This window comes from Paenibacillus tyrphae (genome assembly GCF_027925525.1).
GTDB classification, from domain to species: domain Bacteria; phylum Bacillota; class Bacilli; order Paenibacillales; family NBRC-103111; genus Paenibacillus_G; species Paenibacillus_G tyrfis_B.
On sequence record NZ_BSDJ01000016.1, the window covers coordinates 1 to 115,343 of the forward strand.

Genomic DNA, 115,343 nt, shown 5'->3' on the forward strand with positions numbered 1-115,343 from the left:
CTTCGCGGCAGAGCAGCTGGCCGCGGCGCCGTTCGGCGCGGCCGAGCTCGAATGCCGCGGCGAGCACGTGTACGCCGCGCCGGCGGGGCTGCCGCCGCTGGACGGCATCCGGGTCATCCGCCCCGGATGGTACCTCGGCAGCGTGACCAAGCAGCGCTTCACGCCTTCGCACGCGCTGGCGATGGGCCTGCGCGCGGAAGAGGCGCTGCGCACGGTGACGTTCACGGCCGATGATCCACGGGCCGTGCGGTATTTGAAGGGCGAGACGCTGGAGCTTGCCCCGGGCGAGCTTTGCACCGCGGCGGATGGCGTACCTGCTAAAGGATATGCCCTCGTGTGTATCGACGGGTATCCCGTCGGTTGGGCGAAAGTACAGGACGGAATGCTGAAGAACGAATATCCCCCCGGTTGGAGGTGGACATAAGATGAAAGCAACGCTACGTCTGGACAAGCTGCTGGCTCATACGGGCTTCGGCACCCGCAGCGAAATCAAACAGCTCGTGAAGCGCGGCCTCGTCAGCGTCGACGGCAAAACGGCGAAGGATAGCGGAATGCAGGTGAATCCCGAGCGGGATCGCATTACGGTCGACGGCGAGCCGGTGATCTATCGCGAATTCGTCTACTTAATGCTTCATAAGCCGCAAGGCGTCGTGTCGGCAACGGAAGATACGAGAGACCGTACCGTACTCGATCTGCTGGATGAGCAGTACTCGCATTTTGACATATTCCCGGTCGGGCGGCTGGACAAAGATACTGAAGGGCTGCTGCTGCTGACGAACGACGGCAAGCTGGCGCACAACCTGCTGTCGCCGCGAAAGCATGTTCCGAAGACGTATTATGCCGAAGTGAACGGTGCCGTGAACCAAAGCGACATGGACGCGTTCGCGCACGGCGTTACCCTCGATGACGGCTATGTAACGATGCCGGCCGAATTGATCGTGCTGCACTGCGGCCGTCCCGAAGCGGGCGAGCATTCCCGCATCGAATTGACCATACATGAAGGTAAGTTTCATCAGGTGAAACGAATGTTTCAAGCCGTAGGCAAGCAGGTGACCTATCTGAAACGGTTGTCCATGGGACCGCTGAAGCTGGACCCGGCGCTGCCGCTCGGGCAGTCGCGGGAATTGACGGAGGCAGAGCGGCAAAGCCTGCTGGCCCATGGGGAATAGCTTTTCAACCTGCCTATAGAGAGAAGAAGTACAAGGGAGCGGAGAAAAATGAACTATCGCATCATTGCGCTTGACGTGGACGGTACGCTTTTGAACGACGATTATGAAGTAACGGACAAAACGGTGGAAGCGCTGCGCATGGCGCACGAAGCGGGGGCCCGGATCGTATTGTGTACCGGCCGGGGCCCGGCCAATGCGATCCCGGTGCTGGAGCGTTTGGGCCTTACGGGCGTGCTGATCACGCATAACGGGGCGGCGACCGTCGAGACACCGGGGCCGAAGCTGCTGCATCAATTCGGCTTCGACGTGCAGGAGCTTGCGGAGCTCATCCGCTATTGCCGCGAGCAGAGGGTTCATTTTGATGTGAATACCGCGCTGGATATGTTCGTCGAGAAAGTCGGCGAGCGGGAAGCGGCGATGTACGAAAAATTTATGGTTTCTCCCGAGCGAGTGGAGGACGTGCTGAGCATGACCGTTCCGCTCGTGAAGCTTACGATGTTTGGGTCGGAGGAAGAGATGGACGCGGTCGAACGGGACTTGGCGCGAGTATCGCTGCCTCCGAGCGTTCATGCGCTGAGAAGCGGGGTGCACTTTGTCGACGTGATGTCGAAGGAAGTATCCAAGGGCCGTGCCCTGCAGGCGCTTGCCGCGCAATGGGACATTGCTCCCGAACAAATCGTGGCCATGGGCAACTATTTTAACGACATCGATATGATCCGGTTTGCCGGGCTCGGGATAGCGATGGACAATTCCCCGGACGCGGTCAAAGAGGCCGCCGATGCCGTCACGCTGTCCAATAACGACGACGGCGTGCACGAAGCGCTGCGCCGTTACGTGCTGCCTTTTGGGGAGTTCCGCGCATAGTTTTCCGTCAGAGAGGGACATGCTATGAGGGTAGATAACTCCGCACTGCGCGAGTGCATAACCTGATTGGAGGGGACCCGAATGACGCATGTCAGCTTAAGACCGGATCTGAGGACGGCGGGCGGCGAAGTCAGCGACATCATGTTCAAAAATCGGTTTGTGGGCACGTTAACTCTCGTCTTCCGTGAATCCGACCGAATCGCAGGCGCGCTCCAATTGGAGAAGGAAGTGCTTGACGACGCGGAGAAAGACGAGGTATTCGATGCGGTCCACCAGTATGTGGACTCCCTGCTGGACGCGCTGCAGGCAAAAGGGTGCGAGGTGATGGTCACCTACAGCAGCTTTGACCATGTGATCGCTTCGGAACGGGAAGCGTCTGCTTATGCCGGGATCGTCTCGACGGAAGAAGATTTCGATTACGACTCGGATTGGATCGATAACGATACGCGTCTTGAAGACGAGCCCCCTGGGGAGCGGAACGACTTCACCATGGCAGATTTCGAGCTGGTGCTGGTCGGCGAAGACGAGGACGGACTGGAATACCATCTTTACGATAGAGACGAAGATTTTGTTGCCGAGATACTTCTTCAAATCGAAGACCGCGAAGTGACCGGCACCGTCTTTTGGATGATCGAACCGACCGAAGCCGAGCTGGATATCGTGGCCGATCTGCTTGTGCTCGATTTCGACGAGGACGAAGTGGACCGCTTTGAAATTGCAATGAGCTTCGACAACGAGATTTTTGAAGTGATTCAGCTAACCCACGAGGATTTGCTGGCGGAGGAGGACGACTCCGAGGTATTGTGGAGCGGGGACGATGAAGACAAGCCGTACACGGTTATGCTCGTCCGGGATGACAGGGGAGTGCTAACCTATGAAATTTATCAGCAGTCCCGGGGCGGTCTTCCGATCGGCACGGCCACGGTGGATATCAGCGAGCGCCAGCTGACCGGCTTTATCGATTTCCGCGAGCCCGGCAGCACCGACGACCGGGAGCTTATTGCCACACTGCTGATGGAGGAGCTTGATAAGGAGAAAGATTACTCTGCGCTTAACTTGACCATGATGCACAACAACCGGCTGATCGAAGAAGTGCTGTTCGAAACGGAAAACGTCCATTAATTGCAAAAAAGACTTGCTGAAAGCGAAAAGCATATGATAAAATGCTTTCTAATTGAATCGGGACCTTCGGGGCAGGGTGAAAATCCCGACCGGCGGTGAAGGCTCGTACAGAGCTTAAGCCCGCGACTCGTCGATTTCCGCAGCGGAACAGACGACTGACTTGGTGGAATTCCAAGGCCGACGGTATAGTCCGGATGGGAGAAGGTCACAAAGTAGGCATACCGGTTTGAATCGTTTTATCAAAAAAACGGCTCATGGTGAGCTTATTTGCATATGCCCCGTTATCTTAACCGATAGCGGGGCTGACTTCTTTTCGAAGGGTCCTGTTCAAACACCTTGGGAGGTTGTTGAATATGGACAGAGTTTCTGCTGTCGGGTTAAACGGCCGTGTTGCTACGGCCAAATTAAACATGCGGAGCGGACTATGGTTTGTTGTGCTCGGCTCGGCGCTATGGGGCGTCGATCCTTTATTCCGTATCCTGCTGCTTAAATCGTTTACTTCTACGCAAATTGTTTTGATCGAGCACGTGCTGCTGCTCGTCTACGCCTTGCCGATCGTCTGGCTGCACCGGCAGGAGCTGCGCGGCCTGAAGCTGCGCCATCTTATGGCTCTGCTGTTCATCTCGTGGGGTGGCTCGGCTCTCGCGACGATCCTGTTTACCTCGGCCTTCGCTCACGGCAATCCGAATGCCGTGCTGCTGCTGCAAAAGCTGCAGCCGCTGTTTGCGATCATTCTGGCCCGGATCGTGCTCAAAGAAAGCTTGCCGCGACGCTTTGCGCTGCTCTTGATTCTCGCGCTTCTCGGCACCTATCTGCTGACGTTTGGCTGGAAGGCACCGATCGGGCATTGGGGCGATATCGCGACCTGGAGCGGCTTGCTCTCCATCGGGGCGGCTGCGCTGTGGGGCGGCTCGACGGTGATGGGCAGGCTGATGCTCGGACAAATGAAATTCGAGACGGTAACGGCTCTCCGGTTCCTGTTGGCGTTGCCGCTGCTTGTGGCTTTATCGGCGGGTCAGGGAATAGCGCTCGTTCAGCCTGCGAACTCGATTGCTTGGGGTGCAGTGATCGTTAATTTGGTTATGGGCGCTTTCATCCCGGGACTGCTCAGCCTCTTGCTCTACTACCGGGGACTGACCGATACGAAAGCTTCTTATGCAACGTTGGCCGAGCTGTCTTTTCCGGCGGTCGGCTTGCTGATCAACTGGCTGGTGTTCCAACAAGCCGTTACGCCGGACCAACTGGTCGGTTTCGTCATTATATGGGCCGCATTGTTCGGTCTTTCGCGTCAAAGCCAAAGCGAGTGAAAAATAGACTGTCCTTTCGGGACAGCCCCCAGCCTGTTGAGGATCTCAACAGGCTATTTCTTTTGTTTTCGCTATTTATTCATACATCTCGCCATACATCGATTGTAAAAAAATACCGTTAAAAAATAAGTTGTCATCTGTCGAATTAATATAATGGGACATCGTTCCAGTATTTAATAAATTTCATCTAAGGGCGGGCAGAAAAATGAATAGTTTGCAAATTCGGAGCAAATGGAAAGGTTTTACGAACGACAAAGTATTTTTTACGATTAAAAACAAACTCATCTTCACCTTTGTGGTCATACTGCTTGTTCCTACGGTGCTGCTCTCGTATGTCTCATATCAAACGGCAAGGCAAAACGTGGACAGCCAAATGGTCAACTCGTCAAAGGAAGCCGTCGAGCTGATCGATGCCTTATTGAACGATTTTTTCGCGTCCAAGATGCAGCAGGTGGACGCTTTGTCGCGCACCGTCGACTTAAGCGCCGTAAAAGCGGCGGACAACTCCAATATCGGGGTACAGGATTCGGTGCGCCGCCAGCTTCTGATGTACCGGGAAATCGAAAAGGATGCCGATATGGTTTTCGTCGGTACCAAGAACGGTTTGTATATGGATTCCGCCGACGTGACCAAAATAGCTGTCGATTACGATCCTCGCGAGCGCGCCTGGTTTAAGCAGGCGGTAGAAAACAAGGGCAAGATCGTCATCACCTCTCCTTATACCTCCTCGGCCACGGGGAATCTGGTGTTCACCGTTGCGAAAGAAACGGCCGACGGCCGGGGCGTCGCTGCCATGTCGATCTCGACCAAGAAGCTTGCCGAAATCACCCGTACGGTAAGCATCGGCAAGGAAGGGTTTGTTTTCATTTCGGATCAGGACCGGAAATACGTGTATCATCCTACCAGCGAAATCGGAAGTCCAATGCCCGAGGGCGAGATGACGAGCAATTTATACAAAACCGATACAGGATATTTCCAGTACAAGATGGACGGCGTCTTGAAGAAAATGATGTTTTCCACCAATGCGTCTTCGGGTTGGAAAATCGCCGGCACCATGTATGAATCGGAAATTGCCGATGCGGCTTCTCCGATTTTGAAATCTACGCTCATCGTGTTGGTTTTGTCCACATTGATCGGCTCTTTGATGGTAGCGGCGATTATTTTCTCGGTTCTGAAGCCGCTGCGGAAAATTAACGAAGCTTCGCTGTTGATCAGCGAAGGCGATTTGACGAAACAAATCGAGATCGCCCGTGCCGACGAACTGGGGGTATTAAGCTCGAACTTTAATAAAATGGCTTCGTCGCTGCGAGCCTTGATCTACAAGGTTAACGACAATGCGATGCAGCTTGCCGCGTCCGCCGAACAGCTATCGGCGAGCTCCGAGCAAATTACGGAAGCGGGCAAGCAGGTCGCTCAGGCGGTGCAAGAAATCGCCAACGGCTCGGCGCAGCAAGTGGTGCAAATCGGCGAAACGAACCGGGAGATGAACGACATGGCCTCCCAGCTGCAGGCCATCTCCCATAATACCGACGCCGTCTCCGATTCGGCGCAGCATACGCAAGAGACGGCTCAAGACGGCACGGAAGCGATCCGGACCGTTATCGATCAAATGAATGCCATCGGGCAAAAAGTGAAGACGCTGTCCGACGATGTAACGGGGCTCGGGGATCGTTCCAAGCAAATTGTATCCTTCACAACCGTGATTACGGAAATTGCTTCCCAGACCAATCTGCTGGCGCTCAATGCGTCCATCGAAGCTGCGAGGGCCGGAGAGCAGGGGAAAGGCTTTGCGGTTGTCGCCGCCGAAATCAAGAAATTGGCAGAGCAGTCCAGCGCTTCGGCCAAGCAGATTTCGCAATTGATCGCCGCCATTCAAAAGGATACGGACATGACCGTGGACAGCATGGAAACGGTGACGCACGAAGTGGAGCAAGGAATGCTAAAAGCGGACATGGCAGGCAGGTCGTTTGAACAAATCCTGAGCTCGCTGGACAGCGTAGCCGTTCAAATCACCCAGGTCTCGCAAGCGACGCAAGGAATGGCTGCAAATTCCGAAAATGTCTTGAACGCCGTCGATGCCGTATCGAATATTTCCGAAGATACCGCGGCGTGCATTGAACAAGTGGCGGCAAGCACGGAAGAGCAGCTTGCTTCTATGGAAGAAATCGCATCTTCCTCCGCGTTGCTGAGCAAAATGGCGGAAGAGCTTCAAGAAACCGTCGCGAAATTTAAAGTCTAGGCTTCTCATATACAAAAAGCAGCATGCGGTCACAATCGATCGCATGCTGCTTTTTTGCCAAGGGTGTGCATGGTATGGGAGAGGAATTACCGGCGCAGCCCTTTCGGATAATGGTTTTTAACTTGCGTTCCCGATTGCTTGCCCCAGCCGAGCGGGAAGCCGTCCACCGTGACGAGTGTCCAGCCGCTGCGTGCTTCGGGCCCGTCCACGGTCTCGCCCCGGAGGTAGCGTTCCGCTTCGCCGCTCCCTGCGGCCAGATTCACCGTAAGCCGGGCTTGGTCGGCATTCGTCAGCGCAAGGGCCAGCGCATGCGCCGGCTCCGCGCGGTCCTTCTTCACCTCGGCGAGGTGAAGGCCGGGGCGCAGCGTCTTGAGCCCTTGAAGCATGGTGCTGCTAAAAGGGATACCGGCTGGCGCGGGCAGCAGGTAGAGCTGCTCGCCGAACAAGACTGGCTCGCCCGGCGGAAGCTCGAATCCAGCCGCAAGCGCCTCCTCGGCGAACCGCTGGAACAGCCGCATGGCTGTCTCCTCCGGGCGCCCGGCGCCGCGCTTCGCTTTGCCGGCTTGTCGCGTACGCGGGGCTGCCGGGCCCGTCATCGCCGCATGCGGCTCGTCCGGCGTCCCTTCCAGCCGCAGCACGGCGACAAAATGCCCCTCGCCGCGGTGCAGGTGCGGCCAAATCCGCTCCGTCCGTTCGAGCCGCAGTTGCGGGTACTGATGGAGCAACTCGTTGACGGTGCGCTCGTTCTCCTGCTCGTTGAACGTGCAGGTGGAATAGGCGAGCCGTCCGCCCGGCTTGAGCATCGCAACCGCGGATTGCAGAATGTCAAGCTGCCGCGCCGCGCACATCTCGACGTGAGCTGGCGACCATTCGGCGATCGCCTCCGGGTCTTTGCGGAACATGCCTTCCCCCGAGCAGGGAGCGTCGACCATCATTTTATCGAAAAAGCGGGGAAAACGTTCGGCAAGCTGCTGCGGCGTAGCGCTGACGACGACGGCGTTCGTGACGCCCATCCGCTCGATATTTTCGGATAAGCTCTTGGCGCGGACCGGATGAATTTCATTGCTGATCAGCAGCCCTTGGCCCGCCAGCTTCCCGGCGATGTGCGTCGATTTTCCGCCCGGTGCGCCGGCGAGGTCAAGCACGATGTCCCCCGGCTGCGGGTCCAGCAGCTCAACGGCGGACATGGCGGACGGTTCTTGGATATAATACAGCCCTGCCGCGTGGTAGGGATGCTTTCCGGGCTTCGTTTCTTCCCGGTAATAGAAGCCTGTCTCGCACCAGGGGACGGGCTCCAGCCCGAACGTGCCGCGCAGACGCTCCAGGACGGGACCGCCGCTCCTCGAATCGATTTTAGCGGGGTTCATTCGCAAGCCCTGCGTGCGGGGCTGTTCATAGCTTCGCAGGAACGTTTCGGCGCTCTCGGGAAGCTGCATTTGCATTTGTCGGATATAAGCTTCTGGCAAACGGATCATAGAGGACATGTCGAACTCCTTTTATGGCTGTCGGTATCCCTACATTATACAAGCTTCGCCATATTGTGAGAAGCTAAGACGGCATGCTATAATTGTTTGGTCCTTTTGGGAGAGGTGAACGAGAATGACATACGAAATTCCGAAAAAAGTACAAGCGTTAGGCGAAGACATTCAGCGGAGCGAGCTTAAATACCACGACAGGGAAGTGCTCGTCTCTAAGGAATTTACGTTCGATAGCGCCCATCATTTGCATTGCTACGAGGGCAAATGCAAAAGCCTGCACGGGCATACGTATAAACTTCAGGTCGTCATGCGCGGCAAGGTCGACGACCGGGGCATTACGATCGATTTTGCGGATATCAAGCGAATCGCAAAAGAACGCATCATCGACCGGCTGGATCACCGTTACTTGAACGAAGTGCTGCCGCCGATGAATACGACCGCGGAAAATATGGTCGTCTGGATATACGAGCAGCTTCGCGACGCACTGCGAAGCGAAGGGCTGTTCCCGGCAGTGCGGCTGGAGGAAGTCCGCCTGTGGGAGACGCCGACCAGCTATGCGGCCGTCACGGCGCGTTTGATGGGAGATGATCCGGCATGATCCGGCTGCCGATGGTGGAAATTTTCGAGACGGTCGAAGGCGAGGGCACGCGGGCCGGTTTTCCGACCGTGTTCGTGAGACTGTTCGGCTGCAATCTGCGCTGCACGTGGTGCGATACGAAGTACAGCTATCCGCCGGCCGAGGCCGAATTTACGATGACGATCGAAGAGATTGTAGCCGAGGCGGCACGTTACCGTTCGCGGCACGTCTGTCTGACCGGGGGCGAGCCGCTCCTGTACGGCGATAAATCCGCGGCTCTCATCGAGGCGCTGGTTGCGACCGGCCGCTACGACGATCTGCATATCGAGACGAACGGCGCCATCGACCTGACGCCCTTTCTGGAGCGGATCGAATCGCCCATAGTTCGCTACATTATGGACTACAAGCTGCCCGATTCCGGCGAAGAGGAACGGATGATCACGACCAATCTGGCGAAGCTGCGCCCGCAGGACGAGCTGAAGTTCGTGATCGGGAGCGAGCGGGATTTTCATGCGGCCAAAGCGCTGCTCGAAGCGTACCCGACCCGGGCGCTGCCGCTGTTCAGCCCGGTTTGGGAAACGATGCCTCCGGCCAAGCTGGTCAGCTTGATGCTGGAGCATGGCTTGTCTCGGGTGAAGTTGAACATGCAGATGCATAAAATCATTTGGGACCCTGCGGCCCGCGGGGTTTAACCATACGAATGAAGGTGTGAATGATGAAAAAAGCAGTCGTTATTTTGAGCGGGGGGCTGGATAGCACAACCTGCATGGGAATGGCTCAGGACGCCGGGTACGACGTTTACCCGATCACGTTCGATTACGGGCAGCGTCAAAGGCGCGAGATCGAGAACGCGCGGCAGGTGGCCGAATTTTATAAAACGGCTAGCCGTCATAAAGTGATTGCGCTCGGCTTTTTGAAGGAGTTCGGGGGCAGCGCCTTGACCGACGAATCGATTGAGGTTCCGCCGGCCGGCGAGAGCGGTGCGGTCGATTCGGATATTCCCGTGACTTACGTGCCGGGACGCAATCTGCTGTTTCTCTCGATCGCGACTTCCTATGCGGAAACGATCGGAGCGGAAGCGATCTATATCGGCGTCAACGCGCTTGATTACAGCGGCTACCCGGACTGCCGCCCGGAATTTATCCGGAAGGTGGAGGAAGTGATGGCGCTGGCGACGCGTGTCGGTGTGGAAGGCGGTCCGATTCGCATCGAAACGCCGCTGATTCATTGGACGAAAGCCGAAATTATTCGCGAAGGGATGCGGCTTGGCGTGCCGTATCATTTGACCACCTCATGCTACAACGGGCAGGAGGAAGCATGCGGTGTTTGCGACAGCTGCCGACTGCGCTTGAAAGGTTTCGACGAAGCGGGAACGGCCGATCCGATAGCTTATCAATAAAAAAGTTCAAGGGGCTGCCCCTCATTCGTTTGCGAATGGGAGCAGCCCTTTGCTTTACGTTCTGAAATTAGTTCACGCCGACGGCAGTGTACGCTTTTTTAACGGCGTCCACTTGGGAGGAATTCGCTCCGAACAAGTCGGTTGCCGCTTGAATGGCAGCGGCGCGGATGGCCGAGAAGTTCGAAGTCGGAGTCAGGTAATTCGTGAGGGCGTCGTAGAAAATTTGTTCAGCCGCACTGCGTCCGATCCCGTTCACAGTTACGCCATAGTGCGTGCCGCCTTGAGCGATCAGGTAGAAGGCTTTGTTGTTGATACCGCTGTTCGTATGCACGCCACCGTTATCGGAAGGACCGGTGTAACGGTCTTGATAGCGGTCAGGCTGTCTGTAGAGCTTCGGATTTTCCATAGAACGGAGAGCGCCCGCATTGAGGGTTATCAAGTCGCCGATCAGCCAGTTTTTGCCTTCGATCGCATTCCCGAAAATATCGGAGATCGATTCGTTCAGCGCCCCGGACTCGCCGTAGTATTCCAGATTAGCCGTTCTTTCCGTAACGCCGTGAGTCAATTCGTGGCCGATAACGTCCGGATCGGCAGGGAACGATCTGAAGGTTACGCCGTCACCGTCTCCGTATACCATTTGCACGCCGTTCCAGAAGGCGTTGTTGTATCTGCTGGAGTAGTGCACGGTCGATTTAAGCTGGAGACCGTTGCCGTCAATGCTGTTGCGGCCGAACTTGTTTTTATAGTAATCGTACACTTTGCCGGTATAGGCATGCGCATCGACCCCTGCGCCGTCGTTCCAAATATTGTTGGAACTGGTGAGCAGCGATCCGGGCAGAGATGTCCGGTTTCCTGCGCTGTAAGTGACGATTCCTTGTCCGCGCGTCGTATCCTTCAATTGATAGCTGGAGCCGGATTGGGTGGTCGTAAACGTTTTCGTGTCTCCGAGTACGCCTTTTCCGGTACCCGTCGCGTGAGCGAGGATGTCGTACTTGAACAAAATGCTGCCGTCGTCGGCGCTGATGAAGTAGCGCGTGCGGACCGCCTCCGGTTCGAGAACGTTAACCTCCGTTACATAGGCGAGGACCGGCTGTCCGTTGTGCAAGTAAACGTACAGATCCGCTTTTGGCGCGTTTTGCGGTTCACCCAGCTTGCCGATGGCGGCTTCGGTATCTTTCTGGGCAACGGCGATCGCCTGCGCTTCGCTGATTTGCGAATTCAAGCTTTTCGAAACCTGCTGCTGCTGATCGGGAAGCAGGCTGCCGATCAGCGAGGTGACTTGTCCTTCTTTGTTGATGTGAATTGTCTGTACGCCGCCGTATACGGGAACGCCTCCCACAAGCTGCTGCAGACGGTAGTGCGTGGTTCCCGTTTTCTCGTCGGTCGTTTGCCCGATAATTTTCAACTGCTTCTTCAGATCGACGGATTTGCCGATCTGGAAGCTTTCCTGCTTGGATTCGAGATACTTCCAGATTTTTTCCTCTCCCGATACGCCTTGCGGCGCGCTCCAGCTTTCCCCGGTAATCAATTTAGGGGCCAAGTTCCCCAGCGGAGCGGGTTGATCTTGTGGAGCAGCATGCACGGCTTGCACGCTCCCGAGCAAAAATGCTCCTGTAATAACCGATGCCCATACTTTTAACATAAACATCATCTCTCCTTTTTAATTGTTTTCCGATCGGTTTAGAATGAATTTGCGATTGATTAAACCGATGGCGGGATGCAAAGCAAATTTAAAGCAGGTCTCGTCGAAGGTGATTACTACAGAAGCGAACATCTGGAGGCAAGGCAGAATAAATCGAAGTGAAAGCATGAGGCATGTACAACTAAAATAGGGGCGTCGGGTGACGATACAAGGTTTTCGCTAGAAAGCATCACCTCTTTCATCAAGTGGTTAATTCTTTTGAGGTAACACCGTAGGAGGTAATCGTAGTTCGTCGAAACATCAGGTAAAATATTCCAACGAGGACTACTTGATAATTATATTAAACCAATTTTTAAATTTTTCAATACCCTTTTAAGTAAAAATTTTCCTTCTAAACCATAAAAGGTTCTTTAGGCTTAGCTTACAGGGCGAATGGTCCCCTTCGTTTTGTCGAAATGCGATGAATCGTAAGTCGGATGAGGATTTTGGGGGGCTGAGGTCCTGGGTAAGGAATAAGAATGGATTCGGTCAAGGGGCGTCAGGCGGGAAGAACGTGCGGCAAATTGGCTGAAATTCACGAACTTGCGGAAATACAAATCAGCCCTCCGTCCGGCAGGAAAGCTCGGACAAAGGGCTAAATCCGTTAGGTTGGAGGGAAAATCATGCGGACGCTGCGGCCTCAGCCAGCCGTAGCTTGGTCAGTCAGCAGCAGCGGACCGTCTTCGGTGATGGCGATCGTATGCTCGTATTGGGCGGAAAGCCGTCCGTCTGCCGTTCGCGCCGTCCAGCCGTCTGCTTCGACGTACATATGATGCGTACCGGCGTTGATCATCGGCTCGATCGTAAACACCATGCCTTCCTTCAAACGTACACCTCTGCCGGGCAGCCCGACATGTGCGTAGTTGGGCTCTTCGTGCAGATCCCGGCCGATGCCGTGGGCGAGCAGATCGCGCACGACGGAGTATCCGTTTCGCTCCGCATGGGATTGGATCGCGTGCGTGATATCCCCGAGGCGGTTGCCGGCGAAGGCCCGAGCGATGCCGAGATCGAGGCATTGCTTGGTCACTTCCATCAGCCGCCGGGCTTCGTCGGAAATGGAGCCTACCGCGTAGCACCAGGCGGAATCGCCCAGCCAGCCGTCGACTTCTGCGACGATATCGATGGTGACGATGTCGCCTTCCCGAAGAGGCGTACGACTCGGAAACCCGTGGGCGATCACATCGTTGACGGAGGCGCAGGTGGCGTACTTGTACCCATTGTAGCCTTTGGTAAACGGTCGGCCGCCGTGCTTCGTGATCATCGTATCCACGAGATCTTCGATTTCGAACGTTGTGATGCCGGGCTGTACCAGCTTGGCGATTTCCCGGTGACAGGCGGCGACCAGTTGGCCGGCTTGCTTCATAAGCTCAATTTCCTGCTTGGTTTTCAAAATAATCATTGGGTTAATGTCCCTTCTTTTTCGATACTGCGAACTAACGAATCGGCGATCTCGTCGGTATCCGGCTCCTCATGGCCGTGATGAATCCATAAACCGGCGCAGCCGATCATGGAGCCAAGCAGAAGATTCGCCCGTTTCTCGGGCTCCTGCGCCCCGAGCTGTTGAATAGCCGACACGAGAGGACGGTACAGCTCAACTTGGAACTGATCGTACAGCTTTTGAAAGCGGCCGCCCGGGACCTGCTGAAAGTTTTCCCAGATCATCTTATACAAAATATAGACGGACCGGTCGCGAAACCATTGCCGCAGCAGGAGCGTGCCGTACCGGCGGAGCTGCTGCCCGGGAGGCCGGGGAGCGCCGAACGCTTCCTCGGTCGTTTGTCTGGCATCGTGGAACGCCTGCCACAGCATGTCATCGAGCAGAGCGTGCTTGTTTTTGTAATAATGGTACACGGTGCCGTAGCCCAGATTCGCTTTGGTTGCGACGTCGCGCATTTCCATCGTAATGCCCTGCTCCAAATATACCTCGGCCGCGGCTTGCATAATTTGATTTACCCGGAGAAGCCGGATTTCTTCGTTTTGCTCTTTCGTTCGGGGAGACAAGCGATCACCTCTTTTTTTGACCTACTGTAATGTCAATCATAAACAATCCTGCCGCCGTTTGCAATATTTCCCGGTTTGGAATCCGCGGTGGCCTGGCAGAGCGCAGGCTGATACTCCGGATAACGTGAGTCGGGCGTCCTGCAAGTCCGTACTGTTCGGTCCCATGGGGCGGTTCATTTTCCGGTTGGACAAGCTTATTTTGGGTTCCATGGAATAATATGTTACAATGGAAAAACCACGATAGAATGGCTTTTAGGGCGGTCGGCTAGCCTCCTGGAACGGAGGTGATGGCCTATGGAGGTATACCAAGCACTTACCTTGATGTTCGGGTTCGGGATGTTCATCTTGGCTTTGCTAACGTACCTTAACAAAAAGAAATAGACCGCCCTCGGTCAAAGCAGCGGTCCTTTCTTGATCCTCATACAATTGTCTAAGCCACCGCCCTGAGAAGCGGCTATTGTGCGGGAGTGCGGATGTTCGCGGCATCCGCATTCCTTTTTCAGTATACGCATGTTGGCGGAACGTGATACTTTCTATTTATAGTTTACATGGCCTTGTCTGTCCTGACAATAGAGTAATAGATTCGGTTGTGGTACTATAGAACAGAATCCTAAAAAAGAGAGAGGGATGTCTCACATGACGAAAAGCAGTGATAACGTGCAGAACCGGTTTTTGGATCGGCTCATCGCGGAAAAGATACTTGTCACCCTAATTACGAAGAACGGCGTCCAAATGCAGGGCACCTTGAAATCGACGGACCGGTACACGATCCTGATCGAAGTCAAAGGAAAAGATACGCTGATTAATAAAGTCGCGGTATCTACGATCGTATCAAGCAAGCGCCTGCCTATTTAATCCGCATCGTGTGACAACCGAAGGACCGCCCGTGTTACGGCAGCGGTCCTTTCCTCTTCGCATGAAAAAAAAGTCCGGTTCTCCCGGAGCTGCCGGGGCCGGACTTTCCTGCCGTTCATTTCGACTCATACGAAAATTCCACCGCTTCTTGAGGGCTTTCCGCCGTCTGCTCGTCCTTGCTGAGAAGCTGCTTTTCTTTCCAGAACATGACGGTCAGCATCCGCTCGATCCATTCCTTATCCGTCTCGGTCAGCTCGATTCCGTCGAAGATCAGGTCGTTCTCGCGCAGAAAACGGCGCAGGTTTACCCGCGGCTTCTTATAGCTTCCTTCCTCCTTGTCGGAGTCCGTTTTCTCCAAGTAGCCTGCAATTTGCATCAGCTCGGTATAGGGAATATTCAATCCCTCGGACAGCTTCATCAGCACGTCGGGCGAAGGGACCCCGCGGTTGCCGTTCTCCAGCTGCGAAATATAGGCCGCCGATACGCCGGAGCGGTCTGCCAGCTCGCGAATGGTGAAACCTTTCAATTTGCGCATATCTCGTAATTGATCATAGAAATCCATCGCACACACCCACATTATTGAAATAATGGCAAAGCAATAAACAGGTTAAGTAAAAAACGGTGAATATCTATATATTAACAGTTAAAAATAGGAAGTACAAATAAACTTGATTTAACAATAGTAAACATAACTGGTTGCAAAAGTAAATAAAATTGATGTATAATGGTAGAGTGTTTTTGTTCAGCAAGGGGGAGGACCGCAACCATGAAAATTAAAGCCAAAACGAACGCGATCGTACGAGCCCGGATCGTCAAAGGGATGACTCAGCGGGACCTGGCCCAGCTCTCGGGATTGAGCTATGCTTATATCAGCTTGCTGGAGCGTTCGGTCAAAGCCGTCGGCCCGGGCACGGCGAAGAAGCTCAGCGATCTTTTGGAGCAGCCTTTGGAGGAATTGTTCACCATAGAATAGACCTGCGATAAAAGCGGGAAGCCGGCTTCCCGCCTTTCTTCCGAGAGCGTACGGACCGGTGTCGGCCTAGAAGCCGACGACTTTGTTTTTGCCGGTCGTCTTGGCCTTGTACATCGCTTCATCCGCCTGCTTGATCAATTCCTCCGCGTTTACCCCTTTTTTGAGCAAGCTGTATCCCATGCTTACCGTCACGATCGTTTCCGTCTCCACACGGCTTCGGATACGCTCCGACAAGCCTGCGGCATCCACTTCCGGGTCCGTAACCAGCACGACCATTTCTTCTCCGCCATAGCGTCCGCAAATCCCGGAGTCTTCCGTTTCTTCCTTCACGATCTGCGCTACCTGCTTAAGCACCTGGTCTCCCATATGATGGCCTTTCGTATCGTTAAGCTTCTTGAAGTTGTCGATGTCGCTGAAGATGACCGATACCGGCGCTTGCAGCTGCACGTATTGGGTGACGCGGTTGTAAAAATATTTCCGGTTGTACAGCTTCGTAAGTCCGTCGGTAATGGAGGAGTTGTAAATGGCCTGCATGATCTCGATGACCCGCTCGAAAATGAACAGGAACAGAACGATGTAAAAGACGAACGGAATCGTTTGCTCCAGAAAGTTCAGGACGATCTGTTTGTTATCAAATAAATAGACGTTGGCCATATGAATCGTATGGGTCGTGAAATAAACGGTTAGCATTAGCTGATACTTCCCGTTCTGACCGATGCGGGAGTTCACGAGCAGGAAGCTCAGGAACAGCAGCAAAAACAAGTACAGCTCCATGCCGAGCGGACGAAGCAATTTGGACTGATCCTCGCTGCCCTGCAGCCAGACCGGAGCGAACCAGTACGACACCGAGACGGCGGCGGTCAACAGGATAAAGATGGCGAAGACGAAGAAGTCCCGCTTGCGGGTTGTGTTATACAGCTGATAAATGCCGATATTGAGCATGACAAAGGCAAGCAGCTTGAGCAGCAGCGCGATGAATTCTTGCTCGGGGGTTATGTCTTGAGTCACGGTCTTTTCGATGAGATGGATGTACTGGGCGAACAGGATAAAGAGCGCAATGATCATGGAGAAGTATCCGATTTTGCGGCGCGACAGCAGCAGTCGGAACGAGACGAGAAACGTCATCGCAATGATGACGCTCAGCATCGAGTGCATAAAGATCGAACCGGTTGGTCCGAAGATCAAATCCCAAATCGTCTGATTGTTCATGAAACGCGCGGAAGCCTCACTTTGCAAACGGGTACATGGTACTGATTATACCAAACGTATATTCGTTTTGGGAAGTCTTGTCGTTGCATTCCGGAACTGTTAGGATGGTAGTGACGAAGCGCCCTTGCGTTTCGCGAACAACGGGAGAGGCCGAGGTGGGTAGGATGCGTATTCTTCAAGCGTTATTTTTTCCGCCGGAACAGCCTGGCGGGGTTTCTTCCATGGTTCCTTTCATGCTGGACCGCTTCAACAAGCGAGGCTGGGAGATGGAGCTCTTTTCGCTACCCAAACGGGTGCGCGGCAAAGGCACCGGGGAAATTCGTTTCTCTACGTTCGACTGGGAGCCGTATGCCGGCCATCCGGTAGTCGATAAATACATACAAACGCTAAAGGATTATATCTGGTGGACGAATATGCGGATCAAGTCGACGTACGATTTGATCCACGCCCACCATCCGATCGCCGGGCTGGTCATGAAGCAGCTGTTTCCGGACACCCCGCTGATCATGACGGTTCACTCCAGCTATGAGCGCGAGCTTGTGCTGAACGGCAAAATTCCGGCAGACGGCCCGGAGCATGCCTTCCTGACCTCAATTTACCGCGAGCTAGAGGAAAAGGCGGACCAGCTGATTACGGTGTCCAACTCGTTCAAGCATTACTTGTCCGAGTACGTGCAGGAGCCGGAGCGGATCGGGGTCATTCCAAACGGCTTCGACGAGAAGCGGTTCCGTCCGGTCCATCACGAGAATCAGGTGCCGCAGCTGATCTCGGTATGCCGCCTTGTGCCCGCCAAAGGGCTCGATACGCTGCTGCATGCCTGCGCGGAGCTGAAGCGCCGGGGGCAGCCGTTCGTGCTGCATCTGATCGGAGACGGACCGATCCGTACGGAGCTGGAGGAGCTTGCGCAGCAGCTGGGGATTTATGAGGAAACGATTTTTTACGGATACATGCTTCACCCGGAAGACTTTATGCCGTTCTTCGACGTGTTTGTCCTGCCTTCGCGGGCGGAAGCGTTCGGTTCGGTGTTTGCGGAGGCGGCGCTCTGCGGTCTGGCCGTTGTCGGCACGAACGTCGGCGGCATTGCCGAGCAGATCGAGCACGGCACCAACGGTCTGCTTGTTCCGGTCAATGACGTTCAGGCGCTGGCCACGGCGCTGGAGAAGGTGATCGGCGATCCGATGTATCGCTATCAGCTGTCCCGTGTCGCGCTGGAGAAGGCGCTCAAGACGTACTCGATGACGCGCGTCGTTCAGCAGCTCAGAAACGTATACCGGACGTACCGCAAGGCGCCACCGGGAGAGTAGGGCCTTCTTTAGCGGGATGAGACAAGGACGGAGGATTCGGAAATGACGCGGGGGTTTCGGTTTATTCATGCTGCGGACCTGCACCTGGACAGTCCGTTTCGGGGATTGTCCGGTCTGCCGGACGGGCTGAGGGAGCGGGTGAAGGCGTCGACGTTCACGGCGCTCGAACGGCTCGTCGACCTGGCGGTTCGCGAGCAGGCGGATTTCGTCGTCGTTAGCGGCGACATCTACGATGCGAAAGACCGTTCGCTGCGAGCTCAGCTGCGGTTTCAACAAGCTTTGGAAACGTTGGCGGGACACGGGGTGCCCGCCTTTGTCGTTCATGGAAATCACGATCCGCTGCACGACGGGTACAGCGCGAAGCTGCGGTGGCCAGATACGGTCAAAGTATTTGGAAGCGATGCGGTGGAAAGCGTCGTCGTCCGGGGGCGGGACGGGGAGCCGGTTGCGCGGGTATCAGGCATATCGTTCGGCCGTTCCGCAGTAACGGATAATTTGACGCCGGGCTACGTCCGGCATAACGACGGATTATATCACATCGGAATACTGCATACGAATGTGGACGGCGATGCGGGACATGACAATTATGCGCCTTGCAGCCTGCGGGATTTGACAGGCGGACAGGTGGACTATTGGGCACTGGGCCATATTCATTCGCGACGGGTGCTGCATGAGCGGCCCTGGGTGGTATATCCCGGCAATTTGCAGGGCCGCCACGTCCGGGAAACCGGCCCTCGCGGCTGCTACGTGGTTGACGTGGCGTCGGGCGGTGTAACGCAACTGCGGTTTCAGCCGCTGGACGATGTGCGCTGGGAGGTCCGGGAGCTATCCATTGAAGGGTTGGAGACGGAGCAGCAGCTGAAGGACGCGCTGGAGGAGGAGCTGGAGGCGGCCTGTGCGGCAGCGGACGGACGCGCGGTTCTGGCTCGTCTGTCGCTGACCGGACGCGGGCCGCTTCACACGGCGCTGCGCCGCAGCGGATGGCTCCCGGGGCTGGCATCTGCGCTGAGAGAAAGCGCGGCTTCGGGCGCGGAAGCGGTCTGGATCGAGAGCATCGAGGATCGGACCGGAGCGGCTGTTTCGCGCGAAGACTTGGCCGCAAAGCCGGGGTTTCTGGGCGATCTGCTGCGTCTTGCGTCGGAAGCCGGCGAATCCCCGGAGCGGCTGTCGGCCTTCGTGGAGGAAGCGTTGGCGCCGCTCATGGGGCAGCCGCAGCTTGCCGCTTTGTTAAGCGAGTTGGGGCCCGAGGAATGGGCCGCATGGCTGCAGGAAGCCGAAGAGCTGGCGATTGACCTGCTGGCGGACGGCAGCGGCGCGGAGACGGGGTGGAGCGAATGAGAATCGAACGGCTCGACATTCGCCGCTACGGTGTGCTAAACGATGTGGAGCTTCTGGCGGATGCCCCGGTCACCCTCTTCTATGGCCCGAACGAAGCGGGGAAAAGCACCGTTCTGAGCTTTATCCGGGATGTGCTGTTCGGCTTCCCCCGCGGCGGCTCGGCGGAGCGGCTGACTGCGCCGGGGGAGGGCGGACAAGGCGGGGCGATTACGCTCGTAGACGAACAAGGCCGCCGTTACCGGGTCGAACGTTGGGAGCGCCCAAGCGGAGGACGGGGGCGTGGCCCTGCGGCCGGCAGCGTTCGCGTGACGTTTCCGGACGGAACGGCCGGGGGCGAGCGGGAGCTGACTGCGCTCTTAGGCGGGATTACGCCGGAATTGTTCCGCAGCCTGTTCGCCTTCGGCCTGACCGAGCTGCAGGAGCTCGGGACGCTGCAATCGGGCGAGGTCGGCAGCTTTTTGTACAGCGCGGGACTCGGCGCGAGCGGAAGCGTGATTCGCGGAGCGGATAAGAAGCTCGCGCAGGAGCAGGAACAGCTGTATCGCCCGCGCGGGCGCACGCCGCTGATGAACCGGGCGCTGCAGGGGCTGGCGGCGGCGGAAGCGGAGCTTGCGCAAAGCCGCGGCCGGGCGGAGCGCTACAATGCGCTGGAGGCGGAGGCGAACCGCCTTGCCGCGGAGCAGGAGACGCTGGAGGGCGAGCTGGACAAGCTCCAGCGTGAAGCCGACTGGCTAGCGCGGTGCATCCGCGCCCAGCCGCACTGGCTGCGGCAGGAGGAACTGCGCCGCGAGCTGGCGGAGCTGCCCGAGGCGCTGGATGCGTTCCCGGCCGATGCGCTGCCGCGGATGGAAGCGGTGCTTGCCGAGCGGGAGCGGCTCACGGTCGAGCTTGACCGGGTCGCCCTTGCGCTGTCTGATTTGAAGGAAGGCTTGCGGACGGCCGAGGCGGAAGCGGAGGCCGAGGGTGCAGTGCTGGAGCGCCGAGCGGCGCTTGAAGCTTTGCTGGACCGGCTTCCGGCCTACGAAGAAGCAAAGCGGACGCTGGCGGAGGCGGAAGCGGAAGAAGAGCAGCTCGGACTGGAGCTGGAGCGAATGCTTCGCCGCATTCATCCGGTATGGACGACGGAGCATCTGGACCGTCTTCCTTCGACGGTCATGCTTCGGGAGGAAGCGTCCGCTTTCCGCGAGGAATGGCGCGTCTGGCGGCAGAACGAATCTCTGCTGGAGGCGGAAGCCGAGCGGCTACGAAGCGAATCCGGAGCGGAGGCGCTTACGCCGGCGGATGGCCGGAGCGGGGCTGAGGTGTGGGATGGAGAAGGCGGCAGGGACGACTTGGTATTGGAAGAGGGCCTAGGTCGCAGTCGGAGCATCGATGGAGCCTGGGCTGAAGAGAGGTTCACGCTGGAAGAGGATCGCACCTCGGTCGAAGAAGGACTTGAGCGGATTCGGACAGCAAGGCGCTTGTTCCACGAATGGAAGGAAGCGCTGCGCGAGGTCCGGTTCGAAGCGGAGCGCGAGCAGGACCGTGAGAAGCTGAGCCGTCTGGAGGCGCAGACTGGGCCGGAGACAGCCCGTTCCGGCTCATCTGGCGTCCCGCTCTATGTTCTCTACGGCGCAACGCTGCTGCTCCCCGTTGCACTGGCGGCGCTGCAGCAGACGGCTGCGGCTGTCGCGGCGCTCGCCGTGCTGCTTGCCGCCAGCGCGGCTTGGACGCTTGCGCGTCGCCGCGCCGCGCAGAGCCGCAGCGGCCGCGGCCGCCGCCCTTACGCGGGCGGTGCTGCGCCCGCGCCTGCGCTTGCGGCGCTGCGCGAGCAAGCCGCTGCGCGCGAGGCCGCGCTGGCGGCGGAGCTGCGCCGCCTCGCGCGCTACGCGGCGCAGCCGCCTGCGGCGGGCCTTGCCGCCGCTGCGGCCGAGCCCGCTGCGCCCGCGCTCGCGGCCGCGGGCTGCGCGCTGCCGCTGCCGGCGGAGGACATCGAGCCGTGGCTCGATGCCCTCGAGCGGCAGCTCCGCTCGCGGCAGGCGCGGCACGCCGGGCGCCGGGCCGCCGCCGAGCGGCTCGCGGCGCTGCGCGCCCGGCGCGAGCGCCACGCGGAGGCGGGCGAGCCGCTGCGCCGCCGCTGGCGCGCGTGGCTGCAGGCGCAGGCGCTGCCCGCGGAGGCGAGCGCCGAGGCGGCGCTGGAGCTGCTGCAGCTCGCGGAAGCGGCGCAGCAGCAGCTCCAGCGGCTGCGCCGGCAGGCCGCACGCTGCGAGGCGCTGCGGGGCACCGCCGCGGGCTTTGCCGCGGAGGCGGCCGCGCTGCTCGGCGAAGCGGCAGGCCGGGAGCCCGGACCGGCGCTGAAAGCGTGGCAGGCCGCCCGCGACCGGCAGCTCGCGCGACTGGAGCAGCTTGCGCGGGATGGCCGGCAGCACGCCGAGCTGAGCCGCCAGTCTGCGCTGCTATCGCAGCAGTTCGAGCGTGCGGCCGCGAAACGGCAGGAGCTGCTCGACGCCACGCGGGCGGACGGGGAAGAGGCGCTTCGGCATCTCCACCGCCAATACCTTCGCCGTCAGGAGCTGCTGGGGGAGCTGAGACAGGATGAGCTTGCCATCCGGACGCTGGTAGGGGAAGCGGGGATGAAGCCGCTCGACGAGAAGCTTGCGGGCATTACCGGAGGAGAGCTGGAAGAAGAGCGGACGCGTCTGTCGGAACAGCGGGATGCGCTCCGGGAGCGGCTGGAAGCGTGCCGGGAGGCGAAAAGCCGCAGACGGTTCGAAATCGAACGGCTGACTGAAGGCGGAGATCATGCGGACAAGCTGCAGCAGGCGGAGGAGCGCCGTACCGAGCTAAGGCGTTTAATGAAACGCTGGGCGGTAGTTTCCATGTGCGGAACGCTGTTCGCCCAGACGAAACGATTGTACGAGCACGAAAAACAGCCCTCCGTCATGCAGAGGGCTTCCCGGTACTTCGAAAAGATGACATCCGGCCGATTCACGCGGATGATTGCGCCGCTCGGCGAGCAGCGCGTATTGGCGGAGAGGGCGAACGGCGAGCTGCTGGATGCGTCCGCGCTCAGCCGGGGGACGGCCGAGCAGATGTACTTGTGCATCCGCTTCGCGCTTGCGGACGAATACGCGGCATCCGGGGTCCGGTTGCCGCTCGTGATTGACGATTTGTTCGTGAATTTCGACGACGAGCGGCTCGGATACGGCATGGAGCTGCTGCAAACGGTGGCCGAAGGCCGCCAGCTGCTGCTGTTTACGTGCCACAAGCACGTGCTGGATGCGTATGTTTCGCGTTTTTCCGCGGCATCCGTCCAGCATTTAAGCCGCAAGACGTAATACGATAATGCCGATCAAGGCAAGCAAAAGGCCGCCCGATTCGAGGCGGCTGAATTTTTCTTTCAAGCCGAAGCGGGCATAGAAGAGCACGAGAACGACGTTCATCGCAATGACGACGGAGACAAGCCCGGTAACGCCCGCGGCGAACGCCGGCATGGCTAGGATCATGCCGCAGACGTTGGTAATGCCGACGAACATGCCCCAAATTAAGGTCCGGCCGGGGGACCAGTCGCGAACTGCCGCTGGAACGGGTCCGCTTCCGGTTGTAACTGCCGAAGCAGCCGCACTTGCCGGACTACCGGGAGCCTCCTGCGACCCTGCGGCCACTTCTTCGCGCCCGGCCCGGAGCGTCGCCCGGGCGAAGGCCTCTTGCTTCTGGCCAAGCAGCCAAGCGGCGGCAAACAGCAGCGAACCGGTGCCGTACATTAACGCCAGCGTAGGCAAGGTGGCGGCCCCGATGAGAGTCGCCTGCTTGGACGAGAGGTCGGTCAAGCCGAAGAACAGCATCGTAATCGCGCCCCAGTGCGCGCCTTGCAAATTTTTGAGCGAAATGTCGTTGGAGTAGCGGATCATCAAAATCCCGGCTACGATCACGATAAAGGCGGCAAGCTGCGCCGTATTGAGCTTCTCGCCCCACAGCACGTACGCGAACAGCACGACAACGACCGGTGGAAGGCCGGTGAACATGGCCACCAGCGACGCTTTGCCGACGGAGTACCCCTTATACATGGCAGCGTTGGAGACAAACGAAAACAGCCCGAGCAGCGTACCGATCCACACGGGCTTCGTCCAGGCTTGTCCGGTGACCGCCGCCGCAACGAGCGCAATCAGTGTGCCGGACGCATAGACGCCCAGCAGCAGCAGATTCCGGTTGATCGGACGCTGCGACGTCCATTGATATAAGATACCCCTCAGCCCGAAGCAAAGCGCCGAGGCGGCCGCAAATAAAAACCACATGATGTCTGATTCTCCCGTCGTAAGTACAGTTCTTCCGCTTTTTTTCTCTAATACTGGATGCAATCTACTCTTCGTAAATCATTTTCACGGTCATGCCGCCGTCGACCACAAGATTTTGCCCCGTTACGAACCCGGCCCCGTCCCCGGCCAAATACAGGCACGCTGCCGCGATATCCGCCGGGGTTCCGACACGTCCGGCCGGATGCTGCAGGCGGTCCCGTTCGCTATGTACGGGCTGGCGCCGTTTGGAAGCTTTTTGCCAGTCGGCGGTCTCGATCCAGCCAGGGCTTACGGCATTCACTCGGATACCGTACGGACCGAGGCTGACGGCCATCGCATGCGTCAGCGCCAACAGACCGCCTTTGGAAGCGGAATACGCTTCGGTGCCCGCTTCCGACATCATTGCCCGTGTGGAGGCAATATTCAGAATGACGCCGCCGCCGTGCCGCTTCATCGCCCGGGCCGCCTGCTGCGAGCAGACGAACGTACCGCGCAGATTTACGCTGATCACCCGGTCGAACGACTCCAGCGGCAGCTCCAGCATAGGGCCGTTCATCCCGATCCCGGCATTGTTCACGAGCGCGTCGATCCGGCCGAAATCGTCCAGCATTAGCTTGAACCACCGCTCCACTTCGGTTTCCTCCGCCACGTCCACGGGCAGAAACATGCCTTTGCCGCCGAGGCTGCGGACCTGCTCCATCAGTTCCATGCCCGATTCTTTATCCGTATCGGCAACGGACACCTCATAACCGGCCTTCACGAATTCCAGTGCGACCGCCATGCCGATTCCTTGCGCGCCGCCCGTAACGGCAGCTACCTTCCGCATATGTTCACCTCCGTAAGAACCGTTGTTAATTCTCCTTCTACCATATAATTTGCCATGATCCTAGTCAAAAGTACATCTCTTTAAAAAATTGCATACATCGTATACATCATTTTACACTGAAGTACAAAATGACATAGCCTGCGTTCTCAGGAAGCTATATAATAAGCAAATATAAAAGCAAAACCGAATTGAAACGGAGGTAAGTGGGTGAAGCCTGAAGAGCGCGAATCGCGCGAAATTACATACCGGATCGGCTGGAAGCGAGGCACCATCGTTCCGAATGGACAGCGCCCTCCAACTGCGGCATCAGCACATTCAACAGACTTGTCCATCATCCCGGAATCCCGCATACAGCGGTGGAATCGCAGCTATCTGTGGCGCAAGGCGCCTTCGCCGGGCCATCGGACGCTGCAAGTCGCCGTATTTGCGATGCCGGCTCTGCTGTTTGCGTTGTTTCTATGGATGGTATACGAGCTTGCCCAGTATGCCCGATAAGATGAAATACAAGAGGTGTTGATACATGATGATGACGATGCTTACCTGGCTCGGCGGGGCTATTGGGCTTGTCGTGACGGGATCGGCCGTTTTGCTGGCCTGGACCGTCTATTCGAGGGCCCAAGCCGAAGCCCTGCCTTCAGCTGCCCCGGAGGCGGCCGCTGCCCAGACGGAGCGTCCGGAAGACCAACCGACCTTATCTACTGCCTTGGTACGGCAGGCCGGCCCGCATTTAGCGCGTTGGACGTTTTTCGATTATGCGCTGCTTGCATTGTTTGCGGTCGGCAGCTTGTTTTTGTTCACGGATCTGCTTGCCGTCCTACGGGATGCGGAGCAATACCCGCCTTATCATTTCCCATATTTGCTGTGCGGCTTTGTCTTTACGTTGGCCGGTATGCTTATGATGCTCGTCCGGCTCGCGCTGACGATTGCGTCAATTCGTTCCGAACGGCCGCTGCCTGCGCCAGATCATCAGGACCATCCAGGCCATGCTGAGCAGGCCCAGTAACGGATAGAGCGACGAGAGCAGCGTTTTGAAGCCGATGTGACTCACCACATAGCAGAGCACAAGAAGGAGCGGTACGATGATCTGATAAGACAAGGAGCTCCGCTGCTCGATCTGCAGCGCCAAGCCGTAAACGTCGGCCAGCAGGGTTGTGAAAATTTCCCCGTAGATCACCAGAATGAACGGAAGCTGCAGCAGCGGGCCGAGTCCGTGGATCAGGTGCCCCATTGGGATGTCAAACTGCGCGATCCCCGGCATTTGGGCGGACAGCGCATAATGACCGGCCAGCAGCATGGCCCCGATGCCGATTCCGCCCCAGACGCCCCCCCAATACAGCACCGATCGGTCTTCGATCTGAGCGCCAAGCGGCACGAGCACCGCCTGTGCCATGGTCAGGTTGAACGCCGCATAGAGGAGCGGGGCGAACCAAATGCGCTGGGCGGAATAATCCGATTCCATGTGAAGCCAATTGCCAGCCCCGGGCGTATCCCAAGTAACCCAAACGGCAACGCAGCTGAAGCCGATCATGAGCGGGACGATGACGGAGTTTACGGCCATGATCGCCTTCATCCCACGGACAAGAAGGACATACGCCAACAGCAGGGTGAAAAGCAGTCCGGACTGAAGTGGCAGATTCAAATGCTCGGCAAAAACCGATCCCGCGCCGGCCAACATGACCGTCGATACGCCGAACAGAGCCACCAAAGTAAACAAGCTGACGCTGTTTCCGACGGTTTTTCCGAATAACAGCCTGTTGAGGTCTTCGTAAGACTTGGCGCGGGTATCGTGGGCCAACTGCATCAGCTTGATGCCCAGCCATATAAACAAGGCGCTGGCGACACCGATGGTGAAGGTCGCCATCCAGCCGTAGCGGGTGAAGAACTGGATGATTTCCTGCCCGGTCGCGAACCCGGCGCCTACAACGGTGCCTACATAGGTGAAGCTGACCTGCAGAATGTTTCCCCATTTTCTCATTCGCTCGCAAGTCCCCCTTCCTGAGCGCTTCCTTTATGATACAACGTATGAGAAGGGGCCAAGCCTCATGACTTTTTGTTTGCTCCGGACATGCCAAACTGTCTGGAGGAAAGCTTGTTCTTGGGTTAACGGACGAATTCTGATACAATGATAAAGGATTTGACCGATATTCGACATGACCTGAAATTATTTGGCTGGAGCGTGTGAAGGTGGAGCATCTTTTGCAGATGATTGATCAATACGGGTATATAGCTCTTTACGGATTGCTTGCGCTCGGCATTGTTGGCATTCCCGTGCCGGATGAAATATTGATGACGACCGTAGGCTCGCTTACGGTAGGACAAAATCCGCTGCTTGATTACGGCACTTCGCTGGCCGTCTGCTTCAGCGGGTCCATGACAGGCATGCTGATCAGTTATTTTTTAGGCCGGACCGTAGGCAAGCCGTTTCTTTACAAGTACGGAAAATGGGTCAAGCTGACGCCCGAAAGGCTTGGCGTGGCCGAGGGCTGGTTTCACAAGTATGGCATGTGGGCGGTCTCTTTCGGGTACTACGTGCCGGGGGTACGGCACTTTACGTGCTACTTGGCCGGCGTCAGCAATGTTGGATTTTGGCGGTATCTCCTTTACGCGGGAGCGGGGGGCTTAATCTGGTGCTTGTCGTTTCTTACCTTGGGGCACGTCATCGGGATCAATGCTCCGCATATCATTGCGGTGGCTCACCGATACATGGGAATCACGATCGCGATCCTTGTTGCTCTTGTAGTCATTATCGGTTATTTTTATTGGCGGCACCGCAAGCGGGCCGTAACCCGGACATGAAAAAACCTTGACAGGAAGCTCCTGTCAAGGTTTTTTGGCGTACGATGCTATTCCGCGAACAATTTGATAGAATTGACCTTCTGCGATTTCGGGTCGATATCCAGTTTCAGCACCGCTCCGGTCGCTTTATACGTGAGAACGAAGCTGGTGTTCGAATCCGGCTTGCCGAGCGCTTTGGTAACTTCTTCAACCGGATCACCGAGCTTAAGGCCGTTCAGGCCCGGATTGACGTCGGCGCTTCGGACATCGACAAAATGCAGCTGATTTTGCTTGTCGAAGCCGACGAGGAAATCGGTGTAATCGTACACCGTAATCGGATCGGTGTCATCCTCCATGACGAATTGCTCTTTCGGTTTGCCGAATTTCTCTGTAATTTCCGCGGCGCTCGTTTTGAGCGTCAAGCCCAGCAAGGTCGGCTTGGCCTGCGTATACGGCGACTTGATTTCAATCTTCGGCTTCGTTTGCGCATTCGGCTTTGTTGCCGGAGGAGTTTGCTCGCCTTCTCCTTTGTCCTTGTCGCCCTTGTCGGCGCTTGCGAGCGATACTTTATCGGCCTGATTTCCCGCAGGCGTAGCAGGAGTAGGGACAGACGGATTCGTGATCGTCTCGTTCTGAGGCAAGGACGTCTCCGTCGGCGTAACGACCGGCGATTCCGTTTCCTTGGGCTGCACAGGCGTCGGAGCCGCCGCTTGTTTCGGTTTGCACCCCGTTGTTACCATCATCATGATCATTATAACGGACAAGATTCCGATGAAGGCTTTCTTTCTGTTCATCATGAGCTTCCTTTCCGTGTTACAATTTGGCTGTAACCTCTTTAAATCATACCGTGTACCCGGCCTCTTCACAAAGAGCAAAAAAGCCCAAATCCCCGCTGATTGCTATGAAAATGCGGGAATTTCATTTTCAAAGCTTCATTTCCGTCCGGGCAGACATTCTTTCTTGTATTATACACATTAGACGATGTTTCGAAGCAAAAAGTTGCATCTTTGTTTCCAATTCCGTAAAAGATGGTACTTGAAACCTAGTTTGCCGTTATGTTAAGTTTTACGGGAACAGGGAAATGAAAGAGCGGAGGCGTGGAGAATGGAATTATTGAAACAAAAGATCAGGGAAGTGGGCGTGATCCTGTCGGATGAGGTAATCAAGCTGGATGCGATTCTCAACCATGCGGTCGATCCGGTACTGACGACGGCCATGGGGCGGGAGTTCGCGCGTTTGTACCGCGACGAGAACGTTACGAAAATTTTAACGATCGAATCGTCCGGCATACCGATCGCATTTGCAGCCGCACAGGAGTTGAATGTTCCGCTTGTATTCGCCCGGCGCAAAAAGTCGCTCAATACCGAAACGGAAACGTACTGCGAGCGCGTGCCGTCGTTTACGAAAGGCATTGTCACCGACATTATGGTATCGAAGGAGTTTCTGGACGAAAAAGACCGCGTCGTGCTGATCGACGATTTTATCGCCAACGGCGATGCGGCACGGGGGCTGATCCGGATTATTCGCCGTTCGGGGGCCACGCTGCTCGGTCTTGGAGTCGCCGTGGAAAAATCGTTTCAAGCCGGCGGACGCACGATCCGCGAGTCCGGAATACGGGTGGAGTCGCTTGTGAAGATCACATCGCTTGCAGGCGGAGAGATCCGGTTCGAATAGCAACATTTGTCTCGGCTTTCTGAACGCGAAGCCTTCCATCTGTCCGCTTTTTCCTTTATAATGGATCGTAGGCCGAAAAGTATGAAGTTTAATCTTCGGCCAGTTGGCGAATGACAAAGATGGGGAGGTGCTACTTGCATGGGGAAAGAAATTCCGGCAGATTTTTTCGTGACCAAATTGAATGAGGCGAAAGTACACTTCGAACGTGCCCTAGATTGTAAACATACGGATTTTGATGATCTGTATCCCTATATGATTGAGCATCCTCAATTTTTTTGGTACAAACGCTATGTGGCTTGGTCCGAGCTGCTGACCGTCGTGAAGCTTTGCAAAGAGTTGGACGTCGAGTGGGAACAGCAATTCTCGCAGCAGCAAGTGGACTACATCAACAAACGCGTCATGTCCAGCAAAGTACTCGATTATTGGTTCGAAACGAACGATACCAGAGAGCATGTAGGATAACGTTGTCCCTAATCATAAGTCGAACCTGTACCGGGCTTGCGTCCGCAGTACAGGTTCTTTTGTTTGTGAATCGGATTGCCTGCTGAGTGCCCGTTATTACCGGGGCAGCACATTCATCGCTTCAATATGTTTTCTCGTATCCGGCGTGCCGAGCTCGTGCAGCATCCGGTAGATCTCCGTCAAGTTCCAGTCGTACGCGTCGTTTTCTTTATCCGCGTGGTATTCCCGGTAAGGAATCATCGCCCGCACCGCCGTGTCCTCTTCGTTCATGGCGAGCTCCTCGAATATTTCCTGCAGCTTGTCGACTTCCTCTTCCGTTGCCTGAATTTCAAACTCGAAGTTGCCGGTCACATCTTCCGGCTCCAAAATTTCGCCGCTTCCGACGGCAATATAGTACGTTTTCTTTTCCATGACGTATCCGCTCCTCTTATCCGTACACCTCGCTGACGCTGTTTATTGTATCCCCCAAATGATGTATTCTTATTACATAATCGGCTGAAAAGACAAGCTTGATTTTAAAAGGAAGATTGGGGGGAATACCGTGATTTCAGACGAACAATTGGACAAATACCGGGTAGAAGGGACGCTATTGCGGGTCGTACGCGATGCGGACAAGGCGAACGACGTGAAAGGTGTCGTAGTCGCGTGGGACGACGATACGGTCATGATCCGCAAGCAAAACCGCCGTATCGTAAAGCTGGATCGCAGCTACCATTTCCAGCCTTTTCTGGAGCCGCGCATCGAGCTGTTTGAGGGGGGGCTGTCATGACTCCGGAACGGCCTGCTTCCCGCCGTTACGCGAACGAGCTGGTCTATTCGGACGTTCCGTTGGCCGGTGTCCGATTCGGCTTCGCGAACCGCGGCTATGAGAGCTATTTCCTGATCGAGAGCGAGCGGCCGCTGCGGACGTTGAATTCCTCCATGTGGGGAGAAGGGTTTGGGGAGTACCGCCGCTTAATGAACCGGCAGGTGCCCAAGCAGTATGCTTCGGACGATCCGTTGGCCGAGATGAATGCTTTTATGAAGGAAAAGGAGCTTGATCCCCAAAATACGGCAGCGCTGCTGACGGCGGCGAGTTTAGCGGATTTCGGAAACGAACATCTTCGTCTTCCCGGAGGGACGGACGTATGCGTATGGGTGACTGCAGGGCTGAGCAACAAGGCGAGAGCGGGCCAGGCATGCGACGTTTCGTCTTTGTTTCCGGGTACGATCAATACGGTGGTGGTGATCGAAGGACGCTTAACGGACGCCGCGTTCGTCAATGCCGTCATTACTGCGACGGAAGCGAAAACGGCGGCTCTGCAGGATTTGAACATCGTTCTGGAAGAAGGAGGACAGACGGCTACCGGCACGACGACCGACGCGATTCTTATTGCAGCAACGCAGCAAGGCGAAGCGTACCGGTATGCGGGAACGGCCACCAGGTTAGGCTATGCGGTCGGGCGAACGGTCTACGAGGCAACGAAGCGGTCCGCAGCGCAGTGCCTGAAGCGGATGGGAGGTCTGGTATGAGCACGCCCGGATTGGGTTAAGGTAACAACATCATAAACTTAAAGGGGGGAGAAGATGGATCAAGATCAGCCGTATGAAGAAGCCGAGCTATTTTTGCGGCCGTATTACTTGCTGCGGATACGTTCGGAAAGCGGCGGGGCGTCAGGCGAGGTATGGCTGCGGAATAACGAAGGACATGCTGCGGATACGCATTTGTTCAACGTTCCGAGGCAGGAAAGCGCGGAGGAGCTTAAACGCTGGGCCGAGCGGGCGGTCCGGGCCTATGAGGAAGGTTGATGATCCGACCGCCGCATTATGACCGGAAGGCGGACAGAAGCAGCAGCAGGCCAAGCGTCGCCAGGAGACTGATTGTGACGAAAACAAGGCTGCCCAGCAAAAGCAGCAGGCCGGGGAATACGATTCCCAGAAGAAAAGCGCCGCCAACAACCCACAGCAGCGCCTTAAGCGTCAGCTTCAGCAAGCCCCACAGCGCCAAAGCGAGCAGAATGCCTCCCAAGATCTGCAGCAGCACCATAAGTTCAATCCCTCCTGTAGGAAAGTATATGGCGCAACGGAAAAAACATGTCATGCAGCCGGACAAGTCATGATCTGCCGCGATGCGGCATACAATGGGTTCTACCATAACCCCTGGGAGGCGGTGCCATTTGAAGCAGGGCTCGGCATTGAAAGGAACCGTGATCGGCGTCGTCCTGACGCTGCCGATATGGGCGGTGATCATATGGCTTGTGCGCAAATGGCTGGCCGATTAAGCAAGCGCTTGCCTGCTTCGCAGTTCCGCTGCTTTAGTGCAGATTTTCACGGACCAGCTCCTTCAGCCGTTCCTTATCGGGCTCCCAGTACCAGAGAGGGGAACGAACAAGCGGATCGGCTGCTACGACGGATTTGCCGGGAATTTGCATATATTTGATGTCCTGGCCGTTCATGCCCTTGAACAGCCAGGCAAGGCTGATAAGATCGCTGTCGGTCAAGTTCGTGTCGACCAGCTCTTTTTTCGCCAGTTTCAGAAGCCCGGGCAGCTCGGTTATTTTCTCCGGCGCCAGCAGCTTCTGTACGACGGCCCGCATCACCTTCATGTGGTCCGTCTGTCTTCCGAAATCGCCATCCTCCAGCGAATACCGTTCCCGGACGAAAGCCAGTGCGGTTAAACCGTCCAAATGCCGGCTTCCCGCTTCCAGCGGCTTGTGGGTCATGGACAGCCACATGTCTTTGGGAATGTCTACGTCAATGCCTCCGATCGTATCGATAAAGGTAACGAATCCGGAGAAGTTCGTCTTCACGTAATAATGAACCGGAATCTGCAGCAAGTCGCTGACGGCTTGAATCGCCGCTTCGGTTCCCGTTTTCTTGCCGCCATCCATTTCAGCCATGAAATGCGCGTGGTTTATTTTCGTTAAGCCGATCCCGGGCAGCGGGACCCGGGTGTCCCGTGGAACGGAAATGAGATGGACCTTTTTCTCGGCAGGAACGACATGAGCGAGAAGAATGACGTCCGTACGTGCGGTTTGGCCGCTGGTCGTGTCCAATCCGAGTATTAGTGCGTTAAAGGCGGTCGATTCGTTCAGGCTTGCGGGTTGTACGGGCTTGTCGGCGGGGAGAGCCGCTGAAGCGGTTGAAGCCTCGACAGCTATCGGATCGCTCGGTAAAGACTGGGAATAGCCCGGAGGATCTGTGGTGGTGGCGGCAGAGGGTGCGGCGATAACTGGATGCGTTTTCATTTCAAAATGGCGGGCGGGCTCCAAATAACGATACAGTAGCCCGACACCAGCCCCTGCGAATACGACAACGGTAAGCGCGTAGAGCTTCCATCGTTTCAAGTGAAATCACCTGGTTTCCTATGGAGTATGATACAATACGTAACTTTATATGGATAATTAATACAAATTGTATCATAATATGAATGGTAAAAAAATATGATGCATAAAATGTTTGACTTCGGACTTGAACGATGATATGATACTCCTTGTCCCCTTGAAGGAGAAGCTTCTGAGCGATTCATTCAAGGAAAGAAAATGTGCGGTCGTGGCGGAATTGGCAGACGCGCTAGATTCAGGTTCTAGTGGTGTAACAGCCGTGGAGGTTCGAGTCCTCTCGACCGCATCAACGCCAAAAAGGTCCTTAAATTACTAATAAGTAATTTAAGGACCTTTTTTTATGCCGCATTCCTCATCTTGCGGGCCTAGCCTGCATTCCATACTTCGATGAAGAACGAAATATTCTTCGTTTACAATGACAAAGGATAACGATTCCGCGAATCAAAGTAAACGAAGGAGGATATCGCTGCATGAATACAATCAAATTTGTGCTGTTGATTGTTTTAACAACCTTTTTAATGGGCTCTTCTTTTACTGTGGGAAAATTGGGGCTGGCTTACTCGTCTCCTTTGTTATTGGCCGGATACCGCTTCATTTTGGCTGGAATTCTCATGGCGGTCTTTGTTATCGGGCTCCGAAGGCCGCATCCCGATTCGAAGCGCGTCTGGATCAGAATGCTGATTATCGGGGCGTTTCAAACGGCAGGGGTCATGGGATGCATTTTTTTGAGTCTCCGAACCATTACGGCCAGCCAGTCGTCCATTCTGACGTTTACAAATCCGCTGCTTGTGGTCATTCTGGGGACGGTTCTTCTTAAGGCCCGGTATAAGCCTTATCAATGGATAGGTGTTCTGCTGGGACTAACCGGTGTAGCTATAACATTGGGAACACAGCTGGAAGTCAAAATCGGCCTGCTTTTCGGCTTGCTCTCCTCGGTATGCTGGGCAGTGTCGACCTTACTGGTCAAACGGTGGGGAGGAACTATCGACTCGTGGGTTTTATCCGCTTATCAAATGCTCTTCGGAGGCTTGCTGCTCTTCTTGGCCAGCATGGTTCTTGAACGGCCGTTCTTTATTGTCAACGGCCATTCCTTGGCGATTTTGCTGTGGTTAAGCGTACTGTCTTCCATTGTACAGTTTGCCGTCTGGTATTACGTGCTGCAGAGAAGCGATCCGGGAAAAACGAGCGCGTTTTTATTTTTGGCTCCTTTTTTCGGGGTGTTAACGGGCTGGAGCGTATTGGGGGAGCCGCTGCATCCTTCGATCATAGCAGGCGGTCTGTGCATCGGATCAGGCATCTTTCTTGTCAACATGGACTTTAAACCAAGATCCGAGACAACGAAGAATAGCAGATCTAACGCTTGACATGGCCCAATACCCGTTATATAATTCCATTTGTCGGTTCGAAATTGGTCGAATCGCAGCGAAATATGCGGTCGTGGCGGAATTGGCAGACGCGCTAGATTCAGGTTCTAGTGGTGTAACAGCCGTGGAGGTTCGAGTCCTCTCGACCGCATCAACTTAACAATGAACGAGCTCTTGAATCTGACCTTTTGTCGATTCGGGAGCTTTTTTTATACTCGGGATTTGCTGCCACCTATTGTGCCGAGCAGCGCCAATCCTGCCAACGTCGCAATAAATGTGGCGGGAAGGATGAGGAAAAGCGAAGCCAGCGTAACACCAAATATCCCGACTACGATTCTTCCTGTCTCGCCTTATCGGAATACCATGCTAGTATAGCAATAGTTGGATTGGTTATATATATATATCCAAAAATATTATTTTTGAGCAATCCAAAAGTGTTTACCCGTTAAACAACTTGCCCCCTAGGCTTTCCCATAGGTGCTGAAATAAAAAAATCCCCTCAAGTCAACTTTTTTAAGAGTTGATTTGAAGGGGATTTTTTTACAAGAGCATCTCCGAGAGGCGATAAATGCCTTCTTCAATGGCGGCCTCATCTACTTTGGCAAAGCCTAGCACCCATCCCTTTCGTTTGCTTTCCAAGCAATACGTGCTAAGCGGATAAACTCGGACCCCGTGTTTGAGTGCTTGATTCGCTACGGCTTCTTCGTCAAAGGACGCTTCAGCTTCTAGCAGCATATGCAACCCCGTTTCTACACCGCTAAGCGTAAAACGTTGGCCCAGGCCGGTTGCGCTGATGATTTTCGTCATGGCTTCGTGCCTGCGGCGATAAACATTTCTGACTCTGCGCATATGACGTATAAAGTGGCCGTGCTCAATAAAGTGGGCAAGCGTTACTTGCTCCATAATCGGAAGATGCCGGTACAACAATTCCTGTACCCGGGCAATTTGGCGAATGGCCGCTTTGGGACCGACAATCGCCGATATTCGGATGCCGGGAGCAACCAGCTTGGAAAAACTCATCATATACAACGTGTTCTTGGGTAATTGGCTGAATAATGTGGGAAGTGGCTCGCCTCGGTAGCGGAATTCACTGTCGTAGTCGTCCTCAATAATCCAAAATGGGCGCTGGGCGGCCAGATGCAGCAATTGCTGCCTGCGCGGTTCCGACATTATGACTCCGGTCGCGCACTGGTGCGAGGGAGTAACATAGACAAGCTTGGATTGCGGATGAATACGGTCTACTTGCAGACCGTGCTCATCGATAGGAACGGGAGCAACCTGCATGCGCCGATACTTCATCGCCATCCACGCCGCAGGGAAGCCGGGATCTTCCACTGAAACCGTCTCTCCTTCATGCAGGAGAGCTTGGGCGATTAAATCGATGCTATGCTGAGCGCCCGAGGTTAATACAATTTGGTCGATATGCACGTGGACGCCACGCGTAAGCGACAAGTAGCGTTGAATTTGTTCGCGCAACGGCACGAAGCCGTAGGCATTGCCATAAGCCCAGTGAGCCAGGTCTGGCTCTGCCGTGGCTTGTACAAACGATTGCCTCCAGAGCTTATGAAAATGGTCATCCAAATAAGGTTCGTGTGGGCTGAAATCGATGAATGCATGGGTATTTTCTTTGCCTCTGAGCCAAGTTTGCAAATGACCGACAGTAGTGTTCAACATAGGCAATTCAGGTTGAAGAGGCCCTTGGGGCGAAGCGGTCTCGGAGGAAGGGGGACGGTACGTCCAATCACTAACTCTTGTTCCGCCACGACGAGAGGTGACGGTGTATCCGCGGCTATATAATTCCTCATAAACGATCTGGATGGTCGAACGTGACACCCCGACTAATTGGGCAAGTTCACGAGAGGGGAGCAGCAGTTCGCCTGGTGGCCATTTTCCGGTGGTAATGTTATGGATCGCTTGATCCAGCAGTTGCTGCCAAATGGGACGGTTATCGTCTCGGTTTATTTTTAACATTTGGCAAACCTCCAATGTGCTGCATTTCAATTATGGATTGTTCGAACCAATGAATTATGGATGTTTATGGCCTTCCAATCATTGAAATACTATCATGAAGGCAGCTGTGTTTGCAATATGGAAGGATTATACAAAAGGCGAACCAAGAATCTTGTCCCAAAATCGATTAAGGAACATGGCGGGCTGCAGGGGATGGCCATACGGAACCGCGTCAGTTGTCGGAAACCGACCGCCCCGGGTAAAACATGTTTTGGCTGTCTATAGGATTCCCTTTCGCTGTTATCGTGTGCGGCCGCAAGCGATATACAGATACTGCTTGATGGTCAAGGGAGGAACGGTATTTCTCGACATGCACTTTCGATAACGGCCGGTCGTAAAAGCCTGGTACATATTTGTTCAGAAATTGTTGAAGAACCTCTGTTGAATCGTCCGATTGGTCCACTTTCTCCACATTTCCAAACAGCATTACGCTCATGTAGGCAGTATCCGTTTTAGCCGGGACGGGAGCGGTCACGGTGCCATACTCTTCGAATACCGTAAAGCAAGCAAGATTATTTTGTTGTATGACGGAAATCTTTCTGCCACTACTTAGTCCGTGAAAGTAAATGCATTTATTCCACCAAACGTAATTCAATGGCACGACGTATGGCTGAAGTCCATCTGCCAGACCCAATAAGCCAGATCTGGTTTTTGTCAAGAAAAGGTCTATCTTTTCCTGATCCTCGCAGTTTCTTTGTGCATGAATCATAGGTCTCATATTGAGCCGCTTCCTTTCTGTTTCCAAATGAATACGCGAATTTTGCTGCCATGATTTTATACTATCTTATTTTTGATGGTTTACTATATCCAAAACAAGGTGATTTGAGCAGTCCATATTGGAACCTTTGTTCGTTAATGGGGCGATTTTGCTAATGATAATCCCGTCACGCTCCGGAAATAAACGGAGAGCTGGCATTAAACCGCTCTTCCAGTTCATCCCAATGGGGAGTGGGGACGTTGGACCGTTCTTTCCAATCGCGAAACACGCGGTTTAAAGCGGCGATTTCGTAGGGGGAACCGTCGACCAGCCGACTGGCCGGCAGCATATGATATATTTTTAGAAGCAGCCGCAGTAGCGTTGGGTGTTTACGAATCAATGAAGCTTGAACGGCCGGTGTTAAGGGATAACCCTGGGCTTCCAGCACGCGGAAGCCTTCGTCCATGGCCGCAATCATTTGCCGCAGCAGCTTATCGTCCCTGGCGATTTTTGTAATTTGGCGCTCATGGATAATCGTTACAAAGCCCAGCGCTACAATGGGCACAATATGGTTCTTCAGCCAAGCGTCTATATTTTCGTGATAGACAAGTTTGTATTTGGTTTTCGCAAACGCCTGATCAATCGCGGCCTGAAAGGGAATCGGACCATCCAAACCGCCGAGCACCATCTGTACGCCTCCGCGGATACAGACGGTCCGCCCGTTTTCCCTGCTTCCGGCGCTAATTTGGAACCCGAAGGCGATATTTTTGTGCGTATCGCTATGCACCTCCAAGTAATTTTGCATATCATGGGCATCCGTATTATTACCCACCAGAACGATATCGCTGCTCCGATTGTTGGCCAGGATAGGCAGTACCGCCGGGAAATCCGTATATTTCATGACGACAAAGATGAGATCGTAGATATCGCCCGCTTCCAGCGTCCGGATGACGCGTACCGGATCCACCGTCGTTTTCCGCTGAAAATAATGGCGGATGACAAGCCCCTCTTTCTCCAGCTCCTCCGCCCGTTTTCCTCTGGCCAATACGGTCACATGATTGCCCCCGCGCACAAGAACATGGGCCAAATAACTGCCTATAACTCCTGCTCCATAAACCAGTACTCTCATGCTGTTATCCTCGCTTTCATATTTAATGAACATTTGTTGTATAATTGACGTTTGTTGATTACAATTACGATAGCATCCGGTGAAACATCGGATCAATCGGTAATATTTTTGATTTTGTTGAGTATTCAACAAATGCGCTCAGATTGTCTAAAAAAGGAGCAGAGAGAAAGAGTTATGGACAGACGAATTCTAAAAACGAGGCAGGCGATCATGGAAGCTTTTGTCGGACTGATGGAGGAGAAAAGCTTTGAGAAGATCACGATTCATGCAATCGCGGACCGGGCGAATGTAAACCGGGGGACCGTCTATTTGCACTTTACGGATAAGTACGATCTGCTGGACCAGTGCATCGAGACGTACTTGCAGTTATTGTATGAAAGCTGCATGCCTGACGGGGATCCAAGCAAGGTGGCTGCAAAAGCTTTACTGCTTCGCACGTTCGAATTTTTGGAGCGCCACGCCTCCATCTACTCCACGCTAATGACGAGCAAGGGGATACCCGCCTTCCGCAAGCGGATGATCGCGATGATGGAACGGGGCATCGAGGAGCATATCAAAAGCTGCGGCATCAGCCCGGGCCTAAACCGGGAAATCGTCGTTCAATTTCTGGCCGCCGCGGTCTCCGGTCTGGTGGAATGGTGGATTGTTCAATCGATGCCTTACACTCCAAAGGAAATGGTGGAACAATTGATGCTGATCCTGGAGCGGAATTTGATCCTGCCGGAGCAGCCTTGATGGGGATCATTTTATTGAATTTAATTTGAATTGAAGCCCAATCTTTTTTTGCATCGCAGAAAAAATATGATAACCGGTTGACATACGATATGACAACCGGTTATCATAAATGTGAAACAAGGATGAATGCGCATTCAAAAACGATAGTCAGGGGGGAAAGATTTTGAAAATTACGAAGAGCATCACATTGGGAATTTGTTCTGCTTTACTGCTTTCTTCATTGGCGGCTTGCTCCAAAAACGATACTTCAAGCCCTTCGGCGGAAGCGACCAAACAGACCAAAGACGTTAAGATCACTTTCTTTAATACTTCAGCCGAAGTAAACAATGTATTTGAGGACCTGTTTAAAACGTATCATGAGCTGAATCCCAATGTGAGCATAGAATTGATTCCGACGCCAATCGGCGGAGGACAATTGGAAAAATTTCAATCGTTATTAGCTTCCGGCAACCCGGCCACGATCGCCAATCTTGACCCGGCAACCATTTTACAATTTAAAGACAAGTTTGCGGACCTGGAGTCGGAGAAAGCGAAATACGAAAAGCTAACGAAGCAAGGGGCGGTTGACGGAGCTCTGCTGGACGGAAAGTTCCTTGGCGTTCCATGGACTGCCCAGGGATACGGCTTGCTATATAACAAAAGAGTTGTAGAGGAGGCGATCGGAGGGACCTTTGATCCGGCCTCTGTGAAAACCCGCAATGACTTGGAAGCGTTGTTTAATAAAATTGAAGCCTCTGGCAAGGCTCCGGTGACGATTCACGGAGCGGATTGGTCTCTGGGCGCTCACTACCTGGGATTGGCGTATTCATTGCAATCGAAGAACGTGGATGAGAACCGCAAATTCGTAGAGGGCCTGAAAAAGGGCGATATCCAATTGGCGAACAATCCTCAATTTAGCGGATTGATGGATACCTTCGACTTGTTGAAAAAATACAATGCGAGAAAAAATGACCCGCTTGTTGCAGACTACATGAAAGACAGCGGGGATTTCGCAAAAGGCAACACGGCGTTCTACTTCATGGGAGATTGGACTTGGTCTGTCATCGGAACGTTAGAAGGACGAGACAAAGAGTTTGGCATGATTCCGGTGCCGATTAGCAATAATCCGACAGACTACGGCAATACGCAAGTAGCTTACAGCGAACCGAAATTGTTGGCTGTTGATAAATCGGGGTCCACTCCCGAGCAGCAAAATGCCGCCAAAGCGTTCATCGAATGGATGGTGACAAGCGAGCAGGGGCAATCGGCGATCGTTAATAAAATGGGTCTTTCCATGCCTTATAAGGAGGTAAAGGTAAAGGGTACGAATGTGATATCCGATGCCGTAACCAAATATGTAGATCAAGGACAAATTATTAATATCGGAGTGATCAACTATCTTCCGACAGACTGGTGGTCGAAGACGGGAGCGTCTATGCAAAAATATTTGGTAGGAAAGATCGATCGCAAGGGACTCGCGGATGAAGTTCAAATGTATTGGAAATCATATTCCGGGAAATAAGGACTTGACTCGCTGAGAGGTAGAAGATGGGTGACTAGGCTCCGCCTTTGCTCCCCATCTTTTACTTAAAGGCATTTAAAATCCTGGTTGTAAAGGGTGCGGCATCATGAAGAAAAACATATTTATAAGGAATGCAGGAATCTTTTTGCTTTTCGGGGCTCCTTCCATTTTTGCGTTTGCTGCTGTTGTCTTGATCCCGTTTCTGGTGGGATTATATTTGACGTTTACGAATTGGGATGTGCGAACGACCAGCAGTTCATTCATTGGTTTGACTAATTACGCAAAGGTGTTTCATGATAACGTATTTCTTACCCAATTGTGGTTTACCGTCAAATATGCGTTATGTACCGTATTGATCTCCAATATCGTGGCTTTCTTCATCGCGCTGGCGTTGACTAGAGGTGTGAAAGGGGAGAAATGGCTTCGAACGGGATTTTTTACACCGAATTTGATCGGCGGAATCGTACTGGGTTATTTATGGCAGACTCTATTCTCGCAAGTATTGCCGTATCTGGGCAATAAATACGGATGGTCCCTGTTTCAATCGTCTTGGTTGACCGATACGGATACGGCCTTTTGGGCGCTTGTCATTGCAACGGCTTGGCAATTGGTCGGTTATCTTATGCTCATCTATATAGCCGGCTTCTCTGGCGTTCCTAACGACGTATTGGAGGCCGCCAGTATGGATGGAGCGAACAACGCTACGATACTTCGCAGAATCATTTTGCCGCTTTCGATTCCCGCAATCGTCATAAGCATATTCATTTCCATTTCGCGGTCATTTTTAGCTTATGATATAAATCTGGCTTTAACCAAAGGCGGACCGTTCCATTCGACCGAGATGGCTTCGTACCATATCGTGCAAAAAGCGTTTCTGTCTAATCAATTTGGAACGGGTCAGGCCGAAGCGGTTGTCTTGTTTGCCGTGATAGCCTTGCTTGCGCTTACTCAATCCTACCTGCTGAAGAAACTGGAGGTCGAATCATGAACCATGCTCGACAATCAACCTCACAAATCAAATCAGCATTGCTGTATATTCTTTTATTCGTATTTTTAACTCCCTTCTTATTGGTCGTCATGAATTCTTTCAAAAAAACGCAGCAGTTTGTGGAAAATCCTTTGTCTCCCCCTAAAGCCCTGCTTTTCGGAAACTATATCAGCGCGTATAAAAGTATGGACTTTATGCAAGGATTTCTAAATTCTTTCGTTATTACGGCGGTTGCCGTTTTCATCATTCTTATTTTCTCGTCGATGACAGGTTATTTGTTCGTTCGCTTCAAATGGAAGCTAAACGCCATACTATTCTTTATCATGCTGGCATCCATGGCGCTTCCGTTCCAGGTCATCATGATCCCGCTGGTCATGTTGTACGGAAAGCTGGACCTGTTGAATATGAAAGCAACTTTGCTGTTTATGTATTTGGGGTTTGGCGTGCCGTTTGGCGTATTTACGTTCCACGGGTTCATCAAAGGGATTCCTTATGAATTGGAAGAATCGGCTTTTATCGAGGGAAGCTCAAGGCTGAGAACGTTTTTCCAGATTATTTTGCCGCTGCTGAGACCGGTCTTCGTAACGCTAATCGTATTGGATGTGCTCTGGATCTGGAACGATTATTTGTTGCCCAGCCTGGTTTTGCTGTCGCCGGAACAGAGAACGCTGCCTCTCTCTACGTTTTCTTTTTTCTCGTCTTACTCCGTTGACTACGGTCCCTTGATGGCAGGATTGGTTATGACAATTATACCGGTGCTGATTCTATATCTTTTTCTTCAAAAACAGATCGTCAAAGGAATTACGGAAGGGGCCCTGAAATAAAATCCCCGTACCCTTTCGAGGCTGAAAATGCGATAAAAAAAGTGTATAATTGCCTTAAAAAAGTTAAGGTGTGCATCTATGCCCAAAATCGAAGATGTAGCTGCGAAAGCAGGGGTTTCGGTAACGACGGTCTCCCGCGTGCTCAATAACCGGGGATATATCAGTCAAGCGACACGGGATAAGGTAGCTCAGGCCATGAAGGAGCTAAATTATCAGCCAAATGAAATGGCTCGTTCCCTGTTTAGAAAAAAATCGAATATGATCGGTCTGATTATTCCTACAGTATCTCATCCTTTTTTTAGCGAGCTGGTTTATCATCTTGAGTATTATGCCGATCAAAAAGGGTATAAAGTGCTGCTATGCAATTCCAATCGCGATATTTCGAAAGAACGCAAGTATATCGACATGTTGAAAAAGAATCAAGTGGACGCCATCGTTATGGGAAGCAATGTGCAGGACGTCAAGCATTATCTCAATTTAAATTTGCCGATCATCTCATTTGATCGTACGGTTGCCAATAATATTCCCATCGTTACTTCCGATAATTATACGGGAGGCAGACTCGCATCCCGATTATTGGTCGACAAGGGCTGCCGCAAGCTGGCGCATATTTCTGGCGGAGTAGGCGGGCCGAATCACGCCGCATTGCTGGCGAGCAAGAGATTTCAAGGATTTAGGGACGAGCTTCCGGATACCGGAATCGAACATGTTAGCTTGGAGCTGGAGATTGCCGGTTTAGGCGATAAGCGAAATGTGGATGAGCTTGTGCGATTTTTTCAAGAGCATCCGGATGCGGACGGAGTATTTGCCACCAGCGACGTCCTGGCTGCCTTGGTCATTCAAGCTTGTCATCAATTAAAGAAAACAATCCCGCAAGAAATGAAAATTATCGGGTATGACGACGTGGGAATCGCATCCTTGGTTTGGCCCCGCCTGACATCCATAAGGCAGCCTGTTCGGGAAATGAGCGAATGCGCCGTTGAATTGATTGTTAAGCTGCTCCAAGGGGAAGAGGTCTCTATGATAAATTCGTTTCCGGTCACGCTTATACAGCGGGATACGACATGAATACTCGCATGGGAATTTGACGAGGGATGAACAAAATAGCGGACGCGTGGCTTCGGGACAGAAGCCGGCATCCGGTTGCGCCCTTAGTGTCAACCGGTTGACACATCATTGCGTCATTACTGTCCCAAAATCAATCTTAAAATCGAGGATCGAAATGGGGAGTGAACCGTGCTTCGGGAATCGAATGAAAGAGAGCCCGCAATCCGGCTCATAACCAGGGCGGACGATTGCGGCAGCTCTCATTCGGCTAATGTAGGCATCGCAGAGTCTTTAAAAGCCGGATTTATAAAAAATGTCTCTTTAATGGCTCCTTGCCGCTTTATAGAAGAAGCCGCAGAAATGCTGATCGGACATGAAGATGTTTGCTTTGGTTTGCATGCGACTTTGAACGCGGAATGGGATCAAGTAAAGTGGGGGCCCGTTCTGCCGATTTCACAAGTCTCTACCTTAGTCGACGAGAACGGAATGTTTACGTCTTCTCCGCAAGTATTTGAGGCGCAAAAGCCTGATTTGGACGAGATCATGCTGGAGATTCAGGCACAGCTGGACAAGCTTAGACGGCTGGGGTTCCGAATCGCTTATGTCGATACCCACATGTTTCCGGAGTACCATGTGCCCGGTATGGAAGATCGAATGATGGAATGGGCGGATAAAGAGGGATTGTTATACTGGAACCGTTTTTGCTCTTCTTTACGACGGGTAGAAAAAACGGATCATCTTATTGACGATATCGTTTCGCGCCTTAAAGCCGCTGATAAGGGACAATATTTAGTTGTCGGTCATCCGGCGATCGATACCTGCGAAATGAGAATGCTGGGGAATAAACACATTTCCGGGGATGAGCTTGCCGCCGGCAGAGTGTTGGAGGCGAGGCTTTTCACCGATCCGCGAATCCTGCAGCTATGCAAGGAGAAAGGAATCGTTCCCATTCGATACGACGAAGCGTCCGTGATCACGGAGAGGCTGCCCCCGCTTGATGAATGGTTTTTCTTGTGACAGCTCAAATCCAAAACGGCGGCTGTCTGATACAAGGAGGAGCTTTGATGGCCGTTACGATAAAAGATATCGCAGAAAAAGTAGGGGTTTCGGTTACGACAATTTCCCGGGTGTTAAACAACCGGGGATATTTAAGTGACGACCTGAAGAAAAAAGTGCACGAAGCCATGGAAGAGATGAACTACCAGCCTAACGAGCTGGCACGTTCATTATCGCGGAAAAAATCGAATGTTATTGGTCTCATTATACCGGACATCTCCCATCCGTTTTTTGGGCAAATCACAAAGCATATCGAATACTACGCTTACAAGCACGGCTATAAGCTGATGCTTTGCAATTCGTTGCTTAATAAAAAAAAGGAGAAAGAGTATATTGATTTACTAAGAGCTAGCCAAGTGGATGGAATTATTATGGGCAGTCATACGATGAGTGTGAAAGAATATACGTCGATCAAGCTTCCGCTGGTCACCCTGGATCGTCAAATTTCCAAGACCATTCCATGTATTTCGTCAGACAATTATAGCGGAGGAGTGCTGGCCACCAAACTGCTTCTTGGCAAAAAGTGCAGAAAAATCGCTTATTTAAGCGGAAACTTGCGGCTGAATCTGTTGGCCAAACAGCGGCATGACGCATTCATTGAACAAGTGAGCGGCAAAGACGTCGGTTTTGTGGTTAAACAAACGGATTTGAACGGTTTTAAATATAAGGAATACGAAAATTTGGTTCGTGCATTATTTGAAGAACATCCCGATATTGACGGCGTATTTGCAAGCAGCGATATTCTGGCGCTGCAGGTCATCAAGGAATGCCGGAGACTCGGCAAGGCCGTACCCGAGCATGTGAAAGTCGTAGGCTATGACGGAATTCAAATTGGCGGTACGGACGATTTGTCGACGGTAGAGCAGCCGGTCAAGAAGATGGGGGAATTGGCGGTCAAATACCTGCTTCGGCAAATTGCGGGCGAAGATATACCTCTGGAAACGATTCTTCCGGTTAAATTGTTGGAAAAGGGAACAACATAGGTTCTTTTCTGAAAGAAGTGGACTCGGTGTTTCCCGCAATTAAATTAACGTAGCCGCAGGAGGAAGTTATTGTGTTTGAATTTAAGCAGGTCTTGGATTTTGAGGATAGACAGAATGATGTATTGATGGTGGGGGAGCTTCTGATCGATCTGATTTCCGCGGATTACGAAGATGCTTTTGCAGGAGCTGCATACCAGAAGTTTTTTGGCGGATCGCCGGCGAATATCGCGATGAACGTCAAAAAATTAGGGGGCCGTTCGCAGATTGCAGCAGCCGTAGGCGAAGACAGCTTAGGCAGCTTTCTACTCGATCAATTGCGTATAGCGGGGATTGAGCCGGAATTCGTTGAAACCGTTGAAAATTCAACCAGTTTGGTCCTTCTTACAAAGAGCAAGTCGACTCCGGTTCCCGTCTTTTATCGAAGTGCGGACTATCAAATTTCCTATACTTCAAAGCTTGAAGAAGCCCTGCTCCGGTCAAAGATCTTGCATTTCTCTTGCTGGCCCATTTCCATGCTCCCGGCCCGCGATACGATCGAAAAAATGCTGGATCTTGCCGCAAAGCAAAACGTGCTGATCGGTTTTGACCCTAACTATCATCCGGTATTATGGCAAAAGGGTGAAGATGGCGCAGCCTATGTAAAATCGATCATCGGTAAGGTCGATATCATTAAGCCGTCGGGCGACGATGCGGAAAGATTATTCGGCAAAGATACGCCCTATAACCACGTTAAGAAGTTTTTGAGTCTCGGCGCCAAGCTGGTGATCCTGACCTTGGGAAAGTACGGCGCTATGGTATCCAACGGAAGCGAGACCGTTACCTTTAAGACTCTGGCTACGGAGGTAGCGGATACGACCGGAGCGGGAGATGCGTTCTGGTCCGGATTTTATACGGCGCTCGTGAAAGGATATTCCATTCATGAAGCCATTTCTCTCGGATTCGCCGTTAGCGCTTATAAGCTGAAATATACCGGCGCGGTGGTGGATTTGCCTGAACTCGAAGCGATAAAAAACTTATACGAACTGTAGGAGGTTCCCTATGTCCGTCAAAAATCAAGTGCAGCTAATTACGTATCCCGACTCCCTTGGCGGAGATTTAAAAACGCTCCATCGCGTGCTGAATACGTATTTTTCGGACGTCTTCAAAGGTGGAGTCCATATTTTGCCGCCTTTCCCCTCGACAGGAGACAGGGGATTCGCGCCGCAAACTTATCTGGAAATTGAGCCGAGCTTTGGCACGTGGGAGGACATGAAGGCCATCGGCGAAGAGTTCGATGTTTTGGTTGATTTGATGGTCAACCATATTTCCCGGCAATCGTCATACTTTCAAGACTTCCTTGAAAAGGGGAGGGAGTCCGAGTACGCGGACTTATTTATCACATTAGATAAAATTTGGCCGGATGGTCAGCCTGTGCAGCAAGACATCGATAAAATGTTCCTGCGCCGACCGCTGCCGTATTCGACCTTCACTATTGCGAAGACCGGTGAAGAGGAAAAGGTATGGACCACATTTGGCAAAACGGACCCATCCGAGCAGATTGATCTCGATATAAAATCGGAAAAGGTTAAGCAGCTTTTAACGGACTTCTTTCTAAACTTTAAGAAGAACAATGTAAAAATTGTCAGGCTCGATGCTGTCGGTTATGTGATCAAAAAGCTCGGCACCAGTTGCTTTTTCGTGGAGCCGGAAATATATGAATTTCTGGACTGGGTGATGAAGCTTGCCGCATCGCTTGAAATTGAGCTGCTGCCGGAGGTTCATGCGCACTATACCACGCAATACAAGCTCGCCGAGCATGGCTGCTGGATTTACGATTTTATCCTGCCGTACCGGATTCTTGAAGCCTTGATCAACCAAAACAGCGGGGATTTGGTTCATTATTTAAAGACCCGGCCGAAGAACCAGTTTACGATGCTGGATTGCCATGACGGTATTCCGGTAAAGCCGGATTTGGATGATTTGATCGATACGAGAGAAGCGAAAAAAATTGTGGATGTATGCGTGGCTCGGGGAGCCAACCTCAGTCTGATCTTGTCGGATGAACATAAAGCGGCGGATGGATTTGATGTCCATCAAATCCGGTGTACCTATTATTCCGCATTAAATAACGATGACGACGCCTATTTGACGGCACGCGCCATTCAGTTCTTTACGCCCGGCATTCCGCAGGTGTATTATGTGGGGCTGTTAGCCGGCGAGAACGATTATGAACGTGTAAAGAATACCGGAGAAGGCCGGGAAATCAACCGCCACAACTTCTCTCTGGAAGAGATCGAGCGGTCTCTGGAGAAGGAAGCGGTGCAGCGGCTTTTGAGGCTGATCCGTTTCAGGAACGAATATGAAGCTTTCCAAGGAGAATTTGAGGTTCTTGATTCGCCGGCGGATGAGCTTCGTCTCAAGTGGACAAAGGACGATAAGAGTTGTATGTTGCTAGTCGACTTAAGAGCAGGCCTTGCCGAGATTTCCTATATCGATGAAGAAGGATTCGCCGATCATTTTGCAGTGTGATTAAGCTTGGGGAAATTTCATCATAATTGGAGGTATGGATATTGGACTTCATAAGCAGAGTGGCTCCGGAATTAAAGCAAGGGGTAGAGCTTTTAACGCCTCTTTATTTGCCCGATGATCTGGCTATGGAGAGGCAGCGCCCTTTGCCTCCCGCGAATAGCTCGAAATCCGTTCAAATTGCGGAACGTTATATATCCGGCGGAGATGCAAACGAAATGCTGGTCAAGATTTATGAACCGGTCCGGAGAGAGGATCAAAAGCTGCCTGCTTTTCTTTGGATCCATGGCGGGGGATATGTGTTGGGTCACCCGAGTTCCGATGACGTACTCTGCGAATGCTTTGTAAAAGCGGCCAATTGCATCGTTATTTCGCCCGACTATCGCCTTGCCCCCGAACATCCGTTTCCGGCGGCCATTGAAGACTGCTACGCCGCATTGGAATGGATAACCAACCGCGCGGAGGAAATGAATATCGATTTGTCACGGATTGCGATTGGCGGGGCAAGTGCGGGAGGGGGATTGACGGCGGCATTGGCGCTGATGGCTCGGGATAAAGGCGGACCGGCCATTTGTTTTCAAATGCCGCTATACCCGATGATCGACGATCGTAACGTTACGCCCTCAAGCCACGAAATTACGCATCAAGCGGTGTGGAACAGGGCCAATAATCTGGCGGCCTGGAAGATGTATCTTGGCGAGCATGCCCATGGAGACATTTCCCCTTATGCGGCGCCAAGCCGCGCGAACAGCTTGGCCGGCCTGCCTCCGGTCTATACTTGCGTAGGGCAGCTTGATCCGTTCCGCGACGAGACGATCGACTATGTTGCGCGTCTTGCGCAGGCAGGAGTTGATGTCGAATTTCAGCTGTATCCCGGATGCTATCACGGCTTCGAACACGTTGTTCCGGATGCGGAAATTAGTCAACGCGCTAGAAACGGATACTTGGATGCTTTGGCGAGAGCTTTTAAGCGTTGATTCCATAGGGAGAGCGGCAGCGCTATTTTGGGGCGTAATCTTAACGAAAGAAGGGATTGGAAGTGAAGGTTCAACAAGTGATCGATGCCATTTTGACGGATTCGTGCGGCGATTTTAGATTGTCCGAAACCGGAGACAGGATCATGAGCGGCAGTCCAGACATGGAGGTCACCGGAATTGTAACGACATTTATGGCAACGGTTGACGTTATCAAGCAGGCAATCGCTTGCGGGGCCAATATGATTATTACCCATGAGCCTACCTACTATACGGGAAAGGATGAAACGGACTGGCTTCAAGACGACCCTGTATATGTGGCTAAGAAAAAATTGATCGATGAGAATCAGATCGTGATCTGGCGGTTTCACGATTACATGCACATGGGGAAAACAGACAGAATCTATGACGGCCTCCTAAAAGAAATTGGCTGGGAAAACAATATGCTTGACGGAAATCCTCACACCTACCAAATTGAGGAGGTCAGTTTGGCGGAGCTGGCGAGCTTTTTTAAACGGAAGCTATCCATGGATGTGATTCAAATCATCGGCAAACCCGAAATGAAGTGTTCAAGGGTTGGCATTTTAGTGGGTGGGGGCAGCTTGGGCCTGGGAAGAGAACAAATGCCGATGGAATTGATGCGAAATATGAATTTGGATGTCATGATTTGCGGCGAAATTATGGAATGGACGCTCTGCGCCTATATCAACGACGCCCAAATGCTTGGACTTAACCAAGCCATGATCGTTGTAGGGCATGAACGCAGCGAAGAATGGGGCATGAAATTTATGGCGGAATGGCTACAGCCTTTGGTCCATGGGATTCCGGTCACCTTTATTGATGCAAGAGAGCCGTTTACTTATTTATAGGATAAGGAGGAGAAGATATTGAAAATCAAAGCGGGTATCAAGCTCGGAGTTTGTACGGCTTTGCTGCTATCTACGTTGGCCGCTTGTTCCAATAAGGATGCATCGCCGGGAGCGGCTCAATCGGAGAAGGGCGTCAAGATTACTTTTTATACGGTGGATCAGAACAACGCTTTTACCGATTTGGTGAAGGCGTATCAGCAAGAGCGTCCTGAAGTAAAAATTGAATTATTGAATGCGCAAGCAGGAACCGATTATATACAAAAATACGAAGCGCTTCAGGCTTCCAGCAATCCGCCTACGGCCGCCATGCTGGAACAACAAACGGTATTAAAGTTCAAAGATACCTTGCTGGATTTGGAGTCGGAGAAAGCAAAATACGAAAAGTTGACGCTGCCGGGCACGATTGAAAGAAATTTATTCGAAGGCAAATTTGTGGGTTTACCATGGACTACGCAGGGTTACGGCTTATTGTACAACAAACGGGTAGTTGAGGAAGCGATCGGAGGAACTTTTGATCCCGCATCGGTGAAAACCCGCAATGATTTGGAAGCTTTGTTCAAAAAAGTGGAAGCCGCCGGCAAGGCACCGGTATTGATTCATGGATCGGACTGGTCTTTGGGCTCCCATTATTTATCGTTAGCCTACGGCTTGCAATCCAAAAAGGTTGAAGATAATCGTAATTTTTTGGAGGGCTTGAAAAAGGGAAGCGTGGATTTATCCGGCAATCCCCAATTCAATGGTTTGCTGGATACCTTCGACTTGCTTAAAAAGTATAATCTTCGCAAGAACGATCCGATTGTCGCCGACTTCAATAAAGACTCGATAGATTTTGCCAAAGGTAACGCGGCATTCTACTTTATGGGAGACTGGGCTTGGTCCGTAATGGACCCTGTGGAAGGCCGGGACAAACAATTTGGAATCATGCCGGTTCCGATCAGCAACAACCCGGATGATTACGGGAACCAGGAGATTCCGGTTTTGGAACCGTTTCTGTACACCATCGATAAAACAAGAGCAACACCGGAGCAGCAGGAAGCAGCCAAGCAATTTTTTGAGTGGATGGTCACAAGTGAACAGGGACAAAATTCCATTATTTCCAAAATGGGATTAATCATGCCTTATAAAGATTTAAAGGTAAAGGGGACGAATGCCATTTCTCCTTCAATAAGTAATTATGTTAAAGAAGGCAAGGTTATTAATCTCGGAATGTTCAAATTCCTTCCCGGGGATCATTACGCTAAGCTGGGCGCCTCCATGCAGAAATATTTAATTAACAAGATTGATCGTAAAGGGTTCATTAAAGAGATGGAGAGCTATTGGAAGTCGCAGGCTGTTAATTAAAGTTGCGGGCTGAAAAATAAAATCATGGGCGAAGGTGCATACCTTTGCCCATTAAAACAAACGACAGGTTTCTGATCTGCTTTCTCTGGCAGAGCGGGAACCTTTTTATTTTAAGCTGGTGCTTAATTTGACATTGATAGACTACAAGTGTAGTATCATATTACGAATGTAATCAAAATTAGAGAGGAGTAACAGCGTATAGGGTAGAAAAACAGTTTTTTCGTTTTCAGCTTACATAAATATTTTTTGAAAAGAGGTTAAATATCTTGAGTAAATCTAAACATTCTATAGTAAAAATTTGTAATAAAATTGCTTTACCTCTATTGTTTGTACCCATCCTGCTCATTGGTTGTGCGAAGGTTGTTAATCCCGCTGTTACCCAGTCAACAGAGAAGACTCAGACAGTAGTTACATCCGGGTCTGACGAGTTTATTCAACTCGAAAACAAATTTGGCGCTAGACTTGGTGTGTATGCAATTGATACCGGTACGAGTCGGACGATTGCTTACAGACCTGAGGAACGGTTCGCTTTTGCATCCACCTATAAGGCTTTGGCGGCAGGCGCAGTGCTTCAGCAAAGCTCTATTGCCAATCTCGATAAAGTAATCACCTACACCAAGGAAGACTTGGTCACTTATTCACCCATAACAGAAAAACACGTGGAAACAGGGATGACCCTTAGGGATATCTGCGACGCTACTATCCGTTATAGTGACAACACCGCGGGGAATCTCTTACTAAAAGAATTGGGTGGCCCTAAGGGTTTTGAAACAGCACTGAAAAAGATCGGCGATAACGTTACTACGTCTGCACGTTTTGAAACAGATTTGAACCAAGCCGTCCCAGGAGACACACGAGATACAAGTACACCTAAAGCACTTGCCACAACCCTTCAGGCTTTCACGGTCGGCGACGTGCTTCCTACTGACAAACGTAAGCTCCTTACAGATTGGCTACGGGGGAACACGACTGGAGCTAAACTGATCCGTGCGGGCGTACCCGAAGGCTGGCAGGTTGGAGATAAAACCGGTGCCGGTAGTTATGGAACGCGAAACGACATTGCTATTGTTTGGCCACCGAACAGAGCCCCCATCATTATCGCAATTTTGTCCAGCCGCGATAAGCAGGATTCCGCTTACAATGACGACCTTATCGCGCAGGCTGCGAAAATAACAATGGACGCCTTGAAGTAAACTGCAATGATCAACCATAGCGTCTAAACTCTCTCAAGACATGGAATAGGCTGGCTCATTCACGAGCCAGCCTATTCCACATCAGTTTGATGTGCTGTCATTCTTCATTATAAAGAAGCAGTCAAAATTGGAATGAAAGATCAAGGATTGGTAGTTGATAAAATGACAGTCAACTGCTAAAATTCAGGCTACAAGTTTTGCTTTAATGAGTTCAACCGAAAGGTTGAGAGATGGAGACGAAAAGCATGTTCTTTACTCATTTCGTTATTAGCTTGATTGTGTCGTCTTTCACCATTGCCGTTATTATGCTGATTAAAAAATTGTTCCAAAAGCAACTTTCAGCGAAATGGCACTATAATCTATGGTTTCTATTGTTTATTGCATTGATGCTTCCTTTTATATCAAGTCATTTATTTAGTTTTGGAGACAATTTCCATTTATTCAGTGTTAACCAAAGCGATGCAATAAGTCCTTCCACTGTGACCACCGGAGATCAGGAATTTGGAAACGTGAATTGGCTGCAGGACTTTTCGATATCTATAAACCGTGCTAGTCCAACATACCTGAATATCATTTTAGCTTTGATCTGGATCGCAGGGATACTCGTAATGGCCGGTGTGACCATGCATGCCTGGCTAAAGGTAAAAAATATTAAACGCACTACGTCTAACCTGAAAAACAAAGAAGTACTAGTGTTATTTGAACAGTGCAAGCAGGATTTAAAGATATCGAAACATTTAATTGTAGGGGAATCTTCGCTCGTCAGTTCGCCGATGACGTTTGGCCTTCTGAAAACCTATGTTGTATTTCCGACTCATTTTGACGAATGGTTGTCTTTGAACGATATCCGATATATTATTTTGCATGAACTAAATCACATTAAACATAAAGATATTGTGTCGAATTACCTAATCGTTATTTATCAAGTCGTATACTGGTTCAATCCACTTGTTTGGCTTGCTTTTAGGGAAATGAGATCAGATCGTGAAATAGCTTGTGACATGGCTGTTTTACATTCATTAGATGAACGCTGCTATGCCGAATATGGGAATACCATCATTAAAATTGTTGACAGAGCATCACATTTTAAAAATTTTGCTTTGACTAATCAGTTCAATGGTCCTAAACAGCAAATAAAGAAACGTATAGAAAGGATTGCTTCGTTTACGACTGATTCAAAGCTATTGAAGCTGAAGAGTATCGCTATCTTTATGCTTGTGGGAATACTTGTTGCAAGTCAGGCTCCACTCGTTTCTGTGATGGCGAATGATCATAACCGATACGATTTTACCAGTGACCGAACTATGCACGAGGATTTAAGTGATTATTTTTCAGGATATAAAGGGAGCTTTGTGTTATATGATTTGAAAGCAGATCAATATCGTATCTATAACGAAAATCAAAGCAAATTAAGAGTTTCTCCGGATTCAACTTACAAAATTTATCTCGCATTGTTTGGATTGGATTCCAATGTCATAACGAGAGAAAATTCCTCCATGCCATGGAATGGCATACATTATCCTTTTGATTCATGGAATAAGGATCAAACCTTATTTAAAGCCATGCAAAATTCAGTGAATTGGTATTTTCAGGATTTGGATAAAATAATCCAACAGAATAAAATACAAGCTTATCTGAACCAAATAGGCTATGGTAATCGCAATCTTTCTGGAGGGATCGGACAATATTGGTTAGAATCTTCATTAGAGATATCCCCCGTGGAGCAGGTACAATTATTAAAAGCTTTTTATACAAACCAATTTGGATTTAAAGAGAAAAATGTACAGACCGTCAAAGATTCGATTAGATTAGAAGAAAAAGATGGTGCGCTACTATCCGGAAAAACAGCTACAGGTACTGTAAATAAAAAAATGATAAATGGTTGGTTCATTGGATATGTAGAGACAAAGGACGACGTTTATTTCTTTGCAACAAATATACAAAATAAAGAGAACGCCAACGGAAGTAAGGCAGCAGAAATAACTTTATCTATTTTGAAGGATAAAGGCATATATGAAGGAGGATAAGAGTGTCTAATAAAGTCCCCAATATTTCAGAAGCAGAATGGGAAGTCATGAACGTGCTATGGGAAAAGGCTCCGCAAACGGCTAACGAAATTATTCTTTCTCTACAGGAGAAAACGGATTGGAAGCCGAAGACGGTGCGCACTCTGTTAGATCGTCTAGTCCAAAAAAAGGTAGTAGGTGTAAATCAAAATCAGAAACTCTATACATTCTTTCCGCTTTATTCGCAGGATGAATGTCGGCAAGCCGAAACACAGTCTTTTATTAAGCGAATTTATGGAGGAGCCCTGAAGTCTATGCTGGTTCACTTCATCGAGGAGCAATCTTTGTCCGATGACGATATTAAGGAACTACGATCTATTTTGGATAATAAGCCGAAGAAAAATTAGGAGAGAGGATGCGCCGGTTAATCATGTTATAGAAGATTTCATGCTTGACATAGGGGGAGCGGTCATTATATAATTCCATTTGTCGGTTCGAAATCAATCGAATCGCGGCGAAATATGCGGTCGTGGCGGAATTGGCAGACGCGCTAGATTCAGGTTCTAGTGGTGTAACAGCCGTGGAGGTTCGAGTCCTCTCGACCGCATTATCTTAAAATGAACTGGCCTGCAAATTGCTCTTGAAGCGATTTGCAGGCTTTTTTATATGTACTGAATATGCAGTGCTTGGAACAGGATTTAATTGCTTATGAACTTTTTGTATCGTTTAGTATGATATAATCATATTATTTACTGGATATATAGTCGAATTCATTGTATTTCTTTCTTGACATTGTGAGAATAAAGGGGTATTTTTACTTATATAAGTTATGTATCAATTGGTATATTATATTGGTGGGTACATAATCAATAAGAAAGAAACTAACAAACAGGCAGCATCATTTAAGGAGGATTCTCATGACTCGTTATCACCAAACTGACTTTGACACGGATTTCGGCGGTACCTTTCCGTTCAAGCCTAACTTTACAGACGCTCCCGGCTTCGCCATGCACTATGTCGATGAGGGGCGGAGCGGGGGCGAGACCGTCCTTTGCCTTCATGGAGAACCGACTTGGGGTTATCTGTTCCGGCATTTGATCCCGGCTTTGAGTGAAGATTACCGTGTCGTCGTTCCCGACCATATGGGCTTTGGTAAAAGCACGACGCCGCAGGACCGAAGCTATTGGCTGCAGGACCATATCGATAATCTCGAGCGGTTCGTTCTCGCGCTTGATCTGCAAGAGATCACCCTTGTCATGCACGATTTCGGCGGGCCGGTGGGCATGGGGCTTGCCGCACGTCATCCGGATCGCATTCGCAGACTGATTTCAACCAACGGACCGACACCGTTCGGCCAGCCCGATCTCGCCGACCGGTTGACCGCCAACTCCGTTGTCTCGCCCTGGTTCCAATGGATCCTGAAGGCTGAAAAGGAAGGGAGTCTTGAGGTTGTCCTAGGCCAACTCGGCTTCAACATCCTCAGTACGCTCAAGCTGAACGGCTTCGAGAACAATGAACGGATTACCGAAACGTGGCTCGCAGCTTACGGCTCACGCTTCGCCAGCCCGGCCGACTGTCTTGGCGCAATTGGCTGGGCGAAAGGGTTCGCCACCGGCGCGCACCGGTTCGAGATACCCGATGTGGCAGCCGTACGCGCTATCCTAGAGAAGCCCGCGCTTGCGATCTGGGGGGAGGCCGATCGCACGCTCCAAGCCGAGCATTTTCTGCCGCTTTTTACGGAGCTGTTTCCAACCGCTCCCGTCCATCGGCTCCCAGGTGTGGGCCATTACTGCCTGGAAGACGCCCCTGACGTGGTCGGACGGCTCATTACGGACTTCATCCGGCGGAACTAAGAAATGGATTGATCGAACATGGTGAAATAAAGTTAAAACAAACATCCCGCCTCACTTTAGATAGTGGAGCGGGATGTTTTTGTCATGATGGAGTCCGTTTGGAATGGCCGGCGGCAGGGCTTGGCTGTCGCCGTTGAATCCCGCTTGACTCTCCCCTTAACGGGAAAGTTATACTCGATGAAGGCAAGGAAGGACAGAAATATCACATTAGGCAAACGAGGTGTATCCATGTTTAAAATAAGCGAGTTTTCGAAGATCGGCCAAGTGTCGGTCAAGGCGCTTCGTTACTACGGCCAATTGAATTTGCTCAAGCCGGCCCACACCGACAAATATACAGGATACCGTTATTACTCGGCCGACCAGTTGTTTCAGCTCCACCGCATTTTGGCCTATAAAGAATTGGGCTTCTCACTGGATCAAATTCGCCAGATGATAGGGGAGGACATCCCGCTTGAGCAAATCAGAGGAATGTTCCGGATCAAGCAAAACGAGATTCAGTCCGTTCTGGATAAGGAGCAGGCCAAGCTTGACCGAATCAAGGAACGTCTACATGCCATCGAGAATGAAGGGAAGCATCTGACGTCGCACGATGTTGTTCTAAAAGAAGTGGAGCCGCAGCTTGTGGTGTCTTACCGGCAAAGAGCTTCGCTTAGGCAGCTCCCTGAGCTCTTCCGACGGCTCGACGATCACTTGGTAAGCTGCGGCGTATCTTCGCTGTCCCAAATGGTTCTTTGGCATGGCTGCGAGGAATGCGAAGACGATATGGACATCGAAGCAGCTCGTCTGCTCGCTCACCAGATGCCTAGCCGTTCTCCTTTTGCGGTCAAACGATTGCCAGAAGTTTCGATGATGGCCACGCTTATTCATCATTGCCGGACAACGAGCCGCTGCACTGCGAGTACGGAATTAGCCGTATGGATCGAACGAAACGGATATCGAATGAAGGAGAATGAGCCGCGGCGCGAAATCTGCATCCCTCATGAAAAATCGGACGATCCGGAAGCTTACGTTGCCGAGGTCCAGATTGCCGTCGAGAGAGCTTGATTGAAGAGGCTTTGAAAGGAGATTTCGTTTTGACTAAACAACAAAAGCTTCTGACTTTAAATTTATTTTTATTAACCTTCGTTTTGGGAACGAGCGAATTTGTCATTGTCGGGCTGTTAACGGAAGTGTCCAACGGCTTAAATATCGCCATATCGACAGCAGGAGCGCTGGTATCTGCTTTCGCCATAGCTTTTGCCATAGGTACGCCGATCTTGACGGCTGTATTCAGCCGGTTTTCGAAATACCCGCTTATGCTTGTTTTGATCGCGGTATTTATTGCGGGGAATATGTTAACCGCGATATCCGGGTCGTATGCGCTGCTTCTTGCTTCCAGAGTGATCACCGCCGTTGTTACCGGAGTGCTGATCGCACTCGCCATGGCCATTTCCAGCGAAACCGTACCTTCCGAGAAAAGGGGCGCGGTGATTTCCATTATATTTACCAGGTTTACGATAGCCAGTGTCATCGGAGTGCCGCTTGGCACCTACATCGGACAATGGGGCGGTTGGCATATGACCTTTGGGTTTACCGCTCTATTGGGAATCGGCTCTTTCATCTCAAGCTCGGCGACCATTCCAAGAGGGCTAAAGGGAACGCGGAGTTCATTGAAAAAACAAATCGGATTATTAACGAACCCGCGTATGATCATCGCGTTTTTTATTCCGGCGTTCAGCATTGCGGCGACCTATACCGTTTATGGTGGGTCACGAAGAACATGGAGCTGATCGATGTTTCAGGGTTCGGGGCAATCGCTGCATCGCTGCTTACTTTTATCAGTTATCGTCTGGATCGTAAAGCCGTGAGCGGTTATAAAGCGGTCGTGAATTGAACAACCGGAGGCGTTGAAAGCAGTAATGGTCTGCTTTCAATTGCCTGTAATAATTATGTACCGACTGGTATGTTATATCGATTAGCACAGGAGGGATATCGATGTCCATGTACAAATTGAAGCAAGCTGAACCGGCAGACGCTGCCGTCCGCCGCTGGCTGGCGGTGGTCATTCTTGGAATCGCCACGTTTACGATTGTTGCGACCGAGTTCGCCCCCATTGGACTGCTCTCGTCCATCGCTTCTGATCTGGAGCGCAGTCCTGCCACAATTGGCCTCACCGTAACGGCCTATGCTTTGATCGGTGCGGGCAGCGCCCTGTTGTCCGCCGTACTTCCCAATCATTTTCCGCGCAAGCCGCTGCTCATTGGGTTGATGCTGGTGCTGGCCGCTTCAAATGGTCTGGCCATGATCGCCCAGACCTTCCCGACTCTGATGTTGGCGCGGATCGTGGGGGCACTATCGCATGGTGTTTTCTGGGCCATGGTCGCTGCGATCGCGTCACAGATCGCTCCGCCCAATCGCATGGGTCTTGCGACCACGATCGTCTTCGGTGGGATCTCGATCGCAAACGTGTTGGGCGTTCCGGTCCTCAATCTCATCGGGCAGACATGGGGGTGGAGGGTGGCGTTCGGTGCCCTAGGCGGGCTCTGCCTGTTCACCGCGCTGCTCATGGGCGCTTTGCTTCCTAAGGTGAAGGCCGAAGGGACGGTCGGTTTCGCTGCGCTTGCAGGAGTGCTGCGCAGCCGCAAGCTGTGGCGGGTCTATGCTGTGGCGATCTTCACGGTAGCCGCGCATTTCGGAGCGTTTACATTTATCGAACCCTACCTTAGAAACGTACCCGGCGTTGTCCCCGCTGCCATTGCTGCTCTGCTCTTTGGCTTCGGGGCCGCCGGACTGCTCGGCAACATTGTGACCGGGTTCCTGATCGATCGCTATATGAAGCGAGTGATCGTCGTGTCCCTTCTGCTTATGTGCGTATCGCTGGCCGGTCTGGGGTGGTTCGGGCTCAGCCTCGGGCTCGGGCTGGTCGTCACTCTGCTCATTGTTTGGGGCGCGGCGATCTCGATTCTTTTTATCGGCATACAGACTTGGGTTTTACGCGTTGGGGGTGCAGCAGCTATACCGGCGTCGGCGGTTTATACTACCGTTTTCAACTCGTCCTCCGGTGTGGGCGCCGTGCTGGGAGCTATCATCCTGAACCGGGCCGGCTTGTCCGGCATCATGACCTGGGCTGGCCTAATTGTCGCCGTGGCTATTTTCATTGTCGTTTTGGATCGTCGATTGGACAAAACATCATGAATGCATGACCGCAAACCGCATCGGTCTATACAAGGGATCCGGGTTTAAACCGGATTCCTTGTTTTACTTTCTCCTTGCTGGTCGGCGACTCATTGTCAACCCGCGTGATGTATGATACAATTTCATCAGATACTTTAGCGATAAGTAAAATCCTTTTAGACAATTTAGCGTATAGTCGGGTCGATACAAGGCAAGTCTTATGGGAGCGGGAAGAAGCTTTCCCATTTGCTGTTGTAGCGTCTTTTTTATTTTTATTGTGGCTTTTTTGCAGGAAAGGGGCATGCAAGTGACGGGCCAGCAGGGGATTCCTTCTACTATCGGCAAATTAACCGCCTTATTGACGATGATGCACGATCATGCGATGGGGGCGGACATCGTACGGAAGCTGGAAGCGGACGGATACCGGCATACCGTCGGGAAGGTCGGCTCCATGGACAGCGCGAAAGTCATTGCGGCCATCGAAACCGCTGCCAAAAACAATCGGGTCATCGACGAAAAGCGGTACCGGGAGACGCACGGCTTATACCATGCGATCCTGGAGGCTTTGCAAGGGGTGAGCCGGGGGACCCCGCAGATTCGGGACGTATTGCGCACGGTAGGGCTGACCTTCGCCATTGTCCGCGGCCCTATGTCGACCGAACAGGATCAACCGGACGAAGGGGAGTGGATCTGCGTATGCATGTACGGCACGATCGGCGCTCCGAAAAAAGGCTTCGAGCATGAAGTTTTGGGCTTCGGCATCAATCACATTTGATGACCGGAATAGCGTTTCAATTGAATAACTTTAGACCATAGTCTTATAGTTGCGTTTAGAGGTCACGACCATTGATTTGGTATGGCCTCTTTTTTTGCGTCCATTTCTTAAGGAGAGTGATTCGTGATGATTAAGACGGCACCTATTACGATCGGCAGCGGCAAGCTGACCTTGCAGGAGGTCGTGCTCGTGGCACGCCACGGCTACGAAGTAGAGCTTGACGCTTCGGTGAAGGCAAAGGTAACGAAGAGCAGAGAGTACGTCGAGAAGCTGCTGGCGGAGAAAAAGGTTGTCTATGGTTTGACCACAGGCTTCGGCAAATTCAGCGACACGTACATTTCGAGCGAGGACGCGAAGGCGCTGCAGGTCAATCTGATCCGCAGCCACGCTTGCGGGATCGGCGATCCGTTCCCGGCGGAAGTGGCGAGAGCGATCATGCTGCTTCGCATCAATGCCTTGATTCAGGGCTATTCCGGCATACGCTACTCCGTCGTGGAGACGATGGTCGAGATGCTGAACAAAGGCGTCGTTCCGCTGATCCCGGAGAAAGGCTCGCTCGGCGCCAGCGGAGACTTGGCCCCGCTGTCCCATTTGGCGCTGGTCATGATGGGGGAAGGGGAAGCGTTGTTTCGGGGAGAGAAGCTGGACGGCAAAGCGGCGATGGACAAGGCTGGGATCGTTCCGGTGTCGCTTGAAGCAAAAGAGGGCCTCGCCCTGATCAACGGTACGCAAGTGATGACCGCCGTCGGCGCTTTGGCTTGCTGGGACGCGCTGCAGCTGGCCAAATGGGCCGATTGCGCTGCTGCTTTGACGACGGAGACCTTGCAAGGCGTTAGGCAGGCGTTCGACCCGGAAACGCATGACATCCGCCCGCATGCCGGCCAGCAGCAGGTCGCTTCGAATATCCGCAAGCTGACCCAAGACAGTCGCCTGATGACGAACCAAGGGGAGCTGCGCGTCCAAGACGCTTATTCGCTGCGCTGCGTACCGCAGGTTCACGGCGCTTCGGCCGATGCGCTTCAATATATTCACGATAAATTACTGATCGAGATGAATTCGGTAACGGATAACCCGCTCATTTTCACCGAGCAGGAGAAAGTGATCTCCGGCGGCAATTTTCACGGCCAACCGATTGCGCTGGCGATGGATTTCCTCTCCATCGCGGTGGCGGAGCTGGCAAATATATCGGAGCGGCGAATCGAACGGCTGGTCAATCCCCAACTGAGCGGAGGACTGCCTCCGTTTCTGACGAAGTACGGCGGCACGAACTCGGGCTTCATGATTGCGCAGTATGCCGCGGCTTCACTCGTGTCCGAAAACAAGTCGCTTGCGCATCCGGCCAGCGTCGATTCGATTCCGAGCTCGGCGAATCAAGAGGATCACGTGAGCATGGGAACGATCGGCGCGAGAAAAGCGGCCAAAATCGTCGAAAATGCCTACAACGTCGTTGCCATCGAGCTGCTCTGCGGCTCGCAAGCGGCCGATTACCGCGGAGCCGACGGACTGGGCAAGGGAACGGCATGGGTATACGCGCAATGCCGCAAGCATGTTTCGTTTTTGGACGAAGACCGCGTGATGTACACGGACTTCCGAAAAGCCGTGCACATGATGAAGGATGCGGCGGTGCTTAAGGATATGACCGAGACGATCGGTTTATAAATTTACGGCTTTCTGGTCCGAGTCTTGCATTTCTCCCGAAACCTTGCTATATTAGGCGGAAAAATCGCTAGGATTTCGTGAGAGGGAGCGGGCTTCTAATGGAGATCAGACGGGCCGGACATGCGGATGTTCCGCACATTTTGGATATTTATAACGAAGCCGTGCTGACGACGGTAGCGACATTCGATACGGTTTCGCGCACGCTGGAGCAGCAGCTGGAATGGTTCGAACAGCACGGCGAAGCTTACCCGGTCGTCGTCGCCGAGGACGCCGGTCTAATTCTCGGCTGGGCGGCCGCGAACCGGTACTCCGACCGGCTGGCCTATGCGCGCACGGCGGAGCTGTCCTTATATATCCGGGACGGGCACCGTGGTCGGGGAGTCGGGAAAAAGCTGCTGCAAGCCGTACTGGACGAAGGGAAAAAGGCCGGGCTGCATACGGTGCTGTCGCGGATCGTGGAGGGCAACGACAGCAGCATTCACATTCATCGGCAGTTCGGGTTCGATACCGTAGGAACGATGCGCGAGGTGGGCTTCAAATTCGGTAAGCTGCTGGACGTCGTCATGCTGCAAAAAATGCTTTAAACTTGTAAACCGGAGGGAACCGGCGGCAGTCGGAAGCTCCGGTTTTTGCTTTTCGCGAAAAAAAGCGACCCGCAAGCAACGGGCCGCGGGTCAAGAGACATCTATTTGAAAAAGGGGGTCGAGCTTTATTATAGAGGCTATACATTAAAGGAAGATGAAAAGCATATTTCAATTGGATTACAGTTGGATGACGTCTATTAATGAAATTCCACGTCGATCCGTTTTCTGGCGCTATTTTGAACTTTGGGCATTTTCACTTCGAGAATGCCGTTCTTGTATGTAGCGACCGTACCCTCGGCCTGCACTTCCGCAGGCAGCGCAACGGTGCGTTGGAATCGGCCGCTATAGCGCTCCTTGCGGTGAAACTGCTCTTCCTTCGCTTCATGTACTTTGTGTACGGTGCCGACGATCGTGAGCGTCTGCTGCTCCACTTGGATATCTACGTCCTCTTTCTTCTCCAGGCCTGGAATCTCGCAGTGGGCGATAACCTCACTCTCGGTTTCGTAGACGTCCATCCGCGGCGCGCCGAATTCCTGCTGGAATCCGAAAGCGGAAGGCAGCCCCTCGTTAAAAAACTTGTCCATTTCTTTTTTCCAATGATCCACGCGTCTGAACGGTTCAAACGGAACCAACGGCATAAACGAACGCCTCCTTATAAAAGTTTGTTTGAATTTCTTCCCTTATTTTTTCGTCGGTCTCCAAAATTCATACAAAAATCGCGAGCATGCCGGAACGAAGCGGCGCCAGACCGCCAAAACCTTGTGCTGACGCAGCAAACCCGGCTTGACTCGGTTTTTCGCGCCCGATATAATGGAACATATGCAAAGGCTGGCAAAACCTACGTGCGACGTTGAAAAACGGCACCCCGACCGGGGTGCTTTCTTGTATGAAAGCGTGCTGCGGGATGGCGGCGTTCGTTCGAAGAAAGGGGCACATCGTGTATGAATTACAAACAATGGTTGGCCGGACAGCTAGCGGCAAAGCTTGAGGGCATATCGCAGGAAGCGCTGGCGGAGCTGATCGAATATCCGCCGAATCCGCAGATGGGGGATTTGTCGCTGCCCTGCTTCAAGCTTAGCAAGCAGCTCCGGAAGGCGCCGCAGGCGATTGCGGAAGAGCTGAAGGCTGGTTGGAGCGACAATGCGTCGGTTCAGCGGGTCGATGCCGTTTCCGGTTATTTTAACGTATTTTTGAACCCGGCCGTTTTCGCCAAAGACGTCGTCGGTGATGTATTGGCGCGCCAAGACCGTTACGGCTCGCAGGAATACGGTCAAGGACGCAACATCGTCATCGACTTCTCTTCGCCGAATATCGCGAAGACGTTCCATATCGGGCATCTCCGCTCGACGGTCATCGGGAATGCGCTTTATAACATTTTCAACTTTATGGGATACAACAGCGTGGGCGTCAATCATCTCGGCGATTGGGGCACGCAGTTCGGCAAGCTGATCGTCGCCTACAAGCTGTGGGGGGACCAGGCTGCCGTCGAAGCGGAAGGCATCGACGAACTGCAGCGCATTTACGTCAAGTTCCATGACGAAGCCGACGTGAAGCCGGAGCTGGAGGACGAGGCGCGCGCCTGGTTCGTGAAGCTGGAGCAGGGAGACGAGGAGGCGCACAAGTTGTGGCGCTGGTTTGTGGACATCAGCTTGAAGGAGTTCCACAAGATGTACGATCTGCTCGGAGTGAAGTTCGATTCGTACGCCGGCGAAAGCTTCTATAACGATAAAATGGCGGAGGTGCTGGACGAGCTTAAGGCGAAAAACCTGCTGGAAGAAGACGGCGGAGCGCTGCTCGTCCGGCTCGACGATTTCAATATGCCTCCGGCGCTCATGGTGAAAAAGGACGGCGGAACGCTGTATCATACGCGCGACGTGGCGGCGGCCAAGTACCGCAAGAACACGTACGATTTTGACAAAGCCGTTTATGTGACGGATGCGGGGCAAAGCTTGCATTTTAACCAGCTGTTCAAAGTGATCGAGCTGATGGGCTACGATTGGTCGAAGCAGATGCAGCACGTGCCGTTCGGCAAAGTCAGCCTGGAAGGCGCGAAGCTGTCGACCCGGAAGGGCAAGGTCGTCAACCTGGAGGATCTGCTGGGCAAAGCGATCGAGAAGACCCGCGAAATTATCGAAGAGAAAAATCCGAATCTCGAAAATAAGGACGAAGTCGCCCGCAAGGTTGGCGTCGGGGCGATTATTTTCAACGATTTGAGCAACAACCGGATTAAGGATATCGTCTTCTCCTGGGACGAGGCGCTGAATTTCGAAGGCGAGACCGGTCCTTACGTGCAGTACACGCATGCGCGGGCGTGCAGCGTACTGGCGAAAGCCGATCCGTCGGAGATGCAATCGTTCGAAGGCTTCGATCCGAAGCACCTGGAGAACGAAGAGGCGCAAGGCGTGCTGAAGCAGCTGTACTTGTTCAAGGAACGGGTCGAGCAGGCGATGCATAAGCTGGAGCCTTCCATTATCAGCCGGTATTTGGTCGATCTGGCGCAAAGCTTCAACCGTTTCTATCATGAATGCAAGATATTGAAGGCGGAGGATGCCGAGGTGCGCAAAGCGCGTCTTGCGCTCGTGGAGTCCGTAAGGATTACGCTGAAGAACGGTCTGGCGTTGATCGGTATCGAAGCGCCGGAAAAGATTTAAACCTCATAACATGGCAAAAACACCCGATTGTCGGACTGTCCTATAGACAGCCCGGCATCCGGGTGTTTTTTTGCACGCGACCGTTACCGGCCGCGGTGCTTCGCTTTCGCTTTTTGAATGGCGATTTCGCGTTTGCGTTCCTTCTCGGCTTCCTGCTGCTCCCGGGAGACGACCTTGCGCGTCTTCTTGCGGTGCTCCAGCTCCAGCTTCAGCGCTTCCTGCGCCGCGCCGCGGATACCTTTGCGATCCATCTCGCGCGCGGCTTCGCGGGCGAGCCGCTTCGGATTGACGCGGCCCCGCCGGGCCAAGGCATCGACGCTGACGCCCACCGACGTTTGCGCGAGCAGCGGCAGCATCCGAAACTGCACGAACTCCATCACCTCGGCGTCGTACGGCTCCGGGCCGAACACGTACCGAGTGGCTTTGACCTTGCCGTCCGCTTCGTGTTCCGTCACACCTACCCAAAATTCACCTTCAAAATAAACGGTAAGCTTCATGCTTTCCCCTCCTTACGTCTTGCGAGCGATGGACATCCCGAGGGGGGAAGGATATGACACGGGCTTGCATCTCCGAAAAGCCGGGAGATCCCGTGCATCCGGGCTACCAACCGGACCGCGATTTTACGCTCGACTTCATTATAGGACGAAGACAGGTTTGCCGCAACCGGGTGCGGATCATACTGGGATGTAGAGGTGAACGGCAAAGTGGCGAAAAGCGACGAGCTTGTGAAATATGTAACGGAGCGGTTTGTCCGTTACATCGAGATGCCGAAGGAAGTGCGCAGACAGGTGCGGGCGGATAGAAGGGAAGGCAAGGAGCCGTGGCAGTACCGCTGGTTCGGCATGCTGCCGGTGGCGATCGACATGTGGACGAAGCCTTTGCGCGAGGGCGCCCGGCGTCTCGGGAGAAGCTTGGGCAAGAGAGCGGAGCGATGAAAACAATAGGGGCTAAAATAAAAAAAGGAAAAGCTTCTTGCCGTCAGGCGGGAAGCTTTTCTATATAGGGAAGAGGAGAAAACCGTAGGTTAAGGGTAAAAGCTGCCGAGACGCTGCAGCGCCTCGTAGGGAAGAAAGCGGTCGTCGTCCTGCCGGAATTGCACGAAGCGATCCCCGCTGGACCACACTTGAAAGCCTGCGACGGGAAGCGGCACGGTTACACTGCCTTCGTAAAGCTCGGCGGCGTACACTGGCTTGCTGCCTTGAGCGATCAACTGCTTCAGATCGTCGAAGGGCAATGGCTTGCCCGATTTTTGCACCCACGGCAGCCGGGCATAAGGTTCCGCAGGCTCCGCCTGTCCGCTTTCCTTTATCGTATGCTTGGCATCGGTATTGGTGAATGCTTGGACATTCGGTGCGGATGGCGTTTTGCTCTTGGGCAGCTTGGCGTCGCCGGCGAAAGGCATTTCCTCGCCCGTTTTGGCGTCGATATACCAGATGCGGTTCGCGTTCTGCACGGTAATTTTCCAGAGAGCCTGCAGCGGACTGAAGTACAATCTCTCGGCTTGATGCGGATATTCGATAAGTTCAAGCTGCACCAAACTTCGATGCAGCGTTTGCAAGCTGAATAACGGGTAGGAGCCTTTACCGTACTCGGTCAGCCTGTATGTATCCGGTTCTCCGGCATGGATGACCAGATAGCCCGCTTCCGAGCCTTCGGCGCTTACGATGATGACCCAGCCGTGCATGCCCGGTCCGAGCGGATAGCTTGTCCAGGACGCCTGCTGCCACGGTTCGAAGCCGGGCTGGAGCGCGAGCTGCTTCATAAACCGCTCCACGGCCGCTTGCAGCGTCGGGGCGGCAATGTCGGTTGCCGGTTCCTTCGGCGGCGCGGACGGAGGAGCCGCTGGCTTCGTTTCCTCCACCGCATGCGCGGGAGGCGATTCGAGCGGCCAGGCTGCAAGCAGGCTTGTGCCGAGCAGCAGCGAGACGAGCGCGAACGTAAGCTTTTTCATAGTTTCACCTGCTTCGCTTGGGAGTCGTTGGCCTGAGATCGGCATTATGCGCATTCCGCTGCGAATATGCCTTTATTGTACAAGGTATGCGCCGAAAAGATTGTTAGAACCTGTAGTCTGTCCCAAAATACTTTCCCCTGAAAAACGCACCGATTCGCGCCGGTTCGTCAGTACGCGGGCGGTTTCGCAGAGGAAACATGGAACAATCCGCAGTTGATGGCGGATATTCGGATGCGCGGGCGGTACTGCCATTCGATTTCCCGGGCTCGGCCGGCGTACTGCGCCTCGATGTCCGGCCGTTGATCGGGCTCGGCGGTCTTGAGCAGCGCCTCGTAATAATCGCGGATGCGGGCTTGTTCATCCGCGAGCCGAAGCTGCGCTTCCTTTGCCCAGCGGTGGTCGTACTTGGCGAGCTTGCTTTCCAGATGATCTTCCAGATAAAGCACCGCGCGGGGCAGGGCAATCCGGTCCGGGGTAATGTAGACGTGAGCGGGCAATTGCGGCGTAAAAGCGACCGGAGCGATCCAATCCATGAACCGCTCGCGGATCACACCCGTCTGCAGCTGGATGCCCAGAGAGTGAATTTCGCTGCGCTTCATATCGCAGGCCAGCTCCACCTTGTAATTGACGGCAAGCCAAGTATCGTATGGAACGGTCGAGGAACGTCTGGGCTGCTCCGGCACATGCTGCTCGAACAGCCGGACATACTTGCCCTTGGCCCGGACAGCGGCAAAAAGCTGCTCCAGCCGCCGGCTGCCGTAGGTGACTTCGTCCCGTGGAATGCGCGCGGTAAACGACGTCGGCACGAAGCCGAAATAGCGGCCGAGGATGCTGTCTCCCTGCGGCGGCTGCGGTCCGCCGGGGGCCGTGCCTGTCTGCGCGGCAGCTTCTGCGGGGCTTCCGGCAGGGGGCTGGCCGGCCGTACCTGCGAGCCCGGGAGCGGCTGTGCTGACGCCGGGCTGAGGCCCGCCGGGAGGGCCGTGCGGCTGCAGCTCGCGGTAGGCCTCCGGATCGAAGACGAAGGTGCACGTCATCGTCTCCGGGGTGACGCCGGTCCGTTCGACGAAGCTCCAATAATAAGGGCGGTGATTCAAATCCTTGTCGGCGGAGGGTGACAGCTTCACGGTCACGTAGGCGGGATGCTTCTCCATAATGTCGCACTGCTCCGCTTCCAGATAGCGCAGCACGAAGGAGCGGATTTGGTCCGCCGTCATCGTCATAGCCGGGCCTCCTCCCCGCCGTGGTCCTGCCCGCAGATGGGGCTGCCTATCGCGTTCAGCACGCTTTGCAGCCGCATGTTTTCCGTCGACTCCTGCTCCACCTCGGAGCGGACGACGGTGAACGAGCGCCCCAGTTCGTCAAGCTGCCGGCGGATGTCTTCCTGGCTGCGCGAAGACAAGATCAATTTGGCCAGATGCGATTCGAGCGATGTTTTTTTCTCAAACCGCTCCAGAATCGTATCCAGCTCGCCGATCACCAGCTCGAACATGTTGATTTTCTCGTGCAGCAGCGATAAGATATGCTCCTCGATGGTGCCGAGGGTGGACAGGTTGTAGATTTTGACGTCCTCCTGCTGACCGAGCCGGTGCACGCGGCCGATCCGCTGCTCCACCCGCATCGGGTTCCATGGAAGGTCGAAGTTGATCATATGGTGGCAAAATTGCAGATTGATGCCTTCGCCCCCTGCTTCGGTGGCGATCAGCACTTGGGCCCGGTTGCGGAACAAGTCCATCATCCAGTCTTTTTTGCCCCGGTTCATACCGCCCCGGTAAGGGACGGCCGAAATTTTCCGATCTTTCAAATATTGCAGCAAATATTCCTGAGACGCGCGGTACTCCGTGAAAATAATTACTTTTTCCCCGATGTCGCCGATCAGCTCCATCACTTTTTCAGCCTTCGTATTCGCTTTGATGCTGCGGATCAGCTCGACGAGCTCCCAGATTTTGGCGCGGAGCGGCGAGTTCTCTTCGGTTTTCTTGAATAAATTGACGAGCGTGATGAATACCGCATCCCGGCTGGAGCACACCTCGCGCTGCAGCGTCACAAGCGACAAAATGCTGCCGATATCGCCGCCGGATTCCTCGTATCGCCCACGGACGAAGTTGGTCACGCCGTCGTACAGCGCCTGCTCTTCGGGCGAGAGCTGTAAAGGAATATTGCGCACGATCCGTTTCGTGAAATTCACGTTGCCGTCGCTGCGCCGGTTGCGGATCATGACCTTGCTCAGCTCGTGCTGAAGTTGCTCTTCGTTCTTCGGAATCCGTTTGTCCACGACGAAGTTTGCCTGAAAGCTGCCCTGGCCGCCAAGCTGCCCCGGTTTGAGCAGGGTAATCAGGTTGTACAGCTCTTTCAGGTCGTTCTGCACTGGCGTCGCCGTCAGCAGCAGGCAGTACTTTTTGCGCAGCTCGTTGATGAACTGGTAGTTGGTTGTTTTTTTGTTCTTCAGCTTGTGCGCCTCGTCCACGATCAGCATGTCATACTCCAGTCCAAGCACGATGTCCCGGTGCGGGTCGCGCTTGGCCGTATCCATCGAAGCGACGACGACATCGTTCGCAGCCCACATGTATTCTTTTTTCTGGGCGACGGCGGATATGCCGAATTTCTGGTTCAGCTCGCGGACCCATTGCAGCACCAGCGAAGCGGGCACGAGAATGAGCACTTTGCGGACAAGTCCGCGGATCATGTACTCCTTGAGAATGAGTCCGGCCTCGATCGTTTTGCCGAGCCCGACCTCGTCTGCGAGAATGGCCCGTCCGCGCATTTCGGTCAATACTTTTTTGGCGGTATCGATCTGATGGTCCATCGGCACCAGATTCGGCAAATGCGACAAGCATTGGAGCTCGTCGAAGCTGCGGATCAGTCCCGATTGCTCGGCCTCCTCGGCCAGCCGGAACATCGTCCAGTCATCCCACGGACCGTTGCGCTGCGCCCGGTCGTGCAGTTCCTCGAACCAATCCCGTTCAAAATACAGCTGAACATGCTCATTCAATTGACGCACGTGTTCTTTTCGCTCGGTGGATTGCATCGGACGCGCTCCTTTTCCATCGGGTAACGAATCGAGTCAATTTTTAGTATGCACGAAAATAAAGTCTTTCAAACGAACCGGCAATGCTATATGATGAAAGGGATGGGGCCTGGCGGACGGACGCCGGGCTCTCGATTTCTGCGGTGAAGAAAGGGAGAGCTATCTTTGAGCAGACGCTTTCGTATCTGCCTCACGCTTCTGTTGACTGCGGCTTGCGCCGGATGTTCTATATTCGGTTCGGACGCCAAGCCCCGCATGACGCCGGTCGATGCGGAAGCGTCCAAAGCTTTGGATGAGACGGGCGATCTGCTCGTAGCCGGAGAGAACCGGGTATTCAGCGTCAACAGCAAAACGAACGAAGCCCGGGAAGTGCTGCAGACGGAGCAGCCGGTCAGTTCGGTCAGTTATACGGGGGAGCATATGGCGATCACCGTATTTCCACCTTCCGATCCGAAGGCGTCCCGAGGCTTTTACTTGCGGGACAGCGGGAGCGACAGCTTCACGATGTATCCGACGCCGGGCTTCTCGCCCAAGCTCAGCTACATTTATGGGGACCTGATGTTTCTCGCTTCCGCCGATAAAACGGCGCAGAAAGACGGCGACCATGCCAAGGTCGGCATTTATCAGCTGAAGGAGCATAAATGGCTCAAGGAATGGACGCTGCCGGGCGGCATCGAAGACATTACCGGTCGGGGCAAAGACCTGTGGCTCGTGACGTCCAACAATGCAACGACAAGCTCGAATGTGTATAAAGTCGACTTGGAGACGGGAGAATGGGGCAAGCTCATCGCCGAGGCCCGTCGGTACCCGCTCGATCAAGTGGAAGCCGATTCCGGCAGCGACCTGTATATGATGATCTCGCAGCGCAGCAAGACCGAGTGGTCGAACAAAATTTACCGCTGGGACCCGCAGCAGGAGCCTTACGAGCTGGCGCACAATTTTGTTTCCAATACCCGGCCGTACTCATACGCAATGCAAGCGCTGAACGGCAAAATGCTGATCGCGCGCTTCGATGCGACCGGAGCCCATCCGGATATCGAGAAGCCGCTGTCCGTGCTGGACTTAAAAACGCGCAAGCAGACGCATCTGGCTTGGGATCACCGGCCGGTGGCGCTGGACAAGAGCGGAGACGAATTTGTAGCGCTCGGGGAAGACGGCGCAATTGCGTTCGTGAAACCCGGCGGGGCCGAGAAACCCGATCGGGAGATGCAGGTTCCCGGTTTGCGGGCGGCAAAATGCCTGGCCGTTAAACGATAAAGTGAGCCGGTTCTCCGGCCGGCGGCCACAGAAAAAGGGAGGGATCGTGGATGACGCAGGAATGGCGATGGATTCGGTCCGGCTATGGTTCGCCGGCTTACAATATGGCGGTAGACGAAGCGATATTGACTGCACATGGCGAAGGAACGGCGCCGCCAACCGTGCGGTTTTACGGCTGGAATCCTCCGACGCTGTCGATCGGTTATTTTCAGAAGGCGAAGGAAGAGATCGATTTCGATGCGCTGGATCGCGAAGGTATCGGCTTCGTCCGCCGGGCGACCGGAGGAAGGGCAGTGCTTCATGACAAGGAGCTGACGTACAGCATCATTGTGTCCGAGGACTACCCCGGCATTCCGCGAAGCGTGACGGAAGCGTATCGCGTGCTGAGCGAAGGACTGCTGCTCGGGTTCCGCAAGCTCGGACTGGCGGCCGATATGGTACAGCTCGAAAGCGAGGAGGACAAGAGCAAGTACGAGTCGATGGGCTCGGCGGCCTGTTTCGATTCGCCTTCCTGGTACGAGCTTGTCGTCGAGGGGCGCAAGGTCGCCGGCAGCGCGCAGACCCGGCAGAAGGGCGTCGTGCTGCAGCACGGATCGATTTTGCTCGATCTCGATGCGGACCAACTATTCCGGTTGCTGAGGTTCAAGAACGAACGAATCATGGAACGGATGAAGCAGCAGTTTTTGCGGAAGGCGGTCGCGATTAACGATTTGCTTCGGAGCGTCGGACAACCGCCGGCTGGGCTGGCACAGACGGAAGAGGCGTTTCTGGCCGGCATGGCCGAGGGATTGGGCGTTAAGCTGGTTCAGGGAGAGCTAACCTCATACGAACAGGAGCTGGCGGAACGGCTGGCGGAAGAAAAATACGGCAATGCAGAATGGAACCTTCGGAGATAGCGCTCCGAAGGTTTTTTTGATAGGTTATTGAGGGATGCAGGTGGTGATGGCCTGCTCGAAAGCTTGCTGCAGGCGGCGCGTGACCGGACCCGGATGGCCGGAAGCGACGGGAATGCCGTCGACGAAAATGACGGGCGTTACTTCGATGGTCGTGCCGGTGACGAACGCTTCGTCCGCTTGCCGGAGATCGTCCAGCGTGAACGGCGTTTCGGCAACCGGGATGCCGAGCTCGCGGGCCAGACGCAGCGCTACGGCGCGCGTGACCCCGTGCAGGATCAGGTTGTCGGCGGGATGGGTAATGATTGCGCCTTCTTTGACGATCATCACGTTGGAGGCGCTGCACTCCGTGACCAATCCGCTGCGGTGCAAAACGACGTCGTCCGCGCCTTGATCAAGCGCGTGCTGCTTTGCCATCGTGTTGGGCAGCAGGTTGAGCGTCTTCAGATCGCAACGCAGCCACCGGATATCCTCCATCGTAATGACGGCGATGCCCTGCTGCATCATGTGAACGGGGCGCTTCACCTCGTTCGTATAAGCCATAAGGACAGGCTCGGCCTGAGTGGGAAACGCATGGGCTCTCGGCGCGGTACCGCGGGTAATTTGGAGGTAGACGGTACCTTCTATCAGCGAGTTGGCGGCGATTAATTGTTCCAGCTGCTTTTTCAATTCGCTTGTGACAGCGGGCAGGTCTATGCGGACGGCGGCCGCTGTGCGTTCCAGCCGCTTGAAATGCGCCTCGGCTTCGAACAATTTGCCCCCGTAGACGCGGAATACTTCATAGATGCCGTCGCCGAAATAGTACCCGCGGTCGTCCGGCGAGACGCGAACTTCTTCCTTGGGAACGAGTCTGTCTTGAATCAGGTAAATCGGAGTCATGGGTACACCTCCCGTATCATGTAGGTTTTGGGAAATAGGAACATACGTTTGATAATGCTGTTGAATTCGGTTATACTATTACTAGACTAACAATCGGCTGATTCATTGTCAAAACGAAGCAAAGGGCGGATTTTCAAGGTGGAGTTTGACTTGTTTTTGAGCGTACATAGTTCCAATTTTCCGTCAACTTAGGTCGGTTTTGTCGAAAAAGATGAAGATTTCATCAACGAAAAAGAGAGCTTGACCGTGAAAAAAGAAGCTAGCGGGCTTGTATTCCACACTACGCCGTTAAATCCGCTTTTTTCCTATTCGTAACACAATATATTGTATTGTATAATGAATTTCGCATACCAGATATTGTGATTGATCTTTGAAAATATTTCCGGGAGGTTGTTGTTTTGAAGACCGTGCAGCAGACCAAATTGGAAGGCTTAAGCGAAAAAATATTTCTTGACCGTTATGCGATGAAGGATGCCGATACCCGCAATACGAAAGTGGGAGATACGGTACTGGTGCTGACGAAGGACGATCCGAAGTTTCCGGCCAAGGAAGTAGGGGAAGTCATTGAACGTCAAGGAAACCAGGTCAAAGTCAAGCTGCGGAGCGGAGACGTTGTCGATTCCTTCGTTGAGAAGCTGACGCTGACACTGGAAAAAACGCCGCAGCAAATGTGGGACCGCTTGGCCGCTGCCATGGCTTCCGTGGAAGCAACTCCGGAGAAACGCAAGGAATGGACGGACAAGTTCCGTTATGTGCTCGATGACTGGAAGCTTGTGCCCGGCGGGCGGATCGCCGCAGGAGCGGACGCAAGCGACGAATTGACGCTGTTCAATTGCTACGTCATCCCGTCCCCGCATGACAGCCGCGGAGGCATTATGTCGACGCTGTCCGAAATGACGGAAATTATGGCGCGCGGAGGCGGCGTTGGGATTAATCTGTCCTCGCTTCGTCCACGGCGTTCCGTTGTCAAAGGCGTCAACGGTTCTTCGAGCGGCGCGGTATCATGGGGCGGACTGTTCAGCTACACGACCGGCTTGATCGAACAGGGCGGAAGCCGTCGCGGCGCGCTGATGCTGATGATCAACGATTGGCATCCGGACGTGGTCGATTTTATTACCGTGAAGCAAACGATGGGCCAGATCACGAACGCCAACTTATCCGTTTGCGTCAGCAATGGCTTTATGAAGGCGGTCAAAGAGGATTTGGATTGGGAATTGGTCTATCCGGATACGACCGACCCTGAATATGACGAGCTGTGGGACGGCGATTTGGACAAGTGGAGAAAGACCGGCAAAAAAATAAATCATTACCGCACGGTCAAAGCACGCGACGTGTGGCATACGATTATCGAATCCGCATGGAAATCGGCGGAGCCCGGGGTCGTATTCATGGAATACTATAACCAGATGTCCAACAGCTGGTATTTTAACCCGATCATCTGCACGAACCCTTGCGGCGAGCAGGGATTGCCGGCGTGGGGTGTATGCAATCTGTCCGCGATCAACCTGTCCAAGTTTTACGACGAGCATAATCACGACGTGGCATGGGACGAGCTTGCGAAGGTCGTCCAATATTCCACGCGTTTCCTGGATAACGTTATTGACAAAACGCCGTATCACTTCGAACAAAACCGGGTGAACCAGCAAGGCGAGCGCCGTGTCGGACTCGGCTCTATGGGTCTTGCCGAGCTGATGATTAAGCTGGGCATCCGCTATGGCAGTCCGGAATCGCTCGAATTCCTCGATAAGCTGTATGGCTTCATGGCGAAGGAAGCGTACTTGGCTTCCGCTGATATCGCGGAAGAGAAAGGCTCCTTCAAGCAGTTCCAAGCGGAACCGTTCCTGCAGAGCGGATTCATGAAGCATATGACGTCCGTCTTCCCGGAAGTGGGCGCGGCCATCCAGAAGAAGGGCATGCGCAACGTTACGGTTATTACCCAAGCGCCGACGGGCAGCACGGGAACGATGGTAGGTACCTCGACAGGGATTGAGCCGTACTTTGCTTTCGAGTACTACCGTCAAAGCCGTCTCGGCTTCGACAAGCAGTACGTGCCGATCGCTCAGGAATGGAAGGATCGGCATCCGAACGAAGAGCTGCCGGACTATTTCGTTACGGCCATGGACTTGTCCGCAGAAGATCATATTCGCGCACAGGCCGCCATTCAAAAATGGGTGGACAGCTCCATCTCCAAAACGGCGAACTGCCCGTCCGACTTTACGGTTGAAGAAACGAAGCAGCTGTACGAGCTTGCCTTCGATCTGGGCTGCAAAGGTGTGACGATCTATCGGGACGGCAGCCGCGACGTGCAGGTGCTGAGCACGGAGAAGAAGGAAGAGAAGGCTGCGGAAGCGAAGCCGGCGGCACAACCGGTGGCGGCCGAGCCATCCGCTGCGGGCGAGGAGAAGTCGCTTACCAATCTGTCTCAATCGCTGGCGGTTAACATTGACACCAAGACGGAGCAGGTGTTCGATAAGGAATATAAACGCCGTCCGCAGGCTCTGCGCGGGGCGACGTATAAATTCAACACCCCGTTCGGGATGGCTTACATTACGATTAACGATATGAACGGCAGCCCGAGCGAAATATTCTTGAACGTCGGCAAAGCCGGTTCCGATGTCTTCGCGATGTCCGAAGCACTAGGACGCGTCTGCTCGCTGTTCCTGCGCTACGGCGATCATGGCAACAAGGTGCAGCTGCTAATCAAGCACCTCAAGGGTATCGGCGGCTCCGGGGCGATCGGCTTCGGCGCGAACCGCGTCGAATCGATTGCCGATGCCGTCGCCAAGGCGCTCGAAATGCACGGCGATTTCTCCGACAGCGCGGACGACTACATCACCGCCACACAAGAGGTCGTGATGGAAACAACCGCTCAATACGCGGTAACACGCAGCGCGGCTACGTCTCTTGACCTGTGCCCGTCCTGCGGCTCGGCTTCGCTGATTAACAGCGAAGGTTGTAAAAATTGCAGCAACTGCGGCTACAGCCGCTGCAGCTAGGAAAGAGGCCTTCGGGCCTCTTTTTTGTTGAGCCCATTTAGTCTGTCTAATCAAGATTTCTTTTGGTAGGGATTAATTATTAATTCTTGAATGGCTGGTGGATATGCTAGATTTTTATCCAAGGTGATTACACGTGGGGTTTGATTATGTGGAGAGGACAAAGCCTTTGTAAAGAAACGCTTAGCTGCCTGCATATCCCGATTTTCAGATAACATGAAATCTATGGTTTTCCCCATAGAATCTACTGCCTGATATAGATACTTCCACTGACCTTTGACTTTGACGTAGGTTTCGTCGGTCCGCCAAGAATCGTTTGCAGGTTTCAAAAAGGGACGGATTCGTTTGTCGATTTCGGGTCCGAATTCATGGACCCATCTCATGATCGTCGTATGGGAAATCTTTAATCCTCGCTCGCTCATCATTTCGACTATATCTCGATAGCTTAAACTATATTTCAAATACCATCTCACCGTTAGTAAAATGATCACCGATTCCTATTGCTTCCATTTAAATAAATCCATTTTCGTTTCCAAAAAAGTTGCTCCATCCCATGATATTTTCAATTACGTTATCATAAATTAGAGCTTTGCACCACAACCCTAATTCTTATAAATTTTGCTCTTCTCAATCTTTAGCTGCACCTTATCCACGACATCATCGGCTTCGGTTCCGAGGATGTCGATCAACGTTATTTCATTCCCCTCTTTATCCGTGCCGATCGGATCGTGCAAGGATACATCCTTGCGCGTTTTCTTTATTGAGCGCAGATGCATGAGGATCTCCTACTCGATACACCGTGCCGCAAATGTAGCCAACTTCGTCCCCTTGTTCGGCGAGAATGATTCAATTGCCTTAATCAGCCCAATGGTCCCAATGCTAATCAAATCCTCTAAATCTTCACCCGTATTGTCGAATTTTTTGACGTTGTGTACTCAAAGCAACGTAGATTCTAGTGATAAGGAACTACTTTAACTCACTAATCGATAAAAAGGGAATTCACTCAGCTAAACCCCATTAACGCAGCAAGGCTGCCAGTAAAACTGCAGCCTTGCTGTGTTAATGGAGGTTATTCAACTCTCGTTCTCAGTTTGTAATGACTCCACAGCTCGTATAACTACCGTTAATTCAATGACAAAAGCAGGCGCCGCCGCCTGCTTTGATCATAAATTCGTTATTTCATTTTTCCATTTTCAATTTTAATATTTTTTCAACACGGCACGCACCGGACTTCCATCTGCTTCAACTAATGGTAACGGGAGGGCTGCCAATTCATAATCACCTGGTAAAATATCGTCTAAGACGAGCCCTTCCAAGATGTGAATGCCATGACTGGCAAGTTCATGATGGGCTGATAGTTCTTTACTATCTATTGGATCTACAGATGGCAAATCAAGACCAATAAGACGAACACCGAGTTCTGAAAGATAAGCCGCTAATTCTGGTTGGAGGTGAGGAATGGTTTGTGGGAACACACGCCGATCCTTCCATGCGTTAGTACGAATTAACAGACGGGTAATTCCTTTTAAATCTATACCGGATATTTCACCGACTCCAATGGATGTATAGTTAGGCAAATAGATGACACGGGCACTTCCGATATATAAATCGAGATCCAATTCAATGACTCTTTTTCCCTCATTATCAAAATGAAAAGGTGCATCAATATGAGTACCGGTGTGTATACTCATGTTGATTTGGCCTACATTGACAGATCCACTCTCTTCTTTACTCCAATTAACTTTGTAAGTGAAGGGTGTGTCCCCTGGCCAGACTGCGACCTTTTCGTCCAGCGGTTGTGAAATATCAATCCATGTCCCCAAGCAACTTACCTCCGTTTCTTCCGATTTTATCTCATAGCTTCGCTCTTAGACTCCACAGTTCCGGGAAGAAATGTTGGTCCAGAGCTCTTTTTAAATAAGTAACACCTGATGAGCCACCTGTTCCTTGTTTATGACCAATAATTCTTTCCACGGTAGTCATATGATTAAATCGCCATAATTGCTGCTGAGTTCCAATATCCACTAGCTTCTCTGCCAACTCATATAAATCCCAATATTGATCGACATTGCGGTAAACTGTCAGCCATGCCTCTTCCACACTGTAATTTGGTTGATAGTTTTGCGACCAATCCCTATGAAGAGCTTCTTGATCAATAGGTAATCCCCGGGCCGCAAGAGCATTGATTGCCGCGTCATAAATACTTGGCTCATGAAGTGACTGTTTCATTTGCTCGTATAGATCGAACTGATGTTGAAAAACGGATAATGTATGAACATTCTTGTTTCCTAGCGCAAACTCAATCAATCGATTCTGATAAGATTGGAACCCGGAAGATTGGCCCAATTTATCCCTAAACTCCATGTATTCAGCCGGCGTCAAGGTGGCGAGGACGTTCCATGACTGAATCAATTGCTGCTGAATTCTCGAAACGCGCGACAACATTTTAAACGATGGTTCCAAATCATTATTGCGTATACACTGAATAGAAGCTTTCATCTCATGTAAAATGAGCTTCATCCATAACTCGCTAGCCTGATGGATAATGATGAAAAGCATTTCATCATGGTGATCAGAACATCTATGTTGACTAGATAAAATCTTATCAAGATGAAGATAATCTCCGTAGGACATCGCTTTGCTAAAATCGGTTTGAATTTCTTTTTCTAGCCCCATATTTTTGTTTTGTTCGTTGTTATTCATTCTGTACCGTCCCTTTCTTTACTGTTCCTCTTTTTCCAAACCAAATACGCAGCAGACAGAAACAGTAACCATGGAATCCCGAATTGAAGCATAATTTTAAAACCTGTAAACCATGTAGAAATCATTAAACTACCTAGAAGAACCACTCCCAAGATCGTTAAATAGGGGAAACCAGGCATTCTTACCGGCAATTGACGTCCTCCCATTTTCACCCATTTTTTTCTGAAAAATAAATGAGAAATGAACACCATAAACCAAGTGAATAAAGCCCCGAACATGGAAATTCCCATCATCAATGCATAGGATGAATCTGGAAGCATCGCATTAATGGCTGCAGCAATAAAAATCCCAAGTGTAGAAACAGCAAGGGCACTGATAGGAACCCCTTTGCTATTAATTTTGCCCAAAAAGACAGGGGCATGATTACCTCGTGATAACGAAAACATCATGCGTGTTGAAGCATAAAGTTGACTGTTCATTGCCGATAAAGCAGCCATTAAAATAATAAAATTCATTATGCCAGATGCTCCTGGAATATTATAAATTTCCATTACTTTTACGAATGGACTTTTATCGATCCCCGCTGATTTCCACGGAACAATCATTAGCATGATGCCAATGGTCAAAACATAGAAAGTAGACAAACGGAATACGGTTGATTTCAATGCTTTAGGTACAGCTACATCGGGATCTTTGGATTCCCCAGCTGTGACCGCTATCATTTCTGTCCCTAGAAAGCTGAATAAAGAAATAAAGATAGCAACCCACATTCCCCACCAGCCAAAAGGCAGAAAACCTCCGTCATTCACTAGGTTGCCAGGTCCGATATTGGGCTGATCTGTTCCAAATAGGACATAGGATCCAAGAAGAATGAAACCAACTATGGCACTTATTTTTACCATAGAGAACCAATACTCAACTGTACCAAATATATAAACGCTTTTGGCATTTATATAAATTAACAATGCGGCAAACAATAAAATCCATACAATTGCCGGCACAGTCGGAAACCAGTATTTCATATATACGGCTATTGCGCTTACTTCTACCCCCACAGCAAGTACATTTGCTATCCAATATGAATACCGAACAAGAAAGCCTGCCATGGGATTGATGTACTTTTCAGAAATCGTTCCAAAAGATCCCGAAGTAGGATGAGCGACCGTCATTTCCGTTAAACATCCCATTAACAGCAATACGATAAATGCTCCTATCCCATAACTGAGTAGAACACTAGGGCCTGCAGTTTTAATTGCAAACCCGCTGCCAAGGAACAATCCCGTCCCAATGGCACAACCCATGGCAATCATCGTAAGCTGGTTAGTTTTTAAATCACGCTTTAACCCATCCTCTAGTTCATTCCCATTATTCGATTGTGCATTTTTATTTATCATATTTCATCCCCTTTTTTATTTAAAAAGGCTATCTATGCAACGACTTCACGTTCATTATGAAATATTTTGTATTGTTCTTCTGCCATGATTTTTTTGAAAATTTGTATGACTTCCCAAACTTCTGTATACGAAGTATACAGCGCAACCGGAGCAAGACGAATAATGTTTGGTGCTCGGAAATCCGGAATCACGTTGCTTTTTTTCAATGCCTTGCAAATGCGCGCAGCTTCTTCATGCTCAAGACTTACGTGACCTCCGCGACGTACGTCTTCTCTTGGACTTCCAATGATGAACCCATAATCTGCCAACTCATGTTCAATTAAGTTCATTAAATATTGATTGATTTGAAGAGACTTTTGGCGAATATTCGCAATACCGGCTTCCGAAAAAATTTCTAAAGATCCTAATAAAGGTGCAAGGCTTAATACGTGGGGCGTTCCAATTTGATAGGCCCCCGCTGATTCAGCTGGTGTTAGCGTATGTTCCATATCGAATTGTTTATCTTTTCTGGACCCGAACCATCCAGCCAATCCAGGGTTAGTTCCAAAATGTTTCCGATTCACGAATAAACCTCCAACACCGCCAGGTCCGCCGTTTAAATGTTTGTAATTGCACCAATACGCAAAGTCAACATCCCATTCGCTAAACGAATGCGGGATCGCCCCGATCGAATGACATCCGTCAAATCCGATTAAAATGCCTCTTCTATGAGCTTCCTCCGTTAATCGCTTCATGTCCAATATTTGGCCGCTGCGATACAGAACGGTAGGCAAGATGATTAAAGCAATGTCATCGGCCATAGCCTCGATGATATCATCTTCTTCTAAAAATCGGCCATCCCGACTTTTCACACGGATGAGATGGGTATCAGGATCGTATCCATGGATGCGAATTTGGCTTTGAAGGGCATAAATATCAGATGGAAACGTTAGTTCATCTGCCAAAATTTTGGTTCGCGCCCCTTCAGGCTTATAAAAAGTAGCTACAAGCTGATGCAAATTCACAGTCGTGGAACCGGTTACAATAACTTCGTCAGGAGATGCTCCTATTAACGGTGCGCTCAACTCGCCTAATTTCTCCGATAAGGTAAACCATGGATGATTCCCTTGCGTCCATCCATCGATGCCATGTTCTTTCCAATCGGCTAAAGATTCCAAGAGTGTACGTTCAGCTCTTCTCGAAAGTAGCCCCAATGAATTCCCATCCATATAGATGGAATCAGGTTTTAAATAAAATTCTTCTCGAAAATGAGAAAGATTATCCTCTTTGTCTAATTGTTTTGCGAAATCTAATGTAGGTTGAAAAAAATTCGAAAGCACCGTATCATCCCTTTCTTTATTTAAAATTACTCTTTCTAGGGACATCATATCAATGAATATGACACGATGTCAATATTATTATCCAAACGATTCTATCTAAACAAATCTTTCATTTTCATAGAAATACTTATATTCTAGAAGATAATTATTAATTGGGGAGGAATTAGAATGAGTAATGATAAAATAAGCGATAAACGACATCTACGCTCAGTCGCAACACGTCAAAAGTTGTTGGAAGCTGCGAAGGAAGTATTTCTTGAAGAAGGTTTTCAAAAAGCAACGATTTCTCAAATGATCAAAAAAGCAAACATCGGGTACGGAACAGCCTATGTTCATTTTGAAGGAAAAGAGGATCTTCTATGCGTATTAATGGAAAATGTCATGGCGCAATTTTATGAAATTGCCGAGATCTCCTTCTTCCCAAAATCGAAAGATGAAGCAGAGCAAATCATTAATAAACAAACCTATTCTTTTTTAAAAATGGCAGAGGCTGAACGTAATATGATGCAAATCTTCGAACAGGCCATTGGGGTATCATCTGTGATTTCGGATAAGTGGAAGGCAATTCGTGAAAAGTTTATTCAGCGGATATCCATGGACATTGCCTATTCACAGCAAAATGGGCTAGCCAGAGCTACATTAAACGATGAGATTGTTGCACGGGGTTGGTTTTTCACAAATGAAATGTATCTTTGGGAAATTGTTCGAAACGAACATCATCATTCTGTTGAAGAGATTGCTACTACTATCACGTCTCTTTACGCTACAGGCCTTTATCTCTAAAAATAGCGTTTTGCCAAGATGTTTAGAGCCCAGAAACTATGTTGAAACAGTCCTGGGCTTATTTCATTCAAACGATTACGCTTTAACGGTAAAGTCAATCGAACCGAGTCCATCCCATTTTGCGGAGTCGACGTCGCCTTCTTGCAGTTGATGCGCTCCGGTAATGCCGCCAGTTAAAATTAATTGGCCTGATTTCAGCTTACGACCTCTGCACGCAAGCATATTAGCCAGCATGGCTACCGAATTAGCCGGATGACCTAGCACGGTAGCGCCTGCGCCCAAATCTTTCAATTCTCCGTTGATAGAAAGGGTCACCCCGACCAAATCCAGTTCCAATTCATGCGGCTTTCTCAAAGTGGTTGTGGTGCAAAGCTCTAATTTATGATAACGTAATTGAAAATATCATGGGATGGAGCAACTTTTTTTGGAAACGAAAATGGATTTATTTAAATGGAAGCAATAGGAATCGGCGATCATTTTACTAACGGTGAGATGGTATTTGAAATATAGTTTAAGCTATCGAGATATAGTCGAAATGATGAGCGAGCGAGGATTAAAGATTTCCCATACGACGATCATGAGATGGGTCCATGAATTCGGACCCGAAATCGACAAACGAATCCGTCCCTTTTTGAAACCTACAAACGATTCTTGGTGGACCGACGAAACCTACGTCAAAGTCAAAGGTCAGTGGAAGTATCTATATCGGGCAGTAGATTCTATGGGGAAAACCATAGATTTCATGTTATCTGAAAATCGGAATATGCAGGCAGCTAAGCGTTTCTTTACAAAGGCTTTGTCCTCTCCACATAATCAAACCCCACGTGTAATCACCTTGGATAAAAATCTAGCATATCCACCAGCCATTCAAGAATTAATAATGGGGAAATCCCTACCAAACAGACTAAATATCTAAACAACATTGTGGAGCAAGATCACCGATTCATTAAGAAAATCACAAAACCGATGCTTGGTTTCAAATCGTTTCTTACAGCGGATCAGACGTTAAAGGGAATTGAGGCTTTACATATGATAAGGAAAGGGCAGGCCGATGATAATTCGACTGTCCTCACTGCTGTTGAATGGCTAAATAAGATATTTGGTTTAGTGGCATAGTCAAAGTATAGTTTGTCGTGTAACTGCGACTTTTTTAAATCCTTGCACCAGAACCGTTTTTTTTATATATTTACATCAATATATGTGCATCAAGGAAAAATTTAAAGGGAATATCTCCGTAAAGTGCCGCATGAGAAATTAGATTACTCATCTTTCAACTTGAATCTCAAGTTACTTGAGGTTTTATAATAACTTTGGAGGTGTTGCAACGTGCACTCAAATTCGAGGAACAGCGTAGACACCACACAAGATCAACAGACTGATCCGACAGCAAAAGAAGTGAAGTTTTCCATCGGACAAGTGGCGAAAATCACAGGATCTACTGTACCCACTGTCCGTTATTACGACGAGATCGGCCTGCTCTCACCTGCAGAGATAACGTCTGGCGGTCATCGTCTGTATACAGCAGCGGAAATATGGCGGTTAAAACTGATCCTTACGCTCCGTTATCTGAATTTTGGCATTGATGAGATTCAGAAAATGATATCGGGGGATATACCTGTTGATACAGCAATAGACTGGCAAATGGAAGCGTTGGACAACCAAATGCGTACGCTTGCCAGCATGAAATCCATTTTGGAACAGACCAAGCAGAGTAAGGGTGGCACAGATTCTCTCCGCTTTATGTACGAGCTGGTTGAATCAATTTCAGCAAATACATTGGCACGGGAAAAGTTTATTTTGAAAAAAATGTTCTTGTCCGTTTTCCCTGAACAATTTCCGGTTGAATGGCGAGAGATTTTTTTACTTGGGGTTAAAGTCTCTACTTTGCTGGATGGTAAGCTTTCGGCAGCACAAACGGCTGCATTAGATGAGTTGGAGGAAATGTTTAATGATTCACAGATTGTTCGGGAGTTGAAGAAAGATTTTCTGTCCTACCTGGAAGTCGTTCAGCTACCGAGAATCAGCGTTGAGATGTGGAGCGCCAAAATGATGAAAAACCATAAACAGTTGTTGAAGTTAGCGGAGCAACATGCAACTCCTGACAGTCCTTTCGTACAGGCGAACGTTCAAGAGTATGTCTCGCTGTTTGCCGATGTTGACGAACCCCCTGTCTCGGAGTCATTTTTCCGGCGGTTTGCAGAAAAGATGCTTTCAATGCAGTCAGAAAATCTCGAACGTTTCAGAAGAATTAGCTTTATCTTGTACCCAAGTCTGCAATCGTATATGAAAACAAATGAGTTATTCTACCAAGCATTAGTGTGGAAGCTTCAACAACTGGATAAAGAGTAATAGAACTCTTTGTCTTTCACTTTCTTTGGAAGCGTTAACATGATTAACGTACAGTTTGCAAAGGAGGTGAAATCATAACAATCATCGGAAGTACTTTCAGACAGAAAAGTGAAGTAGGGGGGACTGTAGTCATATGAAGAAAAACAAGCGAAGAACGTTCAGAGTCTTTTTGGGGGGATTTGTGACTCTCTGTATGTTTATGGTGGTTGGCTGCAGCAGTCAAAAAAATGAACCAGCCGAGCAAAAAGAGAGTGCCAAACCAGAGATGGGCGGAACCATTACAGTAGCGTACCCTTATGATCCGGATACGTTAGATGTCCAGAAGTCTGCTGGATCAGCTGAGGTCTATACCTGGTTGCTGGGTGGATCCCTGCTCTATAAGGATCCTGCCACAAACGAATACAAGCCCTCTCTTGCAAGTGACTATAAAATTTCAGAGGATGGCAAAACGTTGACCTTTACCATTCGTTCCGGGATTACTTTTCACGATGGGACACCTCTGACCGCAAAAAGTTTTAAGGAAACCTTCGATCGCGCTCTCAATCCGGAGACGAAAGCAATGACAGTCGGTGAATTAATGACTCCAATAAAAAGTGTGAAAGCGCCAGACGATCATACTCTCGTTCTGGAACTATATGAACCCAATGCTACCTTTCTCTATACGTTAGGGATTAATTCCTCGCAGCCGTTATCGTTGAAAGCGATTGAAAAGGCAGGAGAGGCTTACGGCCGGAATCCTGTAGGAGTAGGGCCGTGGAAGTTTGAGAGCTGGAAAGCGGGCAAAGTCACCTTGGTTAGAAATGAAGCTTTTAAGTGGGGAGAGGCCTATTATGAAAATCAAGGACCTCCAAGAGCGGACAAACTTGTCATAAAATCGATTCCTGACACCAATCTGAGGATGTCAGCGCTAGAGAGTGGTGCGATTGATGTAGCAACGGAGGTACCTGTTAAAGAAGCGAAAAAATTTCAAAACAATCCGAAATATCAAGTTATGGAGCGTGTACGTTCTGGAGTGGGTATGTTGCTGGAGATGAATCTGAGAAGACCGGAGTTTCAGGATATTAAGGTGCGTCAAGCATTAAATATGCTCGTCAATAAAAAAGCCATTATCCAAGCTGTTATGCAGGGAGATGGGGAAGTAGCCCAAACGCCGTTATCTCCAGCAACGCTAGGGTATGACAAATCTTTAGAGAAGTATGGGTACGAGTATAATGTGAACGAAGCAAAGAAATTGTTGGACGACGCTGGTTGGAAAGTTAACGGGAGTGGTGTGAGAGAAAAGGACGGGAAAACATTTAGTCTGGATTTGCTTAGTAGTACAGATATTGACAAAGAAGCCCAATTGGTACAAGCAATGCTGGGGGAAGCTGGTATCAAAATTACGATTCAGAAGCTAGAACTAGGGACGTATTTGCAGGAAGCAGTCAAAGGGAATTTTGATCTAACGCTAATGACCGGTGCGTATGATGATCCAGATATTTTATACTTTTACTTTTATTCCAACGGTGCCTACAACATGACAGGTGTAAAAGATGACAAACTGGATGCTCTCCTTTTGAAAGGGCGTACAACCATACAGATTGATGCCAGAAACCAAGTGTATAAGGATGTACAAAAACGTATAGTTGAGCAAGCGTATGTTGTCCCAATCTATTTCGATAAGGTCTTTACCGTCATAAATTCGCGAGTAAAAGGAGTTAAGTGGACATCTATCATGCCCACCTATAATGACAGCTGGATCGAGAACTAACAAGCAATTAGACGATCTATATGTGAAAGAAGGGAGAGTAGCGAATGCAAAATAACGGATGGGTTGATTCTTTTGAAACGTATGCGGAAAAATTGATAACTAAAGGTCAGGTTCCTGGTGTAGGTTTGGGATTGGCAAAGGATGGACAACTCTTTTATCAAAAGGGATTTGGCTTCCGAGATGTAGAACAGCAGGTAGGCGTTACGATCGATACGGTATTTGGAATTGCATCCATAACGAAATCTTTTACTTGTGTGGCGATCATGCAATTACAGGAAGCCGGTAAGTTATCCGTACATGACCCTGTAGTGAAATACTTGCCGGAATTCCGATTGAAAAATATTGATGTTGGGCAAATCACGATTCATCATTTTATGACGAATACGAGTGGCATTCCTCCCTTGCCAACAATGTTTGCAACGGTGATGCGAAGTTTGGAAGCGAATGGGGCAGAAGACCATTCATTCCCGGAAAGCAATAGAGGTGTTACGGTACCAATCGATACGTACGAAGAATTGATGCATGTTATTTCTACATTAGATGTAGAGCTTTTAGGGCCTCCAGGTACAGAGTTCAGTTATTCCAATGATTGCTTCGCCTTGCTGGGGGCGATCATCAATCGCGTCAGCGGCAAGTCGTATGAGTTGTATGTCAAAGAGCACATCCTTGAACCAATCGGGATGGGGCACACTAGCTTTTTCTTGGAAGAGCTGAATGGGTATGAGAATATTACAAAACTGTATATCATGCGTGACAGAGGCGATCAAAAGGAAGTGATCTCATCTCCGAATTGGTGGGATTTTCCTGCTTCCCGGGGGGCAGGAGCATTGAAATCAACGGTGCGGGATATGCTGCGATATACGGACATGTTCTGCAAAAGTGGGCTTACAGCCGGGGGAAACCGTATCCTGACACCTGAAAGTGTACAACAAATGATGACTCCTTATTTCCCGACAGATATGACACCTGGTCAGTTTTACGGGTACGGCTTGATCATAACGTCTGATTATTATGGAAAAAAGTTTGTTGAACATAGTGGTGGTTTAAAAGGGGTTACCAGTCAGATGTGCTTCTTTCCCGAAACAGGACTGGCCGGAGTAGTGCTGTCCAATATCGAATTGTCGCCGGCTTTGGCGATCATGTCGGGTGCGCTAAATAGTTTGGAAAACCGCCCTCCAGAATCCTCACACCTGGATAACAAGTATGATTCCGTATCTGAGGAAGTAATGCATCAATTCGTGGGGGATTATCAATCGAGAGAGATTGGGACTTTGCCGGTCAGATTAGATAATGGTCAACTGATGCTCTCCTTTTCGGGAGAAAACTATGTGATGAGACCATTTGCTGAAGATCTTTTTGTCATCCGGTTTTTTGGAACTGATGCCTCCGCACGGTTTATCAGAAACGGAAAGAATGAGATTGTTCGAATGGCTTTTGCGGGGAGACAATGTTCGAAAGAGGTAGCTGCGAATACGTTTGGAAATAAGGCGAGTGGGGGAAACGAAAAATGACACAGCGAGCCAACGCAAGTGATGTGAGATGCCGCCAGCTTGACGAGCTTCTTTCAACAATTGCTGAACAAAACAATTGGAGCGGGAACCTATTGATTTTGGAAGAAGGGAACCCTTTCTATCAAAATTCCATAGGGATGGCCAATCGGGAAACAGCTGAAAAATTGTCACCGGATTCGGTATTTGAACTCGCATCGGTTTCCAAGGCATTTACAGCAATGGGCATCATGATCCTGCAGGAACAAGGGAAGCTCGATTATTCAGATAAAGTGGACAACTTCTTCCCGGATTTTCCCTATGCCGATATTACCGTAGAGAATCTACTGGTGCACACATCCGGTTTGCCTGATTACATGGAGCTATTTTCTCATTGCTGGGATAAAACGAAAATTGCTACGAATCAAGACATTCTCGATCAGCTACAAAAGCATCGACCAGACGTCTTGTTTCAACCGAATGAAAAGTATGAGTACAGCAATACCGGCTATGCTTTATTGGCTTCCATTGTAGAACACGTAGCAGACACACCATTTGCAGATTTCTTGCAAAAGCATATTTTTCAACCACTCAATATGCACAACACAAGAGTGTACAACCGAAGATATTCTCCTCAGTTGATCCAGCATTACGCCTATGGTTATGTATATTCTGCCCCATCTGAAGCATTTGTGTTGCCCGATGAATCAAGTGAGCACGATTTTGTCATTCATCTGGATGGCATTCAGGGAGACGGTGCTGTCAACTCAACTCTGGATGACTTACGCAAGTGGGACAGAGCGCTTTACACAGAAAAACTGGTCAAGAAAGAAACGCTAGAAAAAGCCTTTTCCCCAGTGCGACTTTCTGACAACAGTATGTCTAATTATGGTTATGGCTGGCGACTGCAAGAAGATCAGGTGACAGGAAAAGTGGTCCAACACGGCGGAAGCTGGCCGGGGTATCGAAGCTGGTTACGACGATATATTGGGACAGATAAAACGATTATTTATCTTACAAACGTGGATCAGGAACATCAGTGGACGGAAAAGACTCTTGAAGCAGTCGAAAATATTATATTTGAACGACCGTACATCATTCCATAAGGATGGGGGTGAACACATCATGAAGCAATACATTTTCAAGCGACTCATTTCGGGTGTCATTGTTCTCTTTGGACTCTCGATTTTTACCTTTATGCTCATTCATTTCATCCCTGGCGATCCGGTACGTATTATGCTCGGTCAGCGGGCAACGGTTGAACAAATCGAGGCGCTGCGAGAAGAGCTTGGGCTCAATAAGCCTCTCGTGACTCAGTATCTCAGCTATGCGTCCGGGGTAGTAAAAGGAGATTTGGGTACGTCACTCAAGACAGGAAGACCCGTAAGCACGGAAATTGCAGAGCGCTTTCCAGCAACGGCGAAAATGGCAGTGGCAAGTCTAGGTGTTGCTGTTGTTGTCGGAATTGGCATGGGAGTCCTTGCTGCTAGATGGAAAGATACGTTTATTGATAACTTCATCATGACGTTGTCAACCTTTGGCATGGCGCTGCCGGGTTTCTGGTTAGGTCTTCTTGTGATTTTGGTGTTTTCTGTGCACTTGGGCTGGTTTCCGATCGCAGGAGGCACCGGGTTCATGGATATCGTACTGCCTGCGTTCACGCTCGGTACTTTGATGGCGACATCGCTCAGTCGATTGACACGTGCGGGCATGGTGGAAGTCTTATCCAATGACTACATCCGTACAGCTCGTGCAAAAGGCATGAGTGAGCAACTTGTGCTAATGCGGCACGCATTTCGCAACGTGATGATCCCGATTGTTGCGGTAATCGGCCTGGAATTTGCGGGACTGTTGGGCGGGGCCGTCATTGTTGAGCAAGTATTCAACTGGCCGGGGATAGGGACATTGGCGATTCAAGCGATCAGCTCGCGGGATTTCCCCATGATACAGGGAACGACATTGTTTATCGGTGCGATTTACGTTCTTGTCGTGATCGTAATTGACGTGTTGTACGCCATCCTCGATCCACGTATCGACTACACGGTAAAACGGGAGGGAGTGTAGTGTGGGCCAGGTCAACAAAACGATTTCCGTCGGTTCGATAGGGCGTAAAGAAAGGTCTCTTCCCCGTTTTGAATTACTGGGCAAGATTATGCAAAAAAAGAAGGCAAGATTTAGCTTCATGATGATGCTGTTCATTATTTTAATCGGTATCACCGGTCCTTGGATTGCCCCTCATGATCCAACCAAAACGTATTACGAAGCTTTTATGCAAGGTCCATCGAAGGAATTTTGGCTTGGGACGGATGCGATTGGCCGCGATATATTATCGCGTTTGCTGTATGGAACAAGGGTGACGTTGACAGTAGCGGTGATGGCGTCTGCAATGACGTTTGTAGCCGGAACGCTCATCGGTGTGACAAGCGCCTATTTGGGAGGATTTTTTGATAACGTGATGATGCGGATCATGGATGTCTTGCTCGCGTTGCCAGGGATTGTATTGGCTTTGGCGATCGTAGCAGTCCTTGGGCCCAGTCAGGAAAATGCGATGATTGCAATCGGCATCGCGTCCGTACCCGGTTTTTCTATCCTCGTCCGAGGGGCAGCTCTAACCGTCAAGGGAGCAGGATATGTGGAAGCAAGTCGGTCAATCGGAAGCTCCAACTGGTGGATTATTATCAACCAAATGATACCGAATATTTCAAATATACTAATCGTGTATACGACTATGTTCATTGGAAGCGCAATTTTAGGTACATCCGCACTCGGGTTTATTGGCCTTGGGGCGCAACCGCCTACTCCAGAGTGGGGAACGATGCTGAGTGAAGGCAAGGATTATTTGGGGGAAGCATGGTGGCTGGCGACGTTTCCGGGAATCGCGATAACTGTCGTAGTTTTTACCGTATACATGCTAGGCGATGCCCTGCGCGATATTTTTGACCCGAAAACATAGATACGGTAAAAAATCAGCTTTCATTCAGTCGCAAGGAGGGGACAACATGACTAACGTGCTGGAAGTGTCCGGTTTGACAACTACGTTTACAAAAAACGGAAAAGATTTCAAGGTAGTGGATGATCTTTCTCTGTGCGTCGGGAAAGGAGAATCCTTGGGCATCGTTGGAGAGTCTGGGTGCGGGAAAAGCGTTACTTCCCTCTCTATTATGCGCTTGCTTGGGAAGAACGGAAAAATTGAAGGAAGCATTCAGTTAAACGGTACTGAAATATTGGCGTTTAACGAAAAAGTGATGCAAAAAATCAGAGGAAAAGAAATGGCGATGATCTTTCAGGAGCCGATGACCGCGCTTAATCCTGTTTTGACAATCGGCAAGCAAATGAGTGAAGGACTCGAAAAGCATGAAGGCATGAAGCGCGCGCAAGCAAAGCAAAAGGTGATTGAGCTGCTTACACAGGTAGGGATTTCACGAGCGAATGAAATCTACAACGAATACCCTCATCGTTTATCTGGAGGGATGAGACAGCGTGTCATGATTGCGATGGCGATCGCTTGCAGCCCGAAGCTATTGATTGCGGATGAGCCGACAACAGCTCTCGACGTGACGATTCAGGCACAAATTCTGGATTTGATTCAAAAAGTCCGCGTGGAATTGGGCATGTCTCTGATCATGATCACACATGATTTGGGAGTTGTTGCCGAGACTTGTGACCGGGTGATGGTGATGTATGCGGGGCAGGTCATTGAATCTGCAGATGTCCGTACGCTGCTGCGTAACCCGAAGCATCCATACACCATCGGCTTGATCCATTCCACTCCGCATAAGGCAAAAGGACAGAAGCGTCTGAACAGCATCGCCGGAAGTGTACCGGCCCCAGACGAATATCCCAAAGGCTGCCGCTTTGCTCCGCGATGCGACAAAGCCATGCCCATTTGTGCCGAACAGAATCCCCAGTTGATGGCTGTGGACGAACAGTCCCATTGCCGGTGCTGGCTGTATCAAGAATTAGATAAGAGATCGGCGGTGAATGTATGACGACGCCTCTCTTGGAAGTGAAAAATTTGCAGAAGCGGTTTCTTACAAGCAAAGGGTGGTTCCAACAGCCAACCTACGTACACGCTGTCAACGGCGTGAATGTGACGGTAAACGTGGGAGAGACCTTAGGCATTGTCGGGGAGTCAGGATGCGGCAAATCGACGCTTGGAAGGTGCATTCTGCGCTTGGTTGAGCCGACTGATGGCCAGATCGTGTTCCAAGGCAACAACATCCGTACTTTTACCAAAGCGGACATGCACAACGTAAGGCGTAATATGCAAATGGTATTTCAAAATCCTTTTGATACGCTGAATCCTAAGCTGACGATTCAGCACATTTTAACAGAACCGCTGATTGCCCATGATATACCAAAGGAACATAGACAATCGCTGATCGAAGAGACGATTGAAATTGTCGGTTTGAGCAAAAGGCACCTCTCACGATACGCGCATGAGTTTTCAGGGGGACAAAGACAAAGGATTGGGATTGCTCGTGCCTTGATGCTAAGGCCAAAGCTAATTATTGCCGACGAGCCGGTTTCCGCTCTAGATGTATCGATTCAATCCCAGATTCTTAATCTGCTTCAAGATTTGCAGGAGCAGTTTTCTCTCACATACCTCTTTATTTCTCATGATTTACGTGTCGTCGAACATATTGCTGATCGAGTAGCGGTCATGTACTTGGGGGAAGTTATCGAGCTGGCGAAAAAAGAAGAGCTATTTCAAAGGCCGATGCATCCGTACGCGCAATCACTTCTCTCAGCCGTTCCCGTTTCTGATCCAGATGAAAAAAGGGAACGGATTATTTTAACGGGGGACTTGCCCTCACCCTCCAATCCTCCCAAAGGGTGCAAGTTTCACCCGCGCTGCTGGGCATGTATGGATGTTTGCAAAACAGAAACTCCTGTGTTGAAAGAAGTAGAAGGAAGAATGGTCGCCTGTCATCTCTATTCGATGGCGGGAAAATAAAAAAAGATGGCGGAGGTGTCAGTGATCGATGTTGGACTCACGTCTTACCAAATTGGCGAATGTGCTGGTGAACTACTCGACTCGTGTACAGCCAGGGGACAATGTACTGATTGAAGCGATTGAAATCGACACGCCTTTGATCAAGGAGCTTGTGAAAGCTGTCCATAAAGCGGGAGGACATCCTTTTGTTAACTTGCGAGATATCAGCATACATCGCGAGCTTTTGTTGAGAGGAACCACAGAACAGTTTCGGACTTGGGCAGAGATTGATCGTTATCAGATGGAGAAGATGCATGCTTTTATCCTCATTGATGGCGGAAACAATATCAACGAGCTGTCCGATGTGCCTGATGAGCAGATGAAGCTGTCCGCTTCCTTTACCAAATCGGTGCGAGAGGTTCGTCTCCAGAAAAAATGGGTCTATCTCCGTTATCCCAATCCTTCTGTGGCTCAGCTGGCTAACAAGAGTACAGAAGCTTTTGAACAGTTCTACTTTGATGTCTGCACGATGGATTACGCCAGAATGGCCAACGCAATGCTTCCGCTAAAGGAACTGATGGAAAGAACAGACAGAGTGAAAATAATCGGACCAGGCACCGAGCTTACCTTTTCGATCAAAGGCATCCCAGCAATTCCGTGTGCGGGAGAAATGAACATACCCGACGGAGAAGTATTTACTGCTCCGGTACGAGATTCGGTGAACGGTGTCATCACATTTAACACGCCATCTCCTTATCAAGGCTTTACGTTTGAAAATGTTCGTCTGGAGTTTGCAAACGGGAAGATCGTGAATGCGACAGCTAATGATACGAAGCGATTGACGGGCATTTTGGATACGGATGAAGGTGCGCGGTTTATTGGCGAGTTCGCACTGGGGGTACATCCTTTCATTCGGGAACCCATGAAGGATATCTTATTTGACGAAAAAATTGATGGCAGCTTCCACTTCACACCGGGACAATGCTATGACATGGCTCCAAATGGTAACGATTCCATGATTCACTGGGATATGGTCATGATCCAACGTCCAGAGTATGGTGGGGGAGAGATCTGGTTCGACGATCGGTTGATTCGAAAAGATGGGCGGTTCGTGATACCGGCACTGGAACCGCTCAATCCTGAAAACTTGAGATAAAATCGGCGCAGCACAAGAGAAGCGAGTAAAGATAGAAAGCCAAGGTAAAGGAGAGGGAAACGCGCATGAGACACGTTATTGATGCTCATTTTGATCTGCTTTTGGATGTGGCAGTCCAACGGGAGCACGGCAAAAGAAACGTCATTGTATCGGACTATTTGCCTGGTTTTGTGGCAGGCGGGGTACATACCATCGTCGCTGCAATTTATATCGACAACAAATTTTTGCCAGAGATGGGCCTGCGAAAGGCGCTCCAGCAAATAAGTGCGCTACATGCAGAGGCGCATGAATCACCTGACAAAATCATGGTATGTAAAAGTGTGGATGATATCGAAAATGCAAAAAAAGCGGGAAAAGTCGGCTTTATCCTTTCTTTGGAAGGAGCCGAACCGTTGTACAACGATCTGAGTATGCTTCGAATCTTCTATGAGCTGGGCGTGCGTTTTATGGGACTCGTGTGGAGCCGACGCAACTTCGTTGGAGACGGCAGTCACTTTTCGCCAGTGCGTGAGGGAAAAAAAGGGGGAATTACCGAATTTGGCGTGCGACTGGTTGAAGAGGCAGAAGCAATGGGGATGATCATCGATGTGAGCCATCTAAACGATGAAGGCTTCTGGGATGTTATCGAAATCGCCAAAAAGCCAATCATCGCCTCCCATTCCAACTGTCGGTCACTTGCTGACTCTATGCGCAATCTTACAGATGAGCAAATCAAGGCGATTGCTTCCACCAATGGGGTGATCGGCATAAATGGTGTCAATATTTTTGTAGCAGATAACGATGACGAGTCAGATCTCGAACACCTGCTGAACCATGTGGACCATATTACATCACTCGTTGGGGTAGAGCATGTCGGAATCGGCCTGGATATAATCGAGCCATTCATGAAGTACGATTCGCCAGATGCAATCGCACAGGCATCGCGCAAAGATTTTGACGTTGTAAAAGGACACATCCAGGTACCGGAGATTGCCAGGGCTCTTGCTAAAAGAGGGTATACAGAAGAAGCGATCGAGCTGATCATGGGCAAAAACTTTATCAGGGTCTATAAAAGAAGTCTGGAAATAAGAGAGAAATTGGATTGAACGACGATATAACATGATGCGTGACTTAAAATGGCTACATCTAAAAAGGAGGTCCGTAGTGTTACGAAAGCGCTTGGATTTGCACATAGGGTATTTGCTGTTTGTATGTTTACTCGCCATTTCTACAGTGGGATGTACTTCTGCACCCCCACCAGTAGAAACGGCCGATCAACAGTCAAAAACGAATGTCAGCCTGACGCCAAAAACAGGGGGAACAATCACAATCGGGTACCAAGCGGAGCCGGATACGTTAGATCCGCAAAAAACAGCTCTTCCAGCCGGCAACTTCGTAGGCGGTTTACTGGGAGGAGCCTTGATGGTTATGGACCCATATACTTTTGAGCTGAAGCCCAATCTGGCTGAATCGTACACGATCTCCAAGGATGGAAAGACCTGGACGTTCAAGCTTCGCCCGGGGGTGAAGTTTCATGATGGAACACCGCTGACCGCATCTTCCATCAAGCAAAGCATGGAGCGGGCAATGGACCCCAAAACTGCTTCACCGCTTACCGGACAAGAGTTAGCTTTGATCCAGTCCATTTCTGCACCCGATGATTCTACTCTAATTTTTCAATTGAAACAGCCTTCTGCTCCGCTGCTTAGTGCTTTGTCCTATGGAGGATACCATCAGCCTTTATCGATGGAGGCGGTGAAGAAATACGGAAATAATTATGGACGAAATCCTGTGGGAGTGGGACCGTGGAAGTTCGAGAGCTGGAAGACGGGGGAATCCATTACGCTGAAACGAAACGATGACTATCAATGGGCGCCTCCGTTTGTGGAGAACAAAGGCCCTGTACGGCCAGATCGGCTCGTCATCAAGTTTATCAAAGACAATCAGACTCTGATGGCTGCGCTTGACAGTGGAACAATTGATATCGCGAACGTACCTGCAAAAGACGTGAAGAAGTACAAGAATGATAAGAAATTCACCGTCGTGGAAGGGACGCAGCCAGTTGAGAACTTCATCGGAATGAATTTGGAAAATGAGATTTTGCAAGATATTAACGTACGCAAAGCTCTTAATCTGGCGATCAACAAGGAAGCGCTGATCGCCGCAGACCTGAAGGGAGAAGGAGTGCCTGTCTACGGACCTATCCCGCCTACAATGATTGGGTACGACCCGGCAGTGGAGCAATACGGCTACAAATACAATAAAGAGGAAGCGATGAGATTGCTGGAGGAGGCCGGTTGGAAGACCAATGAGCGAGGAATCAGGGAAAAAGATGGAAAAGGGCTCAGCCTCATGATGATCATCGACACTCCAAAGCCAGGAAATCAACTTGTGCAAAGCATGCTGAAAGAAATTGGTGTCGATTTGAAAATTCAAAGCTATGAAATGGCCACAGCCACAGCGCAAGCAGTAAAAGGCGCATTTGATTTGATGGCGACTGATCACGGAAGCAATGATCCCGATATTTTGAATCTGCTCTTGAATTCCAATCAAATCGGCGGCTTGAATGTTTTCCGCATCAGCAATAAGAAGCTGGACAGCCTGCTGGAAAAAGGCGCCACAATAATGGATAGCGGGCAAAGAAAGAAAACTTATGCAGCAATACAGAAGCTTGTAGTTGATGAAGCTTACTGGATTCCGCTGTATTCTGCGAAGATGTTCCAGGTCATCAACAATCGCATTCAAGGGGTCAAACCTAACCCGTTGGCGACTTTGAACATCCAGGATATGTGGGTGAACGAATGACATTCGTGCAGTTAGGCGAAGGATTTCGCTTTACCATGAAAATCGAAATATTGATCTGTATATGCTTCCGGGAATGAAGTGGACTGGCTTGGTCCGGCAAATGCCGTTGATGGTGATGGAAGTACAAGATGAGGGGTGTGGGAGACACAAGAACACCGGTGTACGTCACCTTTAATATGAATATAATCAATGTGGTCTTAAATGTATTGATTAATTTAGCATCAGAGATGGCAGACGAATGTTTGTATTCGACCTGCCCTTTCCGTGCGCCCAGCATGGACGCTATCTCTTGGGTGCAAGTCCCGAATGGTGTAGGCCATGCTACATAAAAAAATGGAGGAGAGCAGATGAATCATTCTTTAAGTCATTGGTCACCTCAATTTGAATGGATTCTCCACATCATCAATGTGGGTGTTCATATCGTTAATCGAAGCGGCCAAACGGTATTTTATAATGAAATGATGGCTCAAATTGATGGTTTGGAAAGAGATCAAGTACTGGGAAAAATATATTCCACCTTTTTCCTTCTTTAACTGACGAGTTCAGTACGCTGCATTTAGCTTTGGAGAAGGGAAAGGGAACCGTCGCGATAAAGCTTTTATAGCGATTAATTGCGCAGCTGTGCCGAAGGATTTAATGGAAGGGCTATTGTTTGGAACCCAAAAAGGAGCTTTTACAGGTGCGGTGGATCGACCTGGTTTTTTTGAACAAGCGGATGAGGGCACGTTATTTCTTGATGAATTGAATAGTCTTGATATTTCTTTGCAGTCCAAATTGTTGCGAGTGCTGCAAGATAGGAAGATTCGTCGGGTTGGTGGCGATGTTGAACAAGAAGTCGATGCAACGTAAATCAGATATCCCTGAATTAGCAAATCATTTTATCCAGCATTTTAATAATTTGTTTGGCATGGATGTGAAAGGGATTAGTGATCCGGCTATGCAAAAAATGATGCAGAATCATTGGTCTGGAAATATACGTGAACTTGAACATGCTATAGAATCGGCTTTTAATATGATGGACGGCGGGCAAGATCTGATCCAGGAGTATCATCTGCCGGCCTATGTTTTTCAAACGAAAAAAGAAGAAATATCCCTAGCCTCTCCGGCCGATTTCTCACAAGAGATCGATTTGCCCAAAATGCTTGAAGAACTGGAACGGGATGCAATTATGACTATGCTTGATAAATGCCAGGGCAATGTAAGCAAGACGGCTGAAGCGCTAGGTTTGAGGAGGCAGGCGCTGCAATACAAATTAGACAAGTACAATATTCAACGGGTGTTTATTCAGAAAAACAAAGTGGAACCGTCCAGCGATTACATTTGATCTATTACCAACCTTGCAGGCCGCCGACGAAGGACACATCGCAAGTACCGAGACCGTAAGCAGTGTTAAGTGCGCGGGCGACGTCTGCGAGGTGCTCCAACTTGATGACGAAAGACATCTTGATCTCGGACGTGCTGACAAGCTTGATCGACACGCCCTGCGATGAGATCACCTCGAAAATTTTGGCGGCTACACCCGAAGTACTTAAAATGCCTACACCGACGATGGATACTTTCACGAGCTCTATCTCGTGCGTCGCTTGGCGGTATCCAAGGTCGGCCTGGATGCTGTCGATGACGGTGAGCGCTTTGTCGAAGTCGATCAGCGCCGTCGTGAATGAAAAGTCGGCTACTCCGTCAAAAACCATGCCCTTCGTGATGATGTCCACATTGATCTGTTCCTTTGCCAGTGCGGTGAACACCTTCGCCAATTGATCCGGCTTCTCTGGCACTCCTAGAATGTTGATTTTTGCGATGTTCTTATCATAAACGATGCCTTGAACGACAATGCCTTGTTCCATGACCGCTTCCTCCTCCACTTCGTCTAATAATTCCACTCAGTTATTGCTCTAGATTCTGTTTACAGAGCATAGGGTCCTCATTTTTTTGCCCATCTTTCTTTAGATATCAAGGGAAAGTTGCATGCTCAGCCCACTGAAAACATTACGGGTCTTCCTCTCAACAGGGCGGAAGTAGACACTATCGGGAAATTGACTTGTGGAAAGATGTAACGGAGGAGCAATGGAATAATATCTTAATTTTTGCTTCTATGCCAGCTGCTGTGACTGTACGACAATTAGTATCCAAGTGTATATTTTGGATTGCATTCGCATCTTTCATTGTTTTGCCAGTCATGATAAAGATGCTTGACTGAACCTTTTCCCTTTTTCATTATAAGCTTGTTTTGTGGTGATGGTTATGGTATAAATGAATAAAATGATAAAATAACTTCATCAAATATAAAAATTGAAGTTGTAGCTTCAATATAACCGAGGGAGGTGTTAATCACGAGTTCTTTAGTATCGAATAATTACTTCGATCAGCAGCGAGAGTATATTATTCAAACCTATCGCGATTTGCATGATTTGGCAGAGCCCAGTTGGCAAGAAGAGAAAACATCGCGCTACTTGCAAGAACGCTTGCAACAGGCTGGTTTTACGGTTCTGACATTTGCGGGGCACTACGGTCTTGTAGCGGAGATTCAAGGGGAAACAACGGATGTCGTAGCTCTTCGTGCTGATATGGATGCATTGGTACAAGAGGTTGATGGGATAGTGAAAGCCAACCATTCTTGTGGTCATGATGCTCACAGCACAATGGTCTTACACACCGCAATGGCTCTCAAAGACTGTCAAATTCGTCCTCATAAAACGATTCGCTTTATATTTCAGCCCGCAGAGGAAAAAGGAGAGGGAGCGCTACAAATGATCCGCGACGGCGCCATGGATGGAGTAACGATGCTCTTAGGGGTGCATTTGCGCCCAAGCATGGAAGTGCCGTATGGCAAAGCCGCTCCCGTTATTGTGCATGGGGCGTCTACGTCCATTCGGGGAGTGATATTGGGTCTGCAAGCCCACGCTGCTCGTCCGGAAAATGGTAAAAATCCTCTTGAAGCAGCAGCCTTGATCATTCAAGCATTACAGGGAATTCGCCTGCAAGCACGGTGCCCGTTTTCTGTGAAAATCACGCAATTGCAAGGAGGCGGTGAAACCTCCAATGTCATACCGGAGAGAGCTGAATTTACGCTCGATCTGAGAGCCCAGACCAATGAGGGAATGGTCGAGTTAAAAGAAAAAACCGCTCATGTTCTTCACACGGTTGCCACATTAACGGGTACTAACGTGGAGTGGAAGTATGACGGCTACGTACCTGCAGCAACAGTAAATGAGCAGATGGTAAATCTCGCGAAAAAAGCTATCAGCAAAGTGCTTGGGCCTGAAAATATGGCGGATCAATGCATGACGCAGGGAGGGGAGGATTTCCATTTCTACCCTCTGGAAAAGAACGGTCTAGTATCGACGATGATTGGACTCGGCTGCGATTTAAAGCCCGGCCTGCACCATCCCCACATGTCGTTTGTATTGGATGCTTTGGTGTACGGCACACAAATTTTATCAAGTGCAGTGTTGGAAGCTGCCCAAGCATAAACTTTAACTTACAGGAGCTGTTAATAGAGAATATGTCGTTTGAACAACTGGTCAAAGAAAGGTTTAACGAATTATCACCGGGTCAGAAGAAAGTAGCTGAGTACTTGGTTCAACAACCAGAGGAAGCTGTATTTAGCAAAGCTGCTCAGATCGGGCGTAAAGTGGAAGTAAGCGAAACAACTGTCATTCGGTTATCGTATGCGCTCGGTTTTAGCGGATTCACAGATATGCAGGAAAAAATCCAACGACAATTATTTGTAAACAATCATCAGTCTCCTATATTATCCGACATTAACAGTTCGGTACACTTTGAACAGGCAGACAGAGAGATCAGTCCATACGCTGAGGTTATCGAAAATGAGATCTTGTATTTAAGACAGATGATTGAGCAATTAAAGACAGAAGAAATGGATAAAGTAATTGACCGTTTGATCAACGCTGATCAAATCCTGATCGCCGGGTTTGGTTCGTCTTATGCTCCGGCCTATTGGTTTTCTTACACGCTTGGCATGCTTCGGGAAAACGTCACGGTTTGTCATCAGACGGGGGAATTTTATCAGAAGGTATGCAACCTCACAGAGAAATCCGTGGTCCTTGTCCTGTCTTTCCCGCGTTATAGCAAGGATGCCTTGCGCGTCGCTGTATGCGCAAAGGAACAAGGTATCCCATTGATTTCCGTGACTGACCGCATACTTTCGCCTGTAGGGCGTATTTCCGATATCACGCTGCCAACAAATGTGGATCCCAACTCCATTGCCACCGTCTTCAGTTTTCTTTTTCTGATTATTGAGGGGATCAATCACAAAGACAAAGCGAGAATACAAACGAGACAGCAAAAATTGGAGCAAATGTACTCAAGCTATGAAGTTTTTATCGAATAACTCATTTCTATTTTTGTCAAAATGTCAAGAAAGGGGATTGACATGTTGGGGAATATTAAGTTGGAGCCGCACATTTCTGTACGACTTTTACATTCCGTCGAGGAATTGACCTTGGTGCAGGAATTGGAGGGAATGGTCTGGGAAGCAGATCATCCCCTTCCGATTCATCAAACCATAACGGCAGTAAAAAATGGAGGAATAGTGCTCGGAGCCTATGACGAGGATAAGCTCGTCGGATTTCAGTACAGTTTTGCTGGATTCGACGGAAAGAAAGCCTATCTATGCTCACACGCGCTTGGCATACATACTGACTATCGAAAATGCGGGATTGGGGAGATGCTGAAACGTGCACAGCGAGATGAAGCTATAAAAAAAGGCTATGACCTGATTACCTGGACGTATGACCCGCTGGAAACTGTCAACGCGAATCTAAACATTAAGAAGCTAGGGGCCATATGCTCTCAATACATCGAGAACTGTTACGGAGAAATGCCGGATAGCCTCAATGCAGGAATTCCATCTGACCGGTTGCTCGCGGAGTGGTGGATTATTAGCGATCATGTCGCTGAAACCTTAGGACATAATGGCGGAGCACAGGTTACCGTTACGGATTGCTCAACCGTAATTAAGGTGAACATCAATGATCAAGGATATCCTGTTCCGGTGGAGACGATTACAAGCTTGACTACCAAAGACGTAAGACTTCTTGTACCGGTTCCTGCTTTCTATCAAAATATCAAGGGGCACGATTTATCGTTGGCATTATCGTGGCGAATGGCCACACGTTCTGTGTTCACTCATTATTTTCAACAAGGATGGCAAGTGGTTGGTTTTATTAAGAATGAAGTAGCGGAGCACGAAAAAACCAGCAGCGTTCATTATTATGTGATGGAAAAGAACAAGTAAAGATAGGTGGAGGAATTTGACATGGAGATCGAGCACATTGTACTGCGACATTTGAAAATGAAATTGTTGCAACCGTTCACAACGAGTTTAGGCAAGGAACTAGATAAAGACTTTATACTGGTTGAGATCAAATCCAAACAAGGGATATCCGGTTGGGCAGAGTCCGTAGCCAGTATTAACCCTCTGTATAAAGAAGAAACAGTAAAAACGAACTGGCATGTGATGGAGGATTTTTTAATTCCGCTCTTGTTTCAGAAGGAAATCGAGCATCCGGATGAAGTGACGGAACGCTTCAAGCATATCCGGGGCAATTACATGGCCAAATCTGCCCTGGAAGGGGCGATGTGGGATCTATACGCCAAAGAACAGGGCATTTCACTTGCCAAAGCATTGGGAGGCATAAAGGAGAAAATCGATGTCGGTATAAGCATAGGAATTCAGGATTCCGTTGGGCAATTGCTGCGGTTGGTAGATGAAAACGTAACGAAAGGCTATAAAAGGATCAAGGTGAAAATACAGCCTGGATGGGATGTCGACGTCATCCGGGAAATCAGAAGACATTTTCCGGATATTCAGTTAATGGCTGATGCCAATAGTGCCTATACGCTGCAGGACTTGGAACACTTGGCTGCTCTGGATGAGTTCAACTTGATGATGATTGAACAGCCAATTGCTCATGATGATATCATTGACCACGCAGTGCTGCAGGCGAGACTGAAAACACCTATTTGCCTGGATGAGAGTATTCATTCTGTAGACGATGTGCGAAAAGCGATCCAACTGGGCAGCTGCAAGGTAATCAACATTAAAATCGGCAGAGTAGGGGGATTGACGGAAGCTAAAAAAATTCACGACTTGTGTGCAGAACATCAAATCCCGGTATGGTGCGGTGGCATGCTGGAGGCGGGAATAGGCAGAGCGCATAACATTGCGATCACTACATTGCCCAACTTCATAATGCCAGGAGATACGGCAGCTTCCTCAAACTATTGGTCACAGGATATCATTGATCCGGAGGTAACCGTGGAAAGCGGCGTTATTACGGTGCCAACCACGCCTGGGATCGGCTATGAACCCAATCGCGAACGGATTGCAGAGCGCACGCTGTACAGCAAATATTATCGGGCTTAAGAGGGACGATATCCAGTCGCTCACAGTACGAAGGAGGAAGTTATTATGTGACGGACTTATAAGTGAGTCTGTCAAGAATTTTGTGTAAGCTCTCAAAATTGATCTAGCAACTACGATGCCGCGGCTTGACATGGAGCCTCTGTGGGCATGATGATCGGCGATGCTTGCGATTCCCAAACAGGTCATCGCCAAGGCAGTTAGCCTATCATGCCCACCCCTCCAAAGATTTGGCGAAAGAATGGCGATTTATCCTGCGCGATCAATTTCAACATGCTTTGGCAAACGGATATGTAGTCACCGGGTTATTACGCAGCGAGGGCTCATTAATAGTTTAAAACAATGAAAAGGAAGAAACATCGAAAGCTAAGCGAGGGATAAGTCATGTACAACAACAATATTCTGGGGAAATCGTTGGAACGATGGATAGAGGAATTTCCTTTGATAACGCAATTGATTTCCACCGAGGAAGTATTTTGGAACAATCCACATTATCGACCATTTGAACAATGTGCTGGTGAGCTTCCCTTGGAAGAAAAACATGTACAGGATGCGGAGCAGAGGCTACAACGGTTTGCTCCTTATCTGGCCAAAGCTTTTCCTGAAACAAGACAAATGAATGGGATCATTGAGTCTCCTCTCGTGCAAATTCCAGCTATGCAACAAGATGTGGAGGACAGGTACGGTCAAAAAATTCTTGGGCAATTATGGCTCAAATGCGATAGTCATCTGCCCATTTCAGGATCTATAAAAGCAAGAGGCGGCATTTATGAAGTATTGAAGTATGCTGAGGATTTAGCCATCCATCATAACATGCTTACCGTTGAAGAGGATTACTCTATCCTGGCTGACCAAGCTTTCAAGGATTTCTTTTCACAATATTCTATCGCCGTAGGATCAACAGGTAATTTAGGGATGAGCATTGGAATTATTAGTGCCGAAATCGGGTTCCATGTAACTGTGCATATGTCTGCGGATGCAAAGCAGTGGAAAAAAGATTTGCTTAGAAAAAAAGGCGTGGTTGTCGTTGAATATGCATCGGATTACAGCAAGGCCGTAGAAGAAGGACGTAAACAATCGGAGCAAGACCCTACTTGTTATTTCATTGATGATGAAAATTCCCAAGATTTATTTTTGGGGTATTCGGTAGCCGCCCCCCGATTAAAGAAACAACTGGAAGACAGGAAGGTCATTGTAGATGAAGACCATCCGCTGTTTGTATATCTCCCATGTGGAGTAGGTGGGGGACCGGGCGGCGTAGCTTTTGGCTTAAAGTTGCTTTATAAGGATCAAGTACATTGCTTTTTCGGTGAGCCTACCCATTCACCATGTATGCTGCTTGGTTTAATGACGGGTATGCACAATAAAATTTCTGTACAAGATTTTGGGATAGACAACATCACAATTGCTGACGGACTAGCAGTGGGAAGGCCGTCCGGTTTTGTTGGAAAAACCGTCGAAGGTTTATTGAGTGGAATTTATACAGTGAGTGACGATCAGTTGGTTGAACTGTTACGTGCGCTAGTCGATACGGAAAACATTCACCTAGAGCCTTCGGCATTGGCGGGTGCTTATGGCGCCATTCAATTATTCAAGAGCGAAGCCGGGCACAATTATGTGGAAAAGCATGACTTGCGAAAAAAACTAATGAATGCCACACACATCATTTGGGCAACCGGAGGTAGTATGGTTCCTGAAGATATCATGGCATCCTACTATTCCATGGCCAAATCGTGAGTGTCAATATTTTATTGAGCTATTCTGTGCAATACATGACCAAGTAAGTTTTGTAAATAACAATTACTAACGTTTATTCTGTTTACTGTAATCCAGCTTGCATTTTTATCGATATATTGTTTCTGAGCTTGGCCACACATGAATGTCAGCAATCGAAATAGTTCATTGAGATTCAGATCAAATAAAGGACTTTGTAAGTCTGAAGGGGGGGATTTTTCTAAAGACTACGGATGAAATGTGGTTTGATAGATCGATAACATTTTGCTGGGGTGTTTCAGTAACAACCTTTTTAAAATCAAACCCGCACTTACAAAAGTCAATTATATTCCTGCCCTGCCAAGATATCGTTTTTTTGCAAGAAGGGCAACTTCTATTAGAGAAATTAAATGTCTTTCGCAAGCAGTATAAAAGGCAAGTTCCCAGACTTTTCTGCTATACATAGGACTTTCACTTAAGCACATTGGACAGACTTTTGATTTAAGATTATGTATAGCATTCTCAGGTATAGTCTCATTTCCGTAAATTACAAACCTACCTTCTGATTCACAAAACGTTAAATTCCGTAAAGAGTCGCTAGAATAATTGCACAAAATACTTAGTCTTTCAAGGCTTTGAGTGGCCCTCAATATCGTTGTACAAGCTATTCTGCTTAAATATCCCGGCATTGTTAATCCAGAAAGTTGGAACATGGGAAGTGGATTCTCGAAATGATTAGCGGATGCCAGTCGAAAAATGTAACCCGAGAGGCTTTCATCGAAAAAGGGAATAGGTCGTTTTGGAAGAATCAATATTGTAACTCCATTCAATTAGAAAACGTAATAAAATAACTTTAATTCAAATTATCATTTTTTCATTATTAACATAAATATCCATAATTATAACTCAGGCTAAAGGAACAAAAATTGGAGTACAGCCTACTGGATGATCTTCCATTAATACTTTTATCAGCCTAAACGTAAAATACTCCCCATCTTTCAATAGCCTTAAGCTCATAAGAAAATAAGGCATCCTAAATGAGGAGGTTGCCTCATGACAAAAAGAGATCAACGTCAAAACGGATGGGCGAAACGCATTGAAGCTTATAAGGCCAGCGGACTCACTATGGTAACATGGTGCAGTACCAATCAAGTCAATTTGGAACAATTGAAATATTGGACACGGAAACTCAAAAAAATCGCCTCGTCAGACATCGTTTCTTCGGCCCGCTTTATTCCGGTTACCGTCACGGAGCTCGCCGCTCCTCTTGCCTCTTCTTCGCTTGTTATTCATGTCGGGCCTGCCAGCATCGCCCTCCAAAAAGGATTTGACCGGCAGTTGCTACGTGAAGTGGTAGAAGCCTTAACCTCATCATGCTTACGTTTTCAAACGCACACCCTGTCTATCTGGCATTCGGCGCCACGGACTTGCGTAAATCAATCGATGAGACTCGCTGCGCTCGTCCAAGAAGATTATGGCCTGAATCCATTCTCTCCGAGCTTGTTCGTGTTTTGCAATCGCGAGCGTAACAAGCTCAAGCTACTCTTTTGGGAGGTCAACGGCTTCTGGCTTTTTTACCGTCGTCTTAAATTTTGAAGGTCGACGATTCTCAATCCCATATAGCCCGTTAAATCAGGCTTCTCAGTCTAAAACTTTATCTTCACTGGTCACTAATAACTACTTCAACTATTCGCCAGTTAGTTTAGCGGCCGGGGGCGAAAAATTAAACAAATTTAATATATTTAAACGACTTTATTATGAATTAAGCAACTTAATAACAGCTCGCATCTATCTTACGTGCGCGCGTAACTTTCAGCTGCGTAAATGATTTCATGAATCCCGTCGCTTTTCTAGGTGTGCGGGATTTGTTTTGCTTTACAAATTAGCCATGAAATAGATAATTAAAATGACAAAACAAATTACAATTCACATTTTTTTTGTGAGTTGTAATTAAAAATGTCGCTGATTTGAAGATAATCAAATACCTACTGTGATTAAAATTAAAAAAGTGAACAACAAAGGGGATTTGCGTTCCCGTGGCTGTTTGGAAAAAAGAAGGCAAGGATGATATTTAATTTTGTCGGGAAACGCGTAAGACGGTAAGAACATATATGGTTAACCGTAATTGATATATGTTATCAATTACGAAAAACATACATACTATGCTTGAGATGTATAAACGACCCTCATCTTGGATTCTTTGGCGCCGTAAAGAACAATCTTCTATTACAACGGGACGTTGATACCGGTCGTTCAAGGTTAATTGGGAGGGATACCTTATAAGTTGCTGTTAGCCCCCGGTTGCGCGGGGGCTTTTTTATCTTTCACGATTGACGGGCTCCGTTTCGCCCCGCCAGCATCAATGCCAGCGGCAGGATGAGGGCAGTGGCGGCGGCCAGCACATATAGGCAACGGTTAAACGCGTCAGGATAGGCGGATACCGAGCCGGTATGAGCGCCAAGAGCGCTAAGCCATACGATGCCGATCAGGGCGATTCCGATCGTAGAGGCGATCTGTATGCTGGTTGTCATGACACCGGATGCGGAGCCGATGTCCGTTGTGCGGATTTTCGCCAAAACGATGTTAGTCAGTGGCGCGGCAACGAAGCCTTGACCGATGCCGAGCACAGCTAGAGCCGGGATCCACACGCCGATATCGGATGAAACCCCGGTCGTTCGGACCGCCCAGCTAAGCAGCAGGTAACCTGCAGTCGTCAAGATGGAACCGACGGTCAGCACATGGGCTCCAAGCTTCGCAGCGACTCGGGAAGAGAACAGCGATGCGAGGAAATAGCCCATTCCCATCGACCCGATGACAAGACCTGCTTGCAGAGCCGAGAAATGAAGTCCAAGCTGAAGCATGTAGGCGGAGACAAGGAAGAAGGCGCCCTGCGACGACATCAACAGCAGCACGACGAGAATGCCGAACGTGAACACCTTATGTCTAAAGAGAGCGACATTCATAAATGGGAGCCGGCCGCGGCGCAATAGTCGCCGTTCGTACCAGGCGAACAAAACCAACACAGGGGCCGACAAGAGCAAACTGACGACGAGGCCGGCGGGCCATCCTTCACGCTGTCCCTGCACGAGCGGATAGACGAGCATCAGCAAGCCGGCAGCGGCGAGTGCGGCTCCAATCCAATCCAGTCTGGCGCGATCCGGCGAGCCGGATTCCGGAATAAACGGAATTAGGGCCAATATCAGAGCCCCGAGCAGGACGCTGATCAGGAACACCGCTCTCCAATCCAGATCCCACAAATTCATGCGGAGAAGCAGCCCGCCGATGATCTGCCCGGCCGTCGCCGCGATTCCCTGAGTCGCTCCATACATGCCGAAGATCGCACCTCGACGTTCCGGAGTATAATTGGCTTGAATGAGGGATAAAACCTGCGGCATAAACAGAGCGGCGCCGACGCCTTGCAATACGCGCAACGCAATGAGCATAGTGACATGGGCAGATAAGCCGCATAACAGAGAAGCGATCGTGAATAAGGCCACTCCGATGAACAGCATTCTCCGGCGTCCAAACCGATCGCCCAGCCGGGCGCCGATAATCAGCAGAACGGCGAACGTAAGAGTGTACCCGGTAAGCATCAATTGTACATCGGCGAAGCTGGCCCCGAGCCCTTTCTGGATCGAAGGCGTGGCTACGTTCACGATGAACACGTTCGACACTGCCATAAATACAGGCAAAAGCAGAGCCGGCAGCATCAGACGCGATCTGCGTCCGTCTCCTTTGGAGGCGGGGTCGCGAGTCCGCACCAACTGGGCGGAAGCGTCCGAAAGTGTATTGGGCATAGAAAGTTCCCCTTTCTCACTACTCGCTCGATTGACAGGAGGCGAGAGGATTTCATATAATGGAGGAGACAGGTCTGTCTCTTCATGATGAAATGATACAGACAGATCTGTCTCATGTCAACATGCTTTTTTCCAAACCTATAGAGACGGGGGTCGAAGATGAAAAAAGAATCGGCTAGAGATCGTATACTGCGGGTCGCCTCAGAATTGTTTTACATGGAGGGAATACGGGCGGTCGGCATCGATCGGATTATCAAGCAATCTGGCGTTGCCAAGGCAAGCTTCTATCGAAGTTTCGCGACGAAAGATGATCTGGCGGTTGCTTATCTCGAATCTAGGGATGAGCTAAAAGTAGAAAAACTGGAAAAATTGAGGCAGCTGTATCCGAGCTCTCCTAAGGAACAGCTCGGCGCCCTCATTCACGATGTGACCGAACAGATGGGGATGCCGGATTACCGGGGATGTCCGTTCTTGAACGCGGCGGTCGAATTTCCGGATCCGGATCACCCCGCCCACATCAAATTGCTGGACATTCAGAGGAGCTTCTGGTCTCGGGTTCTAGAGCTTGCAAGGGAGGGCGGGGCACGACAGCCCGAGGAGTTGACTGCGCAGCTGAGGATGTTGTATGACGGATTCGTCATGAAGAGCTACTTGGATAAGTCCGATTTTGATCCGGAGTATTTCCGGAAGGCTGCGGAGCTGCTCTTGGAGAAGCAGCTCGCTCCGGACAACCATCGCGGGTAACGAACGATAGTCATTTCGCGGGAGGCAATATTACGCTTAAAGATCATTCCCCTGTGAAAATCGAGTTACCGCATATTGACGTCGATGTATACGAGCCGTCCGCGCAATTCGGCAGAAATTCCGGCCAATGGACGGCATAGTTGTATTGATATTTTCAATATATGATCATAAAATGAATTGTAAATAAATTCAAAAATACGTATCTGGAAATTCAGAAACCACGAAGGAACAAACGATAGTCGAAATGGAGTTGCCCCTGTTGAGAAGACGCGCCATCTTAGTCATCATTCTATCGTGTTTATTAGTAGCTATCGGTTTTACCGATGAATCTGTAAATGCAGCTACAGACCATGATAATCGTTATATGAATACATTTTTGAACGGAGAAGCCCTTATCCTTGATCCTATCCCCGTGATTATAAACAAGGAGGTTCTGGTTCCAGCTCGCCAACTTTTTGAAAGGCTTGGTTACAAGGTTGAATGGAACGAGTCAGATGAAACGATCCATGCGGAGCGTGGCCTATCCAGAATCGATCTCAGAATAAATGGAGGGGTCGGTGATGCGAATGGAATGCAATTTTGGCTTTTCACTTCACCTCTGTTAATAGATGGCGTTTCATACATACCTCTTGATTTTCTCGAGGAATCGACAGGTACCGTCGTAAAGTGGGAAGACGATCGATTGGAAATTCAGATGAGTACGGAAGCACGGATAACTGAAGATGAGCGAATTGCACATTGGATTGAACTGTATGCTTTTTCCTTTTCGGCCAATACTTTTGCTCGTTCTTATACAGGGAAAAATGGCGCAAAATTCGAGGAAGTAGAAATCGAAAGCGTTCAGGTAGACCCTAGTGGAAAGAAGGGCAGTGCAACGTATCGCCTCAGATACTCATTCTCAAGCGTTTCTTACTCGAAGAATCCACAACCCTCTCAATTCTCTGAGACGACCTTACAAATTACCGATCAGTTAATCCGGGATGAATACGGCCACTGGCTCTTCGATTGGAACAGCCGAGATACCCAGATCGTAGAAGATAAATTGCTTAAGTAAATGAAACTCACGTCATCAAATTGTTATAAACAACGAAGGCAGCCGGCCAAGAATGACTGGCTGCCTTTGTTCGCCTAACGGGCAGGGTATTTCTTAGAAGGTTTCTTGTTACATGCAGCGAATGCGGCTGTAACGGCCGATAAGAGATTAAGGAACAAATAGAACCTTGTCAATGAAAAAGGAGGCTTCTTGGCGAAGCAAAGGTGCTTTGGAGCGGAAATCGACTGAACCGTCAGAATGGGTTATTGTGACTGGATCCGTAACTCCGGCAGCAACAAGCTTGCTTACGGCCTTGATAGCCGATTCATCGGTTTGCCCTGCCAATCGTACCTCATCGCCAAGCGGCCATGGAAGAGGAATGCGCGTTAAGATGACGGCCATTTCTTCCCGAGTTATTGTGCGATCCGGTTCAAATCGGCATCCGGGCTCATCCCCCAACCAATGATTCTCGACCGCTGCCTGTATCTCTTTGACCGCAAAATGGTGTTCGATATCCGTGTAACCGGATTTCGATTTGGAGGGCGGATAGCCGACAGCATGCAGCAGCATTGTGATGAATTCCGCGCGGGTCATGGGTGCCTTCGGGTCAAAGCTGCGCCCATCTCTTCCATTGATGATATCCAGCGAATGGAGCTTTTCAATAGACGGTTGGTAGGGGCTTTCTTTCGAGACATCGGAAAACAGCGCTTTTTCCTGCATTTTGGGCGAATAGGCGATCGGTGCTTTGGCAGGTCTGTACATATAAGCAATACCGCCATCCTTTTGTTCAACAAATGCTATTTTGTTCCCGCGGTCATCCATAAACAACAAGGGATCTATCTTTTTCAAAGTAGTCTTGCTATTCCCCAACTTGTATCTATCTTCCGCTACAAGTTGTCCGTTGTTGTATGTAATTCTAGTCACAAATGCCGGGGTATGCAGGTCTTTGTATAATCCGACGTAACGCGCGGCTTGCTGTTCTGTCAGAGGCGATACCGATTCAGGCGTCTCGGAGCTCTTCGGATAATAATGGTCCATAAAGGCAGCATACAAATCCGAACGTAATTCGGAATCATTATTATAAATGACGAACAACCCCGTTTTGCGCTCAGGCAGTAGCCATGTCCATGTGGCATATCCGGGGATGTTCCCGCCTTTGCCGACGACATACTGACCATTCGACAGTTCATTGAAAATACTTTCAAATCCATAGCTTGTAATAGGTATGGCCGGATGAGCGAAAACGGAAAACTTGCTCATTCGCTGAACACTTTGTTCGCTTAATATTTGCCGATCTCCAGCCTTTCCTTTCTGCAGAAGCATGATCATAAATTTAGCCATATCGCTTCCGGTGGACAACATTCCGCCCTGAGGCATGTCCGTAGGATAAAGGCCATACTCCGGATATGGCGTGCCTTGCGGATCGTAAGCTGTAGCCATTCGGGCTTTAAGCTCTGGGGTTACAAGATCATGGGAAGAATTCATGCCGAGCGGCTGAAAGATGTTTTTATCCATGTATTCATGAAAAGGGAGCCCGGTAACTTGTTCCACGGCATATCCCGCCAAAGCAAAAGCATAATCGTCATACTGGTAGGCTTCCCCCGGCGTCCGGACGATGGTCGGCATTCGATCAATTAAGAAATCTCGAAGAGAAGTCTCTTGATTAAGAAGATCGGGCGAGGCGTCATCGTCTTTTTCATATGGGAAATCGAACCCCGTCATGTGGGTCAGCATATTTTCCATAGTTAGCGGTTTACCTGTCGAATTGGGTATTGTGATACCTCCGAGATAGGATTGGATGTCCTGATCCAGCTTGATCTTCCCTTGGTCAGCAAGCTGCAGTACAGCCGCAGCCGTAAACGTCTTAGAAATGGAACCGATGCGAAAAACGGTATTGGAATCAACTGGGGTTTTGCTTTCTTTGTTTGCATACCCGTATCCTTTGGATAAAACGACTTGTCCGTCCTGAACGACGACGAACATGGCACCCGGGACATTGAACTTTTTCAAGCTTTCCCCAAAGTAATTGTCCGCGAAGGCCTCCACTTCTTTGGGGTCAACCGGACCGCTTGGAGCAGTTGCAGGCTGAATCGCTGTGATGGTTTGCCCCTTAAGAGGGGACTGTTCCGCACTGACACTATGCCCTCCGACCAATGTAATCAAGCAGGTCGCAGCTAGAGAGGTGCTTAGCGTTACAGCGAGCACTTTTGAAACTCTTTTTTTACGCATTAGAAAATTCTCCTTCAATGACGTTATTTCAAAGAAAAGTCACCCGTAGTTGTGCGAGCTTTAAGTATGATTCCTGCGCCCCCATACTCACCTTTGATCAGGTTTTGTTTGTTTTCCGTATAGCTCAAATTGGGCAGATCTACGGTCCCTTTGCCAACCTTACTTGCAAAATCGATCGCCAACGCTTTTGGCCGGTCATCAAAATTCACCACAATCGATCCGTCATTCGATTGCAAATCTGCGCTATGCAGCATTTCTTTGTATGAGACATGAATAGAACCTGACCTTGTGTTCCCTGATATCGGGGCCTCCCCGTTCACCAATTTAACGGAACCGTCCTTTGTATCGAAGGTGAAGGTTTTCGCTTTAAAGTCCGAAGCTTCGATATTGCCGGTTTGTGTCTGCAGAGCAATGGAATCTCCTTGGATTGACGACACAAGTGCCGCTCCATATTTTGTGGTTAACTCCAGCTTACCGGTTTCCAGTTTTTCGGTTTTAATGCTGCCGGACGACGTATTTAGCAGAAGTTCATCCGTTTTGATCCGGGCAACATGAAGGTTGCCGTGTGTAGTTTTGGCATGAATGCTGCTCCATCGTTTTTCAGGCAATTGGATCGTCAAATTGAGATCGCTCAGGGTAACCCCATTCTCGGAACCATCCAAAGGATGAATGCCAAGTGTCAGCGTATTGGCGCTAGTTTCCGTGTTTACATTCACCCCGTCCGCAATTTTAGACGATGCATTCCCACTCAAATGAATGAGAATTTCATCCGAGTTCCCTTGTGTGATTTCCACTGTCTCGGCATTCTTGCCGTCAAGTACGATGGTATCGATTTGATCGGACTTGATGCTTTTTTGAATATTGACTTGTTTGGTCCACAAATCTTGAATATTCTGCAATTTCGTGCATGCACATAACAACCATATGCAAGCAAGCCACCCTATGAATATAACTATTTTCCTCATCCATACTGCTCCTTAAGAAATAAAATCCAAACCGCCATAAGAATTGGGGGCAAGACAGTGCAGAGTCAGCCCTCGTCGATCATGAGTTCCAATAAAAATACTCCTTTCGTATCCCCACTACGTGCGCATAAAATCCGTAGAATGGTTACTTCAAGGAGTATTATAATCGTTATATGGTTAAATCGAAGTAAACGGAAAACTAACAATAAGCTAATTAAGACAACGGGATCATAACACGGACTGACGTTCCTTCCCCTTTACGGCTGGCAACGTCGATTTCCCCATGATGAGCCGCGATTAATTGCAGGGCAATCGCCATGCCAAGACCAGTCCCCTCACTATTCGCATCCGTTGTCGTTCCCCGGTAATAGCGGTCGAAAAGTCTGTCGACGGTCTCTTTGTCCATCCCGATGCCATTGTCTTCAATCATAATGATGATTTGGGTCGGCGATTGACGTAAAGAAACGGTGACATTCGTGCCGCTTGGGTTATGGATAATTGCATTCACGATTAAATTGCGGAGGGCACGTTGCAAAAACTGTGGGTCAACGGTCATTTCCAGAAGGTCAATGTCAGCATGAAATGAAAGCAAATATTCACTTGCCCAGGGCGCATTAACAACGTCAGCCACGATGCGTCGGATAAGCTCGACCATGTTGACGGGTTCTACATGAAGGGGCAGACGCTGACCATTTAATTGCAGCGACAAATTCAAATCTTGGATCAAGGCTTGCATATGCAAGCCTTTTTGATTAATTTGCTTGAGAAATTCCGTCTTGTCTTCTTCGCTCCATTGATATTTCGGTAACAACATCATCTCCGAATAGCCCGTGATATAGGTCAGAGGCGTTTTCAGGTCATGGGAAATCCCCGATATCCATTCCTCTTTCATCTTGTCCATGGCAATCCGTTCCCGCTCATTTCGAGCCAAGGTCTCCGTTAAAGTACGAAGTTGCACGATCATTTCCTCGTATAATTTGTAGGGCTGTTTCAGCGTTCCGCTTTCGTGGGAATACATGTTTCGTTTAAATGGCTCTTCGTAACATCCTTGTGCCAATTGGAAAATCCAGAGAACAATATAATAAAGCGGACGGCCGATAAACCATGCGAAGAATAACAAGGAACTAATAAAAAGGATCAGCATCCCCAATAGAATAATGATGTCTGCAGTCGTGTTTGTTGACCCGCTTGCCGAGGGGATAAAAAATTCAACAGTCATGGCGAGTACCATACTGCCGCCAATGAGTATGACCGTGAAGAGAAAAAGAAAAATCAGGACTAAACGTATGATGAACCTCATTCGGAATCACTCCCGACGGGGGGGACAAATTTGTAACCAATGCCTCGAAGATTAACGATAATTTTAGGATCTGCGGGGTTTTGTTCAATTTTTTTTCGTAGTTTGGAGATATGAATGACAACCGTTTTCTCATCGCCTGGCATAAAGGCATTCCAGACCTGTTCATATAATTGATGTGCAGTAAACACCTTGTTTGGACGCTCGCACAGAAACACGAGTAGTTCAAACTCTTTTGCCGTACATTGGACCTGCTTGCCATTCTGTTCTAACAGACCTGTGCCTTTGTCTATGATCATCGGGCCATATCGCATAACTTCTTCGCTTGTTGACTCACTGGTACGATACTGAATATGACGACGTAATTGTGCATTTATTCTCGCTGCGATTTCCAGCGCACTAAACGGCTTTGTGATATAATCGTCGCCACCGATTCCAAGACCCATCAGCTTGTCCAGCTCCCCGGAACGAGCAGTTAAAAAGAGAATTGGAATTGTTGTATAACGCCGTATTTGTCTGCATAATTCAAATCCATCCGTATCCGGCAGTGTGACGTCGAGAACGATAAGGTCGATCGATCTGTTCTGAACCTGTCTTAGGGCTTCTGCTCCCGTCATGGCGGTATGAATTCTGTTATATCCTTCTTGTTTCAGCACTAGTTCAAGCATGTTCAAAATGCCTTCTTCATCGTCCACCAACAATATGCTTTCGTTGCGCAACGTTTTACACCCCTAATCATGATTTAAGTCTCTGACCATTCGTCCAGGGTCTTTT

At 50.3% G+C, this 115,343-nt stretch carries 108 protein-coding genes, 3 tRNA genes, 4 pseudogenes and 1 riboswitch; of the genes and pseudogenes, 78 read left to right on the plus strand and 37 right to left on the minus strand.

What is annotated here, in order from left to right; all coding sequences use genetic code 11:
• The first annotated feature begins 16 nt into the window (after positions 1 to 16).
• The 6 genes from QMG93_RS19520 (at position 17) to QMG93_RS19545 (ending at position 6,701) form a co-directional block, all read left to right on the plus strand.
• Positions 17 to 424 (plus strand): RsmF rRNA methyltransferase first C-terminal domain-containing protein, encoded by a 408-nt coding sequence (locus QMG93_RS19520; RefSeq protein ID WP_331488645.1) that lies wholly within the window; start codon positions 17 to 19, stop codon positions 422 to 424.
• Between the two features lies 1 nt (position 425).
• On the plus strand, positions 426 to 1,169 hold the full coding sequence (locus QMG93_RS19525; protein ID WP_281939347.1) for a pseudouridine synthase: 744 nt from the start codon (positions 426 to 428) through the stop codon (positions 1,167 to 1,169).
• A gap of 48 nt (positions 1,170 to 1,217) precedes the next feature.
• Positions 1,218 to 2,033 (plus strand): Cof-type HAD-IIB family hydrolase, encoded by an 816-nt coding sequence (locus tag QMG93_RS19530; protein ID WP_281939348.1) that lies wholly within the window; start codon positions 1,218 to 1,220, stop codon positions 2,031 to 2,033.
• A gap of 81 nt (positions 2,034 to 2,114) precedes the next feature.
• Positions 2,115 to 3,155 carry a hypothetical protein gene (locus QMG93_RS19535; RefSeq protein ID WP_281939349.1) on the plus strand — a complete coding sequence of 347 codons (1,041 nt, stop codon included), beginning with the start codon at positions 2,115 to 2,117 and terminating at the stop codon, positions 3,153 to 3,155.
• 58 nt (positions 3,156 to 3,213) lie between these two features.
• Positions 3,214 to 3,365: riboswitch (FMN riboswitch) on the plus strand.
• Between the two features lie 143 nt (positions 3,366 to 3,508).
• Positions 3,509 to 4,462 carry a DMT family transporter gene (locus QMG93_RS19540; protein WP_281939351.1) on the plus strand — a complete coding sequence of 318 codons (954 nt, stop codon included), beginning with the start codon at positions 3,509 to 3,511 and terminating at the stop codon, positions 4,460 to 4,462.
• A 205-nt stretch (positions 4,463 to 4,667) separates the two neighbouring features.
• Entirely contained in the window at positions 4,668 to 6,701 is a 2,034-nt protein-coding gene (locus QMG93_RS19545) for a methyl-accepting chemotaxis protein (RefSeq protein ID WP_281939353.1), read from the plus strand.
• Positions 6,702 to 6,787: 86 nt separating this feature from the next.
• Here QMG93_RS19545 and QMG93_RS19550 read toward each other — a convergent pair whose 3' ends face one another.
• Positions 6,788 to 8,176, minus strand: coding sequence for an RsmF rRNA methyltransferase first C-terminal domain-containing protein (locus tag QMG93_RS19550; RefSeq protein WP_281939572.1), 1,389 nt, complete (start codon positions 8,174 to 8,176; stop codon positions 6,788 to 6,790).
• 124 nt (positions 8,177 to 8,300) lie between these two features.
• Here QMG93_RS19550 and queD point away from each other — a divergent pair, with 124 nt between their 5' ends.
• From queD to queC, 3 genes are read left to right on the plus strand one after another with little or no spacing between them, the layout of a single operon-like run.
• Complete coding sequence (gene queD / locus QMG93_RS19555) at positions 8,301 to 8,777, plus strand: 6-carboxytetrahydropterin synthase QueD (protein WP_281939355.1); 477 nt, start codon at positions 8,301 to 8,303, stop codon at positions 8,775 to 8,777.
• The gene (locus tag QMG93_RS19560) at positions 8,774 to 9,448 is read left to right on the plus strand and encodes a 7-carboxy-7-deazaguanine synthase QueE (protein WP_281939357.1); all 675 of its coding nucleotides are present in this window, start codon (positions 8,774 to 8,776) and stop codon (positions 9,446 to 9,448) included. Before queD ends, QMG93_RS19560 begins: the two co-directional genes overlap by 4 nt.
• A gap of 23 nt (positions 9,449 to 9,471) precedes the next feature.
• Positions 9,472 to 10,155 (plus strand): 7-cyano-7-deazaguanine synthase QueC, encoded by a 684-nt coding sequence (queC, locus tag QMG93_RS19565; protein ID WP_036680187.1) that lies wholly within the window; start codon positions 9,472 to 9,474, stop codon positions 10,153 to 10,155.
• Positions 10,156 to 10,222: 67 nt separating this feature from the next.
• Here queC and QMG93_RS19570 read toward each other — a convergent pair whose 3' ends face one another.
• The 3 genes from QMG93_RS19570 to QMG93_RS19580 form a co-directional block, all read right to left on the minus strand.
• Positions 10,223 to 11,797, minus strand: coding sequence for a M4 family metallopeptidase (locus QMG93_RS19570; RefSeq protein ID WP_281939358.1), 1,575 nt, complete (start codon positions 11,795 to 11,797; stop codon positions 10,223 to 10,225).
• A 679-nt stretch (positions 11,798 to 12,476) separates the two neighbouring features.
• Positions 12,477 to 13,235: a type I methionyl aminopeptidase gene (map, locus tag QMG93_RS19575; RefSeq protein ID WP_281939360.1), complete on the minus strand. Its 759-nt coding sequence runs from the start codon at positions 13,233 to 13,235 to the stop codon at positions 12,477 to 12,479.
• Positions 13,232 to 13,837, minus strand: coding sequence for a TetR/AcrR family transcriptional regulator (locus tag QMG93_RS19580; protein ID WP_281939361.1), 606 nt, complete (start codon positions 13,835 to 13,837; stop codon positions 13,232 to 13,234). Before QMG93_RS19580 ends, map begins: the two co-directional genes overlap by 4 nt.
• Before the next feature lie 294 nt (positions 13,838 to 14,131).
• On the opposite strand from QMG93_RS19580, the gene QMG93_RS19585 reads away from it, so the two are divergent.
• Positions 14,132 to 14,218 (plus strand): putative holin-like toxin, encoded by an 87-nt coding sequence (locus QMG93_RS19585; protein WP_108531390.1) that lies wholly within the window; start codon positions 14,132 to 14,134, stop codon positions 14,216 to 14,218.
• A gap of 255 nt (positions 14,219 to 14,473) precedes the next feature.
• Positions 14,474 to 14,692 carry an RNA chaperone Hfq gene (locus QMG93_RS19590; protein ID WP_281939363.1) on the plus strand — a complete coding sequence of 73 codons (219 nt, stop codon included), beginning with the start codon at positions 14,474 to 14,476 and terminating at the stop codon, positions 14,690 to 14,692.
• Between the two features lie 115 nt (positions 14,693 to 14,807).
• Here the strand turns inward: QMG93_RS19590 and QMG93_RS19595 are convergent, their stop codons facing one another.
• Positions 14,808 to 15,227, minus strand: coding sequence for a helix-turn-helix domain-containing protein (locus QMG93_RS19595; protein ID WP_251601572.1), 420 nt, complete (start codon positions 15,225 to 15,227; stop codon positions 14,808 to 14,810).
• A gap of 231 nt (positions 15,228 to 15,458) precedes the next feature.
• Between QMG93_RS19595 and QMG93_RS19600 the strand changes: the two genes are divergently transcribed.
• Positions 15,459 to 15,665 (plus strand): helix-turn-helix domain-containing protein, encoded by a 207-nt coding sequence (locus tag QMG93_RS19600; RefSeq protein WP_010498610.1) that lies wholly within the window; start codon positions 15,459 to 15,461, stop codon positions 15,663 to 15,665.
• Positions 15,666 to 15,731: 66 nt separating this feature from the next.
• Here QMG93_RS19600 and QMG93_RS19605 read toward each other — a convergent pair whose 3' ends face one another.
• Positions 15,732 to 16,874: a GGDEF domain-containing protein gene (locus QMG93_RS19605; protein WP_281939369.1), complete on the minus strand. Its 1,143-nt coding sequence runs from the start codon at positions 16,872 to 16,874 to the stop codon at positions 15,732 to 15,734.
• A gap of 164 nt (positions 16,875 to 17,038) precedes the next feature.
• Between QMG93_RS19605 and QMG93_RS19610 the strand changes: the two genes are divergently transcribed.
• From QMG93_RS19610 to QMG93_RS19620, 3 genes are read left to right on the plus strand one after another with little or no spacing between them, the layout of a single operon-like run.
• The gene (locus tag QMG93_RS19610) at positions 17,039 to 18,178 is read left to right on the plus strand and encodes a glycosyltransferase family 4 protein (protein WP_281939371.1); all 1,140 of its coding nucleotides are present in this window, start codon (positions 17,039 to 17,041) and stop codon (positions 18,176 to 18,178) included.
• Positions 18,179 to 18,220: 42 nt separating this feature from the next.
• Positions 18,221 to 19,516 (plus strand): metallophosphoesterase family protein, encoded by a 1,296-nt coding sequence (locus QMG93_RS19615; RefSeq protein ID WP_281939373.1) that lies wholly within the window; start codon positions 18,221 to 18,223, stop codon positions 19,514 to 19,516.
• Positions 19,513 to 22,833 (plus strand): AAA family ATPase, encoded by a 3,321-nt coding sequence (locus QMG93_RS19620; RefSeq protein ID WP_281939375.1) that lies wholly within the window; start codon positions 19,513 to 19,515, stop codon positions 22,831 to 22,833. The genes QMG93_RS19615 and QMG93_RS19620 overlap by 4 nt, the downstream gene beginning before the upstream one ends.
• Here the strand turns inward: QMG93_RS19620 and QMG93_RS19625 are convergent.
• A complete protein-coding gene (locus QMG93_RS19625; protein ID WP_281939377.1) occupies positions 22,816 to 23,790 on the minus strand; it encodes an EamA family transporter in 975 nt (324 codons plus the stop codon). The two genes, QMG93_RS19620 and QMG93_RS19625, sit on opposite strands and share 18 nt — an antisense overlap.
• Before the next feature lie 64 nt (positions 23,791 to 23,854).
• Positions 23,855 to 24,616 carry a glucose 1-dehydrogenase gene (locus tag QMG93_RS19630; RefSeq protein WP_281939379.1) on the minus strand — a complete coding sequence of 254 codons (762 nt, stop codon included), beginning with the start codon at positions 24,614 to 24,616 and terminating at the stop codon, positions 23,855 to 23,857.
• Between the two features lie 207 nt (positions 24,617 to 24,823).
• Here QMG93_RS19630 and QMG93_RS19635 point away from each other — a divergent pair, with 207 nt between their 5' ends.
• Positions 24,824 to 25,111 (plus strand): hypothetical protein, encoded by a 288-nt coding sequence (locus QMG93_RS19635; protein WP_281939381.1) that lies wholly within the window; start codon positions 24,824 to 24,826, stop codon positions 25,109 to 25,111.
• A 25-nt stretch (positions 25,112 to 25,136) separates the two neighbouring features.
• On the plus strand, positions 25,137 to 25,619 hold the full coding sequence (locus tag QMG93_RS19640) for a hypothetical protein (protein ID WP_281939383.1): 483 nt from the start codon (positions 25,137 to 25,139) through the stop codon (positions 25,617 to 25,619).
• On the opposite strand, the gene QMG93_RS19645 is transcribed toward QMG93_RS19640, so the two are convergent.
• On the minus strand, positions 25,545 to 26,591 hold the full coding sequence (locus tag QMG93_RS19645; protein ID WP_281939386.1) for a hypothetical protein: 1,047 nt from the start codon (positions 26,589 to 26,591) through the stop codon (positions 25,545 to 25,547). The genes QMG93_RS19640 and QMG93_RS19645 overlap by 75 nt on opposite strands.
• 209 nt (positions 26,592 to 26,800) lie before the next feature.
• Here QMG93_RS19645 and QMG93_RS19650 point away from each other — a divergent pair, with 209 nt between their 5' ends.
• Positions 26,801 to 27,412, plus strand: coding sequence for a DedA family protein (locus tag QMG93_RS19650; RefSeq protein ID WP_281939388.1), 612 nt, complete (start codon positions 26,801 to 26,803; stop codon positions 27,410 to 27,412).
• A gap of 47 nt (positions 27,413 to 27,459) precedes the next feature.
• Here the strand turns inward: QMG93_RS19650 and QMG93_RS19655 are convergent, their stop codons facing one another.
• Positions 27,460 to 28,188 carry a DUF4309 domain-containing protein gene (locus tag QMG93_RS19655; RefSeq protein ID WP_281939390.1) on the minus strand — a complete coding sequence of 243 codons (729 nt, stop codon included), beginning with the start codon at positions 28,186 to 28,188 and terminating at the stop codon, positions 27,460 to 27,462.
• A 307-nt stretch (positions 28,189 to 28,495) separates the two neighbouring features.
• On the opposite strand from QMG93_RS19655, the gene QMG93_RS19660 reads away from it, so the two are divergent.
• On the plus strand, positions 28,496 to 29,065 hold the full coding sequence (locus tag QMG93_RS19660; RefSeq protein ID WP_281939392.1) for a xanthine phosphoribosyltransferase: 570 nt from the start codon (positions 28,496 to 28,498) through the stop codon (positions 29,063 to 29,065).
• Positions 29,066 to 29,203: 138 nt separating this feature from the next.
• A complete protein-coding gene (locus QMG93_RS19665; protein ID WP_010499765.1) occupies positions 29,204 to 29,527 on the plus strand; it encodes a hypothetical protein in 324 nt (107 codons plus the stop codon).
• Positions 29,528 to 29,623: 96 nt separating this feature from the next.
• On the opposite strand, the gene QMG93_RS19670 is transcribed toward QMG93_RS19665, so the two are convergent.
• Complete coding sequence (locus QMG93_RS19670) at positions 29,624 to 29,938, minus strand: hypothetical protein (protein ID WP_010499767.1); 315 nt, start codon at positions 29,936 to 29,938, stop codon at positions 29,624 to 29,626.
• 130 nt (positions 29,939 to 30,068) lie between these two features.
• Here QMG93_RS19670 and QMG93_RS19675 point away from each other — a divergent pair, with 130 nt between their 5' ends.
• Genes QMG93_RS19675 through QMG93_RS19685 form a run of 3 tightly spaced genes read left to right on the plus strand, consistent with a single transcriptional unit; the run spans position 30,069 to position 31,315 of the window.
• Positions 30,069 to 30,296 carry a hypothetical protein gene (locus QMG93_RS19675; protein WP_281939396.1) on the plus strand — a complete coding sequence of 76 codons (228 nt, stop codon included), beginning with the start codon at positions 30,069 to 30,071 and terminating at the stop codon, positions 30,294 to 30,296.
• Entirely contained in the window at positions 30,293 to 31,039 is a 747-nt protein-coding gene (locus QMG93_RS19680; protein WP_281939398.1) for an adenosylcobinamide amidohydrolase, read from the plus strand. Before QMG93_RS19675 ends, QMG93_RS19680 begins: the two co-directional genes overlap by 4 nt.
• Before the next feature lie 54 nt (positions 31,040 to 31,093).
• A complete protein-coding gene (locus QMG93_RS19685; protein ID WP_281939400.1) occupies positions 31,094 to 31,315 on the plus strand; it encodes a hypothetical protein in 222 nt (73 codons plus the stop codon).
• A 16-nt stretch (positions 31,316 to 31,331) separates the two neighbouring features.
• Here the strand turns inward: QMG93_RS19685 and QMG93_RS19690 are convergent, their stop codons facing one another.
• Both QMG93_RS19690 and QMG93_RS19695 read right to left on the minus strand, forming a co-directional pair.
• On the minus strand, positions 31,332 to 31,553 hold the full coding sequence (locus QMG93_RS19690) for a hypothetical protein (RefSeq protein WP_010499775.1): 222 nt from the start codon (positions 31,551 to 31,553) through the stop codon (positions 31,332 to 31,334).
• A 268-nt stretch (positions 31,554 to 31,821) separates the two neighbouring features.
• Positions 31,822 to 32,853 carry an LCP family protein gene (locus QMG93_RS19695; RefSeq protein ID WP_281939402.1) on the minus strand — a complete coding sequence of 344 codons (1,032 nt, stop codon included), beginning with the start codon at positions 32,851 to 32,853 and terminating at the stop codon, positions 31,822 to 31,824.
• A 199-nt stretch (positions 32,854 to 33,052) separates the two neighbouring features.
• Between QMG93_RS19695 and QMG93_RS19700 the strand changes: the two genes are divergently transcribed.
• The 3 genes from QMG93_RS19700 (at position 33,053) to QMG93_RS19710 (ending at position 34,365) form a co-directional block, all read left to right on the plus strand.
• Positions 33,053 to 33,136, plus strand: a tRNA-Leu gene (locus QMG93_RS19700).
• 184 nt (positions 33,137 to 33,320) lie between these two features.
• Positions 33,321 to 34,214, plus strand: a complete 894-nt coding sequence (locus QMG93_RS19705; RefSeq protein ID WP_281939404.1) for a DMT family transporter — start codon at positions 33,321 to 33,323, stop codon at positions 34,212 to 34,214.
• Positions 34,215 to 34,281: 67 nt separating this feature from the next.
• Positions 34,282 to 34,365: transfer RNA gene (locus tag QMG93_RS19710), tRNA-Leu, on the plus strand.
• Positions 34,366 to 34,423: 58 nt separating this feature from the next.
• Here the strand turns inward: QMG93_RS19710 and QMG93_RS35410 are convergent.
• From QMG93_RS35410 to QMG93_RS19725, 4 genes are all read right to left on the minus strand, one after another.
• Positions 34,424 to 34,549, minus strand: coding sequence for a benzoate/H(+) symporter BenE family transporter (locus QMG93_RS35410; protein WP_369077344.1), 126 nt, complete (start codon positions 34,547 to 34,549; stop codon positions 34,424 to 34,426).
• Between the two features lie 205 nt (positions 34,550 to 34,754).
• Positions 34,755 to 36,185 carry a PLP-dependent aminotransferase family protein gene (locus QMG93_RS19715; protein WP_281939406.1) on the minus strand — a complete coding sequence of 477 codons (1,431 nt, stop codon included), beginning with the start codon at positions 36,183 to 36,185 and terminating at the stop codon, positions 34,755 to 34,757.
• A 211-nt stretch (positions 36,186 to 36,396) separates the two neighbouring features.
• Positions 36,397 to 36,942, minus strand: coding sequence for a pyridoxamine 5'-phosphate oxidase family protein (locus tag QMG93_RS19720; RefSeq protein WP_281939408.1), 546 nt, complete (start codon positions 36,940 to 36,942; stop codon positions 36,397 to 36,399).
• Positions 36,943 to 37,108: 166 nt separating this feature from the next.
• Positions 37,109 to 38,050 carry a ketopantoate reductase family protein gene (locus QMG93_RS19725; RefSeq protein WP_281939410.1) on the minus strand — a complete coding sequence of 314 codons (942 nt, stop codon included), beginning with the start codon at positions 38,048 to 38,050 and terminating at the stop codon, positions 37,109 to 37,111.
• A gap of 174 nt (positions 38,051 to 38,224) precedes the next feature.
• Between QMG93_RS19725 and QMG93_RS19730 the strand changes: the two genes are divergently transcribed.
• The 23 genes from QMG93_RS19730 to QMG93_RS19840 all read left to right on the plus strand — a co-directional run bounded on the left by QMG93_RS19730 (position 38,225) and on the right by QMG93_RS19840 (position 62,096).
• Positions 38,225 to 38,785: a TetR/AcrR family transcriptional regulator gene (locus QMG93_RS19730; RefSeq protein ID WP_281939412.1), complete on the plus strand. Its 561-nt coding sequence runs from the start codon at positions 38,225 to 38,227 to the stop codon at positions 38,783 to 38,785.
• A 163-nt stretch (positions 38,786 to 38,948) separates the two neighbouring features.
• Positions 38,949 to 40,286, plus strand: coding sequence for an ABC transporter substrate-binding protein (locus tag QMG93_RS19735; protein ID WP_281939414.1), 1,338 nt, complete (start codon positions 38,949 to 38,951; stop codon positions 40,284 to 40,286).
• Positions 40,287 to 40,392: 106 nt separating this feature from the next.
• Positions 40,393 to 41,274: a carbohydrate ABC transporter permease gene (locus QMG93_RS19740; RefSeq protein WP_251601463.1), complete on the plus strand. Its 882-nt coding sequence runs from the start codon at positions 40,393 to 40,395 to the stop codon at positions 41,272 to 41,274.
• Entirely contained in the window at positions 41,271 to 42,098 is an 828-nt protein-coding gene (locus QMG93_RS19745) for a carbohydrate ABC transporter permease (RefSeq protein WP_253415361.1), read from the plus strand. The genes QMG93_RS19740 and QMG93_RS19745 overlap by 4 nt, the downstream gene beginning before the upstream one ends.
• A gap of 78 nt (positions 42,099 to 42,176) precedes the next feature.
• Complete coding sequence (locus QMG93_RS19750; RefSeq protein ID WP_281939420.1) at positions 42,177 to 43,166, plus strand: LacI family DNA-binding transcriptional regulator; 990 nt, start codon at positions 42,177 to 42,179, stop codon at positions 43,164 to 43,166.
• Positions 43,167 to 43,334: 168 nt separating this feature from the next.
• Positions 43,335 to 44,162, plus strand: coding sequence for a ChbG/HpnK family deacetylase (locus QMG93_RS19755; protein ID WP_281939422.1), 828 nt, complete (start codon positions 43,335 to 43,337; stop codon positions 44,160 to 44,162).
• A 47-nt stretch (positions 44,163 to 44,209) separates the two neighbouring features.
• Entirely contained in the window at positions 44,210 to 45,184 is a 975-nt protein-coding gene (locus QMG93_RS19760; protein WP_281939424.1) for a LacI family DNA-binding transcriptional regulator, read from the plus strand.
• Positions 45,185 to 45,255: 71 nt separating this feature from the next.
• On the plus strand, positions 45,256 to 46,212 hold the full coding sequence (locus QMG93_RS19765; RefSeq protein ID WP_281939426.1) for a carbohydrate kinase family protein: 957 nt from the start codon (positions 45,256 to 45,258) through the stop codon (positions 46,210 to 46,212).
• A gap of 10 nt (positions 46,213 to 46,222) precedes the next feature.
• Positions 46,223 to 47,692 carry a sucrose phosphorylase gene (gene gtfA, locus QMG93_RS19770; protein ID WP_281939428.1) on the plus strand — a complete coding sequence of 490 codons (1,470 nt, stop codon included), beginning with the start codon at positions 46,223 to 46,225 and terminating at the stop codon, positions 47,690 to 47,692.
• Positions 47,693 to 47,817: 125 nt separating this feature from the next.
• Positions 47,818 to 48,666, plus strand: coding sequence for an alpha/beta hydrolase (locus QMG93_RS19775; protein ID WP_281939577.1), 849 nt, complete (start codon positions 47,818 to 47,820; stop codon positions 48,664 to 48,666).
• Positions 48,667 to 48,728: 62 nt separating this feature from the next.
• Positions 48,729 to 49,532, plus strand: a complete 804-nt coding sequence (locus tag QMG93_RS19780; protein WP_281939430.1) for a Nif3-like dinuclear metal center hexameric protein — start codon at positions 48,729 to 48,731, stop codon at positions 49,530 to 49,532.
• Positions 49,533 to 49,550: 18 nt separating this feature from the next.
• Positions 49,551 to 50,873 (plus strand): ABC transporter substrate-binding protein, encoded by a 1,323-nt coding sequence (locus tag QMG93_RS19785; RefSeq protein WP_281939432.1) that lies wholly within the window; start codon positions 49,551 to 49,553, stop codon positions 50,871 to 50,873.
• A 287-nt stretch (positions 50,874 to 51,160) separates the two neighbouring features.
• Complete coding sequence (gene bla, locus QMG93_RS19790; protein ID WP_413789313.1) at positions 51,161 to 52,066, plus strand: class A beta-lactamase; 906 nt, start codon at positions 51,161 to 51,163, stop codon at positions 52,064 to 52,066.
• Between the two features lie 245 nt (positions 52,067 to 52,311).
• Positions 52,312 to 54,093: a BlaR1 family beta-lactam sensor/signal transducer gene (locus QMG93_RS19795; protein ID WP_281939436.1), complete on the plus strand. Its 1,782-nt coding sequence runs from the start codon at positions 52,312 to 52,314 to the stop codon at positions 54,091 to 54,093.
• Between the two features lie 2 nt (positions 54,094 to 54,095).
• The gene (blaI, locus tag QMG93_RS19800) at positions 54,096 to 54,479 is read left to right on the plus strand and encodes a penicillinase repressor BlaI (protein WP_281939438.1); all 384 of its coding nucleotides are present in this window, start codon (positions 54,096 to 54,098) and stop codon (positions 54,477 to 54,479) included.
• Positions 54,480 to 54,595: 116 nt separating this feature from the next.
• Positions 54,596 to 54,679 (plus strand) — tRNA-Leu (locus QMG93_RS19805).
• Between the two features lie 310 nt (positions 54,680 to 54,989).
• A complete protein-coding gene (locus QMG93_RS19810) occupies positions 54,990 to 55,925 on the plus strand; it encodes an alpha/beta fold hydrolase (protein WP_281939439.1) in 936 nt (311 codons plus the stop codon).
• 228 nt (positions 55,926 to 56,153) lie between these two features.
• Positions 56,154 to 56,969 carry a MerR family transcriptional regulator gene (locus QMG93_RS19815; RefSeq protein WP_281939441.1) on the plus strand — a complete coding sequence of 272 codons (816 nt, stop codon included), beginning with the start codon at positions 56,154 to 56,156 and terminating at the stop codon, positions 56,967 to 56,969.
• Between the two features lie 29 nt (positions 56,970 to 56,998).
• Complete coding sequence (locus tag QMG93_RS19820) at positions 56,999 to 57,694, plus strand: MFS transporter (protein WP_281939443.1); 696 nt, start codon at positions 56,999 to 57,001, stop codon at positions 57,692 to 57,694.
• Positions 57,695 to 57,899: 205 nt separating this feature from the next.
• Positions 57,900 to 59,099, plus strand: coding sequence for an MFS transporter (locus tag QMG93_RS19825; protein WP_281939445.1), 1,200 nt, complete (start codon positions 57,900 to 57,902; stop codon positions 59,097 to 59,099).
• Between the two features lie 280 nt (positions 59,100 to 59,379).
• Complete coding sequence (hutP, locus tag QMG93_RS19830; RefSeq protein WP_051775403.1) at positions 59,380 to 59,853, plus strand: hut operon transcriptional regulator HutP; 474 nt, start codon at positions 59,380 to 59,382, stop codon at positions 59,851 to 59,853.
• Positions 59,854 to 59,979: 126 nt separating this feature from the next.
• Complete coding sequence (gene hutH, locus QMG93_RS19835) at positions 59,980 to 61,512, plus strand: histidine ammonia-lyase (RefSeq protein ID WP_281939579.1); 1,533 nt, start codon at positions 59,980 to 59,982, stop codon at positions 61,510 to 61,512.
• 98 nt (positions 61,513 to 61,610) lie between these two features.
• The gene (locus QMG93_RS19840; protein WP_281939449.1) at positions 61,611 to 62,096 is read left to right on the plus strand and encodes a GNAT family N-acetyltransferase; all 486 of its coding nucleotides are present in this window, start codon (positions 61,611 to 61,613) and stop codon (positions 62,094 to 62,096) included.
• 197 nt (positions 62,097 to 62,293) lie between these two features.
• Here the strand turns inward: QMG93_RS19840 and QMG93_RS19845 are convergent, their stop codons facing one another.
• Positions 62,294 to 62,734, minus strand: a complete 441-nt coding sequence (locus QMG93_RS19845) for an Hsp20/alpha crystallin family protein (protein WP_281939451.1) — start codon at positions 62,732 to 62,734, stop codon at positions 62,294 to 62,296.
• A gap of 303 nt (positions 62,735 to 63,037) precedes the next feature.
• On the opposite strand from QMG93_RS19845, the gene argS reads away from it, so the two are divergent.
• The gene (argS, locus tag QMG93_RS19850) at positions 63,038 to 64,747 is read left to right on the plus strand and encodes an arginine--tRNA ligase (RefSeq protein WP_281939453.1); all 1,710 of its coding nucleotides are present in this window, start codon (positions 63,038 to 63,040) and stop codon (positions 64,745 to 64,747) included.
• 83 nt (positions 64,748 to 64,830) lie between these two features.
• On the opposite strand, the gene QMG93_RS19855 is transcribed toward argS, so the two are convergent.
• Positions 64,831 to 65,244: a YjdF family protein gene (locus QMG93_RS19855; RefSeq protein WP_281939455.1), complete on the minus strand. Its 414-nt coding sequence runs from the start codon at positions 65,242 to 65,244 to the stop codon at positions 64,831 to 64,833.
• A gap of 207 nt (positions 65,245 to 65,451) precedes the next feature.
• Here QMG93_RS19855 and QMG93_RS19860 point away from each other — a divergent pair, with 207 nt between their 5' ends.
• A complete protein-coding gene (locus tag QMG93_RS19860; protein ID WP_281939581.1) occupies positions 65,452 to 65,682 on the plus strand; it encodes a YqzE family protein in 231 nt (76 codons plus the stop codon).
• A gap of 89 nt (positions 65,683 to 65,771) precedes the next feature.
• On the opposite strand, the gene QMG93_RS19865 is transcribed toward QMG93_RS19860, so the two are convergent.
• The 3 genes from QMG93_RS19865 to QMG93_RS19875 all read right to left on the minus strand — a co-directional run bounded on the left by QMG93_RS19865 (position 65,772) and on the right by QMG93_RS19875 (position 69,723).
• Positions 65,772 to 66,698 (minus strand): hypothetical protein, encoded by a 927-nt coding sequence (locus tag QMG93_RS19865; RefSeq protein WP_281939457.1) that lies wholly within the window; start codon positions 66,696 to 66,698, stop codon positions 65,772 to 65,774.
• A 167-nt stretch (positions 66,699 to 66,865) separates the two neighbouring features.
• A complete protein-coding gene (locus QMG93_RS19870) occupies positions 66,866 to 67,918 on the minus strand; it encodes a YqhG family protein (protein ID WP_281939458.1) in 1,053 nt (350 codons plus the stop codon).
• Complete coding sequence (locus QMG93_RS19875) at positions 67,915 to 69,723, minus strand: DEAD/DEAH box helicase (protein ID WP_281939460.1); 1,809 nt, start codon at positions 69,721 to 69,723, stop codon at positions 67,915 to 67,917. Before QMG93_RS19875 ends, QMG93_RS19870 begins: the two co-directional genes overlap by 4 nt.
• A gap of 165 nt (positions 69,724 to 69,888) precedes the next feature.
• Between QMG93_RS19875 and QMG93_RS19880 the strand changes: the two genes are divergently transcribed.
• Together QMG93_RS19880 and QMG93_RS19885 are read left to right on the plus strand one after the other, a co-directional pair.
• Positions 69,889 to 70,980, plus strand: coding sequence for a hypothetical protein (locus tag QMG93_RS19880; RefSeq protein ID WP_281939461.1), 1,092 nt, complete (start codon positions 69,889 to 69,891; stop codon positions 70,978 to 70,980).
• A 50-nt stretch (positions 70,981 to 71,030) separates the two neighbouring features.
• Positions 71,031 to 71,876, plus strand: coding sequence for a biotin/lipoate A/B protein ligase family protein (locus tag QMG93_RS19885; protein ID WP_281939463.1), 846 nt, complete (start codon positions 71,031 to 71,033; stop codon positions 71,874 to 71,876).
• Positions 71,877 to 71,900: 24 nt separating this feature from the next.
• On the opposite strand, the gene dat is transcribed toward QMG93_RS19885, so the two are convergent.
• Positions 71,901 to 72,752 carry a D-amino-acid transaminase gene (dat, locus tag QMG93_RS19890; protein WP_281939465.1) on the minus strand — a complete coding sequence of 284 codons (852 nt, stop codon included), beginning with the start codon at positions 72,750 to 72,752 and terminating at the stop codon, positions 71,901 to 71,903.
• A 398-nt stretch (positions 72,753 to 73,150) separates the two neighbouring features.
• On the opposite strand from dat, the gene QMG93_RS19895 reads away from it, so the two are divergent.
• Positions 73,151 to 75,748: an adenosylcobalamin-dependent ribonucleoside-diphosphate reductase gene (locus QMG93_RS19895; protein ID WP_281939467.1), complete on the plus strand. Its 2,598-nt coding sequence runs from the start codon at positions 73,151 to 73,153 to the stop codon at positions 75,746 to 75,748.
• An 80-nt stretch (positions 75,749 to 75,828) separates the two neighbouring features.
• Here QMG93_RS19895 and QMG93_RS19900 read toward each other — a convergent pair.
• The 6 genes and pseudogenes from QMG93_RS19900 to kynU all read right to left on the minus strand — a co-directional run.
• Positions 75,829 to 76,236 (minus strand): annotated as a pseudogene (locus QMG93_RS19900) (IS6 family transposase); the annotation flags it as partial.
• Positions 76,237 to 76,350: 114 nt separating this feature from the next.
• Positions 76,351 to 76,677: pseudogene (locus QMG93_RS19905) on the minus strand (sigma factor); the annotation flags it as partial.
• Positions 76,678 to 76,944: 267 nt separating this feature from the next.
• Positions 76,945 to 77,568 carry an arylformamidase gene (gene kynB, locus QMG93_RS19910; RefSeq protein WP_216798364.1) on the minus strand — a complete coding sequence of 208 codons (624 nt, stop codon included), beginning with the start codon at positions 77,566 to 77,568 and terminating at the stop codon, positions 76,945 to 76,947.
• A gap of 31 nt (positions 77,569 to 77,599) precedes the next feature.
• A complete protein-coding gene (kynA, locus tag QMG93_RS19915; protein ID WP_281939469.1) occupies positions 77,600 to 78,448 on the minus strand; it encodes a tryptophan 2,3-dioxygenase in 849 nt (282 codons plus the stop codon).
• Positions 78,445 to 79,842: an amino acid permease gene (locus QMG93_RS19920; protein ID WP_281939472.1), complete on the minus strand. Its 1,398-nt coding sequence runs from the start codon at positions 79,840 to 79,842 to the stop codon at positions 78,445 to 78,447. Before QMG93_RS19920 ends, kynA begins: the two co-directional genes overlap by 4 nt.
• 32 nt (positions 79,843 to 79,874) lie before the next feature.
• A complete protein-coding gene (gene kynU / locus QMG93_RS19925; protein WP_281939473.1) occupies positions 79,875 to 81,161 on the minus strand; it encodes a kynureninase in 1,287 nt (428 codons plus the stop codon).
• A 168-nt stretch (positions 81,162 to 81,329) separates the two neighbouring features.
• On the opposite strand from kynU, the gene QMG93_RS19930 reads away from it, so the two are divergent.
• The gene (locus QMG93_RS19930) at positions 81,330 to 81,944 is read left to right on the plus strand and encodes a TetR/AcrR family transcriptional regulator (RefSeq protein ID WP_216798368.1); all 615 of its coding nucleotides are present in this window, start codon (positions 81,330 to 81,332) and stop codon (positions 81,942 to 81,944) included.
• Between the two features lie 75 nt (positions 81,945 to 82,019).
• Here QMG93_RS19930 and QMG93_RS19935 read toward each other — a convergent pair.
• Positions 82,020 to 82,304, minus strand: a pseudogene (locus QMG93_RS19935) (fumarylacetoacetate hydrolase family protein); the annotation flags it as partial.
• A gap of 112 nt (positions 82,305 to 82,416) precedes the next feature.
• Between QMG93_RS19935 and QMG93_RS19940 the strand changes: the two are divergent.
• The 15 genes and pseudogenes from QMG93_RS19940 (at position 82,417) to QMG93_RS20010 (ending at position 97,730) form a co-directional block, all read left to right on the plus strand.
• A pseudogene (locus tag QMG93_RS19940) lies at positions 82,417 to 83,060 on the plus strand (IS6 family transposase).
• Between the two features lie 210 nt (positions 83,061 to 83,270).
• The gene (locus tag QMG93_RS19945; RefSeq protein ID WP_281939477.1) at positions 83,271 to 84,293 is read left to right on the plus strand and encodes a MerR family transcriptional regulator; all 1,023 of its coding nucleotides are present in this window, start codon (positions 83,271 to 83,273) and stop codon (positions 84,291 to 84,293) included.
• A 133-nt stretch (positions 84,294 to 84,426) separates the two neighbouring features.
• Complete coding sequence (locus QMG93_RS19950) at positions 84,427 to 86,043, plus strand: ABC transporter substrate-binding protein (protein WP_216795025.1); 1,617 nt, start codon at positions 84,427 to 84,429, stop codon at positions 86,041 to 86,043.
• A 44-nt stretch (positions 86,044 to 86,087) separates the two neighbouring features.
• Entirely contained in the window at positions 86,088 to 87,554 is a 1,467-nt protein-coding gene (locus QMG93_RS19955; RefSeq protein WP_281939480.1) for a serine hydrolase, read from the plus strand.
• Positions 87,551 to 88,636, plus strand: coding sequence for a serine hydrolase domain-containing protein (locus QMG93_RS19960; RefSeq protein ID WP_281939482.1), 1,086 nt, complete (start codon positions 87,551 to 87,553; stop codon positions 88,634 to 88,636). Before QMG93_RS19955 ends, QMG93_RS19960 begins: the two co-directional genes overlap by 4 nt.
• Positions 88,637 to 88,655: 19 nt before the next feature.
• A complete protein-coding gene (gene nikB, locus QMG93_RS19965; protein WP_281939483.1) occupies positions 88,656 to 89,594 on the plus strand; it encodes a nickel ABC transporter permease in 939 nt (312 codons plus the stop codon).
• Positions 89,595 to 89,682: 88 nt separating this feature from the next.
• Positions 89,683 to 90,483: an ABC transporter permease gene (locus tag QMG93_RS19970; protein WP_281939583.1), complete on the plus strand. Its 801-nt coding sequence runs from the start codon at positions 89,683 to 89,685 to the stop codon at positions 90,481 to 90,483.
• Between the two features lie 46 nt (positions 90,484 to 90,529).
• Complete coding sequence (locus QMG93_RS19975) at positions 90,530 to 91,519, plus strand: ABC transporter ATP-binding protein (RefSeq protein WP_281939485.1); 990 nt, start codon at positions 90,530 to 90,532, stop codon at positions 91,517 to 91,519.
• On the plus strand, positions 91,516 to 92,487 hold the full coding sequence (locus tag QMG93_RS19980) for an ABC transporter ATP-binding protein (protein WP_281939487.1): 972 nt from the start codon (positions 91,516 to 91,518) through the stop codon (positions 92,485 to 92,487). The genes QMG93_RS19975 and QMG93_RS19980 overlap by 4 nt, the downstream gene beginning before the upstream one ends.
• A 28-nt stretch (positions 92,488 to 92,515) precedes the next feature.
• Entirely contained in the window at positions 92,516 to 93,622 is a 1,107-nt protein-coding gene (locus QMG93_RS19985) for an aminopeptidase (RefSeq protein ID WP_281939489.1), read from the plus strand.
• Positions 93,623 to 93,687: 65 nt separating this feature from the next.
• A complete protein-coding gene (locus tag QMG93_RS19990; RefSeq protein WP_281939491.1) occupies positions 93,688 to 94,707 on the plus strand; it encodes a dipeptidase in 1,020 nt (339 codons plus the stop codon).
• 58 nt (positions 94,708 to 94,765) lie between these two features.
• On the plus strand, positions 94,766 to 96,406 hold the full coding sequence (locus QMG93_RS19995; RefSeq protein ID WP_281939493.1) for an ABC transporter substrate-binding protein: 1,641 nt from the start codon (positions 94,766 to 94,768) through the stop codon (positions 96,404 to 96,406).
• Positions 96,407 to 96,753: 347 nt separating this feature from the next.
• Positions 96,754 to 96,939, plus strand: coding sequence for a hypothetical protein (locus tag QMG93_RS20000; RefSeq protein WP_281939495.1), 186 nt, complete (start codon positions 96,754 to 96,756; stop codon positions 96,937 to 96,939).
• 103 nt (positions 96,940 to 97,042) lie between these two features.
• On the plus strand, positions 97,043 to 97,255 hold the full coding sequence (locus QMG93_RS20005) for a sigma 54-interacting transcriptional regulator (protein ID WP_281939497.1): 213 nt from the start codon (positions 97,043 to 97,045) through the stop codon (positions 97,253 to 97,255).
• The gene (locus QMG93_RS20010) at positions 97,227 to 97,730 is read left to right on the plus strand and encodes a helix-turn-helix domain-containing protein (RefSeq protein WP_281939585.1); all 504 of its coding nucleotides are present in this window, start codon (positions 97,227 to 97,229) and stop codon (positions 97,728 to 97,730) included. Before QMG93_RS20005 ends, QMG93_RS20010 begins: the two co-directional genes overlap by 29 nt.
• Positions 97,731 to 97,734: 4 nt before the next feature.
• Here the strand turns inward: QMG93_RS20010 and QMG93_RS20015 are convergent, their stop codons facing one another.
• The gene (locus QMG93_RS20015) at positions 97,735 to 98,250 is read right to left on the minus strand and encodes an ACT domain-containing protein (protein ID WP_281939499.1); all 516 of its coding nucleotides are present in this window, start codon (positions 98,248 to 98,250) and stop codon (positions 97,735 to 97,737) included.
• Between the two features lie 477 nt (positions 98,251 to 98,727).
• On the opposite strand from QMG93_RS20015, the gene QMG93_RS20020 reads away from it, so the two are divergent.
• The 5 genes from QMG93_RS20020 to QMG93_RS20040 all read left to right on the plus strand — a co-directional run bounded on the left by QMG93_RS20020 (position 98,728) and on the right by QMG93_RS20040 (position 104,528).
• Complete coding sequence (locus QMG93_RS20020) at positions 98,728 to 99,876, plus strand: M20 peptidase aminoacylase family protein (protein ID WP_281939501.1); 1,149 nt, start codon at positions 98,728 to 98,730, stop codon at positions 99,874 to 99,876.
• Between the two features lie 32 nt (positions 99,877 to 99,908).
• Positions 99,909 to 100,757, plus strand: a complete 849-nt coding sequence (locus QMG93_RS20025) for a MurR/RpiR family transcriptional regulator (protein WP_216795014.1) — start codon at positions 99,909 to 99,911, stop codon at positions 100,755 to 100,757.
• Positions 100,758 to 100,799: 42 nt separating this feature from the next.
• Entirely contained in the window at positions 100,800 to 101,663 is an 864-nt protein-coding gene (locus QMG93_RS20030) for a GNAT family N-acetyltransferase (protein WP_281939505.1), read from the plus strand.
• A gap of 21 nt (positions 101,664 to 101,684) precedes the next feature.
• Entirely contained in the window at positions 101,685 to 102,794 is a 1,110-nt protein-coding gene (gene menC, locus QMG93_RS20035) for an o-succinylbenzoate synthase (RefSeq protein ID WP_216795012.1), read from the plus strand.
• Positions 102,795 to 103,175: 381 nt separating this feature from the next.
• Positions 103,176 to 104,528, plus strand: coding sequence for a D-serine ammonia-lyase (locus tag QMG93_RS20040; RefSeq protein WP_216795009.1), 1,353 nt, complete (start codon positions 103,176 to 103,178; stop codon positions 104,526 to 104,528).
• Positions 104,529 to 104,848: 320 nt separating this feature from the next.
• Here the strand turns inward: QMG93_RS20040 and QMG93_RS35415 are convergent, their stop codons facing one another.
• Entirely contained in the window at positions 104,849 to 105,334 is a 486-nt protein-coding gene (locus tag QMG93_RS35415) for a TniQ family protein (protein ID WP_413789312.1), read from the minus strand.
• Positions 105,335 to 105,557: 223 nt separating this feature from the next.
• On the opposite strand from QMG93_RS35415, the gene tnpA reads away from it, so the two are divergent.
• Positions 105,558 to 106,100, plus strand: coding sequence for an IS66 family insertion sequence element accessory protein TnpA (gene tnpA / locus QMG93_RS20045; RefSeq protein WP_281939509.1), 543 nt, complete (start codon positions 105,558 to 105,560; stop codon positions 106,098 to 106,100).
• Between the two features lie 728 nt (positions 106,101 to 106,828).
• On the opposite strand, the gene QMG93_RS20050 is transcribed toward tnpA, so the two are convergent.
• Positions 106,829 to 108,301 (minus strand): MFS transporter, encoded by a 1,473-nt coding sequence (locus QMG93_RS20050; protein WP_281939510.1) that lies wholly within the window; start codon positions 108,299 to 108,301, stop codon positions 106,829 to 106,831.
• 159 nt (positions 108,302 to 108,460) lie between these two features.
• Between QMG93_RS20050 and QMG93_RS20055 the strand changes: the two genes are divergently transcribed.
• Together QMG93_RS20055 and QMG93_RS20060 are read left to right on the plus strand one after the other, a co-directional pair.
• Positions 108,461 to 109,045 (plus strand): TetR/AcrR family transcriptional regulator, encoded by a 585-nt coding sequence (locus QMG93_RS20055; protein ID WP_281939512.1) that lies wholly within the window; start codon positions 108,461 to 108,463, stop codon positions 109,043 to 109,045.
• 259 nt (positions 109,046 to 109,304) lie between these two features.
• A complete protein-coding gene (locus tag QMG93_RS20060; RefSeq protein WP_281939514.1) occupies positions 109,305 to 110,099 on the plus strand; it encodes a copper amine oxidase N-terminal domain-containing protein in 795 nt (264 codons plus the stop codon).
• A 147-nt stretch (positions 110,100 to 110,246) separates the two neighbouring features.
• Here the strand turns inward: QMG93_RS20060 and QMG93_RS20065 are convergent, their stop codons facing one another.
• The 4 genes from QMG93_RS20065 to QMG93_RS20080 form a co-directional block, all read right to left on the minus strand.
• Positions 110,247 to 112,307, minus strand: a complete 2,061-nt coding sequence (locus QMG93_RS20065) for a serine hydrolase (protein WP_281939516.1) — start codon at positions 112,305 to 112,307, stop codon at positions 110,247 to 110,249.
• A 23-nt stretch (positions 112,308 to 112,330) separates the two neighbouring features.
• Complete coding sequence (locus tag QMG93_RS20070; RefSeq protein WP_281939518.1) at positions 112,331 to 113,272, minus strand: DUF4097 family beta strand repeat-containing protein; 942 nt, start codon at positions 113,270 to 113,272, stop codon at positions 112,331 to 112,333.
• Positions 113,273 to 113,486: 214 nt separating this feature from the next.
• Entirely contained in the window at positions 113,487 to 114,572 is a 1,086-nt protein-coding gene (locus tag QMG93_RS20075) for a sensor histidine kinase (protein ID WP_281939520.1), read from the minus strand.
• Positions 114,569 to 115,288, minus strand: a complete 720-nt coding sequence (locus QMG93_RS20080) for a response regulator transcription factor (protein WP_281939522.1) — start codon at positions 115,286 to 115,288, stop codon at positions 114,569 to 114,571. The genes QMG93_RS20075 and QMG93_RS20080 overlap by 4 nt, the downstream gene beginning before the upstream one ends.
• Between the last annotated feature and the right edge of the window lie 55 nt (positions 115,289 to 115,343).

Coding starts and splice junctions, on each gene's coding strand:
- QMG93_RS19525 (WP_281939347.1), top strand. CDS start 426: ATGAAAGCAACGCTACGTCTGGACAAGCTGCTGGCTCATACGGGCTTC.
- QMG93_RS19530 (WP_281939348.1), top strand. CDS start 1,218: ATGAACTATCGCATCATTGCGCTTGACGTGGACGGTACGCTTTTGAAC.
- QMG93_RS19535 (WP_281939349.1), top strand. CDS start 2,115: ATGACGCATGTCAGCTTAAGACCGGATCTGAGGACGGCGGGCGGCGAA.
- QMG93_RS19540 (WP_281939351.1), top strand. CDS start 3,509: ATGGACAGAGTTTCTGCTGTCGGGTTAAACGGCCGTGTTGCTACGGCC.
- QMG93_RS19545 (WP_281939353.1), top strand. CDS start 4,668: ATGAATAGTTTGCAAATTCGGAGCAAATGGAAAGGTTTTACGAACGAC.
- QMG93_RS19550 (WP_281939572.1), bottom strand. CDS start 8,176: ATGATCCGTTTGCCAGAAGCTTATATCCGACAAATGCAAATGCAGCTT.
- queD (WP_281939355.1), top strand. CDS start 8,301: ATGACATACGAAATTCCGAAAAAAGTACAAGCGTTAGGCGAAGACATT.
- QMG93_RS19560 (WP_281939357.1), top strand. CDS start 8,774: ATGATCCGGCTGCCGATGGTGGAAATTTTCGAGACGGTCGAAGGCGAG.
- queC (WP_036680187.1), top strand. CDS start 9,472: ATGAAAAAAGCAGTCGTTATTTTGAGCGGGGGGCTGGATAGCACAACC.
- QMG93_RS19570 (WP_281939358.1), bottom strand. CDS start 11,797: ATGTTAAAAGTATGGGCATCGGTTATTACAGGAGCATTTTTGCTCGGG.
- map (WP_281939360.1), bottom strand. CDS start 13,235: ATGATTATTTTGAAAACCAAGCAGGAAATTGAGCTTATGAAGCAAGCC.
- QMG93_RS19585 (WP_108531390.1), top strand. CDS start 14,132: ATGGAGGTATACCAAGCACTTACCTTGATGTTCGGGTTCGGGATGTTC.
- QMG93_RS19590 (WP_281939363.1), top strand. CDS start 14,474: ATGACGAAAAGCAGTGATAACGTGCAGAACCGGTTTTTGGATCGGCTC.
- QMG93_RS19595 (WP_251601572.1), bottom strand. CDS start 15,227: ATGCGCAAATTGAAAGGTTTCACCATTCGCGAGCTGGCAGACCGCTCC.
- QMG93_RS19600 (WP_010498610.1), top strand. CDS start 15,459: ATGAAAATTAAAGCCAAAACGAACGCGATCGTACGAGCCCGGATCGTC.
- QMG93_RS19605 (WP_281939369.1), bottom strand. CDS start 16,874: ATGAACAATCAGACGATTTGGGATTTGATCTTCGGACCAACCGGTTCG.
- QMG93_RS19610 (WP_281939371.1), top strand. CDS start 17,039: ATGCGTATTCTTCAAGCGTTATTTTTTCCGCCGGAACAGCCTGGCGGG.
- QMG93_RS19615 (WP_281939373.1), top strand. CDS start 18,221: ATGACGCGGGGGTTTCGGTTTATTCATGCTGCGGACCTGCACCTGGAC.
- QMG93_RS19620 (WP_281939375.1), top strand. CDS start 19,513: ATGAGAATCGAACGGCTCGACATTCGCCGCTACGGTGTGCTAAACGAT.
- QMG93_RS19625 (WP_281939377.1), bottom strand. CDS start 23,790: ATGTGGTTTTTATTTGCGGCCGCCTCGGCGCTTTGCTTCGGGCTGAGG.
- QMG93_RS19630 (WP_281939379.1), bottom strand. CDS start 24,616: ATGCGGAAGGTAGCTGCCGTTACGGGCGGCGCGCAAGGAATCGGCATG.
- QMG93_RS19640 (WP_281939383.1), top strand. CDS start 25,137: ATGATGATGACGATGCTTACCTGGCTCGGCGGGGCTATTGGGCTTGTC.
- QMG93_RS19645 (WP_281939386.1), bottom strand. CDS start 26,591: ATGAGAAAATGGGGAAACATTCTGCAGGTCAGCTTCACCTATGTAGGC.
- QMG93_RS19655 (WP_281939390.1), bottom strand. CDS start 28,188: ATGATGAACAGAAAGAAAGCCTTCATCGGAATCTTGTCCGTTATAATG.
- QMG93_RS19660 (WP_281939392.1), top strand. CDS start 28,496: ATGGAATTATTGAAACAAAAGATCAGGGAAGTGGGCGTGATCCTGTCG.
- QMG93_RS19665 (WP_010499765.1), top strand. CDS start 29,204: ATGGGGAAAGAAATTCCGGCAGATTTTTTCGTGACCAAATTGAATGAG.
- QMG93_RS19670 (WP_010499767.1), bottom strand. CDS start 29,938: ATGGAAAAGAAAACGTACTATATTGCCGTCGGAAGCGGCGAAATTTTG.
- QMG93_RS19680 (WP_281939398.1), top strand. CDS start 30,293: ATGACTCCGGAACGGCCTGCTTCCCGCCGTTACGCGAACGAGCTGGTC.
- QMG93_RS19685 (WP_281939400.1), top strand. CDS start 31,094: ATGGATCAAGATCAGCCGTATGAAGAAGCCGAGCTATTTTTGCGGCCG.
- QMG93_RS19690 (WP_010499775.1), bottom strand. CDS start 31,553: ATGGTGCTGCTGCAGATCTTGGGAGGCATTCTGCTCGCTTTGGCGCTG.
- QMG93_RS19705 (WP_281939404.1), top strand. CDS start 33,321: ATGAATACAATCAAATTTGTGCTGTTGATTGTTTTAACAACCTTTTTA.
- QMG93_RS19715 (WP_281939406.1), bottom strand. CDS start 36,185: ATGTTAAAAATAAACCGAGACGATAACCGTCCCATTTGGCAGCAACTG.
- QMG93_RS19720 (WP_281939408.1), bottom strand. CDS start 36,942: ATGAGACCTATGATTCATGCACAAAGAAACTGCGAGGATCAGGAAAAG.
- QMG93_RS19725 (WP_281939410.1), bottom strand. CDS start 38,050: ATGAGAGTACTGGTTTATGGAGCAGGAGTTATAGGCAGTTATTTGGCC.
- QMG93_RS19730 (WP_281939412.1), top strand. CDS start 38,225: ATGGACAGACGAATTCTAAAAACGAGGCAGGCGATCATGGAAGCTTTT.
- QMG93_RS19740 (WP_251601463.1), top strand. CDS start 40,393: ATGAAGAAAAACATATTTATAAGGAATGCAGGAATCTTTTTGCTTTTC.
- QMG93_RS19745 (WP_253415361.1), top strand. CDS start 41,271: ATGAACCATGCTCGACAATCAACCTCACAAATCAAATCAGCATTGCTG.
- QMG93_RS19750 (WP_281939420.1), top strand. CDS start 42,177: ATGCCCAAAATCGAAGATGTAGCTGCGAAAGCAGGGGTTTCGGTAACG.
- QMG93_RS19760 (WP_281939424.1), top strand. CDS start 44,210: ATGGCCGTTACGATAAAAGATATCGCAGAAAAAGTAGGGGTTTCGGTT.
- gtfA (WP_281939428.1), top strand. CDS start 46,223: ATGTCCGTCAAAAATCAAGTGCAGCTAATTACGTATCCCGACTCCCTT.
- QMG93_RS19775 (WP_281939577.1), top strand. CDS start 47,818: ATGGAGAGGCAGCGCCCTTTGCCTCCCGCGAATAGCTCGAAATCCGTT.
- QMG93_RS19795 (WP_281939436.1), top strand. CDS start 52,312: ATGTTCTTTACTCATTTCGTTATTAGCTTGATTGTGTCGTCTTTCACC.
- QMG93_RS19810 (WP_281939439.1), top strand. CDS start 54,990: ATGACTCGTTATCACCAAACTGACTTTGACACGGATTTCGGCGGTACC.
- QMG93_RS19815 (WP_281939441.1), top strand. CDS start 56,154: ATGTTTAAAATAAGCGAGTTTTCGAAGATCGGCCAAGTGTCGGTCAAG.
- QMG93_RS19825 (WP_281939445.1), top strand. CDS start 57,900: ATGTCCATGTACAAATTGAAGCAAGCTGAACCGGCAGACGCTGCCGTC.
- hutP (WP_051775403.1), top strand. CDS start 59,380: ATGCAAGTGACGGGCCAGCAGGGGATTCCTTCTACTATCGGCAAATTA.
- hutH (WP_281939579.1), top strand. CDS start 59,980: ATGATTAAGACGGCACCTATTACGATCGGCAGCGGCAAGCTGACCTTG.
- QMG93_RS19840 (WP_281939449.1), top strand. CDS start 61,611: ATGGAGATCAGACGGGCCGGACATGCGGATGTTCCGCACATTTTGGAT.
- QMG93_RS19845 (WP_281939451.1), bottom strand. CDS start 62,734: ATGCCGTTGGTTCCGTTTGAACCGTTCAGACGCGTGGATCATTGGAAA.
- argS (WP_281939453.1), top strand. CDS start 63,038: ATGAATTACAAACAATGGTTGGCCGGACAGCTAGCGGCAAAGCTTGAG.
- QMG93_RS19855 (WP_281939455.1), bottom strand. CDS start 65,244: ATGAAGCTTACCGTTTATTTTGAAGGTGAATTTTGGGTAGGTGTGACG.
- QMG93_RS19865 (WP_281939457.1), bottom strand. CDS start 66,698: ATGAAAAAGCTTACGTTCGCGCTCGTCTCGCTGCTGCTCGGCACAAGC.
- QMG93_RS19870 (WP_281939458.1), bottom strand. CDS start 67,918: ATGACGATGACGGCGGACCAAATCCGCTCCTTCGTGCTGCGCTATCTG.
- QMG93_RS19875 (WP_281939460.1), bottom strand. CDS start 69,723: ATGCAATCCACCGAGCGAAAAGAACACGTGCGTCAATTGAATGAGCAT.
- QMG93_RS19885 (WP_281939463.1), top strand. CDS start 71,031: ATGACGCAGGAATGGCGATGGATTCGGTCCGGCTATGGTTCGCCGGCT.
- dat (WP_281939465.1), bottom strand. CDS start 72,752: ATGACTCCGATTTACCTGATTCAAGACAGACTCGTTCCCAAGGAAGAA.
- kynA (WP_281939469.1), bottom strand. CDS start 78,448: ATGAATAACAACGAACAAAACAAAAATATGGGGCTAGAAAAAGAAATT.
- QMG93_RS19920 (WP_281939472.1), bottom strand. CDS start 79,842: ATGATAAATAAAAATGCACAATCGAATAATGGGAATGAACTAGAGGAT.
- QMG93_RS19930 (WP_216798368.1), top strand. CDS start 81,330: ATGAGTAATGATAAAATAAGCGATAAACGACATCTACGCTCAGTCGCA.
- QMG93_RS19950 (WP_216795025.1), top strand. CDS start 84,427: ATGAAGAAAAACAAGCGAAGAACGTTCAGAGTCTTTTTGGGGGGATTT.
- QMG93_RS19955 (WP_281939480.1), top strand. CDS start 86,088: ATGCAAAATAACGGATGGGTTGATTCTTTTGAAACGTATGCGGAAAAA.
- QMG93_RS19960 (WP_281939482.1), top strand. CDS start 87,551: ATGACACAGCGAGCCAACGCAAGTGATGTGAGATGCCGCCAGCTTGAC.
- nikB (WP_281939483.1), top strand. CDS start 88,656: ATGAAGCAATACATTTTCAAGCGACTCATTTCGGGTGTCATTGTTCTC.
- QMG93_RS19970 (WP_281939583.1), top strand. CDS start 89,683: ATGCAAAAAAAGAAGGCAAGATTTAGCTTCATGATGATGCTGTTCATT.
- QMG93_RS19975 (WP_281939485.1), top strand. CDS start 90,530: ATGACTAACGTGCTGGAAGTGTCCGGTTTGACAACTACGTTTACAAAA.
- QMG93_RS19980 (WP_281939487.1), top strand. CDS start 91,516: ATGACGACGCCTCTCTTGGAAGTGAAAAATTTGCAGAAGCGGTTTCTT.
- QMG93_RS19985 (WP_281939489.1), top strand. CDS start 92,516: ATGTTGGACTCACGTCTTACCAAATTGGCGAATGTGCTGGTGAACTAC.
- QMG93_RS19990 (WP_281939491.1), top strand. CDS start 93,688: ATGAGACACGTTATTGATGCTCATTTTGATCTGCTTTTGGATGTGGCA.
- QMG93_RS20000 (WP_281939495.1), top strand. CDS start 96,754: ATGAATCATTCTTTAAGTCATTGGTCACCTCAATTTGAATGGATTCTC.
- QMG93_RS20005 (WP_281939497.1), top strand. CDS start 97,043: ATGGAAGGGCTATTGTTTGGAACCCAAAAAGGAGCTTTTACAGGTGCG.
- QMG93_RS20010 (WP_281939585.1), top strand. CDS start 97,227: ATGTTGAACAAGAAGTCGATGCAACGTAAATCAGATATCCCTGAATTA.
- QMG93_RS20015 (WP_281939499.1), bottom strand. CDS start 98,250: ATGGAACAAGGCATTGTCGTTCAAGGCATCGTTTATGATAAGAACATC.
- QMG93_RS20025 (WP_216795014.1), top strand. CDS start 99,909: ATGTCGTTTGAACAACTGGTCAAAGAAAGGTTTAACGAATTATCACCG.
- QMG93_RS20030 (WP_281939505.1), top strand. CDS start 100,800: ATGTTGGGGAATATTAAGTTGGAGCCGCACATTTCTGTACGACTTTTA.
- menC (WP_216795012.1), top strand. CDS start 101,685: ATGGAGATCGAGCACATTGTACTGCGACATTTGAAAATGAAATTGTTG.
- QMG93_RS20040 (WP_216795009.1), top strand. CDS start 103,176: ATGTACAACAACAATATTCTGGGGAAATCGTTGGAACGATGGATAGAG.
- tnpA (WP_281939509.1), top strand. CDS start 105,558: ATGACAAAAAGAGATCAACGTCAAAACGGATGGGCGAAACGCATTGAA.
- QMG93_RS20050 (WP_281939510.1), bottom strand. CDS start 108,301: ATGCCCAATACACTTTCGGACGCTTCCGCCCAGTTGGTGCGGACTCGC.
- QMG93_RS20055 (WP_281939512.1), top strand. CDS start 108,461: ATGAAAAAAGAATCGGCTAGAGATCGTATACTGCGGGTCGCCTCAGAA.
- QMG93_RS20065 (WP_281939516.1), bottom strand. CDS start 112,307: ATGCGTAAAAAAAGAGTTTCAAAAGTGCTCGCTGTAACGCTAAGCACC.
- QMG93_RS20070 (WP_281939518.1), bottom strand. CDS start 113,272: ATGAGGAAAATAGTTATATTCATAGGGTGGCTTGCTTGCATATGGTTG.
- QMG93_RS20075 (WP_281939520.1), bottom strand. CDS start 114,572: ATGAGGTTCATCATACGTTTAGTCCTGATTTTTCTTTTTCTCTTCACG.